At 54.1% G+C, this 115,343-nt stretch carries 94 protein-coding genes, 5 tRNA genes and 1 pseudogene (2 of these 100 only partly in view); 43 read left to right on the top strand and 57 right to left on the bottom strand.

Annotated features, from left to right (window positions below; all coding sequences use genetic code 11):
* Positions 1 to 147, bottom strand: partial view of a dehydrogenase gene (locus CPA50_RS09490; protein ID WP_096782137.1) — the 5' portion only. The gene continues 1,896 nt to the left of window position 1, outside the view; only the first 147 of its 2,043 coding nucleotides appear in the window; it begins with the start codon at positions 145 to 147; its stop codon lies beyond the left edge, outside the window.
* 177 nt (positions 148 to 324) lie between these two features.
* On the opposite strand from CPA50_RS09490, the gene CPA50_RS09495 reads away from it, so the two are divergent.
* Positions 325 to 1,338 carry a class I fructose-bisphosphate aldolase gene (locus CPA50_RS09495; protein WP_096782138.1) on the top strand — a complete coding sequence of 338 codons (1,014 nt, stop codon included), beginning with the start codon at positions 325 to 327 and terminating at the stop codon, positions 1,336 to 1,338.
* Between the two features lie 2 nt (positions 1,339 to 1,340).
* Here the strand turns inward: CPA50_RS09495 and CPA50_RS09500 are convergent, their stop codons facing one another.
* The 5 genes from CPA50_RS09500 to htpG form a co-directional block, all read right to left on the bottom strand.
* Positions 1,341 to 2,333, bottom strand: a complete 993-nt coding sequence (locus CPA50_RS09500; RefSeq protein WP_096782139.1) for an MBL fold metallo-hydrolase — start codon at positions 2,331 to 2,333, stop codon at positions 1,341 to 1,343.
* A 118-nt stretch (positions 2,334 to 2,451) separates the two neighbouring features.
* A complete protein-coding gene (locus tag CPA50_RS09505) occupies positions 2,452 to 3,429 on the bottom strand; it encodes a tRNA dihydrouridine synthase (RefSeq protein ID WP_096782140.1) in 978 nt (325 codons plus the stop codon).
* Between the two features lie 145 nt (positions 3,430 to 3,574).
* On the bottom strand, positions 3,575 to 5,746 hold the full coding sequence (katG, locus tag CPA50_RS09510) for a catalase/peroxidase HPI (RefSeq protein ID WP_096782141.1): 2,172 nt from the start codon (positions 5,744 to 5,746) through the stop codon (positions 3,575 to 3,577).
* Between the two features lie 381 nt (positions 5,747 to 6,127).
* Complete coding sequence (locus CPA50_RS09515) at positions 6,128 to 6,346, bottom strand: DUF2835 domain-containing protein (protein WP_096782142.1); 219 nt, start codon at positions 6,344 to 6,346, stop codon at positions 6,128 to 6,130.
* Between the two features lie 4 nt (positions 6,347 to 6,350).
* Complete coding sequence (htpG, locus tag CPA50_RS09520; protein ID WP_096782143.1) at positions 6,351 to 8,243, bottom strand: molecular chaperone HtpG; 1,893 nt, start codon at positions 8,241 to 8,243, stop codon at positions 6,351 to 6,353.
* Between the two features lie 201 nt (positions 8,244 to 8,444).
* Between htpG and CPA50_RS09525 the strand changes: the two genes are divergently transcribed.
* The 3 genes from CPA50_RS09525 (at position 8,445) to CPA50_RS09535 (ending at position 11,582) form a co-directional block, all read left to right on the top strand.
* Complete coding sequence (locus tag CPA50_RS09525) at positions 8,445 to 9,677, top strand: M48 family metalloprotease (RefSeq protein WP_096782409.1); 1,233 nt, start codon at positions 8,445 to 8,447, stop codon at positions 9,675 to 9,677.
* A 172-nt stretch (positions 9,678 to 9,849) separates the two neighbouring features.
* The gene (locus tag CPA50_RS09530) at positions 9,850 to 10,395 is read left to right on the top strand and encodes a hypothetical protein (protein WP_096782144.1); all 546 of its coding nucleotides are present in this window, start codon (positions 9,850 to 9,852) and stop codon (positions 10,393 to 10,395) included.
* On the top strand, positions 10,395 to 11,582 hold the full coding sequence (locus tag CPA50_RS09535) for an iron-containing alcohol dehydrogenase (RefSeq protein WP_096782145.1): 1,188 nt from the start codon (positions 10,395 to 10,397) through the stop codon (positions 11,580 to 11,582). The genes CPA50_RS09530 and CPA50_RS09535 overlap by 1 nt, the downstream gene beginning before the upstream one ends.
* A 46-nt stretch (positions 11,583 to 11,628) precedes the next feature.
* Here the strand turns inward: CPA50_RS09535 and CPA50_RS09540 are convergent, their stop codons facing one another.
* Positions 11,629 to 14,115 (bottom strand): ABC transporter permease, encoded by a 2,487-nt coding sequence (locus tag CPA50_RS09540; RefSeq protein WP_096782146.1) that lies wholly within the window; start codon positions 14,113 to 14,115, stop codon positions 11,629 to 11,631.
* Positions 14,115 to 14,834: an ABC transporter ATP-binding protein gene (locus tag CPA50_RS09545; protein ID WP_413772158.1), complete on the bottom strand. Its 720-nt coding sequence runs from the start codon at positions 14,832 to 14,834 to the stop codon at positions 14,115 to 14,117. The genes CPA50_RS09540 and CPA50_RS09545 overlap by 1 nt, the downstream gene beginning before the upstream one ends.
* 57 nt (positions 14,835 to 14,891) lie before the next feature.
* Between CPA50_RS09545 and CPA50_RS09550 the strand changes: the two genes are divergently transcribed.
* Positions 14,892 to 15,521, top strand: a complete 630-nt coding sequence (locus tag CPA50_RS09550; protein ID WP_096782148.1) for an arylesterase — start codon at positions 14,892 to 14,894, stop codon at positions 15,519 to 15,521.
* Here the strand turns inward: CPA50_RS09550 and CPA50_RS09555 are convergent.
* Positions 15,510 to 16,421: a YheT family hydrolase gene (locus CPA50_RS09555; protein ID WP_227519542.1), complete on the bottom strand. Its 912-nt coding sequence runs from the start codon at positions 16,419 to 16,421 to the stop codon at positions 15,510 to 15,512. The genes CPA50_RS09550 and CPA50_RS09555 overlap by 12 nt on opposite strands.
* Before the next feature lie 139 nt (positions 16,422 to 16,560).
* On the opposite strand from CPA50_RS09555, the gene CPA50_RS09560 reads away from it, so the two are divergent.
* Positions 16,561 to 16,636 (top strand) — tRNA-Asn (locus tag CPA50_RS09560).
* A gap of 68 nt (positions 16,637 to 16,704) precedes the next feature.
* On the opposite strand, the gene CPA50_RS09565 is transcribed toward CPA50_RS09560, so the two are convergent.
* Entirely contained in the window at positions 16,705 to 17,994 is a 1,290-nt protein-coding gene (locus CPA50_RS09565) for a M18 family aminopeptidase (RefSeq protein ID WP_096782150.1), read from the bottom strand.
* Positions 17,995 to 18,132: 138 nt separating this feature from the next.
* Between CPA50_RS09565 and CPA50_RS09570 the strand changes: the two genes are divergently transcribed.
* Positions 18,133 to 18,618: a hypothetical protein gene (locus CPA50_RS09570; protein ID WP_096782151.1), complete on the top strand. Its 486-nt coding sequence runs from the start codon at positions 18,133 to 18,135 to the stop codon at positions 18,616 to 18,618.
* Positions 18,619 to 18,670: 52 nt separating this feature from the next.
* On the opposite strand, the gene rlmKL is transcribed toward CPA50_RS09570, so the two are convergent.
* The gene (gene rlmKL, locus CPA50_RS09575; protein WP_096782410.1) at positions 18,671 to 20,845 is read right to left on the bottom strand and encodes a bifunctional 23S rRNA (guanine(2069)-N(7))-methyltransferase RlmK/23S rRNA (guanine(2445)-N(2))-methyltransferase RlmL; all 2,175 of its coding nucleotides are present in this window, start codon (positions 20,843 to 20,845) and stop codon (positions 18,671 to 18,673) included.
* A gap of 318 nt (positions 20,846 to 21,163) precedes the next feature.
* Here rlmKL and rmf point away from each other — a divergent pair, with 318 nt between their 5' ends.
* Positions 21,164 to 21,376 (top strand): ribosome modulation factor, encoded by a 213-nt coding sequence (gene rmf, locus CPA50_RS09580; protein WP_096782152.1) that lies wholly within the window; start codon positions 21,164 to 21,166, stop codon positions 21,374 to 21,376.
* 188 nt (positions 21,377 to 21,564) lie between these two features.
* On the opposite strand, the gene CPA50_RS09585 is transcribed toward rmf, so the two are convergent.
* A complete protein-coding gene (locus CPA50_RS09585; RefSeq protein WP_096782153.1) occupies positions 21,565 to 22,584 on the bottom strand; it encodes a quinone-dependent dihydroorotate dehydrogenase in 1,020 nt (339 codons plus the stop codon).
* 429 nt (positions 22,585 to 23,013) lie between these two features.
* Between CPA50_RS09585 and CPA50_RS09590 the strand changes: the two genes are divergently transcribed.
* Both CPA50_RS09590 and CPA50_RS19805 read left to right on the top strand, forming a co-directional pair.
* Complete coding sequence (locus CPA50_RS09590; protein WP_096782154.1) at positions 23,014 to 24,186, top strand: cation diffusion facilitator family transporter; 1,173 nt, start codon at positions 23,014 to 23,016, stop codon at positions 24,184 to 24,186.
* A 25-nt stretch (positions 24,187 to 24,211) separates the two neighbouring features.
* Positions 24,212 to 24,418, top strand: a pseudogene (locus CPA50_RS19805) (hypothetical protein); the annotation flags it as partial.
* A 103-nt stretch (positions 24,419 to 24,521) separates the two neighbouring features.
* Here CPA50_RS19805 and uvrB read toward each other — a convergent pair.
* Entirely contained in the window at positions 24,522 to 26,585 is a 2,064-nt protein-coding gene (gene uvrB, locus CPA50_RS09600; RefSeq protein WP_096782155.1) for an excinuclease ABC subunit UvrB, read from the bottom strand.
* A 211-nt stretch (positions 26,586 to 26,796) separates the two neighbouring features.
* Here uvrB and CPA50_RS09605 point away from each other — a divergent pair, with 211 nt between their 5' ends.
* A complete protein-coding gene (locus tag CPA50_RS09605; protein ID WP_096782156.1) occupies positions 26,797 to 27,981 on the top strand; it encodes a pyridoxal phosphate-dependent aminotransferase in 1,185 nt (394 codons plus the stop codon).
* A gap of 69 nt (positions 27,982 to 28,050) precedes the next feature.
* A tRNA-Asn gene (locus tag CPA50_RS09610) sits at positions 28,051 to 28,126 on the top strand.
* Positions 28,127 to 28,355: 229 nt separating this feature from the next.
* Here CPA50_RS09610 and pyrF read toward each other — a convergent pair.
* The 12 genes from pyrF to purU all read right to left on the bottom strand — a co-directional run bounded on the left by pyrF (position 28,356) and on the right by purU (position 42,854).
* A complete protein-coding gene (pyrF, locus tag CPA50_RS09615) occupies positions 28,356 to 29,066 on the bottom strand; it encodes an orotidine-5'-phosphate decarboxylase (protein WP_096782157.1) in 711 nt (236 codons plus the stop codon).
* A 32-nt stretch (positions 29,067 to 29,098) separates the two neighbouring features.
* Positions 29,099 to 30,268: a lipopolysaccharide assembly protein LapB gene (gene lapB / locus CPA50_RS09620; protein WP_096782158.1), complete on the bottom strand. Its 1,170-nt coding sequence runs from the start codon at positions 30,266 to 30,268 to the stop codon at positions 29,099 to 29,101.
* Complete coding sequence (locus tag CPA50_RS09625) at positions 30,268 to 30,570, bottom strand: LapA family protein (RefSeq protein ID WP_096782159.1); 303 nt, start codon at positions 30,568 to 30,570, stop codon at positions 30,268 to 30,270. The genes lapB and CPA50_RS09625 overlap by 1 nt, the downstream gene beginning before the upstream one ends.
* Positions 30,571 to 30,640: 70 nt before the next feature.
* The gene (locus CPA50_RS09630) at positions 30,641 to 30,937 is read right to left on the bottom strand and encodes an integration host factor subunit beta (RefSeq protein ID WP_071268191.1); all 297 of its coding nucleotides are present in this window, start codon (positions 30,935 to 30,937) and stop codon (positions 30,641 to 30,643) included.
* Between the two features lie 133 nt (positions 30,938 to 31,070).
* On the bottom strand, positions 31,071 to 32,765 hold the full coding sequence (gene rpsA, locus CPA50_RS09635) for a 30S ribosomal protein S1 (RefSeq protein WP_096782160.1): 1,695 nt from the start codon (positions 32,763 to 32,765) through the stop codon (positions 31,071 to 31,073).
* A gap of 130 nt (positions 32,766 to 32,895) precedes the next feature.
* Positions 32,896 to 33,576 (bottom strand): (d)CMP kinase, encoded by a 681-nt coding sequence (gene cmk / locus CPA50_RS09640; protein WP_096782161.1) that lies wholly within the window; start codon positions 33,574 to 33,576, stop codon positions 32,896 to 32,898.
* On the bottom strand, positions 33,576 to 35,834 hold the full coding sequence (locus CPA50_RS09645) for a bifunctional prephenate dehydrogenase/3-phosphoshikimate 1-carboxyvinyltransferase (RefSeq protein ID WP_096782162.1): 2,259 nt from the start codon (positions 35,832 to 35,834) through the stop codon (positions 33,576 to 33,578). Before CPA50_RS09645 ends, cmk begins: the two co-directional genes overlap by 1 nt.
* 1 nt (position 35,835) lies before the next feature.
* Positions 35,836 to 36,972, bottom strand: coding sequence for a histidinol-phosphate transaminase (hisC, locus tag CPA50_RS09650; RefSeq protein ID WP_096782163.1), 1,137 nt, complete (start codon positions 36,970 to 36,972; stop codon positions 35,836 to 35,838).
* Between the two features lie 40 nt (positions 36,973 to 37,012).
* A complete protein-coding gene (gene pheA / locus CPA50_RS09655) occupies positions 37,013 to 38,110 on the bottom strand; it encodes a prephenate dehydratase (RefSeq protein ID WP_096782164.1) in 1,098 nt (365 codons plus the stop codon).
* Positions 38,111 to 38,112: 2 nt separating this feature from the next.
* The gene (gene serC, locus CPA50_RS09660) at positions 38,113 to 39,195 is read right to left on the bottom strand and encodes a 3-phosphoserine/phosphohydroxythreonine transaminase (protein ID WP_096782165.1); all 1,083 of its coding nucleotides are present in this window, start codon (positions 39,193 to 39,195) and stop codon (positions 38,113 to 38,115) included.
* A 50-nt stretch (positions 39,196 to 39,245) separates the two neighbouring features.
* Positions 39,246 to 41,873 (bottom strand): DNA gyrase subunit A, encoded by a 2,628-nt coding sequence (gene gyrA, locus CPA50_RS09665; RefSeq protein ID WP_096782166.1) that lies wholly within the window; start codon positions 41,871 to 41,873, stop codon positions 39,246 to 39,248.
* 126 nt (positions 41,874 to 41,999) lie between these two features.
* Entirely contained in the window at positions 42,000 to 42,854 is an 855-nt protein-coding gene (gene purU / locus CPA50_RS09670) for a formyltetrahydrofolate deformylase (RefSeq protein WP_096782167.1), read from the bottom strand.
* A gap of 168 nt (positions 42,855 to 43,022) precedes the next feature.
* On the opposite strand from purU, the gene ggt reads away from it, so the two are divergent.
* Positions 43,023 to 44,801 carry a gamma-glutamyltransferase gene (gene ggt / locus CPA50_RS09675; RefSeq protein WP_096782168.1) on the top strand — a complete coding sequence of 593 codons (1,779 nt, stop codon included), beginning with the start codon at positions 43,023 to 43,025 and terminating at the stop codon, positions 44,799 to 44,801.
* Positions 44,802 to 44,854: 53 nt separating this feature from the next.
* Positions 44,855 to 46,762, top strand: coding sequence for an ATP-dependent zinc metalloprotease FtsH (ftsH, locus tag CPA50_RS09680; protein WP_096782169.1), 1,908 nt, complete (start codon positions 44,855 to 44,857; stop codon positions 46,760 to 46,762).
* A 39-nt stretch (positions 46,763 to 46,801) separates the two neighbouring features.
* Here the strand turns inward: ftsH and CPA50_RS09685 are convergent, their stop codons facing one another.
* Positions 46,802 to 47,539, bottom strand: coding sequence for a ZIP family metal transporter (locus tag CPA50_RS09685; RefSeq protein WP_227519544.1), 738 nt, complete (start codon positions 47,537 to 47,539; stop codon positions 46,802 to 46,804).
* A complete protein-coding gene (yghU, locus tag CPA50_RS09690; protein ID WP_096782170.1) occupies positions 47,517 to 48,398 on the bottom strand; it encodes a glutathione-dependent disulfide-bond oxidoreductase in 882 nt (293 codons plus the stop codon). The genes CPA50_RS09685 and yghU overlap by 23 nt, the downstream gene beginning before the upstream one ends.
* Positions 48,399 to 48,533: 135 nt before the next feature.
* Between yghU and CPA50_RS09695 the strand changes: the two genes are divergently transcribed.
* Positions 48,534 to 48,707, top strand: a complete 174-nt coding sequence (locus tag CPA50_RS09695) for a DUF2897 family protein (RefSeq protein ID WP_096782171.1) — start codon at positions 48,534 to 48,536, stop codon at positions 48,705 to 48,707.
* Here CPA50_RS09695 and CPA50_RS09700 read toward each other — a convergent pair.
* Positions 48,698 to 49,036, bottom strand: a complete 339-nt coding sequence (locus CPA50_RS09700) for a 4a-hydroxytetrahydrobiopterin dehydratase (RefSeq protein ID WP_096782172.1) — start codon at positions 49,034 to 49,036, stop codon at positions 48,698 to 48,700. The two genes, CPA50_RS09695 and CPA50_RS09700, sit on opposite strands and share 10 nt — an antisense overlap.
* 150 nt (positions 49,037 to 49,186) lie before the next feature.
* Here CPA50_RS09700 and imuA point away from each other — a divergent pair, with 150 nt between their 5' ends.
* Genes imuA through CPA50_RS09715 form a run of 3 tightly spaced genes read left to right on the top strand, consistent with a single transcriptional unit; the run spans position 49,187 to position 54,425 of the window.
* Positions 49,187 to 49,876 (top strand): translesion DNA synthesis-associated protein ImuA, encoded by a 690-nt coding sequence (gene imuA, locus CPA50_RS09705; RefSeq protein WP_096782173.1) that lies wholly within the window; start codon positions 49,187 to 49,189, stop codon positions 49,874 to 49,876.
* 5 nt (positions 49,877 to 49,881) lie between these two features.
* A complete protein-coding gene (locus CPA50_RS09710; RefSeq protein ID WP_096782174.1) occupies positions 49,882 to 51,300 on the top strand; it encodes a Y-family DNA polymerase in 1,419 nt (472 codons plus the stop codon).
* On the top strand, positions 51,300 to 54,425 hold the full coding sequence (locus tag CPA50_RS09715; RefSeq protein WP_096782175.1) for an error-prone DNA polymerase: 3,126 nt from the start codon (positions 51,300 to 51,302) through the stop codon (positions 54,423 to 54,425). Before CPA50_RS09710 ends, CPA50_RS09715 begins: the two co-directional genes overlap by 1 nt.
* Before the next feature lie 230 nt (positions 54,426 to 54,655).
* Here CPA50_RS09715 and CPA50_RS09720 read toward each other — a convergent pair whose 3' ends face one another.
* The 4 genes from CPA50_RS09720 to dbpA all read right to left on the bottom strand — a co-directional run bounded on the left by CPA50_RS09720 (position 54,656) and on the right by dbpA (position 59,671).
* Entirely contained in the window at positions 54,656 to 55,978 is a 1,323-nt protein-coding gene (locus CPA50_RS09720; protein ID WP_319823111.1) for a sodium ion-translocating decarboxylase subunit beta, read from the bottom strand.
* 14 nt (positions 55,979 to 55,992) lie between these two features.
* Positions 55,993 to 57,780 carry a sodium-extruding oxaloacetate decarboxylase subunit alpha gene (gene oadA / locus CPA50_RS09725; RefSeq protein ID WP_096782177.1) on the bottom strand — a complete coding sequence of 596 codons (1,788 nt, stop codon included), beginning with the start codon at positions 57,778 to 57,780 and terminating at the stop codon, positions 55,993 to 55,995.
* Between the two features lie 45 nt (positions 57,781 to 57,825).
* Entirely contained in the window at positions 57,826 to 58,077 is a 252-nt protein-coding gene (locus tag CPA50_RS09730; RefSeq protein WP_096782178.1) for an OadG family protein, read from the bottom strand.
* A gap of 220 nt (positions 58,078 to 58,297) precedes the next feature.
* Positions 58,298 to 59,671 (bottom strand): ATP-dependent RNA helicase DbpA, encoded by a 1,374-nt coding sequence (dbpA, locus tag CPA50_RS09735; protein WP_096782179.1) that lies wholly within the window; start codon positions 59,669 to 59,671, stop codon positions 58,298 to 58,300.
* Between the two features lie 107 nt (positions 59,672 to 59,778).
* Here dbpA and CPA50_RS09740 point away from each other — a divergent pair, with 107 nt between their 5' ends.
* Both CPA50_RS09740 and CPA50_RS09745 read left to right on the top strand, forming a co-directional pair.
* Positions 59,779 to 60,315 carry a DUF2058 domain-containing protein gene (locus CPA50_RS09740; RefSeq protein ID WP_096782180.1) on the top strand — a complete coding sequence of 179 codons (537 nt, stop codon included), beginning with the start codon at positions 59,779 to 59,781 and terminating at the stop codon, positions 60,313 to 60,315.
* A 299-nt stretch (positions 60,316 to 60,614) separates the two neighbouring features.
* On the top strand, positions 60,615 to 62,471 hold the full coding sequence (locus tag CPA50_RS09745) for a methyl-accepting chemotaxis protein (RefSeq protein WP_096782181.1): 1,857 nt from the start codon (positions 60,615 to 60,617) through the stop codon (positions 62,469 to 62,471).
* Here CPA50_RS09745 and CPA50_RS09750 read toward each other — a convergent pair.
* Positions 62,461 to 63,207 carry a 5-oxoprolinase subunit PxpA gene (locus CPA50_RS09750; RefSeq protein ID WP_096782182.1) on the bottom strand — a complete coding sequence of 249 codons (747 nt, stop codon included), beginning with the start codon at positions 63,205 to 63,207 and terminating at the stop codon, positions 62,461 to 62,463. The genes CPA50_RS09745 and CPA50_RS09750 overlap by 11 nt on opposite strands.
* A 176-nt stretch (positions 63,208 to 63,383) precedes the next feature.
* Between CPA50_RS09750 and CPA50_RS09755 the strand changes: the two genes are divergently transcribed.
* The 5 genes from CPA50_RS09755 to CPA50_RS09775 all read left to right on the top strand — a co-directional run bounded on the left by CPA50_RS09755 (position 63,384) and on the right by CPA50_RS09775 (position 68,153).
* Positions 63,384 to 64,199 carry a prolipoprotein diacylglyceryl transferase family protein gene (locus tag CPA50_RS09755; protein WP_227519545.1) on the top strand — a complete coding sequence of 272 codons (816 nt, stop codon included), beginning with the start codon at positions 63,384 to 63,386 and terminating at the stop codon, positions 64,197 to 64,199.
* A 21-nt stretch (positions 64,200 to 64,220) separates the two neighbouring features.
* Positions 64,221 to 65,015 carry a thiol:disulfide interchange protein DsbG gene (gene dsbG / locus CPA50_RS09760; RefSeq protein WP_096782184.1) on the top strand — a complete coding sequence of 265 codons (795 nt, stop codon included), beginning with the start codon at positions 64,221 to 64,223 and terminating at the stop codon, positions 65,013 to 65,015.
* A 240-nt stretch (positions 65,016 to 65,255) separates the two neighbouring features.
* Positions 65,256 to 66,278, top strand: coding sequence for a TRAP transporter substrate-binding protein (locus CPA50_RS09765; protein WP_096782185.1), 1,023 nt, complete (start codon positions 65,256 to 65,258; stop codon positions 66,276 to 66,278).
* Positions 66,279 to 66,304: 26 nt separating this feature from the next.
* Positions 66,305 to 66,844, top strand: coding sequence for a TRAP transporter small permease (locus CPA50_RS09770; RefSeq protein WP_096782186.1), 540 nt, complete (start codon positions 66,305 to 66,307; stop codon positions 66,842 to 66,844).
* Positions 66,845 to 66,848: 4 nt separating this feature from the next.
* Positions 66,849 to 68,153, top strand: coding sequence for a TRAP transporter large permease (locus CPA50_RS09775; protein ID WP_096782187.1), 1,305 nt, complete (start codon positions 66,849 to 66,851; stop codon positions 68,151 to 68,153).
* A gap of 172 nt (positions 68,154 to 68,325) precedes the next feature.
* On the opposite strand, the gene CPA50_RS09780 is transcribed toward CPA50_RS09775, so the two are convergent.
* The 9 genes from CPA50_RS09780 to alaS form a co-directional block, all read right to left on the bottom strand.
* Positions 68,326 to 71,427 (bottom strand): molybdopterin dinucleotide binding domain-containing protein, encoded by a 3,102-nt coding sequence (locus CPA50_RS09780; RefSeq protein WP_096782188.1) that lies wholly within the window; start codon positions 71,425 to 71,427, stop codon positions 68,326 to 68,328.
* Between the two features lie 22 nt (positions 71,428 to 71,449).
* Positions 71,450 to 72,559, bottom strand: a complete 1,110-nt coding sequence (gene nrfD, locus CPA50_RS09785) for an NrfD/PsrC family molybdoenzyme membrane anchor subunit (protein ID WP_096782189.1) — start codon at positions 72,557 to 72,559, stop codon at positions 71,450 to 71,452.
* Positions 72,540 to 73,319 carry a sulfate reduction electron transfer complex DsrMKJOP subunit DsrO gene (gene dsrO, locus CPA50_RS09790; protein WP_096782190.1) on the bottom strand — a complete coding sequence of 260 codons (780 nt, stop codon included), beginning with the start codon at positions 73,317 to 73,319 and terminating at the stop codon, positions 72,540 to 72,542. Before dsrO ends, nrfD begins: the two co-directional genes overlap by 20 nt.
* Positions 73,320 to 73,939: 620 nt before the next feature.
* Positions 73,940 to 74,016, bottom strand: a tRNA-Arg gene (locus CPA50_RS09795).
* Positions 74,017 to 74,227: 211 nt separating this feature from the next.
* Positions 74,228 to 74,304, bottom strand: a tRNA-Arg gene (locus CPA50_RS09800).
* Between the two features lie 62 nt (positions 74,305 to 74,366).
* Positions 74,367 to 74,456 (bottom strand) — tRNA-Ser (locus CPA50_RS09805).
* Positions 74,457 to 74,582: 126 nt separating this feature from the next.
* Positions 74,583 to 74,780 (bottom strand): carbon storage regulator CsrA, encoded by a 198-nt coding sequence (csrA, locus tag CPA50_RS09810; RefSeq protein WP_096782191.1) that lies wholly within the window; start codon positions 74,778 to 74,780, stop codon positions 74,583 to 74,585.
* Between the two features lie 179 nt (positions 74,781 to 74,959).
* Entirely contained in the window at positions 74,960 to 76,198 is a 1,239-nt protein-coding gene (locus CPA50_RS09815; RefSeq protein WP_096782192.1) for an aspartate kinase, read from the bottom strand.
* A gap of 108 nt (positions 76,199 to 76,306) precedes the next feature.
* Positions 76,307 to 78,937 carry an alanine--tRNA ligase gene (gene alaS, locus CPA50_RS09820; RefSeq protein ID WP_096782193.1) on the bottom strand — a complete coding sequence of 877 codons (2,631 nt, stop codon included), beginning with the start codon at positions 78,935 to 78,937 and terminating at the stop codon, positions 76,307 to 76,309.
* Positions 78,938 to 79,078: 141 nt separating this feature from the next.
* Between alaS and CPA50_RS09825 the strand changes: the two genes are divergently transcribed.
* Positions 79,079 to 79,618 (top strand): RDD family protein, encoded by a 540-nt coding sequence (locus CPA50_RS09825; protein WP_096782194.1) that lies wholly within the window; start codon positions 79,079 to 79,081, stop codon positions 79,616 to 79,618.
* Between the two features lie 17 nt (positions 79,619 to 79,635).
* Here CPA50_RS09825 and lptG read toward each other — a convergent pair whose 3' ends face one another.
* Both lptG and lptF read right to left on the bottom strand, forming a co-directional pair.
* The gene (lptG, locus tag CPA50_RS09830; protein ID WP_096782195.1) at positions 79,636 to 80,697 is read right to left on the bottom strand and encodes an LPS export ABC transporter permease LptG; all 1,062 of its coding nucleotides are present in this window, start codon (positions 80,695 to 80,697) and stop codon (positions 79,636 to 79,638) included.
* Complete coding sequence (lptF, locus tag CPA50_RS09835) at positions 80,690 to 81,796, bottom strand: LPS export ABC transporter permease LptF (RefSeq protein WP_096782196.1); 1,107 nt, start codon at positions 81,794 to 81,796, stop codon at positions 80,690 to 80,692. The genes lptG and lptF overlap by 8 nt, the downstream gene beginning before the upstream one ends.
* A gap of 249 nt (positions 81,797 to 82,045) precedes the next feature.
* On the opposite strand from lptF, the gene CPA50_RS09840 reads away from it, so the two are divergent.
* The 5 genes from CPA50_RS09840 (at position 82,046) to CPA50_RS09860 (ending at position 88,580) form a co-directional block, all read left to right on the top strand.
* Entirely contained in the window at positions 82,046 to 83,536 is a 1,491-nt protein-coding gene (locus CPA50_RS09840) for a leucyl aminopeptidase (protein ID WP_096782197.1), read from the top strand.
* On the top strand, positions 83,526 to 84,056 hold the full coding sequence (locus CPA50_RS09845; protein WP_096782198.1) for a DNA polymerase III subunit chi: 531 nt from the start codon (positions 83,526 to 83,528) through the stop codon (positions 84,054 to 84,056). The genes CPA50_RS09840 and CPA50_RS09845 overlap by 11 nt, the downstream gene beginning before the upstream one ends.
* A gap of 97 nt (positions 84,057 to 84,153) precedes the next feature.
* Positions 84,154 to 87,006 (top strand): valine--tRNA ligase, encoded by a 2,853-nt coding sequence (locus CPA50_RS09850; RefSeq protein ID WP_096782199.1) that lies wholly within the window; start codon positions 84,154 to 84,156, stop codon positions 87,004 to 87,006.
* 2 nt (positions 87,007 to 87,008) lie between these two features.
* Positions 87,009 to 87,986 carry a ketopantoate reductase family protein gene (locus CPA50_RS09855; RefSeq protein ID WP_179397179.1) on the top strand — a complete coding sequence of 326 codons (978 nt, stop codon included), beginning with the start codon at positions 87,009 to 87,011 and terminating at the stop codon, positions 87,984 to 87,986.
* 36 nt (positions 87,987 to 88,022) lie between these two features.
* Positions 88,023 to 88,580 carry a cob(I)yrinic acid a,c-diamide adenosyltransferase gene (locus CPA50_RS09860; protein WP_096782200.1) on the top strand — a complete coding sequence of 186 codons (558 nt, stop codon included), beginning with the start codon at positions 88,023 to 88,025 and terminating at the stop codon, positions 88,578 to 88,580.
* Between the two features lie 150 nt (positions 88,581 to 88,730).
* Here the strand turns inward: CPA50_RS09860 and CPA50_RS09865 are convergent, their stop codons facing one another.
* The 4 genes from CPA50_RS09865 to CPA50_RS09880 form a co-directional block, all read right to left on the bottom strand.
* Positions 88,731 to 90,761: a methyl-accepting chemotaxis protein gene (locus CPA50_RS09865; protein ID WP_096782201.1), complete on the bottom strand. Its 2,031-nt coding sequence runs from the start codon at positions 90,759 to 90,761 to the stop codon at positions 88,731 to 88,733.
* A 98-nt stretch (positions 90,762 to 90,859) separates the two neighbouring features.
* Entirely contained in the window at positions 90,860 to 91,747 is an 888-nt protein-coding gene (gene ampE / locus CPA50_RS09870) for a regulatory signaling modulator protein AmpE (protein ID WP_096782202.1), read from the bottom strand.
* Positions 91,748 to 92,356 carry a 1,6-anhydro-N-acetylmuramyl-L-alanine amidase AmpD gene (ampD, locus tag CPA50_RS09875; RefSeq protein WP_227519598.1) on the bottom strand — a complete coding sequence of 203 codons (609 nt, stop codon included), beginning with the start codon at positions 92,354 to 92,356 and terminating at the stop codon, positions 91,748 to 91,750. It abuts the gene before it with no gap.
* 138 nt (positions 92,357 to 92,494) lie between these two features.
* On the bottom strand, positions 92,495 to 94,804 hold the full coding sequence (locus CPA50_RS09880; RefSeq protein WP_096782203.1) for a DUF1631 domain-containing protein: 2,310 nt from the start codon (positions 94,802 to 94,804) through the stop codon (positions 92,495 to 92,497).
* Between the two features lie 225 nt (positions 94,805 to 95,029).
* On the opposite strand from CPA50_RS09880, the gene nadC reads away from it, so the two are divergent.
* Complete coding sequence (gene nadC / locus CPA50_RS09885; protein WP_096782204.1) at positions 95,030 to 95,893, top strand: carboxylating nicotinate-nucleotide diphosphorylase; 864 nt, start codon at positions 95,030 to 95,032, stop codon at positions 95,891 to 95,893.
* Here the strand turns inward: nadC and CPA50_RS09890 are convergent.
* The 4 genes from CPA50_RS09890 to CPA50_RS09905 form a co-directional block, all read right to left on the bottom strand.
* Positions 95,872 to 96,207, bottom strand: a complete 336-nt coding sequence (locus tag CPA50_RS09890; protein WP_096782205.1) for a YqcC family protein — start codon at positions 96,205 to 96,207, stop codon at positions 95,872 to 95,874. The two genes, nadC and CPA50_RS09890, sit on opposite strands and share 22 nt — an antisense overlap.
* Before the next feature lie 11 nt (positions 96,208 to 96,218).
* The gene (locus CPA50_RS09895; protein WP_096782206.1) at positions 96,219 to 97,016 is read right to left on the bottom strand and encodes a ParA family protein; all 798 of its coding nucleotides are present in this window, start codon (positions 97,014 to 97,016) and stop codon (positions 96,219 to 96,221) included.
* Between the two features lie 83 nt (positions 97,017 to 97,099).
* Positions 97,100 to 97,816: a DnaA regulatory inactivator Hda gene (gene hda / locus CPA50_RS09900; protein WP_096782207.1), complete on the bottom strand. Its 717-nt coding sequence runs from the start codon at positions 97,814 to 97,816 to the stop codon at positions 97,100 to 97,102.
* Between the two features lie 171 nt (positions 97,817 to 97,987).
* Positions 97,988 to 99,259 (bottom strand): DUF2066 domain-containing protein, encoded by a 1,272-nt coding sequence (locus CPA50_RS09905; protein WP_227519546.1) that lies wholly within the window; start codon positions 99,257 to 99,259, stop codon positions 97,988 to 97,990.
* A 212-nt stretch (positions 99,260 to 99,471) separates the two neighbouring features.
* On the opposite strand from CPA50_RS09905, the gene purM reads away from it, so the two are divergent.
* The 3 genes from purM (at position 99,472) to CPA50_RS09920 (ending at position 102,030) form a co-directional block, all read left to right on the top strand.
* A complete protein-coding gene (gene purM, locus CPA50_RS09910) occupies positions 99,472 to 100,536 on the top strand; it encodes a phosphoribosylformylglycinamidine cyclo-ligase (protein WP_096782415.1) in 1,065 nt (354 codons plus the stop codon).
* Positions 100,533 to 101,195: a phosphoribosylglycinamide formyltransferase gene (gene purN, locus CPA50_RS09915; protein ID WP_096782208.1), complete on the top strand. Its 663-nt coding sequence runs from the start codon at positions 100,533 to 100,535 to the stop codon at positions 101,193 to 101,195. The genes purM and purN overlap by 4 nt, the downstream gene beginning before the upstream one ends.
* Before the next feature lie 136 nt (positions 101,196 to 101,331).
* Complete coding sequence (locus tag CPA50_RS09920; protein ID WP_096782209.1) at positions 101,332 to 102,030, top strand: DUF3108 domain-containing protein; 699 nt, start codon at positions 101,332 to 101,334, stop codon at positions 102,028 to 102,030.
* Here the strand turns inward: CPA50_RS09920 and CPA50_RS09925 are convergent.
* From CPA50_RS09925 to apbC, 4 genes are all read right to left on the bottom strand, one after another.
* Positions 102,027 to 103,304, bottom strand: a complete 1,278-nt coding sequence (locus tag CPA50_RS09925) for a valine--pyruvate transaminase (protein WP_096782210.1) — start codon at positions 103,302 to 103,304, stop codon at positions 102,027 to 102,029. The genes CPA50_RS09920 and CPA50_RS09925 overlap by 4 nt on opposite strands.
* Before the next feature lie 79 nt (positions 103,305 to 103,383).
* Complete coding sequence (locus CPA50_RS09930) at positions 103,384 to 103,983, bottom strand: YjaG family protein (RefSeq protein ID WP_096782211.1); 600 nt, start codon at positions 103,981 to 103,983, stop codon at positions 103,384 to 103,386.
* The gene (gene dcd, locus CPA50_RS09935) at positions 103,980 to 104,546 is read right to left on the bottom strand and encodes a dCTP deaminase (protein WP_096782212.1); all 567 of its coding nucleotides are present in this window, start codon (positions 104,544 to 104,546) and stop codon (positions 103,980 to 103,982) included. The genes CPA50_RS09930 and dcd overlap by 4 nt, the downstream gene beginning before the upstream one ends.
* Positions 104,547 to 104,789: 243 nt before the next feature.
* The gene (apbC, locus tag CPA50_RS09940; RefSeq protein WP_096782213.1) at positions 104,790 to 105,890 is read right to left on the bottom strand and encodes an iron-sulfur cluster carrier protein ApbC; all 1,101 of its coding nucleotides are present in this window, start codon (positions 105,888 to 105,890) and stop codon (positions 104,790 to 104,792) included.
* 140 nt (positions 105,891 to 106,030) lie between these two features.
* Between apbC and metG the strand changes: the two genes are divergently transcribed.
* From metG to nth, 8 genes are read left to right on the top strand one after another with little or no spacing between them, the layout of a single operon-like run.
* Positions 106,031 to 108,073, top strand: coding sequence for a methionine--tRNA ligase (gene metG, locus CPA50_RS09945; RefSeq protein ID WP_096782416.1), 2,043 nt, complete (start codon positions 106,031 to 106,033; stop codon positions 108,071 to 108,073).
* Positions 108,074 to 108,109: 36 nt separating this feature from the next.
* The gene (gene rsxA / locus CPA50_RS09950) at positions 108,110 to 108,691 is read left to right on the top strand and encodes an electron transport complex subunit RsxA (protein ID WP_096782214.1); all 582 of its coding nucleotides are present in this window, start codon (positions 108,110 to 108,112) and stop codon (positions 108,689 to 108,691) included.
* 15 nt (positions 108,692 to 108,706) lie between these two features.
* On the top strand, positions 108,707 to 109,285 hold the full coding sequence (gene rsxB, locus CPA50_RS09955; RefSeq protein ID WP_096782215.1) for an electron transport complex subunit RsxB: 579 nt from the start codon (positions 108,707 to 108,709) through the stop codon (positions 109,283 to 109,285).
* Entirely contained in the window at positions 109,285 to 111,144 is a 1,860-nt protein-coding gene (rsxC, locus tag CPA50_RS09960) for an electron transport complex subunit RsxC (RefSeq protein ID WP_096782216.1), read from the top strand. The genes rsxB and rsxC overlap by 1 nt, the downstream gene beginning before the upstream one ends.
* Before the next feature lie 21 nt (positions 111,145 to 111,165).
* Complete coding sequence (gene rsxD / locus CPA50_RS09965; protein ID WP_096782217.1) at positions 111,166 to 112,218, top strand: electron transport complex subunit RsxD; 1,053 nt, start codon at positions 111,166 to 111,168, stop codon at positions 112,216 to 112,218.
* 3 nt (positions 112,219 to 112,221) lie between these two features.
* The gene (gene rsxG / locus CPA50_RS09970) at positions 112,222 to 112,923 is read left to right on the top strand and encodes an electron transport complex subunit RsxG (protein WP_096782218.1); all 702 of its coding nucleotides are present in this window, start codon (positions 112,222 to 112,224) and stop codon (positions 112,921 to 112,923) included.
* A 2-nt stretch (positions 112,924 to 112,925) separates the two neighbouring features.
* Complete coding sequence (locus CPA50_RS09975) at positions 112,926 to 113,639, top strand: electron transport complex subunit E (RefSeq protein WP_096782219.1); 714 nt, start codon at positions 112,926 to 112,928, stop codon at positions 113,637 to 113,639.
* A gap of 28 nt (positions 113,640 to 113,667) precedes the next feature.
* Positions 113,668 to 114,306, top strand: coding sequence for an endonuclease III (gene nth, locus CPA50_RS09980; RefSeq protein ID WP_096782220.1), 639 nt, complete (start codon positions 113,668 to 113,670; stop codon positions 114,304 to 114,306).
* 70 nt (positions 114,307 to 114,376) lie between these two features.
* Here nth and rpoS read toward each other — a convergent pair whose 3' ends face one another.
* Positions 114,377 to 115,343, bottom strand: the 3' portion of a protein-coding gene (rpoS, locus tag CPA50_RS09985; RefSeq protein WP_096782221.1) for an RNA polymerase sigma factor RpoS. 23 nt of this gene lie beyond the right edge of the window; 967 of the gene's 990 nt are visible here — the last part of the coding sequence; its start codon lies beyond the right edge, outside the window; the stop codon is at positions 114,377 to 114,379.

Below are 115,343 nucleotides of genomic sequence, written 5' to 3' on the forward strand. Positions count from 1 at the left end.
ATGATAGGTCTTCAACAGGGACACGGCACGGGAGAGGTCTCCGTCAGTACCGGCACGAATGACCCGGAAGGACTGTTCCAGAAACTCTGTTTCCAGATCGTAATCGTATTCGGATGAGCCCTGACTTACGCTAATAACGGTTTTCATACCCAGCCCTTGTTCTTGTCGTGATATTGGTTAGCGTATGACACTACGGGCACTATTGCCTTATCTCAGGTCAAATTATGAGCTGTATCACAGCACCTGCTATCGGTGAACAGACTACACTAAAGGGACAAAAAAGCTGGAGCAGACCATAAAATTCATCATCGCACAGGAGTGGGCATGAGTATTCAGAATGAACTGCTTTCAACGATTCAGAGTCTTGTTCAGCCTGGTAAGGGGATTCTTGCAGCGGACGAAAGCCACCCGACCATTGCGAAGCGCTTTAAAGCGGTTGGTGTTGAGTCCACGGAAGACAAACGCCGTGAATATCGCAGCCTGATCTTCTCCACGCCGGGGCTTGGAGATTACGTCAGTGGCGTGATTCTGTTTGAGGAAACTCTTGGGCAGAACAGCCTGGATAATGTCCCTATGGCAAAATTGCTGGAAAGCCAGGGAATTGTGCCGGGTATCAAGGTCGATAAGGGAAAGAAATCTCTGATCAATGCCCCTGGTGACGAAATAACCTATGGACTGGATGGTCTGGACGACCGGCTGGAAATCTACAAAAACCAGGGTGCCCGTTTTGCCAAGTGGCGCGCTGTATACAACATCTCGGACTCCCTGCCCTCACGCCAGGCTGTCACAGCCAATGCTGAAATGCTGGCCCGTTACGCGGCCCTCTGTCAGTCCCTGGGCATTGTGCCCATTGTGGAACCGGAGGTACTGATTGATGGCGACCACACCCTGGAACGGGCTGCGGATGTAAATGAAGCCGTGATAGCAGAGGTTTTCAATGCGCTTCGCCGGCACCAGGTGCAGCTGGAAGGCATAATTCTGAAACCCAGCATGGTAACCCCCGGCAAGGCATGCGCCAAAGCCTCTCCCGAAGAGGTGGCAGAGGCAACTTTAAGGGTTTTCCGCAGGGTTGTACCCGCAGCCGTTCCGGGTATCAATTTCCTGTCCGGCGGCCAGACTCCTGAAGAAGCAACCGCCAACCTGAACGCCATTAACAGCCTTGGCCGGCAGCCCTGGAACCTGAGTTTTTCTTACGGGCGAGCCTTACAGGAACCAGCCCAGAAGGCCTGGGCTGGTGAACCGGGCAACGGGCACTATGCCCAGAACGCTATATTAAAGCGGGCCAGGCTCAACGGCGCCGCTACGTCCGGTGAGTATAAAGCGGATATGGAAATCTGACCTCAATTACACCCGGCCGTACAGCCACCATCGCCGTTAAAGGCGATGGTGCGCCCACTCAGGGGGACATGCATCGGGACGTTCACCAACTCCCTGAACAGGGCCGTTCTCGTGCCCTTCTGCAGCACGCCACCAGACGTAGCCGGTTCGTTGGCATGGGAGGCAATAACGGCCTTCGGTTCGATCAGGTCGTTGATAACGTAAGCGGCTTCCCTGGCCCCCGTGGTGTAGGTGTCGCCAATATTCATGACCACAAGCTCAGCTCCGTAATGGTCCTTCACCACCAGTTTCTGCTCAGCCGTAATGCCGGTATCCCCGGACAGATAAGCCACCAGACCATTTGAGAACGTCAGCACGTATCCGGTCGCGGGACCAACACTTGCACCGACACCCGCAGCTTTCAGGTATTCCGCCAGCGGGCCGGTAAGGAACGAAGGAGAAACCCCATTACTGTGAATTGCCGGCACGGTAGTAATAGTTACACCACCAACGTCCCTTTTACCGCCAAAACGCACCAGCATTGAGTTGGCGGAATCCCCGCCAGCTGCGCCGAGCTTGGCAGCAAAAAATGCGGGCATCTCGCTCCCGGTCACAATTTTCGCGTTCTTCTTGACGGCAATATCGACGGTATTCGACTGTGGAAGAGTCACCACAGGGAGTTCCGGCCCACCACACTTACCTGCATTCGTTTCCTTGATGCGACGATCGCCCACGTGATCCCCATGCATGTGGGATACCAACACCACGTCAATATTACCGAGGCGGGGATCATCCGGGCCGGCTACGGTACGGCCGGCATCGTAGAGAATGCGAGTACCGTTGGGATCCTCAAACACCATAGCCCGGTCCATAGCGCAGAACTCGCCATCATGACTTCCAAGTGGAGTGACTTTTACATCACCTTCCGCGGCGATTGCACCGGACACCAGGCCCAGCGACAGGTACAGACTGCTGGCAACTGCTGTAACGGTTTTCAGCTTCGATTTTCTGGACATCAGCGATCCCTCTCGTGTCTGTTTGTTACCGGTATTAACTACGAACACACAGCCATTCCATATCAGTGTAGTTCGCAACCGGTGCAAAAAAGAGAAAAAGCAGAAAGAAAAAGAAGGGTCAGGCTGCCCGCACAGGGTTCCGTGATGCGGGTATATTTTTCTCAAGACACGCAAGCATCGGTGCCACTTCGCGTATCTTTCGAGCCTCGGGCCAGATTACTTCAGCTTCGGCAAAGCCCTGGCGCAGAAAGTTCATCCATTGTTTGATACGGCCGGTCACATACTTGTCATCCAGCCAGCCCTGGAGCACCCCGGCATATTCCCTTACCAGCGCCACAGCTTCCGGCCAGGTCATATCGTCAGCCTGCAGGCCCTGCTGACTGGCTTTGATCTTTCGGGCCAGATCTGGCCTTGCAATAAGACCACGGCCAATCATTACGTCGTCACAACCGGAGACCTCCCGGCATCGCCAGTAGTCTCCAACCGTCCAGATTTCGCCGTTGGCAATCACCCTGGCCGTCACAGCTTCCCGCGCCCTGGCAATTTCTTCCCAGTACGCCGGCGGTTTGTAGCCGTCCACCTTGCTTCGGGCGTGAATAACAATCTCTTCTGCTCCGGCGGCTTCCAGGGCCTGGGCACAGGCTACCCCCATAGAGCGGTCGTCATACCCCAGGCGCATTTTGGCCGTTACAGAGATGCCAGCAGGAACGGCTTTGCGCACAGCGGCGGTGATTTCATGCATAAGTTCCGGCTCCCGCATCAGCACGCAACCACCCTTGTGCTTGTTTACTGTTTTGGCGGGACAGCCAAAATTAATATCTACTTGGGTAGCACCTAACTCAGCTGCTTTTTCTCCATGGAGGCCCATCATTTCGGGATCTGACCCCAAAAGCTGTACCGCAACTGGTGTACCCGCCCGGGTCAGGGCCTGGTTGTGAAGCTCAGGAGCGTACTTGTAGAAAATCCGGGGCGGCAACATGCCGTGAGTCACGCGAATGAATTCGGTAACGCACCGGTCAATACCGCCGACTCTGGTCAGTGTTTCACGGATGGGTGCATCGACCAGCCCTTCCATCGGGGCAAGGATGATTCGCATGGAGTCTCCAGAAGCTGTTACACGAAAAATAGAACACAGGGAGTGCAGCTGATCAAAAATCAGGCGGGGGGGATTGTAAGGAATCTGGAGGGAAGTTGATAGCCGGACACTCCCTTACGGGAATATCCGGCCTGCTGATTACAACTTATTTCTGTATGTCGAACCGGTCAGCGTTCATGACCTTGGTCCAGGCGGCGATGAAGTCCTTCACAAACTTCTCCTGATTGTCGTCCTGAGCATATACTTCTGCATAGGAGCGCAGGATGGAGTTTGAACCGAAAACCAGGTCCACACGGCTCGCGGTCCACTTTACCTGATCGCTCTTGCGATCGCGGATCTCATAGAGATTGTCGCCCACTGGCTTCCAGGTATTACCCATGTCAGTCAGATTGACGAAGAAGTCATTCGTCAACTGGCCTTCACGATTGGTGAAAACGCCGTGTCTGGTACCATTGTGGTTGGTACCGAGCATACGCATTCCGCCAATCAGAACCGTCATTTCCGGCGCGGTCAGTCCCATTAACTGGGCGCGGTCGAGCAGCAACTCTTCCGGCTTGACCATATAATCCTTCTTCAGCCAGTTACGGAAAGCATCTGCTACTGGCTCCAGGGGCTCGAAAGACTCAGCATCGGTCATTTCGTCGGTGGCGTCTCCGCGGCCCTTGAGGAAAGGAACACGAACATCGAAACCGGCGGCTTTTGCTGCCTTCTCAATACCCACACTGGCTGCCAGTACAATTACATCAGCGATGCTGGCTCCGGTGTCTGCAGAGATCTGCTCGTACACCTTGAGAACCTTCGCCAGTCGTGCGGGCTCGTTGCCTTCCCAGTCTTTCTGGGGTGCCAGACGGATACGGCCGCCATTGGCGCCACCGCGCATATCTGAACCACGGTAGGTTCGAGCGCTGTCCCAGGCAGTGCTGACCATGTCGCCAATACCCAACCCGCTTTCAGCAATCTTCTGTTTGACCACTTCTTCACAGTAACCGGTACTGCCCGCCGGCACAGGATCCTGCCAGATCAGGTCTTCGGCCGGTGTTTCCGGGCCTATGTAACGGGCTTTCGGTCCCAGATCACGGTGTGTCAGCTTGAACCAGGCACGGGCGAATGTGTCCCTGAAGTACTGGGGATCAGCAATGAACTTTTCACAGATAGCCCGGTATTTGGGGTCCATCTTCATAGCCATATCTGCATCGGTCATGATCGGATTGTGGCGAACGGAAGGATCGCTTGCATCAACCGGCTTGTCTTCTTCCTTCATGTTGACAGGTTCCCACTGCCAGGCACCGGCGGGGCTTTTCTTCAGCTCCCACTCATAACCGAACAGCAGCTTGAAGAAGCCCATATCAAATTTGGTAGGGTGTGTGGTCCAGGCACCTTCAATACCAGAGGTCACCGCCCGGCTGGCCTTACCCTGCATATTGGGGTTGCTCCAGCCCAGGCCCTGCTCTTCTACATCCGCAGCTTCGGGCTCGGCACCCAGAGCTTCAGCATCTCCGTTACCGTGACACTTGCCCACGGTGTGTCCACCCGCAGTCAGGGCGGCTGTTTCCTCGTCGTCCATGGCCATACGGGCAAAGGTCACACGCACCTGCTCAGCTGTCTTGAGAGGATCAGGCTTACCGTTTACGCCTTCAGGATTCACGTAGATCAGACCCATCTGCACTGCAGCCAGAGGGTTCTCCATGGTGTCCGGCTTTTCGACGTCTTCATAACGCTCATCAGACGGTGCCAGCCACTCTTTTTCTGCGCCCCAGTAGATGTCTTTCTCAGGATGCCAGATATCTTCCCGGCCGAAGGAGAAGCCGTATGCCGGCAGGCCCATGGATTCATAGGCGACTGTACCAGCCAGAACTATCAGGTCAGCCCAGCTGATCTTGTTGCCGTACTTCCTTTTGACCGGCCACAGCAAACGACGGGCCTTATCAAGGCTGACGTTGTCCGGCCATGAGCTGATCGGTGCAAAGCGCTGATTTCCGGTACCCGCGCCACCGCGTCCGTCAGCAATACGGTAGGTGCCCGCAGAGTGCCAGGCCATACGGATCATCAGGCCGCCATAATGTCCCCAGTCTGCCGGCCACCAGTCCTGGCTGTCTGTCATCAGGGCAAGCAGATCTTTTTTGATGCCGTCAAAGTCGAGACTTTTGACTTCCTCACGGTAATCGAAATCATCACCTAGCGGATTTGTTTTGCGGTCGTGCTGATGCAGGATGTCGAGATTGAGCCCTTCCGGCCACCAGTTCATAACGTTCCGGCTTTCCGTAGAGTTAGCTCCGTGCATCACGGGGCATTTGCCACCTGTATTATTCTGAGACATGGTATTCTCCTGGTTTATCCGTCATTAAAATATTTATCTTCGCCACTAAGGTAATCATAGTTACTGACTGCCCAAGTGCCGCTTAAAATTCCTGCTACTTTCTGCAATACAACTGTTTGCCTGCCACCTGCCCTTTCCCGGACAAGGCCTTACGTCGCTTCAATGTGCAATCGCATAATTCTCCCAGTAGCCAGTCAGAACACCGAGAGAGTCTTTCCATTTCGGGGAGATCATTAGGCTCAGTGCCTGCATAGTCCGGTTTCCTGCTTTAGTAACAACAGAATCAGGTTAACCCTTCAGGCCATAAGAGGAACAATTAATTAAAAGCACAGATGTGAGAGTTTTTATTTATCGATCAGTGCGACAGATAATCGGAATGACTCAGAATCTTTCGATGGAGGAGAACTTGCCGGAATCATCGAACAGGATACGGAAGCTGCCCCGCACACCGTCCTGGAGATAAAATCTGGAGAGAATACGAGCCGGGAAACGAACAGAGCGTCCGTCCCGGGCTCGAGCGTGAACATCTGTAGCAACGCCCTGATAGAGCTTTATCCACTCATCAGGGCTGATGCTTATGTCCACGATAATCTGGTGCATGGGCTTAGTTGGCCAGTTCCAGCAACAGACGGTTCAGGCGGGTTACATAGGCGCCCGGATCTTGCAATTGCTCACCGCTGGCCAGAGTTGCCTGATCCAGAAGAACCGCAGAAAGCTCGTTAAAGCGCTCATCACCCTTCTCACTTTCGAGGCGCTGAACCAGCGGATGGTCTACGTTGATTTCAAAGATCGGCTTGCTGTCCGGAACCTTCTGGCCCGCAGCTTCCATGATCTTCTTCATCTGGGCACCCATATCAAAGTCGCCCGTTACCAGACATGCCGGTGAATCTGTGAGGCGGTTAGTAACCCGCACGTCCTGCACCCGGTCAGTAAGAGCTGTCTTGATACGTTCGAGCAGGTCTTTGTGCTCTTCCGCTGCTTCTTCTTTATGCTTCTTGTCTTCCTCGGTCTCTACTTCGCCAAGGTCAAGATCGCCACGGGCAACGTCCTGGAACTGCTTGCCGTCGTACTCGTTCAGGTATCCCATCATCCATTCATCAATGCGATCAGACAGGATCAGTACTTCGATACCTTTCTTGCGGAAGACTTCCAGATGCGGGCTGCTCTTGGCCGCCATGAAACTTTCAGCAGTGATGTAGTAGATCTTGCTCTGACCTTCCTTCATCCGCTCAATGTACTGGTCAAGAGATACGTTCTGGGTGCTTTCACCTGTGTGTGTGGAGGCAAAGCGCAACAGGCCTGCAATTTTTTCGCGGTTGCTGAAATCTTCCGCCGGACCTTCCTTGAGAACAGGGCCGAACTCACCCCAGAATTTCAGATACGCATCGGCATCTTTCTTGGACAGCTTCGACAACATATCCAGCACACGTTTGGTAAGCGCGGTACGGATGCTGTCCACGGTGCTGTCGTTCTGCAGGATCTCCCGGGACACGTTCAGGGAAAGGTCATTGGAATCCACCACGCCTTTGGCAAACCGCAGATACAGCGGCAGGAACTGTTCCGCGTCATCCATGATAAACACGCGCTGTACGTAAAGTTTCAGGCCACGGGGCGCATCACGGTTGTACATATCAAACGGCGCACGGGCCGGGATATACAGCAGGCTGGTGTAGTCGAGTTTGCCCTCTACCTTGTTGTGGGACCAGATCAGGGGGTCTTCAAAATCGTGTGCAATGTGCTTGTAGAACTCTTTGTACTCTTCATCTTTGATCTCGGTACGGGGCAGAGTCCACAGTGCAGTCGCATCGTTAACGGTTTCGTCTTTGCTCTCTTCGCCTTCTTCGGTCGGCTCGGATTTCATTACCACCGGGAAGGAGATGTGGTCAGAGTATTTTTTGACCAGACTACGCAGGCGGAAGCCATCAGCAAATTCACTGGCGTCCGGCTTCAGATGAATAACAATTTCAGTGCCGCGTTTTTCGCGGGCAACCTGCTCAATGGTGAACTCGCCGTCGCCAGCCGACTGCCAATGTACGCCTTCTTCCGCTGGCGCGCCTGCGCGGCGGGTGAATACATCAACTTTGTCAGCAACAATAAAGGCAGAGTAGAAGCCCACACCAAACTGACCAATCAGCTTGCTGTCTTTCTTCTCATCGCCTGAGAGTTGTTGAAGGAATTCTGCTGTGCCGGAACGGGCAATGGTACCCAGGTTCTGGACAACGTCATCACGGGTCATGCCGATACCGTTATCAGACAGGGTGATGGTGTTCGCTTCTTTGTCGAAGTCCAGGCGGATCTGCAGATCGGAATCGCCTTCGTACAGGCCGTCGTCTTTCAGTGCGGCGAAGCGCAATTTGTCTTCGGCATCAGAGGCATTGGAAATCAGCTCACGAAGGAAGATTTCCTTGTTTGAATACAGAGAATGGATCATCAGTTGAAGTAATTGCTTTACTTCGGTCTGAAAACCCAGAGTTTCTTTTTGGGATTCAACTGTCATTTATTGTCTCTCCTGCAGTCGACATGTGAATTCGTCTTGCAGGAAAATGGGGGCATGCGAAGGCATTTCAAGCCCCGACATGAATCACGCGGCTGTTTAAAGCCGGCAGCAGCCGTGCAATTATATGCGCAAGGAATTCAACTACAGGAGTCGAGTGTGGAAAAGGCCGTGTTGCAACGCTGTTTGACGGTTATAGCGCTTATGCTGCTGCTTACGGGATGCTCTGTAAATCCGGTAACTGGCGAAAGACAGCTTTCCCTGATTGGCGAGAGTCAGGAACTGGCCATGGGCGCCGAGCAGTACACTCCCACCCAGCAGACTCAGGGAGGGCAATTCTACATTGACCCCGAGTTGACGCTATATGTGAGCGAGGTAGGCCAAAAGCTGGCGCGGGTGAGCGATCGCCCCGACCTGCCCTACGAATTCGTGGTGCTGAACAGCAGCGTGCCCAACGCCTGGGCTTTGCCCGGCGGCAAGATTGCCATAAACCGGGGACTGCTGACCGAGCTTGAAGACGAGGCCCAGCTTGCCTCTGTGCTTGGCCATGAGATTGTTCACGCAGCGGCAAGCCACAGTGTTCAGCGGATGCAAAAGGGAATGCTGATCAGCGCAGGTGTAGCCGGGCTGGGTTATGCATTATCTGACAATGAGTGGGCAGGCCTGCTTATGGGTGGCGCAGCGGTGGGAGCACAGCTCGCGCTGGCCCAATACGGGCAAGGCGATGAACTGGAATCGGATCACTACGGCATGCTTTATATGAAAAAAGCCGGCTACGACCCGCAAGCCGCCGTGGAGCTGCAGGAAATCTTTCTGGACCTTTCCAAAGGCCAGCAGTCCGGGTTTATTGACGGCCTGTTTGCCACCCATCCGCCTTCAGCCAGACGCGTGAAGGAGAACAGCGCGCTGGTCGCTGAAATAGGCGGCGGTGGCTACCATGGTGCAGAGGAATATAAAAAGAAAACCGCTACACTGCGCAAGCTCCAGCCTGCTTATGACGCCCATGATGAAGCCATGAAACTGGCGTCTGATGGCGACCTGAATGGCGCCCTCGCCAAAATCAACAAAGCCATAGACCTTTTACCCCGCGAAGCCATGTTCTATTCCCTCCGGGGACGTATCTATCAGGAGCAGGACAAGCAGGACAAAGCCTCGTCCGATTTCGACAAAGCTGTAGCCATGTACCCCGAGATGTTCATGTACCGCATTCACAGTGGTCTGACTGCTCTGCAGCTCAACAATCTGGACAAGGCGCGGGAAAACCTTACCCGTGCAAACGAAGTTGTACCTACGTCAATCGCCTTCTTGCGGCTGGGGGATATTGCAGTGAAGGAAAACAAACGCGAGGAAGCTATCGCGTATTACAGCACGGCTGCGGAATCCAGCGGTGACATTGCCGAGGAAGCCCGCCAGAAGCTGGCAGCCCTCACCCAGTAATAAAATCGCGGAAGAGAAAATATGAAAAGGCCGGAATCCCAAGGATTCCGGCCTTTTTGCGTTTCTACAGGGACTTACGGCCAGCACACCCCTTTACCATCATCATGAACATTGACTTTTAGAGCAATAACTCTAAAAATCAGATTTCAACAACCAGATTCAGGTGACGGACATGTTAGCGAAACGTATCCAGCCTACGGCTTCCCGGGCGCGACGCCTGTATGTCGAGCTGATGTTCCAGGTTATGGGGCGGGCACTCCAGGCAGTCAGCGAGGTTGATAGTGAAGTGCAGAGAGAAGCACGGGCGCTGCCGGAAGGATTCCTGTTTGAAATGATGGTGATGCCCGCTGGCCCCAGACTGATTGTGGAGCATGTCGGTGACGGCCGTTTCCACTATCATGGCAGCTCAGCGCCCCGTTCTGTAGACGTATCCATCCAGTTCAAACACCTTGCCCACGCCTTCCTGGTACTGTCGTTCCAGGAAAAGACCTCTGTTGCCTTTGCCTACGATCGCATGCTGGTAGACGGTGACGTTAGCTCCGCGGTGCGCATGACTCGCGTACTCAACCGGCTCGAATCATTCATTCTGCCCAGGATTATTGCCAGGCGCGCAGTGAAGGAATACCCGGCAGACCTTCACCTTCCGGAAAAGCTGGTCAGCGCAGCAAAGATCTATCTGAAAATTGCCACCCTCTTTATCCAGACAGCGAGAGCCTGATGACCAATACATACTATGAGTTCTTCTGCCCGGTAAAAGTTATTGCCGGCAAAGCCGCACTTGAACATATTCCCTACGAGCTCAACAGCTTGTCCGCCAAGCGTCCGATGATTGTGACGGACAAGGGCGTTCGGGCCGCCGGTCTGCTCGACCCGGTGATTGCCGCCTGCGAAGAAAGCGGCCTGAACATTATCAGTATTTACGACGATGTGCCGCCGGACTCCTCTACGACGGTGGTCCGCGATATCGCGGCTATTTACCGCAAGGAAAAGTGCGATTCCATCATTGCCGTGGGAGGTGGCTCCGCAATAGATACGGGTAAAGCCGTGAACATCCTTGTGTCGGAAGGTGGCACTGACATTGCCAAATACACAGGCGCCGGCGTGATCAAACATCCGCTAAAGCCGTTTTTTGTGATACCCACCACAGCGGGAACCGGTTCGGAAGTCACATCCGTTGCGGTAATAACCGATGAGAAAAAGGGCGTCAAACTGCCTTTTACTTCATCTTTTCTGCTGCCGAATGCGGCCATTATCGATCCACGCATGACGCTGACACTGCCGCCCCACATTACGGCGGCAACGGCAATGGATGCCATGACCCACGCCATAGAATCCTTCACCTGCATGGCGAAAAACCCCCTAAGCGACGCCTATGCCACGGCAGCCATAAAGAAGGTCAGCAACTCACTGTTGCAGGTAATGGACAATCCGAAAGATACAGATGCAAGGCTTGAACTGGCGCAGGCTTCCACCATGGCAGGTATTGCGTTTTCCAACTCCATGGTAGGACTAGTGCACTCACTTGGACACGCTACCGGCGCTATCTGCCACCTGCCCCACGGTTTGTGCATGAGCCTTTACCTGCCCTACGCGCTCGAATTCAACCTCGAAACCATACGCGAACCTCTGGGCGAGCTATTGCTGCATCTTGAAGGCCCTGAAGTGTACGCAGCCACACCTGCCAGCCGCCGTGCCGAGACCAGCATTTCTGCGCTGCGTAATCTGAGGGATGCACTGTACAGACATTGCCAGTTGCCACGAACGCTGAAAGAAACGGGAAAGGTAACCGAAGCTCAACTGGACCTGATTGCAGAAATGGCCTTGGACGACGGCTCCATTATGTTCAATCCGAAAGAAGTCTCTCTGCAAGACGCCAGGGCTGTTCTCCAGCGCGCCTGGGCCTGAGACAAACGACCGGTGAGCAGCCGTCACTGCTCACCGGTCGTTCTTTTTACTCAAGCCTCCGCAGCAAAAGCATTGGCGAAACGCTCAGCACCGGCCTGAGCTGCCAACGTCCGAATAATGCCAGCACAACTGCACTGATAACAGGAATCGGTAACACCACCTGCCAGTGCCAGCTAAACGCTCCTTCAAACATCCGGAACTGCAAAGCCCACACAGCAGCCTCGGCCGCTGCCACCCCAAGAATTCCAGCGAAACCACCAAGCAGCGCAAACTCCAGCATGGTGCTTCGGACCAGCAGGCTCTGGCGACCACCCAGTGTACGCAGAAGCGCGCCTTCCCTCTGGCGATCCTGAAGTGTTGCACTGACAACCGCTGCCATCACCACCAGCGCCGCTGCCAGTATCAGCGCAAGAATCGCCTCAATGGCCTGGGTAACCTGGCGGACAATCTCCTGTATACGCTCAATCACGTTATCGATTTCAAGCACAGAAACGGTCGGATAACTCCGGGAAAATTCATTCAAGGCACTTTTGAGGTCTTTCGGCAGGTAGAAACTGGTAATCCAGGTCGCTGGCATGCCAGTAAGACCACCTTCCGGAGGGAATGCCATGTAGAAGTTGGGCTTCATACTGTCCCACTGAACCGTGCGGATACTCGTGACCGTTTCGGTAACTTTGTCAGAACCTATGGTAAACGTCAGTTCATCACCCAACACCAGGCCAAGCTTGCCCGCCAGCTCAGCTTCCACGGATACGCCATCTTTCTGACCGGGTTCAAACCAGCGACCTTCAACAATAGCGTTATCTTCCGGAAGAGCAGACATCCAGGTCAGGTTCAGTTCCCGGTTAAGGGCACCTACCCGCTGATCTTTACTCACTACGTCTTTTACCGGCTGGCCATTCAGTTCTGTGAGGCGACCGCGCACCATGGGATAGAGCTGATCCAGAGGTTGACCACGATCTTCCCAGAAGCCGGCAATCTCATCTACTGCATCCGGGGCAATGTTGATCAGGAAATGGTTTGGTGCATCGTCAGGAAGCTGGGCCTGCCAGTCATTCAGTAAAGACGTGCGTACAAGAATGAGGGTCGTTGCCAGCATCAGCGTCATGGCAAAAACTGCAATCTGCGACAGGCTGGCACGGCGATGTCTATACAGCCCTACCAGCGCAAGACGCCAGGAGTGCCCGCCGCCTCGAACCTTCCGGAGCATGGCAACCAATAGCCCGCCCAACAGGGCCAGGGCGCCGAGCAACAGCGCAAGGCCTCCCAGCAGGGCAACTACCAAAGACAGATCACCCGCGTAGAGCCACACCAGGCCAAACACCGCCACAACCGCAATCAACATATCCGGCAGGGCTTCCCGGCCTGTCTCGCCCGGCTGGCTGCGCAACACGCGCATTGCCGGAACATTTCGGAGGCGCCGGATGGGGGGATAGGCAAACGCAAACAAAGAAACCAGAGCTGTAAGGAGTGCCGGCATGAGTGCAGAGGAATCCAGCTGGAACCCTACCGGCCTGTCCAGTGCCTCACTCAGCAGCCGGTTGAGCAACCAGAACAAGGGAACGGCGACCATCAGACCTCCGGCCATGCCGGTCACACCCCAGAGTGCGAGCCTTTTCAGGTATAGTCTGCCGATTCCCGAGCTGCCAAGCCCCAGAGTCTTAAGCAGTGCGACTGTGTCGCGCTGCGACAACGCATATTGCCGACTGGCAACGGCTACTGCCACGGCGGCCAGTAACACCGCCAGACTACCGCCCAGCAACAGAAAGCTCTCAGCCCGGTCCAGCGAACGTGAAAAGGTTTCTCCATCGCGGACGCTTTCCCATTCCTGACTGGGCTCAAGCTGCGGCTGCAGCCACTGATAGTAATCCTCAAGCGCTGCCTCATTTCCCGCAAAAAGATAGACATACTCAACCCGGCTGCCCTCCTGAATGACGCCGGTGGAGGCTACATCGTCGACGTGAATCATTACGCGGGGCGCAAGTGCAGATAGGCTGAAGCCTCCATCCGGCTCCCTTAGCAGCAAACCCGATACCTTCAGATTCCTGCTACCCACTTCCAGAGTTTCACCAATGCTGAGATCCAGTAACCGCAACAACCTGGGATTTATCCAGACTTCGCCCGGAGCCGGACCCCGTGCCACCTGCTCCCGAGGGCCGTCGGAATTTGCCTGTATTTCGAGTTCACCACGCAAAGGATATTCGTTGCTGACAGCCTTAACGGAAACAAGCTGAAAAGCATCGTTACCAAACACCATGGTTGAAAACTCAACCATGCGACCGGTTTCAAGCCCACGCTCCGTTGCTTCGGTAATCCAGGACTCAGGCACCGGGCGCCCGTTCTCCGCCTCCAGCTGCCGGTCTGCGGCCAGAAATGAACTGGCAGAAGACACCAGAGTTCTTTGCAACTGGCTGGCAAACAGAGCGATGGTGGCAACAGTCGCAACAGCAATGATCAATGCTGCAAGTACCACACGCACGTCCCGCTCCCGCCAGTCGCGGCGCACAGACATAAGTTTTTTTGCAGCAGCCATCAGTCAGCAATCTCCATTTCGGCAACCGGCTCAGTCAACTCACCCGCTTCAATATGGAACTGCCGGGCACAGCGCGCCGCCAGCTGCTCATCATGGGTGACCATAACCAGCGTAGTGCCCTGCTCCTGATTCAGAGCCATCAGCAAATCAGAGATTTCCTGGCCTGTACGGTTATCCAGATTCCCGGTAGGTTCGTCTGCGAACAGAATGACCGGATCGGAAGCGAACGCCCGGGCAATGGCAACCCGCTGCTGCTCTCCACCGGAAAGCTGTCGGGGCGTGTGAGTAAGGCGTTCGCCCAGCCCTACACGCTGAAGAAGTTCACGGGCACGCTTCCCGGGCGCATCCATACCCGCAAGTTCCAGCGGCAGCATCACATTTTCCAGCGCAGTCAGCGCAGGCAACAGCTGAAACGACTGGAATACAAATCCCACACGATGAGCCCGCAATCTGGCCCGTTCATCTTCACAAAGCCGGCTGATGATCGAACCGTCGAGCTCAACACTACCCTCAGTCGGAGTGTCCAGGCCGGCAAGCAAACCAAGCAGAGTGGTTTTACCGGAACCGGAGCGACCTACAATGGCTACGGATTCTCCCCGATTGATTTCGAGGCTGACCCCCTTCAAGATCGTCAACGTATCTGTTTCCAGGCTGACACTGTGGGTCAGGTTTTCAACACGCAGCATCGGGCGTTGGCTATCGGGGTTTGTCATCTGCATCTTGCTCATGGGGCTCCTGGGAAAACACGTTCATTTATCAAGGTATACGGATTGCTTATGCATAGGGTGTTGCTGTACGTCAGATCAATCGCATTTCTGTTGCTTACATGCGTTGCCGTGCCTGTTATGGCCAGCCAGCAAACGCTTCTGGTTGTGGGCGACAGCCTCAGCGCAGCCTATGGCGTACCCTCAGAGACAGCCTGGGTACAACTCCTGCGTGAACGCTTGCAAGGCAACGGGCTGAGCAACTGGAACGTGGTAAATGCCAGCATCAGCGGCGAAACCACAGATGGCGGTGCCCGCCGTTTGCCCGAGTTGCTTGAGAAGAATAACCCCTCCGTGGTGATTATCGAACTGGGCGGAAATGACGGCCTCAGAGGTTTCCCACCCAGCGTGATCAAATCCAACCTCGCATCGATGGTTGAAAGCGTTCAGAACTCCGGTGCCCGCGCCATTCTGGTCGGTATGCAGATACCTCCGAACTACGGTCAACGATACACTCAAATGTTTGCCGACATCTTTCCAACGCTGTCAGACAGTTATAACACCGCTCTGGTTCCCTTCTTTCTGGACGGAATATACGACAAGCAGAATCTGATGCAGGGCGATGGTATTCATCCAACCGCAGAAGCCCAGCCCAAGCTGCTTGAGAACGTATGGCCGGTGCTCAGGGATTTACTTGAGTAAAGGCGCCACACCCTGCAGAAAGGCGAGAGCCCGGCGCTCAGACCAGTAATATCCTCCAGAACCATGCGCCACAAAACCCACATGGCCGCCCCACTTCGGCGCTTCCAGACGCACATGCGCACCAAGTACAGAAGGCGACTCGGGGAAACACTCCGGCGACAAAAACGGATCGTCTGCAGCATTAACCATAAGTGCCGGAACCCGGATATCCTTTAGCCGGCCCAATGCGGAACATTGGGCCCAGTAATCTTCTGCATCCCGGAATCCATGCAGTGGGGCGGTATAACGATCATCAAATTCGTGGAAGTTCCGAATTTCGTCAAAACCGGAAACATCAATGAGGTCGGGGAATTTTTGCGCTTTTTCCCCCATTTTTACACGAAGGTCCTTCAGGAACCGCTGCATATAGATTTTCCGGCTGGGCAGCGCCAGCATGTCTGCACTGCCCGCGAGGTCACAGGGTACTGAATAGGTCACTGCGCCGCAGACCCGGCTGTCAACGTGCTCACCCTGCTCTCCAAGATACAGAAGCGTGAGATTACCCCCCATACTGAAACCAGACAGAAACACCGTCTGGTAGCCCTGAGCCAAACCATGATCAACCACCAGGCGCAGATCGTCAGTAGCCCCGCTATGATAAAACCTCGGTTGCCGGTTCATCACACCACCACAGGAACGAAAGTTCCAGGCCAGCACATCCCAGCCTTCAGCCAGTAATGCCCGCGCCAGCCCCAGTACATATGGGCGGCGGCTGTGCCCTTCGAGACCGTGTGAGATGATCGCAAGGCGATCACTACCCTGCCGGTGCCAGTCCAGATGCAACTCATCATTGTCGGCGGTTGTAAGTACCTCCGATACAGGGCCTGCCAACCGGACTTTGCGAAAAAGCGAGGGCCACACAGACTGAATATGACCGTTACGCAGCCAACGCGGAGGGCAATATTGATGTGCCGTACTTAGGTACAAATTTTGACCTTTCATATCAGGGGGTTGACCAGACAATTCAAAGCGCTTAATATGCCGCCCGACTTGATGCTGTTCCCCGATAGCTCAGTTGGTAGAGCAACGGACTGTTAATCCGTTTGTCGCTGGTTCGAGCCCAGCTCGGGGAGCCACTTATTCCGGAATGCCGCTACTTCGTATGAAGCAGCGGCATTTTTCGTTTACGTCCGTAAAAAAGCCCTCAGAACACCTGCTCACACTGCATGAATCCGGTCAGCACCTGAAATAGCGTGAAGCCATCCTCGGTACCAATCAGTTCACGGATGGAGTGCATGCCAAACTGCGGCACGCCGATATCCAGTGTTGTCACTCCAATGTTCGCCGCTGTCAGCGGCCCGATCGTGCTGCCGCACCCCATATCACTGCGCACCACAAAGGTCTGATGCGGCAAGCCCAGTTCGTCACTGATGTGGCGGTAAACAGCGGCTGACCGGCTATTGGTAGCGTAACGCTGGTTATGGTTCACTTTGATGACCGGGCCCTTGTTAAGAATGGGGCCATGGTTTTCATCATGCTTGTCCATGTAGTTCGGATGTACACCATGGGCGTTGTCTGCCGAGATCATCATGGAGCGGGCAATGGCTTTTGCTTTGCCAGCGCCACACCAGCGATCAAGAACTGCGGTGAGAAATGGCCCCTGAGCGCCCTCAGAAGACACGCTACCCACTTCCTCGTGATCATTACACACCAGCAGAGCTGGCTCATCGCCGGAGGCATTAATCAGCGCCTGCAAGCCGATGTAACAGCTCAGCAGGTTATCCAGCCGGGCGGATGCAATAAACTCATCACGAAGACCTACGAACCCCGCGTCCTGCGCGTCGTAGAAGCTCAGCTCATAACCAAGGATTTTACGTACTTTGATGCCCGACTCATCAGCAAGTTGCTGGCTCAGAAGTTCATTAAAACTGGTCGCATCGCCTTCCTGTACCTGCATCATCACGGGCGGAAGGTCTGTCTGTGGATTCACTGTCCGGCCGCTGTTGGCTTCCCTGTCCAGATGGATTGCAAGGCTGGGAATAAACGCCACGGGTTTATGGAAATCCACCAGAGTGTCACTGACCTTGTTATGAGCATCAAGAAACGTCACTCTGCCTGCCAGGGAAAGGTCCCGGTCAAACCAGGGGTTCATCAGAACACCACCATAAACCTCAACACCGAGCTGGAAAAAGCCTTTACGGCGCAACTCCGGGTTAGGTTTTACCTTCAGGCAAGGGCTGTCGGTATGGGCACCCACCATGCGGAGCCCAGATACCGAGACATCCCGGGACCCCGTGCGGAAAGCGACAATCGAGGAGCCATTGCGAACGACGTAATAACTGTGGTTCAGCTCAAGAGACCAGTCGTCTTTTTCATCCAGTTCTTCGAAGCCGGCTGCATCCAGCTGTTTTTTCATTGTTTCCACGGCATGCCAGGGCGTGGGTGATGCATTCAGAAACTTCAGCAAATCTTTGTTGAATTCAGCGTGTTCCATGATGTCCCTGATAGAATGATAATTATTGCAATAGTATGGCACGAAGCCCTGACACCTCAAACAGGGCCAACCGACCTTGCTCACACTGCGCCACGAATCCCGCGGCTGCTATCTGCCACCAATTACACGGAGTCTGACATGCCTGTACCAAGTTTTCTCGACATCGAATACTGTCTGACTGACGACGCCTTGTTTCCGGTTGCCATGGCCTGGTCGCTGCAAGATGGCCAGATGAAAACTGTGATAATCGCTCCTGCGGAGGAATGGCTGCCGGAAGATGGCGACCTGGGTGACCTCGACCTGCATTACCTTGCAGAACAGGGTGTGCCCTTGATCGAACTTATCCACGAACTGCACCAGGATCTTCCCGATAAGACAGTATACGTCGATGGTCTCGACCCGGACGAGATCCTGGTGGATATGATTTTCAGTGCCCTGAATCAGGAAGCGCCATTTGAAATCGCGCCGATCAGCGAACTGATCACCGGGGCGAGCAGCGAAGAACTGGAAGACCGCCGCCGCCAGTTGCTGTTTGAAGAAAGCCTTGAGCCTCAGCTGCCGGAGAACGGCGTTTATGCATTGTTATTGATGGCCCAGGGAGAGGGCCTGTTCGACGCCGACTGATGGCTTTGCCGGACGAGCACATGGAAGTGCCCGCCCCCACCCCACCGGAATGCTATGCGCACTGCCGTATGTGCCAGCACCGGTGAATTCGCGCGTTGCGCTGAAAATCCTTGTCCAGGGTGCTTGCACTCACTTCCTCAACCTCAAATTCTGAAGCCAGCTCATCATCAAGTTTGAAGCGGCGGAAGTTGGTGGAAAAAATCAGCAGGCCGTCTGAGCTCAGCCTGACCATTGCCTGCCGGATCAGCTTCGCGTGATCTTTCTGTATATCCAGAACCCCTGCCATACGGGCAGAATTGGAAAACGTTGGCGGATCCATAAAAATCAGGTCGTAAACCTGATCAGGCCTTGGTTTTGCTGCCAGCCATGCCAGGCAATCCGTAGCCTCTACCTTGTGTTTACGAGGGTCAGCCCGGTTAAGCGCAAGATTATCCTCAGCCCATCCAGTGTAGGTTTTCGACAGATCCAGGCTTAAGGAGCGGCTGGCACCACCAACAACCGCGTGAACCGTCGCCGCACCGGTATAACAGAACAGATTCAGGAAACGCTTGCCTTGAGCGTGCTGCTGAATCCAGTGCCGCACAGGACGGTGGTCGAGAAACAGCCCGGTATCCAGATAGTCCTTGAGATTTACCTTCAAGGTGCAACCGTGTTCCTGTACCTGAAAAAACTCACCGCTGACATCCTGTTTTTCGTACTGACTGGTGCCCACCTGGCGCTGGCGCTGCTTGCAGATCATCCGCTCACGCTCAATGCCGAGAGCTTCCGGAATAACAGCCAATGCTTCTGCCAGGCGATCCCGGGCGGAACGCTCGTCAATCGATTTGGGAGCGGCGTATTCCTGCACATGCACCCAGCCTTCATAGATATCAATCGCCAACGCATATTCGGGCATATCCGCATCGTACAGCCGGTAGCAGCTTATTTGCTGCTTCCGTGCCCACTGCCCAATGGTTTTCATGTTTTTCTTCAGCCGGTTGCGCAGCATGGCTGCGCGCTCCTCATTGGCAATCCGGGGCAGAACTTCACCTGGCGCTGACGGTTCCCGGGGAGTACGTACACTGGCTTCATCCACCATAAACAACAGAAGCTGCGCAGGCAGCTTGCCGTTAAACAGCTTGTATTGCTTATAACTGCGCAGACCAATGGACTTGCCGAACTCCGGAGCACCAGTAAACACACCGAGCCGCCAGCCTGATGCGGCCTTTTTCACAGCATCGCCAAGCGATTCGTACAGGCCCGCAAGCGCTTTCCTGTCACTCAGCCGTTCACCGTAGGGAGGGTTTACCAGAACCAGACCGGTTTCCGCGCGGTCGTCTGCCAGTGCAAGCTCTTCAATTGGCTGTACATGGAACTCGATCAGATTATCAAGACCCGCACGCTGTGCGTTGTTGCGCGCAGTCGCTATAACACGACTGTCCTGATCGAAACCCAGAAATTTCGGCATTCTGCCCTGCTTACCCTCGTATGCACGTCTTTCCGCATCCTGACGCAGGGATAGCCAGGTCTCAGGCTGGTGCCCCAGCCATTTCTCAAAACCAAAACGCTCCTGCCGGCGACCGGGAGCTATATCCAGAGCCATCATCGCGGCTTCGATAACCAGAGTACCCGAACCACACATGGGATCGACGAAGTCGCCGCCAGCGGCTGCAATTTCAGGCCAGCCAGCACGCAAAAGCAATGCGGCTGCAAGGTTTTCCTTCAATGGCGCCAGGCCCTGCTCTGTGCGATAGCCACGTTGATGCAGGCTGTGACCACTGATATCGATACCCAGTGCCAGGCGGCCACGATGCAGTCGCGCCGATATAGTTACGTCCGGCATTTTTGCTTCCACTGCGGGGCGTTTCCCACCACTCATGGTAAAGCGATCCACGATGCCGTCTTTTACTCGCTGGGCTCCAAACTGGGTATTGCGGATTTCTTCATTTTCACCAATAAAATTGACACGGAAGCTGCCATCCACGGGAATATGCTTCTGCCAGTCAAGATGAACAACCCCATCGTAGAGTTCGTCCGCATTAGTAGCAGAAACCTCGTCTACATGAAGAATCACCCGGTTTGCCAGACGCGACCAGAGACAAGCCCGGTAACCGGCTTCAAGCGGACCTTCTACCCACGCACCCGCAGGTGCATTTCTCACCAGCGCAAGGCCCAGTGTGCTGAGCTCGTCCGCCAGAAGGTATTCAACACCCTTTGGGCAGGTTACAAAAAAGACAGATTTGGACAAGTTCAACTCCAGGTTCTCGGGCCACACCCGGTAAGTATCGGGAATAGCGGCGTTCATAGGTTTAGGGTAATTCTTCTTATCCATAAACGATCTAATAAATCTGTTTATAGACTAAAACGATAGTGTACTTCTACTCCGGGTTAAGCTTACCTTGTAGGTGACGCGTCGTTCGGGAAGGGTAACTCCCTTTCGTTAACAGGATCCTGACTGCTCTGGCTTGAGCTGGCAATAGTGGGTTATCCCGGAGTGGATTCCACATGCCGTAGCCACTGCAGAAGTGTACACGCTTGTTCTGTTAATCCATTAGTGAGGAACGGCATGAAAAGACAGAAAAGAGACATGTATGCTCGTGCATTCAAGCGGGGTTACCTCGCTGGCGTGTCCGGAAAATCCAAAGACAGCTGCCCACTCGAGCAGGTAGAAGTTCGCCAGGAATGGTTGAACGGGTGGCGTGAAGGCCGCACAGATCAATGGGATGGCATGACCGGCGTCTCCGGTATTCATAAACTGGCGAATGTCACCACTGCGTGATACTTGTCTAAACCCCGGTATCTTAATCTGATCTTTTAATACACATTGCTAACGCAGTATTCAGAGCAACCAAAACGGGGCCACCCGCCCCGTATCACGCGCTGAAGCGCGCAGGGGGTAACTCCCCGGATGGGCCCGTTACACGGGCCCATTTTTGTTTTTGCGGCTATACACCGTTTTATCAACAGCTACCTGATCTTTCGGATTGCATCTATAGCTTCGCTGATCAGCTCCGGCCCACGATAAATAAAGCCAGTATAAATCTGAACCAGCCTGGCGCCCGCAAGGATCTTTTCAGCCGCACTCTCCCCATCGGTAATACCGCCCACACCGATAATAGGCAGATCGTCACCAAGTTCTGCATACAACCCCTGGATTACCCGCAGGGACGCTTCACGAACCGGCGCACCACTGAGCCCGCCCGCCTCTTCTGCATGAACATGGCCAGCAACAGCATCACGGCTTATGGTGGTGTTCGTGGCAACAACGCCATCCAGGCCGGCTTCTTTCAACGCTGACGCGACAAATCGAATGCCCTCATCATCCATATCCGGAGCAATCTTGACAGCCATAGGTACGTAGCGGCCAAACTGACTCTGGCATTTCAGCTGCTCATCCTTGATGGCGTCAAGCAGGCCTTTCAGGGAGTCACCAAACTGAAGATCTCTCAGACCAGGGGTATTGGGGGAGGAAACGTTTACTGTAATATAGTCAGCTCGGGTATATACGGCAGAAATACCTTTTCGGTAATCCGACTCAGACTCTTCATTGGGCGTGTTTTTATTCTTGCCAACATTAATGCCGAGAATTCCCTGATACCTGCGCCTGTCCACACGCTCCAGCATGTGGGCCAGCCCTTCATTGTTAAAACCCATACGATTAATAATGGCCTGATGCTCCGGTAACCGGAACATACGGGGCCTGGGATTGCCGGGCTGAGCCAGCGGCGTAACGGTTCCGACCTCTATAAACCCGAATCCTAGTGCGCCAAGAGCATCTACATGATCTGCGTTCTTATCCAGACCTGCAGCAAGCCCCACCGGGTTAGGAAATTCCAGACCCATAACCTTCACTGGCAGAGATTCTGTTTTCGGTGCAAAAGCACCCAGCACCCCCAGACGATGCGCAATATCAAGTCCGTTTAATGCAACGGAGTGGGCATGTTCAGGTGATAACCGGAAAAGCAGGTTGCGAAGAACGCAATACATCTCAAAACTCCTCGACAAAATTCTGAGCGCGAGTATACCGGAAGTTTTCCACAGCGACCCGGTCACACCCAAAATGAGAACTGGGCATCCATATCTCCAAGCTCTGAGAAGCTTGTCCACGGAATCTGTGGATAACCCTGTTGAAAATTACGGGGCAACGCTGGCAACCCCTTGTGATCTGCGCCAGCCTACAGATTGATCATTTTTTGATCAGTTTATTTATTCTTTATTTTCAAGGAGTTAAATGTTCTTCGTTGTAATTCAAACAAAAATCCGACGAAATTGCATTCAAAGGCATGACTGCTCAAGTGTGCATAAAACATACAAAAAGTGTCACAAACCTGTTCGTACTCCTTTTTGCCATGACTTCCTAACATTCGCCATGAATAAGGCTATACTGCTCTTCGCAAACTGATCTGGAGTTTTTCAATGCAGCAATCCGGCTCCCCCGCCCAACGTCATCGTGAAAACCTCGCGGTGGAAATGAAAGCGGCTACACGGGTTACTGTTATAGGAATGGTTCTCGATGCCTTTCTGGGAATCATTAAAGTTATCGGTGGCGCCCTTTTCCATTCTCAGGCTCTCCTCGTCGACGGCATACATTCGTTCACCGATGTAGCATCCGACCTTGTCGTACTTGTCGTGATGAAACTGTCACGCCAGGAACCGGACGATAATCATCCATACGGCCATCAACGCATTGAAACCTTTGGCACTCTGGTGCTGGGCAGCATTCTTATTGCCGTAGGCGCAGCACTCGCCTGGGAAAACACACTCAGGCTCATCGAAGGCGGAGTTGTTGCCATTCCGGAATGGCCCGTGCTGGTCGCGGCGGCAGTATCTGTCATAGGCAAGGAGTGGATTTTCCGTTATACCCGCCATATCGGCCAGGCTATCCGTTCGGACCTTATTATCGCCAATGCCTGGCACAGCCGCACCGATGCCTTTTCTTCCATGGTCGTTCTGGTTTCAACAGTTGGAGCCATGCTTGGGCTGGTGTGGCTGGACTTGCTTGCGGCTGTAGTCATTGCGGTCATCATTATCCACATTGGCTGGAAGTTTACCTGGGACAGCGTTCAGGAACTGGTGGACACCGGGCTCTCCCCTGAAGATACCGATATGCTGAAAACCATAGCCCGTAACACCGACGGTGTTCTCAATGTTCATGAGCTTCGCAGCCGCCGTATGGGGCAAGACATCCTGCTGGACATTCACCTGGTTGTGCGACCAGAAATAAGCGTATCCGAGGGTCACCAGATTGGCATGCAGGTGGTGGCAGGAATGCGTAATGCACTGGAGAATATCCTCGACATCAACTTCCATATTGATGCCGAAAACGATGAAGATCTGTTCCCGACAACCAAAAAGCTGCCTTCCCGGGCGGAAGTGGGGAAAATCATTGCGGAACACCTGGGAGAGATTCCACAACGCAGCCGTTTGCGGCTTCACTATCTCAGGAACAAGGTACACCTGGAAATTTTTCTGGACGAGTCTGACCCGGATACGATATTCACTTCAGAAAATGTCCGGCATCACCTTGAAGGCTACCCCTGGTTTGGCAGTGTGAGGATATGGGTAGCCGGGCCCAACCACACCGACTGACAGCAGGCCCGCCGCCAGCGATGACCTGAACGCCCTTCTGCAACCTGAACATCGCTGTTTTACTGCATACCGACTATCGCGCCGCAGCTTCCGGCGATTCCCCGACATGCCCCGTGACAGGCTGGTTGTGGCTGAGTCCGGAAGCGGGTCTGAAACTGAACTTCTGGGCTATCGCCAGTTCGGGACTTACAGGGACTATTGCGAAGATCACGGGCCGGCGCTGCGCTTTGAAGCCAGCGCTGGATAAACACAGACTGCCCGCTACGGCAGCGACCAGCCGCTTCAGGCCGCAGTAATTATCGGCCCGAAGCGCTGAAGACGTTCCTCAGGCAAACCTAGCCTGTTCGCAGCGCTGCCTCTTTAAGGCCGGAGATTTCATCCCTCAAACGAGCGGCTGCCTCGAAATCCAGTTCCGATGCGGCCTTGTACATCTCATCCTCGAGGCGCGCAACTTCTTTAAGCAACTCCTGCGGAGAACGACGGCCAACCTTTGCACGATATTGTTCAGCTTCTTCAGCCGCTTTATCTCCCGGCCGGGCGGCTTTATGCCGGCCGCGGCCACCACCGCCCCCCGCACCTTCCATGACGTCGGCAATTTTCTTGTTGAGGCCTTGCGGCGTAATGCCGTGCGCTTCGTTATGTTCCGCCTGTTTCGCACGCCGGCTCTCAGTCACATCAATGGCTCGCTGCATGGAGCCTGTAATCCGGTCACCGTAAAGAATGGCCTTGCCATTCAGGTTCCGTGCAGCCCGGCCAATAGTCTGAATCAATGAACGCTCGGAACGCAGAAAACCCTCCTTGTCAGCGTCCAGAATGGTTACCAGCGATACCTCCGGCATATCCAGACCTTCCCGCAGCAGGTTGATGCCCACAAGCACATCAAACTCCCCCCGACGCAAGTCGCGGATAATCTCTACACGCTCGACCGTATCAATATCCGAGTGCAGATAACGCACACGGATATCGTGTTCCATAAGAAAGTCAGTGAGATCTTCCGCCATGCGTTTGGTAAGCGTGGTGACCAGAACCCGTTCGTCAACTTTCACACGTGCGTGTATTTCAGACAGCAGGTCGTCAATCTGTGTGGACGCCGGCCGGACTTCAATAACCGGATCCAGCAAACCGGTAGGCCTGACAACCTGCTCGACTACCTGCCCTGCATGTTCAGCTTCATAGTTTCCTGGCGTGGCAGAAACAAAAATCATCTGGGGCGCAATACGCTCCCACTCATCAAACCTCATAGGGCGATTATCGAGCGCAGATGGCAGGCGAAAACCGTACTCCACCAGGGTTTCTTTCCGGGACCGGTCACCTTTATACATGGCGCCAATCTGTGGAATGGTCACGTGGGACTCATCAACAACCAACAACGCATCAGCCGGCAGATAATCAAACAATGTCGGGGGGGCTTCACCGGGAAGCCGGCCGGAAAGATAGCGAGAGTAGTTCTCAATACCGTTGCAGTAGCCCAACTCGTTCATCATTTCCATATCGTAGCGGGTGCGCTCCTCCAGCCTTTGGGCTTCAACCAGGCGATTGTTATCCCGCAACTGTTTCAGGCGCTCTTCCAGTTCAACCTTGATACGTTCCGCGGCATCCAGCACCGTCTGCCGTGGCGTAACATAGTGAGATTTTGGATAAATCGTGATTCTGGGGACGCGCCGGAGTACTTCCCCTGTGAGCGGATCAAAGTAACTGAGGTTTTCCACCTCGTCATCAAACAACTCAATACGAACGGCTTCCTTTTCCGATTCCGCCGGGAACACGTCAATGACATCACCCCGCACCCGGTAATTGGCACGGTGGAATTCGATGTCATTACGGGTGTACTGCAGTTCAGCCAGGCGGCGCAAAATATGCCGCTGGTCTATCTTGTCGCCCCGGTCCAGATGCAACATCATTTTAAGATAGGACTTGGGATCGCCCAGACCATATATTGCCGACACTGTTGCTACGATAATTGCGTCGGGGCGCTCAAGCAGAGCCTTGGTAGCGGACAACCGCATCTGCTCGATGTGCTCATTAATGGATGCGTCTTTCTCGATAAAAGTGTCAGACGAGGGAACGTATGCCTCTGGCTGATAATAATCATAATAAGACACGAAGTATTCCACGGAATTATCCGGAAAGAACTCGCGAAATTCACCGTATAACTGGGCTGCCAGGGTTTTGTTGTGGGCCATGATAATGGTTGGCCTCTGCACTTCCTGGATCACGTTGGCAATGGTGAACGTTTTGCCCGAACCTGTAACACCCAGCAATGTCTGGTGTGCCAGGCCGGAATGAATACCATCTACGAGCCCTGCAATAGCCTTGGGCTGGTCGCCCGCAGGCTGAAACGGCGAATCAACTTTGAAAAGACCGCCTTTATCTGAACTGCTGGAATCGTTACTGGCCATAATTGGCAGACAACCTCCACTGACTCAACATGTGTATACGAGCCGGGTCTTATCACTGCACGACCGGGCCTGAGAGAAATTTAGTGTTACGCCGGCTTCATGGTACCATCAACGCGATCGACGGCTGGGCGAAAATCAGCCGCCATTAGGCAAGGATTCAGACACCCCGCCGGTCACGGACCTATCAGACGCAGCTTTAAGGAGCGCAAGTTTGGACCTTCAACTTTCCAGCCGAGTACAGGCAATCAAGCCATCCCCCACCCTCGCGGTAACCAACAAAGCTGCCGAACTGCGCGCAGCAGGCCAGGATATAATTGGCCTTGGCGCCGGCGAGCCGGACTTCGATACCCCGGATCACATCAAACAGGCAGCCATTAAGGCCATCAACAATGGCCAGACCAAGTACACCGCCGTTGATGGTACGCCGGCCCTGAAGAAAGCGATTATTTCGAAGTTCAAACGGGATAACGGTCTGGAATACGAAGCTAACCAGGTACTGGTATCAAGTGGTGGCAAACAGAGCTTTTTCAACCTTGCTCTGGCCACACTGAACCCTGGCGACGAAGCGATTATCCCTGCACCCTACTGGGTCTCTTACCCGGATATGGTTCTGGTTGCTGAAGGCAAGCCGGTTATCATCGAAACCAGCGCAGAAACCCGCTTCAAAATCACTCCTGAACAGCTGGAAAACGCCATTACCGAGCGTACCCGACTGTTCGTGATCAACAGTCCTTCCAACCCAAGCGGCATGGCTTATACACTGGAAGAGTTGCAGGCGATTGGCGAAGTGCTGAAGAAGTACCCTGACATCATGATAGCCACGGATGACATGTACGAGCCTATCCTCTGGACTGGCAAGCCTTTCTGCAACATTCTGAATGCGACTCCGGAGCTTTACGAGCGTACCTTCGTACTCAACGGTGTATCCAAGGCTTACTCAATGACAGGCTGGCGCATCGGCTATGCCGCTGGCCCGGCCCGGATCATCGGTGCCATGAAGAAGATCCAGTCCCAGAGTACATCCAACCCGGCATCCATTTCCCAGGCTGCAGCACAGGCAGCCCTGGATGGCCCTCAGGAGTGCGTCGCGGAGATGGTCAAGGCGTTCAAGGAACGTCATGACTGGCTGGCAGATGCTCTGAATACATTGCCGGGTGTTGAATGCCTGAAAGGTGACGGCACTTTTTATGTATTCCCGAGTTTTCACGGCGCAATTGAAGCAGACTCCAGTGTCAGTAACGATGTGGAGTTTGCTGAAAAACTGCTGAGCGAAGCCGGCGTTGCTCTGGTTCCTGGCTCTGCATTTGGCTGCCCCGGCCATATGCGCCTGAGTTTTGCCACCAGCATGGATAACCTGAAGCAAGCGATTGAGCGTTTGCGGAAAGCTCTGAATTAAAAACTTTGCCAAGGGGTTGACGAGGCGGCGGTGTAATCATATTATACGCGCCTCGTCACATGACGACGTTCCCTGATAGCTCAGTTGGTAGAGCAACGGACTGTTAATCCGTTTGTCGCTGGTTCGAGCCCAGCTCGGGGAGCCACTATTTTAAAGCCCGCTAATTCTCTGAATTAGCGGGCTTTTCGTTTTGGACCTTCCTTTTCCCTAAGCTGCCTGGCCTGGCGTTTGGTGTGGTGTGGTGGTGCCTGCCTCCCAAAAACCGCTACGAGCACATTCATGTGCGCTTGTCTCCGGCCATCCCTGGCCTACGACATTTTTGGGAGGCAGGCACCACCACACCTCTCTGTCTGCGCAATATGCGCTAAAACAGGTTAAAGACCAATCACCTCAGAATGAATGGCCTCCAGAGCGGCTAAGGGATCAGCAGCCTGTGTAATGGGTCGACCTATAACAAGGTAGTCTGAACCGGCTTTGAGAGCATCGCTGGGGGTCATAATGCGCTGCTGGTCGCCTTTTTCTGCAGTTAGCGGCCGGATACCCGGGGTAACAAGCCGGAAGTCGACACCCTGTTCATTTTTGAGCCTGGAGGCTTCTTGAGCGGAACAGACTACACCGTCCAGGCCGCAGTTTCTGGTGAGCGTGGCGAGCCTCGAAACCTGCTGTTCCGGCGAGTCGGTAATTCCTATGCCCGCAAGATCTTCAACACCCATACTGGTGAGAACCGTAACGGCTATCAGCAGCGGCTTATCTGCGCCGAAGCTCTCCAGACGCTCACGGCAGGCCAGCATCATTTTTTCGCCGCCAGAGGCGTGCACGTTCACCATCCACACACCCAGATCAGCTGCTGCAACTACAGCGGCTGAAGCTGTATTGGGAATATCGTGGAATTTCAGATCCAGAAATACATCAAAACCACTATTCTGCAAACTCTCAACGAGCCGGGGACCTGAACGGGTAAAGAGCTCCTTGCCAACTTTCAACCTGCATTTGGCCGGATCGAGCTTGTCAGCCAGTTCCAAAGCAGGCATTTCAGCCGGAAAGTCGAGGGCGACGATTATTCTGGGGTCGTTAGAAGTCTGCACGTTGAAATGTCCTGAGGGGTGTCGATAAATGATTATTCGGCTTCAACGCCCTGAATCGGGCGCACGGTTTCCCATTGCTTACAACTCGGGCACAACCAGTGAAGCTGCTGCCCAGAGAAACCACAACTTACACAGCGGTAAACCGGCCGGTTGGCAAGAACCAGATGGCCTATGCGGCTGACCAGACGGCCTTCGTCGGTGATCATACCTTTTTCAAAACCTGCCATCTCCATCAGCCGTAACAGGCCTCGCATACTGGGCCGGATTTCAAGCTCCTGGCGCAGCAGATCTATTGCAGCCGAACGACCGGAAACCCGCTCAACCGACTCAACCAGAGCCAGCAGCAGGCTGGTGCCAGGGTATGCCTCATAAAGTTTACGCAGCTTCCTGACCAACCGGCCGATATCACCGTGTTCATGTTCCAGCTTCATCAGGCGATCAATGGCTTCAGGGCCAAAGTCCGGATTCTGATCAAACACTTTCAGACCCTGATTGCCCGCCTCACGGTAACTGCCCTGCCGGATAAGAATCTTCATCAGTATAAGCGTGGCCCGAACACAGGAGCGGTCATAATCCAGAGCTTCCCGAGCAAATTTCTGGGCAGCCCAACGATCATCTCTGCCAAGTGCCTGCTCTGCCAACTCACAGGTAAGGTACGCAAGATCCTTTAACATCGATGGCGCTGCATCGCTTTTGATAAGGGTACGGGCAACGTCAGAGGCCTTACCCCACTCTTTTTCCTGTTGATAAACCTCGATGAGCTGCTGGGCAGCTTTCCGGCCGTAATCACGATCTCCCATTAACTGTTGCAGCAATGCCTCGGCACGATCAAGCAGGCCGGCATTAAGAAAATCCATAGCCAGCTCAAGTGTTACCTGAGGGGAGAATCGTGGAGGCAGTTCGGGCCTTGCGAGCAGGTTTTGATGAACCAGAATGGCCCGGTCCGTTTCACCTTTATTGCGGAAGTGCCGGCCAATAGAAAGATGGAGGCTAACTGTGTCCTTGTTGACGACCAAAGACTGCACAAAATCATCTACGGCCTGATCAGAATAGTTGGTAAACAGAAACTGTAACCGATCCTTGACCGATTCTTCGTCTGCAATTTCCGTTCGGGTCCGGCTACGGTCGCTACCAAGCCGACCGATAAACCAACCAACGGCAACTGCAATCGTCAACAGCAGCCACTGAAACACCATATCCATTAAATAGCCCGGTCGTTCTGAACCCTGGACTTCTCCAATGCCTGCTCGGCACGATCAAGTCGCTTCTGAAGAGTTCGGCGCGAAACCGACGTGCGAAAGGTGGCCAGCATCGTCATCAGAACTCCAACCAGCGCACCGATGATAAAAGACATGATAATCCAGACGGCGACACCATGAGGCGGGGTCTCGAATACCAGAAAGTTAAGAGCAACAGCCATCTGATTATTCAGCGAAAACACGAGCGCCAGCAGTATCAGGACCAGTACCAACAGAATTAATAGAATTTTCTGCAACCCTGCCATAGCTTCAGTTCTCCCTAACGCTGATAAAGTGCCCGGATTATAGGCTTTTCGCTTCAGGAATCAAAAGCCGTTAAAAGCCTTGCTTCAAACTGTCATTCACCTGCTCGCGCAATTCCTTGCCTGGCTTGAAGTGAGGAACATGTTTTGCAGGTAACTGCACAGCTTCGCCTGTCTTCGGGTTCCGACCCGTGCGAGCCGCCCGATGATGAAGGGAAAAACTGCCAAATCCCCGTATTTCAATTCGCTGTCCGTTTGCAAGCGATTGGGACATATGCTCAATAATCGTTTTCACCGCCAGCTCTACATCTTTAACCGAAAGCTGCGTTTGCTTTGAGGCAATTAATTCGACCAGTTCAGACTTCGTCATGAGGCACTTCCCTCTATTCTTTTTTTATTCGGCCGTTGGCTGCCGAATTCCCACTCCTCCAGTTTAGCCAAAACGTAAAAAAACACAAAAAAAACGGGCTCTTAGAGCCCGTTTTTTTCGTACCAACCGGAGATTAGTCCTTATTGGCGTTTTGCTGCTGCATTTGTTCCTTGATGAGATCACCAATGGTGGTCGCACCCGAGGATGTTTCTGCAGTTTTGCTGCGTACCGTATCAATAGCCTGCTTGTCGTCTTCTACGTCCTTGGACTTGACAGACAGGTTGATAACACGGTTTTTGCGATCGATGCTGATGATCTTCGCTTCGACTTCTTCGCCTTCTTTCAGAGCGTTACGCGCATCTTCAACGCGATCACGGCTGATTTCAGAAGCTTTCAGAATCGCTTCAACTTCTTCGTTCAGAGCGATAGTGGCTTGCTTGGCGTCAACGGCGGAAACAGTGCCTTTAACGATAGAGCCCTTGTCGTTCAGCTGAACAAACTCGGCGAACGGATCGCTTTCGAGCTGCTTGATACCCAGGGAGATGCGCTCACGCTCGGGATCTACAGAAAGGATAACGGTGTCAACATCGTCGCCCTTCTTGTATTCACGAACCGCTTCTTCGCCTGTTTCGTTCCAGCTGATATCAGACAGGTGAACCAGACCATCAATGCCACCGTCCAGACCGATGAAGATACCGAAGTCAGTGATTGACTTGATCTTACCGGAGATGCGGTCGCCCTTGTTGAAGTTGCCGGAGAAATCTTCCCATGGGTTGGATACGCACTGCTTGATACCCAGGGAGATACGACGACGCTCTTCGTCGATGTCCAGAATCATCACGCCCACTTCGTCGCCAACATTAACGACTTTGGATGGGTGGATGTTCTTGTTGGTCCAATCCATTTCAGATACGTGAACCAGACCTTCAACGCCTTCTTCCAGCTCAGCAAAACAGCCGTAGTCGGTCAGGTTGGTTACACGTGCAGTAACCTTGGTACCTTCAGGGTAACGGCCTTTGATATCAACCCAGGGATCTTCACCCAGTTGTTTCAGACCCAGAGATACACGGTTACGCTCACGATCAAACTTCAGAACCTTAACGTTGATCTCGTCGCCAACATTTACGATTTCGCTCGGATGCTTAATGCGCTTCCAGGCCATATCGGTAATGTGCAGCAGGCCGTCAACACCGCCCAGATCTACGAACGCGCCGTAGTCAGTCAGGTTCTTGACGATACCTTGAATTGACAGACCTTCGGTCAGGGTTTCCAGCAGAGCTTCACGCTCGGCGCTGTTTTCAGCTTCCAGAACGGCGCGGCGGGAAACAACCACGTTGTTACGCTTCTGGTCCAGCTTGATAACCTTGAATTCGAGCTCTTTGTTCTCCAGGTGCGCAGTATCACGAACCGGACGAACGTCTACCAGGGAACCCGGCAGGAACGCACGAATACCAGCCAGATCAACGGTGAAACCACCCTTGACCTTGCCATTAATAATACCTTTGACCACTTCTTCAGCTTCGAAGGACTTCTCGAGTACCTTCCAGGATTCAGCACGCTTGGCCTTTTCACGGGAAAGACGGGTTTCACCGAAACCATCTTCCACTGCATCCAGTGCTACGTCGACAACGTCGCCAATAGCTACTTCCAACTCGCCTTTTTCATTCAGGAACTGGGAGGCGGGGATAACGCCTTCGGACTTCAGTCCGGCGTTAACTGTGACCCAGTCGCTATCGACATCAACTACGGTTCCCTGGACGATGGAACCTGGTTTCATGTCAATTTCTTTTAGACTTTCTTCAAAAAGATCCGCAAAGCTCTCGCTCATTATGAGTCCTATAGGTTCAATGCAAGTATGCTCCGTGTCGCCAGCAACACGGTCTGTTAATAAGTTCCGGAATCAGCCAGCGGCTGGCAGATTACGCTGTTCCCGGTATTTCAACGACAAAAAGATGCCGTCAGGCATGGCCCACTGCTGCCATACACCTGTCCAACACCTCTTCTATACTCAACCCCGTAGAATCAATGACTTGCGCATCATCTGCGGGTTTGAGAGGGGCTGCGGAACGGTTCATATCCCGTTCATCACGAACCCGTATCTCCTCCAAAAGGGCATCAATACTAACATCGACACCCGCTGCCTTCAACTGGCTGAAGCGTCGGCGTGCCCGCTCTTCGGCACTGGCGGTCAGAAAAATCTTGACCGGCGCATCCGGAAACACAACTGTACCCATATCCCGGCCATCGGCTACCAACCCCGGCCCCTGCCGGAAGTCGCGCTGGCGCTGCAAAAGCGCATCCCGGACTGGCTGCATCACAGCAATACGGGATGCATCGTTGCCACAGGTTTCTGTACGAATATCAGAGGTAACATCTTTTCCAGCCAGCATTACTTTTACAGGCTCACCCTCAGGCGTTGGCTCAAAAGCCACATCTAGCGATACCGCTACACGAGCCAACTGAACTTCATCGTCCAGCGCTACGTTCTGGCGATTTGCAGCAAGGGCTGTCAACCGGTAAAGCGCACCGCTGTCCAGCAGATGCCAGCCCAGCTTTCTGGCCAGCATCTGAGTCACCGTCCCCTTGCCCGAACCGCCCGGGCCGTCTACGGCGACAACCGGCGCATTGCTTTCCGACATTACTTTGCTCCCTGATCCACGACAGCTTCGGATGTTTCGGCGGAGATATTGATGCCGGTCCCCCTGGCAATCTCTACAAAACCGGGAAATGAGGTTGCTACATTGGCGCAGTCATTTACTTCAATCTCGCCCGTCGCCCGCAACGAAGCCACGGCAAAAGACATGGCGATACGGTGGTCACCATGGCTCTGAACAGAGCCGCCTTTGATGGTCTGACCGCCCTCAATCACAATGCCGTCCGCCATTACCTCTGTTTCCACACCGAGTGTCGCCAGACCATCAGCCATCACCTGAATGCGGTCACTTTCCTTTACCCGCAACTCTTCAGCCCCCGACAGCACCGTACGACCGGTAGCACAAGTGGCGGCGATGAACAGCGCCGGAAATTCGTCGATCGCCAGAGGCACCTGGTCTTCGGGTATATTTATTCCCTTAAGCTCAGCGGAGCGTACTCGAAGATCCGCAACCGGCTCTCCACCAATTTCACGCTCTGCCGATACCTCAATATCCGCGCCCATCTGCCTCAGAATGCTGATTACACCCACCCGTGTCGGGTTCATACCCACATGGCGCAGAGTCAGATCAGAGCCCGGAGCGATACTGGCCGCGACAAGAAAGAAAGCCGCCGATGAAATATCGGCAGGAACGTCAATACAGCTTGCTGTCAGCTTACCGCCGCCACTGAGGCTGACCGTAGAGCCATCGCGCTCTACTTTATAACCAAAACCGGTGAGCATACGCTCTGTGTGGTCCCGCGTGGGCGCAGGCTCGGTAACTGACGTAGTGCCGTCAGCATAGAGGCCAGCAAGTAACAGGCAGGATTTCACCTGGGCGCTGGCAATCGGCATATCGTAATGAATGCCTTTAAGCTGCTTGCCCTGGCTGCCACGAATTTTCAAAGGCGGGCGACCGCCCTCTGCCGTGTCAATAACCGCCCCCATGGAACGCAGCGGATCCGCAACCCGGTTCATAGGCCGGACTGACAGACTGGCATCGCCGGTAAGCTCGGACTCAAATGACTGCGCAGCCAGAAGACCAGAGAACAATCGCATGCCCGTACCTGAATTGCCCAGATAGATCGGCCCACGGGGGGCCTGAAGGCCATGCATTCCAACACCGTGAATGCGCACGAACCCGTCGTCCGGGCCCTCAATAGTAACCCCCATATCCCGGAACGCCTGTATCGTTGCGAGACTGTCTTCACCTTCAAGAAAACCTTTCACTTCGGTTATGCCTTCGGCCAAAGCTCCAAGCATGATTGAGCGGTGGGAAATAGACTTGTCCCCTGGCACCCGTATATCACCGATGACTTTGCCACCGGGCTGAAGACGAAACGTCACCTGATTTTCACTGTTATTTGTCACGTAAGCCTGTCCTGAAAGCATTTTTGAAAAATGTTCGCGTGCCGCCTTGGCGCGACTGAATACGCGCAACAGCGTGGCGCCGTCCTGGTCTGCAATCGCAGTGCGCAACTGATCCAGATCATGAGTAAAGTGATCAATCACCCGGAGAACCGCGTCGCGATTGGAAAGAAAAATATCGTGCCACATAACGGGATCGCTCGCGGCGATCCGTGTGAAATCACGAAATCCGCCCGCCGCATACCGGAAAATATCCATATTCTCATCTTCCCCGGCCAGAGTATCGACCAGCGAGAAGGCAATCAGATGGGGAAGATGGCTGGTCGCAGCCAGCACCTCATCGTGATACGCCACGGACATAGTAAGTACGGTGGCACCGCATGCCTCCCACAAAGCCCTGAGCCTGTCCAGATGGGAATGGCTGACGTTATCAGGCGGAGTCAGTATAACTTTATGATTTGCAAACAGGTCGGGATTGGCGGCACGGATACCACTTCTTTCCGACCCGGCAATGGGGTGCCCGGGAATAATACGGGGCGGAAACTCTCCGAATACCGCCTCAACATCTTTTACAAAGCCGGATTTAGTACTGCCAACGTCGGTCAGAATCGCATCTGCCGCAAGATGAGGGCGTATCTCTTCAAGCACCTTGCGGGTTGCCTGCACCGGCACAGCCAGCACAACAAGATCAGCACCCTGCACTGCTTCTGCAGTCGTCTCGGCAACCGTATCAATTATACCCAGCGACTGACCCAACAGAAGGTCATCTTTGCGCGTATCTGCACCAACAACTTCCCGGGCCAGGCTGTTCCTGCGAATAGCACTGGCCAACGAACCACCTATCAGGCCAAGCCCGATAATGGCAACACGCTGAAAGAGCGGTTCGCCGTTCGACACCTCAGGCTCCCTGCCCTGAAGCAGCCAGAGCCTTTGGAAGCGCATTGATAAAATAATCGTTCTGCTCAGGCAGGCCAACAGTAACCCGAAGGTAATCAGGCATTCCGTAACCCGCAACCGGACGCACAATAACACCTTGAGCCAGCAAAGCCTGGTAAACACCCATGGCTTGCGGCCCCACCTCAACAGCCACAAAGTTTCCGGATGAAGGGATATAGCGGAGCCCCATCTGGTCAAAAGCCTGTTCCAGCTGTTTCAATCCGGCGGTGTTCACTTCACGGGAGCGCTGCAAATAACCTTCATCGTCGAGCACCGCCGTGGCGGCTGCCAGGGCGACGGAGCTTACATTGAAAGGCTGGCGAACGCGGTTCAGGATATTGGCGATAGCCGGCGAACTGATGCAGTACCCGACACGCAGAGCCGCAAGGCCCCAGGCTTTGGAAAATGTACGGCAGACAATCAGGTTCGGAAAACGGGCCAGCAAGGCAACACCAACACCAACACCGTCCGGATCCTTCTCCCCGGTCATATACTCGCAGTATGCCTCATCCAGAACCACCAGCACGTCTTCAGGTATCTTACCCAGAAAGGCTTCAATGGCATCTGAATCATGCACTGTTCCCGTGGGGTTATTCGGGTTGGCTATAAATATCAACCTGGTCTTGTCTGTAACGGCCGCCGCCATGGCATCCAGGTCGTGGCCCCAGTCCCTGGCCGGCACAGCAACAGCTTTCGCGCCAATAGCCTGAGTAACAATCGGGTAAACCGCAAATGCATACTGGGAAAACACAATCTCGGAATCCGTCCCGGCAAAGCAACGGGCAATCACTTCGAGTACGTCGTTTGAGCCGTTTCCAAGCGTAATCTGGTCAGCCCCAACGCCAAGTCGCGCGGACAGCTTCTGTTTCAGGTCAAACCCGTTGCCATCGGGGTACAGGCAGAGGTCTGTCATCGCGTTTTCGGCTGCCAAGACGGCTTTCCTGCTCGGCCCCAAAGGGTTCTCATTACTGGCGAGTTTGATAATCTCCGCCGGATCGAGCCCCAGCTCACGGGCCAGCTCACTGATAGGCTTGCCCGGCTGATAGGGAGACAGGGCCTGAACGCCTTTTACCGCAAGGCTTTGATAATCAATTGCCATAATCCTTCCTTAACTGACTGATCTCAGAGCTATCCAGAGACTAAAGAACACCAATGGGGTAAGAGCCCAAACGCTTGAGCTCAACAGCTTCTTCTTCCACCTCGGCCAGCACTTTATGGGCCGGCTCATCGCCCATATGCCCTTCAAAATCTATGTAGAACACATAAGCCCAGGTGCCACTGGGTGACGGCCGGGTCTCAATCCGTGTAAGGCTGATCCCATGGCTGTGAAACGGCTCCAGCAACTGATAAAGCGCGCCCGGCTTGTTTCTCATTGAAACAAGAATCGATGATTTGTCATGCCCGCTGGCCTGAACTTCTTCGCGGCCAATAATCAGGAATCGCGTGGTATTGTCTGGCCGGTCTTCTATACAGTCCGCCAGCTTTTCCAGACCATATAACTCCGCTGCCATGTCGCCGGCAATCGCAGCAGTACCCGGCTCCTTGGCTGCACGACGTGCAGCTTCAGCATTGCTGGACACCGTTACCCGCTCAATGCCGTAGCGATGAGTGTCCAACCATTGACGGCACTGGGCAAACGATTGCTGGTGCGAGTATATCCGGGTAATTTCCTGGTCCCGGAATTCCGGTGAAACCAGCAGGTGATGATGGATTCGCAACTGTACTTCACCACAGATCTTAAGCGGTGAGGACATGAACATATCGAGGGTGTGATTGATCATGCCCTCTGTAGAGTTCTCAACAGGCACGACACCATAATGCGCAGCTCCGGATTCCACTTCACGGAAAACCGCATCAATCGCCGGCATAGGAACGCTGACAACCGAGTGCCCGAAATGCTTGAGCGCAGCCGCCTGGGTAAAGGTGCCGACAGGCCCCAGAAAGGCAATATGCATGGGCTTTTCCAGAGCCAGGCACGCCGACATTATCTCGCGAAACAACCGGGCCATTTCCTCATCTGCCAGAGGGCCGGGGTTAGCCTCCTTGATGCGGCGCAGTACCTGGGCTTCCCGTTCCGGGCGGTAGAAAAACACATCTTCCCCCGGATTCGCAGCCATTTTTACATGGGCAACTTCCTGGGCACATTTGGCGCGAGCACTGATCAGCTCCATGATCTGCTGATCAAGGCTGTCTATTTCTTCCCGCAGTTCTCCAAGACGGACCTGCTCATCACTCATGATCAGCCCCGCTCCTTCGCAAATTCTGTCATGTACTGAATCAGCGCATCCACGCCCGCCTCAGGCATAGCATTGTAGATACTGGCGCGCATACCACCGACTGACCGATGACCAGCGAGATTCAGTAAACCACGGTCGTTGGCTCCTTCGAGGAACATACTGTTCAGAGCATCGTCTTGCAGCGTAAAAGGTATGTTCATCCAGGAGCGGAAACGCGGATCTATGGGGTTGGCATAAAACTCATTGGTATCAATGAAGCCATACAGTTTTTCTGCCTTGCGCCGGTTAATCTCGCCCATGGCCTTAACACCACCCTGGGCTTTCAGCCACTTGAACACCAGCCCGGCAAGATACCAGGAGTATGTCGCAGGCGTGTTGTACATGGAGCCGTTATCAGCAATCACCTGGTAGTTCATCATGGTCGGTGTTTCCTTGCGGGCTTTGCCCAGAAGGTCCTTCCGGATAATGACAACAACCAGCCCCGAGGGGCCAATGTTTTTCTGGGCACCAGCATAAATCAATCCGAACTTCGAGATATCCACCGGGCGCGACAGCATATTAGAGGACATATCCGCTACCAGCGGTACATCTGCGCTTTCGGGAACGAAATCGAATTCCAGACCACCGATGGTTTCATTGGGCGTGTAATGCAGATATGCCGCATCGGCACTGGTCTGCCAGGACCCCTGCTCCGGAATACTGGCGAAGCCGCTGCCCTCAGAGCTGGCAACTACATTCACATTCCCGTAGCGCTGAGCCTCGGCAATGGCTTTTTTCGACCATATACCAGTGTTTACATAATCCGCAGACGCCTTGTCCCCAAGCAGATTCAGGGGAATTGTAGAGAACTGGCTGGAAGCTCCACCTTGCATAAAGAGAACGGCGTAATCATCTGATACTCCAGCTAATTCACGCAAATCCTGCTCAGCAGTTTCGGCAATTTTCACAAACTCGTCACTGCGATGACTCATTTCCATCACGGACATGCCTGTGCCACGCCAGTCCAGCATCTCATCCCGTGCCTGTGCCAGCACGCTCTCCGGCAAGGTTGCCGGACCTGCACAAAAATTATACGCCCTGCTCATGTCTCTGTGGTCTCTCACGTCATGCGGATTCGTTGTTCGGCAGTGCTGGCTTATTCCTCGCCAGCATCCTGTTCCGGACTGCTGTCTGCGCTTTCATCTGTTGAAGTCTCTTCACCTTCGACATCAGCGTCTTCGATGTCCTCATCGTCGGTTTCGGCAATCCGCTCCACACCGACCAGGCGCTCGTCTTCCTGGCTTAGCCTGATCAGGCGCACGCCCTGTGTATTCCGGCTAAGAACAGACACTTCATCTGTGCGGGTACGAACCAGGGTACCCTTATCGGAAATAAGCATCATTTCATCGCCATCGAACAGCTGTAGCGCTGTTACCAGGTTGCCGTTACGCTCGGAACATTGCATGGCGATAACGCCCTGACTGCCACGACTGTAGGTCGGAAACTCATCAATCGCAGTACGTTTACCGTAGCCATGCTCACTGGCGGTCAGGATCACACCGCCTTCCTGAGGAATAATCAGGGAGACCACGTGATAACCTTCCGGCATCCTGATGCCACGTACGCCACGGGCCGTCCTGCTCAGCGGGCGAACGGCTTCTTCATTGAAGCGAACCGCTTTACCTGCCGAGGAGAACAGCATGATTTCGGCATCACCTTCCGTTATCGCAGCGCCAATCAGCGTATCGCCTTCATCAAGAGACAAGGCAATCAGACCACTGCTGCGGGGGCGTGAGAAGTTCGGCAAAGGTGTTTTCTTTACGACGCCCGCAGACGTTGCCATCAGAACAAACTGATTTTCCGGGTAGTCCCGCACTGGCAGGAAGGTGGTAATACGCTCACCCTCTTCCAGCGGCAGAATATTTACCATTGGCCGGCCGCGGGACGCACGGCTGGCACGGGGAATCTCGAACACTCGCAGCCAGTAAACTTTGCCACGGTTCGAGAAACACAGAATGGTGTCATGGGAGTTTGCAACCAGCAACTTCTCAACAAAGTCTTCGTCTTTCATTGAGGTCGCGGCCTTGCCTCGCCCACCACGGCGCTGAGCCTGATAATCTTCAACCGCCTGGGTCTTGGCATAACCACTATGGGAAATGGTTACTACCAGGTCTTCTTCATCAATCAGATCGGCAATCGTGAGATCACGCTGGGAACTGGTTATTTCAGTGCGGCGTTCGTCACCGAACTCTTCTACCACGGCTTCCAGCTCTTCACGGATAACCTGCATCAGGCGATCCGGGTCACCCAGGATTTCAAGCAGCCCTGCAATTTTCTCAAGGATTTCCCTGTACTCGTTCTGAAGCTTTTCAGTCTCCAGACCGGTCAGACGGTGCAGACGCATATCCAGGATAGCCTGGGTCTGTTCCGGCGACATGAAGTACAGGCCGTCACGCAGACCGTAGATTTCCGGCAGATCGTCCGGGCGACAGGCATCTTCGCCAGCACGCTCAAGCATCGCCATCACATTACCGGGCGCCCAGCCTCTAGCCATGAGTTTTTCTTTGGCTTCCAAAGAGCTTGGGGACGCCTTGATAAGCTCGATCATTTCATCAATGTTGGCCAGAGCAACTGTCAGGCCTTCAAGAATGTGCCCACGCTCACGGGCTTTACGCAGTTCAAATATGGTACGACGCGTCACCACTTCACGGCGGTGACGCACGAAAGCATCCAGCATTTCCTTGAGATTAAGGATTCTGGGCTCGCCATCTATCAGCGCGACCATGTTGATACCGAACACAGTCTGCAACTGGGTATGCTTGAACAGGTTGTTGATCACAACCTCCGGGTTCTCACCGCGGCGCAGCTCTATGAAAACACGGATACCTTCCTTGTTGGATTCATCCCGCAGTTCGGTGATGCCTTCCAGACGCTTTTCCTTCACCAGCTCGGCGATCTTTTCGATCAGGCGGGCCTTGTTCAGCTGATACGGCAGCTCGGTGATGATGATGGCATCACGATTGGTTTTCTTGTCGTGTTCAATTTCGTGACGGGCGCGGATATAAATACGACCACGACCAGTACGATAGGCCTCAACAATGCCAGCGCGGCCATTGATGATGCCCTCGGTGGGGAAATCCGGTCCGGGAATGAACTCCATCAGCTCATCCACGGTAAGATCCGGGTTATCAATCAGCGCCAGACAGCCATTGACCACTTCCGTCAGGTTATGGGGCGGAATATTGGTGGCCATACCCACGGCGATACCTGATGAACCGTTCACCAGCAGATTCGGAACCCGGGTAGGCATTACCTCGGGAATTCGTTCTGTGCCGTCGTAGTTGTCGACAAAATCTACGGTTTCTTTATCAAGATCCGCCAACAGGGAGTGTGCAATTTTCTCCATGCGGATTTCGGTGTAACGCATGGCTGCTGCGTTATCACCATCGATAGAACCGAAGTTTCCCTGGCCGTTTACCAGCGGATAACGCAGGGAAAATGGCTGAGCCATACGAACGATAGTGTCGTAAACCGCAGAGTCACCGTGCGGGTGGTATTTACCGATAACATCACCCACCACACGGGCAGACTTCTTGTAGGCCTTGTTCCAGTCGTTATTCAGTTCGGACATTGCGAACAGAACACGACGGTGAACCGGCTTGAGGCCATCCCGCACGTCCGGAAGCGCTCGCCCGACGATAACGCTCATTGCGTAATCCAGGTAAGACTGCTTCAGTTCATCTTCAATATTGACCGGCAGGATCTCTTTGGCTAATTCACCCATCGAGAAAGGTTCCTTTGCGTTATCTGGAAGTCGTTTCAGGGCCGTATCCCGGCCCCGTAGTTATTCATCAACAAGCCGCCAACTCTACCACAGTCGCACCCTTTCAGGGGCATCTGCTGGGCATCCTTAATCAAATACTACGGTCTTGTTTTCGTAGGTGATTACGCGATCCTCAATATGAGAGCGCAACCCCCGGGCAAGAACGTTTTTCTCCACATCCTTACCAAGACGCACCATGTCATCAATGGTATCGCTATGGGTAATACGGATGACGTCCTGCTCAATAATAGGCCCCTGATCAAGATCCTGGGTCACGTAATGGCAAGTGGCCCCGATCAGCTTGACCCCACGGCTATAAGCCTGATGGTAAGGCCGTGCTCCGGCGAAGGACGGCAGAAAACTGTGGTGAATGTTGATCACCTTACCGGCGTACCTTGCACAAAGGTCGGGCGGAAGAATCTGCATATACCGTGCGAGAACCACCACATCGACTTCGTAATTCCGGAAAAGCTCGTCAATGTGGGCAAACGCCTCTTCGCGATTGTCCTTGCTCACCGGAATATGGTGATATGGAATTTCATGCCATTCAACCATGCGGCGCAAATCATCATGATTAGAGACGACTGCAACGATCTCGGCATTGATTTCCTTACTGTGCCAGCGGTACAGGAGATCAGCCACACAATGGGACTCCTTACTGCACATCAGGATGACTTTTTTGGGCTGGGCCGAGTCGGCGATATGCCAGTGCATATCAAACTCCCGGGCAATCGGCTCAAACGAGGCACGGAATTGATCGAGGCCAAACGGAATAGACTCGGCCTTGATCTCGTGGCGCATGAAGAACCGGCCGGTGTGGGTATCCGAATGATGACTGGCTTCGGTGATCCAGCCATTATAAGTCGACAGAAAATTACTCACCTTGGCGACAATTCCAACCCTGTCCGGGCAGGAAATCACAAGACGGTAGGTATGCTCCATGAAAACCTTTCCTTAACTGACAAACGGGAAAGCAGGTACACCGGAAACCATTACCGAAACAACTGCCGGACCAGTCAGCCAGAACAGTGATCGGGGTTGGCGGTACGCACCCTGTAAAATGACGCGCTATCATAGCCTATATGGACATCAGAAACGAGGAGCGGAGACATGGGCAGAGACCTACACCGGCAAACACAGAAAACCCGATTCACCGGACGCTCAGGCGGCATGAGTGCGCTCACCCTGGCAACGCTTCTGACAGTGTGCGTTACAACGCTGGCAACACCGGCTTTCAGTCAGGCCATTATCGAGGGCGAACGGTTTCACCCTGCCAGCGCCCGCCAGGGTATGGTGGCAACGAGCCACACTCTGGCTACAGAAGTCGCGCTGGAAGTACTGAAAAACGGCGGAAACGCAGTGGATGCAGCGGTTACCGCAGGCTTTGCACTGGCTGTCACTCAGCCGAGATCAGGCAATATCGGTGGCGGTGGTTTTATGCTGATATCAAAAGGCGACGGCTCCGAGCCTGAAGCTATCGACTACAGGGAAAAGGCGCCATCAGCTGCCACGGAAACCATGTATCAGGATGAATCCGGCGAGGTGGTACAGAATCGTAGCCGGTTTACCCACCTGGCCGCAGGCGTTCCCGGTACTGTTGCCGGCCTTGCCATGGCTCTGGAGCGCCATGGAACAATATCTCTGAAACAGGCTCTGGCACCTGCCATCAAACTCGCCAGAGAAGGGTTTATCGTTCCTCAACGCTTCAGCGAAGGCCTTGAACAGGCCCGGGAACGGCTTCAGCGCTGGCCTGCAACTCTGGAAACCTTTTACAAAGACGACGGCTCAGCCTGGCAAGCTGGCGAACGTTTCCGGCAACCGGAACTTGCTGACACGCTTCAGCGTATCGCCGACGAGGGTGTAAAAGGTTTTTACGAGGGTAAAACCGCACAACTGATTGTTGAGGAGATGGAGAGGCACGGAGGTCTCATCACCCGGCAGGATCTTGAAGACTACCAACCGATTGCGCGCGCTCCGGTACACGGAAGTTACCGGGGTTACGATATCTATTCAATGTCGCCTCCCTCCTCCGGCGGCACACATATCGTCCAGATACTGAATATTCTTGAGGGCTATCCAATCAGGAAACTTGGCCACAATTCGGCCGATACGATTCATTACATGGCCGAGGCCATGAAACTGGCTTACGCCGACCGCTCACAATATCTGGGTGATACGGATTATGTAGACGTGCCGCTAAAAGGACTTACAAGTAAGCCTTACGCTGAAGAGCTGCGCCAGGGTATAGAACAGGATAAGGCCCGCCCTGCAGAGGATATCCGCCCCGGCCAGCCAGCTGGTTACGAAAGCCCGGAAACTACCCACTTTTCGGTTGTCGACAAATGGGGCAATGCGGTATCAAACACCTACACCATCAACTTCAGCTACGGTTCGGGGATTACCGTGCAGGGTGCCGGTTTTTTACTTAATAATGAAATGGATGATTTCAGTGCCAAACCAGGCGTTCCCAACGCTTACGGTCTGATCGGCGGCGAGGCAAACAAGGTAGAACCGGGTAAACGCATGCTCAGCTCCATGTCGCCAACCATCGTACGCAAAGGCGACCGTAACTTTCTGGTAACCGGTAGTCCGGGTGGCTCGCGGATCATCACCACCACTTTGCAGGTGATCATGAATGTGATTGATCACGACATGAACATTCAATCAGCTGTCAGCGTGCCCCGCATCCATCACCAGTGGCTTCCGGATGAAATCCGCGTAGAACAGGGTATCAGTGCAGACACAGTGCGCTTGCTTGAAAATCGTGGCCACAAAGTGGTAACCAATTCTGCCATGGGCGCTATTCAGAGTATCATGATCGGAGACGACGGTACTTTGTACGGCGGTGCAGACCCGAGGCGCAGCACTTCCTCGGCCATGGGCTTCTGAGACAGAAGCCATGCAGATACAAGGACAGATACGGTGGAGAACCCAGGATCAAAATGACCAACCCCAATAGTTCCGAAAAACAGACACCCCCGGCAAATCAACAGCCAGAGATACCAAAGCAGTATTCATTTCTCTGGCTCAGCGCGGCTATCTTTCTGGTGTTTATGTGGCTACAGGACAGCAGCACACCAAAGCTTCAGGAACTGGCATACTCCGAGTTCAAAACCGCCGTTACCAACGACCAGGTCTCTGAGGTAACACTCAAAGAAGATCATATAACCGGCCTGCTCAGAAACCAGGGCCTGGTCTCCTCAAATACCGACAATGCATCACAGAGCTCAAGCCCCGGATTCAGCACTACCCGGCCGCCCATGGACGATCCGGAACTGCTCACTTTGCTGGAGGCGCACGACGTTACTATCCGGGCCAGGTCTGCAGGGCTGGAATGGTGGCAGGAGCTGATTCGCGGTTTCCTGCCCTGGATATTAATACTGGCCCTGATGTACTGGTTCTGGGGGTCCGCACAGAAACGCATGGCTCAGGGTGGAGGCATGTTCGATTACGGGCGCTCGAAAGCCCGCAGGTCGGTCAAGGAAACCTCCACCACAACACTGGATGATGTCGCCGGTATTGAATCGGCCAAACGGGAAGTCGCAGAGATTATCGACTTCCTGAAATCTCCGGATAAATACCGGGCCCTGGGTGCATCGATGCCTAAGGGTATACTTCTGGTTGGCCCACCGGGCACAGGTAAAACCCTCCTTGCCCGCGCCATTGCCGGAGAAGCGGATGTACCTTTTTTCAGTATAAGCGCTTCAGAGTTTATCGAGATGTTTGTAGGTGTGGGAGCATCGAGGGTGCGGGACCTATTTGCCAGTGCCCGCAAAGAAGCACCAGCGCTGATTTTTATTGATGAACTGGATGCCATCGGCCGCTCCCGGGGCGCAGGTTTCGGCGGCGGGCATGATGAGCGGGAACAGACGCTGAACCAGATTCTTACGGAAATGGATGGCTTCGAATCCCACGAGAATATTCTCGTTCTGGCTGCCACCAACCGGCCAGATGTTCTGGACAGTGCCCTGCTCCGCCCCGGCCGCTTTGACCGCAAGGTAACTCTGGATCTTCCTCACAGGAATGCGCGGGATGCGATTCTTGCCGTGCATGTACGAAAAGTACCCCTGGCGGCAGACGTAGACCTGGATCAACTGGCAGCCCGCACTATTGGATTTTCCGGTGCAGACCTGAAAAACCTGGTGAACGAGGCAGCCCTGACAGCCGCCCGGGAAAACCTGAGCGAAGTTACGGATCACTGCTTTGAGCTTGCCCGTGACCGTATCGTTCTGGGCGAGAAACGCGATGCACAATTGTCTCAGGAAGAACGGAAAATCGTAGCTCACCATGAAAGCGGGCACGCCATCATGGCTTACTACATGCCTAAAGCCGACCCACTCACCCGGCTCACAATCATCCCCCATGGAATGGCTATGGGCGTCACTGAGCAAACGCCGAAGGAGGACCGTTACAACTACTCCGAAAGTTATCTCAGAGATCGCATCAAGGTCATGCTCGGCGGCCGTTCAGCGGAGAAAATCATTTACGGAGAAGTGACTACCGGCGCCCAGAATGATCTCAAAGAAGCCACCAAACTGGTCCGCAAGATGATCGGCCAATGGGGCATGAGCGAAAAGATCGGCCCCATGGGCCTGAGCATTGGCGATGAGCACGTATTTCTGGGCCGGGAAATGGGCTCGCAGCGGGAGTTCAGTGACAAGATGGCGGAGTTGATTGATGCTGAAATCCAGTCAGAGCTTATGGCATTGGAAAAAGCCACCATTGATTTCCTGACAGATCACCGGAGTCAACTTGAAGCCCTGGCAAAAGCCGCGCTCGAGAAAGAGAACCTTTCGGCAGAAGATATCGAAAATGTCCTCCACGAGGAAGCGGCCCGGAAAACTGCATGAACTCTATGAATGCTCACACCAAGGCTTCTGCCTAAGGCATCAGCCGTGCGTGACCAGCATATCGCTGAACAGTGCCAGACAAAACCCGATTACCGCACCAAGCGGTGGCCCCCAGTGCTTTTCCATCCGGGACTGGGGGGCAATATCCTGGAAGATCAGATACAGAATCCCGCCCGAGGCCACCAGCATGATAGCTCCCAGAACCTCAGGCCGCCCGGACAGGAAAAAATACCCAAGAAGACCCGCGACGGGGCCCGCCGTTGCCAGGCCTGTCATCACTGTCAGTGTCTTTTTTGGTGTATAGCCGGGCTTGTCACAGAACTCGCGATAAGCATTGAATCCCTCCGGCAGATTTTGCATGGCAATCAACACAGCCATCAAAGGCGCAAGGTCCGGGTTCACTATAATCAACCCACCCAGAGCAGCAGCTTCCGGCACAAAGTCCAGCATCACACCCATCAACTGTGGCGATTCTCTGTGATGAGCACCCAGCATTCGCTCAATCCCGAAAAACAGCACGCCACCAGCAATAACAGCGGGTACGGCCCAGAACGAATTACCAATACTCGACTGCCCTTCCGGTATCAGCACAATGGTAACGCCACCAAGCAGAATGCCCCCGCCCAGAGCGATCAGAAAATGCCGGAACTCCCGCTCCAGCCAGTCGGGACCAATGCGCTCAACTCTTGCCAGCAATCCACCAAGAGGAATACAGATACCGGCAAGCGTTGTCAGACCTATGATATAGACCAGGTCAGATATCATCAGAAGGCGCAACAATCTTGTCCTGGGTCTTATATTCAAAGTCACTTGCGTCGTGGCGCTCAAAAAGCTGACTTTCAGGCTCACCCCAGGCACGGTTGACCATTCTCCCACGCTGAACCGCCGGCCGCTCTTTTAGCTCCATGGTCCAGCGCAGCACATTGGTATAGGTGTGCGCTTCAAGAAACTCGGCCGCATCGTAAACCTTGTTGGTTACCAGCGCGCCGTACCAGGGCCAGATCGCCATATCAGCAATTGTGTACTCGCTCCCGGCAACATAACGGTTATCTGCCAACTGACGATCCAGCACATCCAGTTGTCGTTTAACCTCCATGGTGTAGCGGTTAACAGGGTATTCGTACTTCTCAGGTGCATAGGCAAAGAAGTGCCCGAAGCCCCCCCCCAAAAACGCCGCACTGCCCATCTGCCAGAACAGCCAGTTAAGCGTTTCTGTGCGGTCTGCCAAATTTGAGGGCAGAAACCGGTCAAACTTCTCCGCCAGATACAGCAGTATGGAGCCCGATTCAAACACCCGGACAGCCGGATCCTGAGAGCGGTCCAGCAGCGCCGGAATCTTGGAGTTGGGGTTAATATCCACAAACCCACTACCGAACTGTTCGCCATCGCTGATACGAACCAGCCAGGCATCATATTCAGCCTCACTGATTCCCAGCTCCAGCAACTCCTCCAGCATAATCGTGACTTTCACACCATTTGGCGTCGCCAGCGAATAGAGCTGAAAAGGGTGTTTGCCAACAGGCAGCTCTTTCTCGTGAGTCGGGCCTGCAATGGGACGGTTGATATTTGAAAAAGCGCCGCCGCTTGCAGACTCCCACTTCCAGACCTTGGGCGGGGTATAGGTGGGATCGCTCATAATTTTGGATACTCCTGGTTTGCTTCTTGCAAAATTTGCGGGTAAGTAAGACAGAATATTCAATCAATTAAGTGACGCAAGCAAAACTGAATGCCTCACTATAGGCAAAGTTATCCAAACAAGGGAGTCAGGCATATGCCAATTACAGGATGGTTTTTTGTGTTCGCTGCCCTGGCCCTGATTCTGGGCAGCCTTTTCATGCTTCGGGATTCGGCCAGCAATATGCGTATCCCGGAAGACAAACTGGAGAAAATCCGCAAGCGTAAAGCAGAACTTGAAGCAGACGAAAACACAAAAGATCAATGGTAAGCAGCGTCTGTTAGCGCCGCCATAATGAAATCATTTTTGTGCAGACCGCCGATTGCGTGTGTCCACCAACTGACAGTCACCTTCCCATACTCCAGAAGGATCGCCGGATGGTGATCTTCAGCCTCAGCCATCTCTCCAACCTTGCTGGTAAAGGCCAGCGCCTGGGCGAAGTTCCTGAACTCAAATTCTTTGCGTAGCTGCTCCTCACCGCTCACCTTAAGGATGCTCCAGCCCGGGACGCCTTTGTGCAGCATGCGCTTCTCTTCATCGCTTACCCCCGGGGATTCTGCGTTACACGCTTCACAGTGTTGTTCCGTCAGTACACTCATGCACAACACCTCCTGATCTGGCACTCCGTGTCCCGCTACTGTCACTCACACCACAAGAGTGGGTTCAGTGACATATTTTATCAACCTGCTTCTTGAAATCAGCCCGCCTTCAGAATACTGTATATTTAAACAGTATTCTGGGATTTTACCATGAGCGAACTTCTTGACACGTTAATGCAGGATGCCCGTGTCTGGCAGGGACACCGGCACAATAAAACCATTCAACCGGCAGAGCCCACCGGATATCAGGCCCTGGACAACCAGCTCGGAGGCATCGGCTGGCCCCGGGGTGCTTTAAGCGAATGCCTGCTGGACACCCCCGGCATTGGCGAGCTGACTCTGTTGGTACCCCTGATGCAGCGGCTGTCTCAGGCAGGTAAAACCGTATTCTGGCTGAATCCTCCCCATACGCCTTACGCTCCGGCTCTGATGCGAAAAGATATAGACCTGGATCAGATAATCATGATCCACACAGAAAACAAAGGCGACTTCCTCTGGGCTCTGGAAAACTGCCTGCGCTCCCCGGTTACCGGTCTGGTAATGGCCTGGCCTGGAAAACTCGCAGCCAGGGAAATCCGGCGCCTGCAGCTGGCAGCCGAAGCCGGCAGCAATGTTTGCGTACTTTTTCGTGAGCGATACTACGCCGGGCAGAATTCTCCGGCCGCCCTGCGCCTGGAGCTTGAACCCGACGACCAGCAGAGCCTGAAAGTAAATGTGGTTAAACGCCGAGGCAGCTGGCCCGGCCAGCGCTGCTCACTTGCCATGGCCCAGCGCGCGGATCTGTTTCACCATGAAGCACCCCGTGTGGTTCAGGGTCCCTGGCTCACACCGGCAAGGTAATCTATATGCTCTGGCTGTACCTGCATTTTCCTCACCTGTTGCTGGACCACATTCGCCGCTCAAATGAGAATTCGGATGCGCTGGTGATTGTGGAGGGTTCAGGGCAAAAGATAATACAGGCCTGCCCCGCTGCCCGGGATCTGGGCATAAACACCGGGATGAGGCTAAAAACGGCCCTTGGCCTGGTGCCAGATCTGTGCATAGTAAAGGCCGATCAGCAGCAGGAAGTCCGGACTCTGGAAGATCAGGCCCGCTGGCTGTATCGCTATGCGGCTCACATTGTTCTTGTTCCACCAAACGGCCTGTTAGCTGAAATAGGCAGTCTGCAACGATTATACGGTGGCCTTTCTGCCGTATGGCAGGCAGTTGAAGACGTACTGCATGAACGCCAGCTTACCGCCTGGCCAGGTATTGGCCATACCCCATTGGCCGCCCGCCTGATTGCACGTAACGGCAAAGGGGAGTGCTCATCGGATAAAAACCATATTCTCCGGACTCTTGGCCAGATGCCACTAGTGGCCGCGGAGTTTGACGGGCGGACCTGCACCCGCCTGCAGCGGCTTGGTCTGAACAAGCTTGAAGAAGTATTCCGTTTACCGCCGGCAGAGATGGCCCGCAGGCTGTCTCCGGAAATTCTGGCGTATATCCAGAAAATTCTGGGTTCCAGACCCGACCCTCAGACGCCCTGGCAACCACCTCACTACTTCCGCCAGCAGGCGGACTTTGTGCAGGAAATTGAGCGGTCCCAGGGACTGTTGTTTCCATTGCAGCGCATACTTTCTGAGCTGGAGAAAGATCTGTGCTGGCGCCAGCAGGACACCGACAGCCTGCTGCTGGTTCTCCAGCACCGGCATGCAGAAGCAACGCGCTTGCACATCCGCACATCTGGCCCGGAGCACAGAGCGGAAGCATTTCTCAGCCTGATCAGCCTTAGATTTGAGCAACAGCCACTGCAGGCACCGGTGATATCGCTGCGACTGATCGTAAAACGGTTTCTAGACCGTGAAGCCCCCGGCGGGCAGGACCTTCTAGGCGAAAACCAGGACCTGAACGAAGCCTGGCATACTCTGATAAGCCGTCTTCAGGCAAAGCTTGGGCATAATGCACTGAAGCAACTTACGCCCCAGGCAGATCACCGGCCAGAACGAGCCTGGAGCGCTGCAGATGTCCGGCGCACAAACCGTGCTTCGACAACAACGACCGGCCAACTACCTCAACGCCCCTTGTGGCTTCTGCAGGGACCGCAACCACTAGAGGAAGTGCCGCAGGCATGGTTTGCAGGCCCGGAAAGAATCAGCGGAGGCTGGTGGGACGGTCAGCGGGTGCATCGGGATTATTACGTAGCACAACTGAATAACGGCCAGCTAGCCTGGGTATTCCGGGATATACGGGAAGGCTGGTTCGTACACGGGTGGTTTGGCTGATGGATGAACCTGACTGTTACGCAGAGCTGTTTTGTTTCAGCAACTTCACCTTCCTGACTGGAGCGTCCCACCCTCATGAACTTGCAGAGCGCGCAAAAGAACTAGGATACACCGCGCTGGCGATAACCGACGCCTGTTCAGTTGCGGGCATTCCCCGCGCCTGGGCCGCGCTGAAAGACAGCCCTGTAAAACTGGTTACCGGGAGCTGGTTTGAGCTGGACGATGCACCTCCCGGCACCAGTACAGTCAGGTTTATTCTTCTGGCCCGGACCCGCAAGGGGTATGGCCAGCTTTGTCAGCTTATAACCACGGCGCGACGCCGCGCAGACAAAGGGCAATACAGGCTTCTTCATGCAGATATCGAAACCCATGAGCTGGATGACTGCCTGTGCCTGTGGTTGCCAGCCTCACCGGCTGAGGCCAGTGCGGATCAGGCTCTGTCTTGCGGTGAATGGTTATTACGGCTGTTTGAGCACCGTTTCTGGATTGCCGCAGCTCGTACCCTGGAATCCGGTGAGGAACAGCAACTGGCCCGGATACGGTGGCTTTCCGGGCACATGTGCTGCCCGGTGACAGCTACTGGTGAAGTTCACATGCACAGCCGGGAACGGCAGCCTCTGCAGGATGTGCTCACCGCTCTGCGCAACCACACCAGCCTGGAAAATGCCGGCCACCACCTGTTCCAGAACGGTGAACGCTATCTGCGCCCGCTGTCGGTACTGCAGCGATTGTTCCCCGGAGCCTGGCTGAAAGAGTCTTTGCATATCGCCCAGCTGTGCACCTTTGAGCCCGGCAGCCTGCGCTATGAATACCCCCCGGATCTTGTGCCGGAGGGAGAAAGCCCGGCGGATTATCTGAGGCAACTAACCCGGAAAGGTGAACGCAAACGTTACCCGGAGGGCACGCCCTTGTCTGTTCAGGCTCTGATCCGCAAAGAGCTGGGCCTGATTTCCGAAATGAAGTATGAGCACTACTTTCTTACCATCAATGACATTGTAGCCTTTGCCCGCAGCCGTAACATTCTCTGCCAGGGCCGGGGCTCTGCCGCAAACTCAGCGGTTTGCTACTGCCTTGGCATTACCGAAGTAAATCCCGCCCGGGTCGAACTGCTGTTTGAACGCTTTATATCCAAAGACAGGAATGAACCGCCGGATATCGACGTGGATTTTGAGCACGAACGCCGGGAAGAAGTCATCCAGTACATCTACCAGCGATACAGCCGGGAGCGGGCCGCACTGGCGGCAACCGTTATCCGTTACCGACCGCGCAGTGCCATCCGCGACGTGGGCAAAGCCCTCGGGTTTGATCCGGCACTGGTGGAGCAGTTACTGGAAGGCATCGACTGGCGTGACAAAGCCACCAACTGGCGCCAGCAGATTCTCGACAAACGCCTGACCCGGAACCCGAAAGTTGCCGATCAGTTTTTTTCTCTGGTAAACACCCTGCTCGGCTTTCCCCGACACCTGTCACAGCATGTGGGCGGCTTTGTGATCAGCTCCGGGCCACTGGCCGAGCTTGTACCAGTCGAGAATGCTGCTATGGCCGATCGCACGGTTATCCAGTGGGACAAAGACGACCTGGAAAGCCTGGGTCTGATGAAGGTAGACATTCTCGCTCTGGGCATGCTTACAGCCATTCGTAAAGCCCTGGAGTTAATCAGCAAACAGGAAGGCCGGCCTTTCCATATGCAGGACATTCCTCAGGAAGACCACGCCACCTACAAGATGCTGCAAAAAGGCGACAGCATTGGCGTATTCCAGGTGGAATCCCGTGCCCAGATCAACATGCTCCCCAGACTGAAACCCGAAACCTTCTACGACCTTGTGATTGAAGTTGCCATCGTTCGTCCCGGCCCCATTCAGGGCGACATGGTGCACCCTTACCTGCGCCGGAAACATGGCCTTGAACCCGTGGATTATCCCGATGACGCTATCCGCAGCGTACTTGAGCGCACCTTGGGAGTACCCATTTTTCAGGAGCAGGTTATTAAACTGGCCATGGTTGCAGCTGGTTTCACCGCTGGCGAAGCCGACCAGTTACGCCGAGCCATGGCCGCCTGGAAATCCCACGGCGACATGACCCAGTTCCGGGAAAAACTCATCAAAGGCATGCTGGAACGAGGTCACGACGCTGATTTTGCCGAGCGCCTCTACCTGCAAATCTGTGGCTTTGGCGGTTATGGCTTCCCGGAATCCCACGCAGCCAGCTTTGCCCTGCTTGTTTATATCTCAGCCTGGATCAAACGACATTATCCTGCAGCCTTCTACTGTGCCCTGCTCAACAGCCAGCCCATGGGTTTCTACTCTCCATCCCAACTGATACAGGACGCCCGGCGCCATGGCGTTATGGCACTACCACCAGACATCAACAACAGTCAGTGGGATCACACCCTGGAAGGCCCTGATCACCAACTGCGCCTTGGCCTGAGAATCATACGGGGATTCCCGGAAAACGCCGCCGAACGCCTATGCCAGCACCGCCCCAAAACCGGCTACCGTTCCGCCACCGAGTTACGCCGTCTGGCAAACCTGAACCAGCGCGAAATGGAGCTGCTGGCTGGTGCCAACGCTATGCCGGCTTTCGCCGCCAACCGCCATCAGGCTTACTGGCAACTACTGGGACACGAAAAACCCGCTGAGCTTTTTTCAACAGCAGAAGACAGCGAAAACTACGAGCCAGAGTCCTGCCTTCAGCTACCGGAACCCACCGAAGGCCAGAACCTGCTCGCAGACTATGCCAGCCAGGGCCTCACCCTGCAGCGCCACCCATTGGCTCTGCTCCGGGAACAGGGTCACTTACAGTTCTGTCTCAGCGCCGAACAGCTCAAAACTACCAAAGCCGGCATTCCTGTACAGGTAGCCGGCCTGGTAACCGGCCGTCAACGCCCCGGCTCCGCCTCCGGCGTTACCTTCGTAACCCTGGAAGACGAAACCGGCAATGTGAACGTCGTCGTCTGGCTGGAAACCGCCCGCCGGCAACGTAAGCCGCTACTCACCGCAAGGTTGTTACACGTAAAAGGCGTTCTGGAAAGAGAAGGGGAAATTGTTCATGTCATGGCGGGAAAACTCTCGGATCTGAGTCATCTGATACAGACACTTCCGATCAACTCGCGAGATTTCCACTAAGCAGATTATCGTGGATTTCCAGAACGATAGCTCCTGAGTTCATAGAGCCGGAGGGATGCCTTCTTTCAGGAATGTCTGTGGCCAAGGATGGCCACAGTCAAGCGCACATGGATGTGCCTCGTAGCGGTTCCTGAAAGAAGGCATCCCTCCGGCTCAAACACCAAATACAGCAGGCCTAGAAGCAAAAAACCCCGCACCAAGGCGGGGTTTTCACACTACAAGAGCAACAATCAGCCAAGCAGCTTGATCATCACACCCGCAGCAACAGCAGAGCCGATAACACCAGCAACGTTCGGCCCCATGGCGTGCATCAGCAGGAAGTTCTGCGGATTCGCCTCAAGACCAACCTTGTTGGAAACCCGCGCTGCCATTGGCACCGCAGACACACCAGCGGAACCAATCAACGGATTGATTTGTTCCTTGGTCACCTTGTTCATCAGCTTCGCCATCAGAACACCACAAGCGGTACCCACACAGAATGCCGCCATACCCAGCAACAGAATACCCAGAGTCTGCAGATCCAGGAATTTGTCGGCACCCAGCTTGGAGCCAACAGAGAGGCCCAGGAAGATCGTCACAATGTTAATCAGAGCATTCTGGGAGGTATCACTCAAACGCTCAACAACGCCACATTCACGCATCAGATTACCAAAGCAGAACATACCCAGCAGAGGCGCTGCATCCGGCAGGAACAAAGCCGTCGCAATCAGCACTACAATCGGGAATACAATCTTTTCCGCCTTTTTCACCGGGCGCAACTGGGACATCTTGATCGCGCGTTCTTTTTCCGTGGTCAGCGCCTTCATAATAGGCGGCTGGATCATTGGTACCAGAGCCATATAGGAATAGGCAGCAACCGCAATAGCCCCCAGAAGATGCGGAGCAAGAATACTCGACACGTAAATAGACGTCGGGCCATCCGCGCCACCAATGATACCAATGGCCGCTGCTTCAAAGATGGTGAAATCCATGATTCCACTCCAGTTAAGCAATGCCGCACCAAGAACGGTGCCGAAAATGCCAAACTGGGCAGCCGCGCCAAGCAACAGAGTCTTCGGGTTCGCCAGCAGCGGACCAAAGTCTGTCATAGCTCCAACGCCCATGAAAATAATCAACGGCGCAGCACCACTAGCGATCGAGACGGTATAGAAGTTGTAAAGCATGCCGTTGGTGTAACCCAGGCTCTGGGCAACGACACTGGCCTGCTGAGCCATCACATAATCTGCACCTTTATAGGCTGCCTTGAAGGCATCTAAAACCTCCGGTGTGACTACCTGGCCCGACTGAAAGCCCACATCAAGGACGCTCGCAAGCGCTAAAAGTGTATCCGGATTCGCAATATGGATAGCGTTTTCAGCGGCAGACAGGGCGAGCCCTGCCTCCGGAATATTCGCCAGAATGCCACCGAACCCGATCGGCACCAGCAACAACGGCTCAAAGCCCTTACGAATCGCAAGGAACAGCAGAAGAAGACCGACACAGATCATGAAGAACTGGCCGATTGATAGATTAAACAGGCCGCTGCCTGTCCACAACGTCATTAATTTATCCATGGAATGCTGGCCCTTTATGCGATTGTCAGCATTTCATCATCAGGAGAGACGGCATCACCGACCTTGATGAAGATTTCACCGACAGTGCCGGCCTTTGATGCACGAATCTCGGTTTCCATTTTCATGGCTTCGAGAATAATCAGCACATCGCCTTCTTCAACAGCGTCTCCCGGTGAAACCAGTATTTTGAAGATATTGCCACCCAGAGGTGCAATAACCGGCTCACCGCCACCCGCAGCAGCAGCTGGCGCAGACGTCGCCACAGGTGCAGCTGCCGCACCGCCCTCGCCCTGAATCTGGGAAATTTCACCACCTTCAGAAACTGCGACAACGTATTGCTTGCCGTTAACATCAACCGTATAGGTTTCGGGGCCAGCAGGCTTCTTCGCAGGTAGCGCATCCTCAGCCCTGGGAACCGGCTCAAATGCATCCGGGTTACCGCGATTTTCCAGAAACTTCAGGCCAATCTGCGGGAACAAGGCGTAAGTCAGAACATCATCAACGGTATTATCCGCCAGCTTGATGCCTTTCTCGTCTGCCAGAGTTTTCAGTTCGCCAGTCAGCTTGTCCATTTCTGGTTCAATCTGATCAGCAGGACGGCAGGTAATTGCTTCTTTTCCATCCAGAACCTTCGCCTGCAGCTCTTTATTAAACGGCGCTGGCGCAGAGCCATATTCGCCCTTCAGGATAGCCGCAGTTTCCTTGGAAATAGACTTGTAACGTTCGCCTGTCAGAACGTTCAGCACAGCCTGGGTACCAACAATTTGCGAGGTTGGCGTTACCAGCGGGATAAAGCCAAGATCTTCACGAACCTTGGGAATCTCCGCCAGTACTTCGTCAAACCGGTCAGCCGCATTCTGCTCTTTAAGCTGGCTTTCCATGTTCGTCAGCATGCCGCCCGGCACCTGAGCAATCAGGATACGGGAATCAGTACCGCGAAGACTGCCCTCAAATTTCGCGTATTTCTTACGGACTTCGCGGAAATAACTGGCAATTTCTTCAAGCAGAACCAGATCCAGCCCGGTGTCACGATCGGTCCCCTCAAGGATTGCCACAATCGCCTCTGTGGGCGAATGGCCATAAGTCATACTCATTGAGGAGATAGCCGCATCCACGTTATCGATACCGGCTTCCGCTGCTTTGATAGCTGTCGCGGTAGACATGCCGGTAGTTGCGTGGCATTGCATATGAATCGGGATGTCCAGCTCTTTCTTCAGGCGAGTTACCAGATCAAAAGCAACATACGGTTTAAGAATGCCCGCCATGTCTTTGATAGCAATAGAATCTGCGCCCATATCGGCAACTTCTTTAGCCAACTCAACCCACATTTCAATGGTATGCACCGGGCTGGTGGTGTACGAAATTGTGCCCTGTGCGTGCTTGCCTGTTTTGCGAACAGCCTTGATAGCCGTCGCCAGGTTGCGTGGGTCGTTCATGGCATCAAAAATACGGAACACGTCTACGCCGTTTTCCGCTGCACGATCAACAAACCGCTCTACCACATCGTCCGCATAATGGCGGTAGCCCAGAAGATTCTGACCTCGCAGCAGCATTTGCTGGGGCGTATTGGGCATTACTTTCTTCAGTTCGCGGATACGCTCCCAGGGATCTTCACCCAGGTACCGGATACAGGAGTCAAAGGTAGCTCCGCCCCAGGATTCAAGAGACCAGTAGCCCACTTTATCGAGCTTCTCGGCAATAGGCAGCATATCATCAAGCCGCATACGGGTGGCCAGCAGGGACTGATGAGCATCACGAAGTATAACGTCCGTAATCCCCAGCGGTTTTTTTGTATGAGTCATCGTGTCAGCCTTCTGTTTAAAGGTTCTATCTAATCAGTTACCGGGTCACTTCTTGTGGCGCGACCGGAATTGTGCAATCGCCTTTTTAATCGCCTCTGCCGTATCAGGGTCAACTGATACCGGCGCCTTGGACCTGGCACGAGGTGACTTGGCCGGGGTTGCCGGCTCGGGCGGCGCAAACCGGGTAAGCAGTTTGGACATAAGCAGGGTCGCGAAAACCAGAACAATCAGGAACGCGAACACGAACCCCATACCCGCAACCATCAGATCGACGGCTTGTGACATCAGGTCATCCATATTGAATAGCTACCTGTTATTGATTTATGGATTTTCCCGGAAAAACCGAAACGCATTAGACCTAAGTCTTATAGCGAACCGAAGCAATCCGGGAGGCAAAATCCTGCGTAATTTACCGGTTTCGCACCCAGTGAGCAACAAAAATGCATATGACTATACGGACTTTCCGAGTGCCCGAAGACAGCCCCAGCCTGACCGAAAAGCCCGTGACACCTTAATCTCAGACCAGCCTCACTCTTAACTTTCGACCCTTTATCCGTCCACTTTCAAGCCGTTTCAGGGCGCGACCGGCCTGTGCGGCTTCTACAGCGACGAAACACTGAAAATCAAACAATGCAATCTTGCCAACAGACTTGCCATCAAGCCCGGCTTCCCCGGTCAGTGCACCAAGCACGTCCCCCGGACGAAGTTTCTCCTTACGGCCAGCTGCGATGCACAGGGTTTTCATTGCGGGGGCAACCGGTTCGGGAGGAATCGAGAGCAAAATCTCCGTATCCCCCCAGGTAACCGGGCTGCCGCGCTCGCTTTCAAGACGGTTGATCTTGTGACCCTGGGCCGGACTGCATAAGGTGACGGCCAGCCCGGCTTCCCCAGCCCGGCCTGTGCGCCCTACCCGGTGGGTATGTACTTCGGGATCCCGCGCAGGCTCGGCATTAATAACCAGAGGCAGGGATTTGATATCCAGCCCACGAGCTGCAACATCTGTTGCAACCAGAATCTGACAACTCTGATTTGCGAAGCGCACCAATACACTGTCACGTTCGCGCTGCTCAAGGTCTCCGTGCAGAGCCAGAGCTGAAAAGCCTTGCGCTCCCAGCTCTGCGGCCAGTTCATCACACTGCTGCTTCATGGAACAGAACACCAGACAGGAAGCTGGCTGATGTTCTGACAGCAGACTTACGATCGCACGGGTACGCTCCTGGGCAGGAATTTCGTAAAACAGCTCCCGAATATCAGAGTTAACACTTTGAAGTTCGGCCCGCACATCTACAGGGTCCCGCTGAAAACCTGCACTGAGCTTACGAATAGAGTCAGGCCAGGTCGCTGAAAACATTAATGTCTGACGCTGCTTGGGCGTGTAGCCCAGGATTTCCTCCATGGCGTCCTGAAACCCCATATCGAGCATCCGGTCAGCTTCATCCAGAACCAGAGTCGTGAGACGATTCAGCTCCAGCGTTCCTTTGCGCAGGTGATCCGCAATCCGCCCTGGCGTGCCCACAACAATGTGCGCTCCGTGGGCCAGAGAGCCTATCTGAGGCCCGATGGATACACCGCCACACAGCGTGAGAATCTTTATATTCTCCTGTGCCCGCGCCATTTCCCGCAGAGCTTTAGCTACCTGATCTGCCAACTCGCGGGTCGGGCACATCACCAGCCCCTGCACTGCAAACAACTTCGGTTTGAGGCTTTCAATCAGCCCGATACCAAAGGCAGCCGTTTTACCACTGCCAGTCTGAGCCATAGCAATCACGTCACGGCCGGCCAGGCAGTGAGGCAAGGCCTGGGCCTGAATATCCGTAGGCCTGGAAAAGCCCAGCTGGGCAAGATTGGCCTGCATGGCTGCGGACAGATCAAGATCTTTAAAGGAAGGCATACAAGAAAATCCCGGAATCGGCGGTTGCTGGTTAAGAAGGTAGACACGAGGGCGTATACTGTCACCATAGAATATCAGAAATTGTGACCAATTAACGGAGTTATCCCATGGCGTCCCTGCAAGACCAGCTATTGAAAGCAGGCCTGGCCGACCAGAAAAAGGCCAAGGCTATTCGCAATGAGAAACACAAACAACGCAAACAGCAGCCGAAAGGTGCTGTACAGGTCAATGAAGCAGAAGTCCGGGCTCGTCAGGCCCGTGAGGACAAGGCCGAACGCGATCGGCAGCTGAACCTGAAACGACAGCAGGAAGCCGAGAAAAAAGCGGTTCAGGCTCAGATTCGCCAGCTGGTCAATACCAACCGGCTGGATCGCAGCAGGGGCGAAATTTCCTACCAGTTCGTTCACGACAAAAAAATCAAAAAGTTGTATGTAGATGACGCCATGGCGGACCAGCTCTCCCGAGGCCGGCTTGCTATTGTATTCGTCGATGATCAGTACGAAATTGTCGCCGACGGCGTGGCCCGCAAGATTATAGAACGAGATGAACAGGCAGTGGTTGTGCTACACGACCGCAAAAAAGATGACGTGGGTGAAGATGATCCCTATGCAGGTTATGAAATCCCTGACGACCTTATGTGGTGATCACTGAACAGTCTGCGAATCCGGTTCCTGGCATGTCAGGAACCGGCCCTTTGAGCATTCTGATAACAATCCCCCTCCCTCACACTTCTTTTATGAATCACTTTTCTTGCTTGCGGTAATCAATTGTTACCGTAAAGCTCTGGAATCTGATGCCGAAAACAGACTTAATGTAGCCATAAAAATATATTTCAGACAGCTCTTGGTCTGCATCTCATTCTGTATCAGGAATGCTCTTCCGGCGTCCATCGAACCACCCCGAATGACCTTTCAGACATAGCTCACACGCTTAAGGAATCGATATGAAACTGGCATCCTTCTTCGGCGACATGACCATCCGGAGCAAACTCGCGGGCGGTTTTGCGTTACTGCTGCTTCTCACCATTATTGTAGGTGTTGTTGGCAACCGGGCACTGGAGACATACAGCCATCGTTCAGACATTGTGACCATGCTGGGCCATGTCAATACAGGGTTGACTGAAGCACGGGTTGAAGAAAAGAATTTTCTGCTGTCGGGTAATGCTGAAGATATGCTCGCATCCCGGGCTCTTGGCGATGAAGTTCTTGAAGTTACACGCCGGATCAAACCTATGCTTGCGGTGAATGCAGACATCAGCACGCTGGAAAACATTCAGGCTGATATCGAGCAATATCAGTCGCTGATGAGCAATGTTGAGTCCAACACAAGCCTGCGAGAAGACGCTCTCAGCACCCTTGAAACAACAGCAAGAGTGCTGGGGTCTTCGCTCAAGGCTCACAGTTCGCTGTTTTTTGCTTCGGCGATGTTTGAAGATATGCGTCGCGCGGAACGCAAATTCCTCGTGGAACGCGATCCTGAAGCCGTAAAGTCCTACCTTGGGGATGCGAAGCGAATACAGAGCCCTCTGAAATCAGCAGCCATAAGCCCGGAAGAGAAAGCAAAGGTTGCCAAAGCACTTGAATCCTACACAAGCGAATTCCAGAACGTCGTGCGACTGACTGAGTCCAGCGAACAGCTGTCCCAGGACATGGTCGCAACGGCCAGCCGTGTTATCGAATCAGCGAACAGCCTGCGCGAAGGGCAGTCTGCCAAGATGGAATCCAACCGCAAGCAAGCAACCACCTTGATCTTTGGTACAACCGCCATAGCTGTGCTGCTTGGCATTCTCATGGCTTACCTGATTACCAGGGCTATAACCTCCCCGATTAATAATGCCGTTGCAATCGCTTCAGAAGTTGCCTCTGGAAACCTGTCCGTTCATATCGACAACAACCGTACAGATGAGATAGGTCGCTTGATGGCGGCCCTGGCAACCATGGTCAGCAGCCTGCGGGAGCTGGTCAGAAACATCGAGTCCGGCGCATCCAACATCGCAGCATCTGCAGAAGAGCTTTCGACGGTCACCAGCCAGACCAGCGACGGGATCAATCGCCAGAAACAGGAAACCGATCAGGTAGCCACGGCGATGAACCAGATGACAGCGACTGTTGCGGAAATTGCCCGCAACGCTGAACAGGCATTTTCGGTTGCCTCAGATGCCGCCAGCCAGGCTACAGAAGGCGAACACGAAGTCAGGGAAACCGTAAGTCAGGTGAATGGGCTGGCGAGGGAAGTAAGCCAGAGCATGACAATCATCCAGAGCCTGCAACAGGAAACAACCAACATAGGCACAGCCCTGGATGTCATCAAATCAGTCGCAGAACAAACGAACCTGCTGGCACTGAACGCTGCCATTGAAGCTGCCCGCGCAGGTGAACAAGGGCGAGGCTTTGCCGTGGTTGCAGACGAAGTACGCTCTCTGGCGCAACGAACCCAGAGTTCAGCTCAGGAAATCGAGACTCTTGTAACCTCACTGCAGAGCAGCGCTGGAGAATCTGTATCTGCAATGGAGACCAGCGCAACCATGGCTTCTGACACGCTCAGGCGAGCCACGGCGACCGGCGCATCCATTGAGCGGATCACCCGCTCTGTGGAGGAGATCAAACAGTACAACAGCCAGATTGCGACAGCATCGGAACAGCAGACGTCCGTAGCAGAAGAGATCAACCAGAACATCACCAGTATTCGTGATGTTACCGATCAATCCGCCGCATCCTCCAACCAGACCGCCAGCTCCAGTTCAGAGCTGGCAAAACTTGGCAGCGAACTGCAGGCTCTGGTCTCCCGATTCAGGCTCTGACGGCTTGCTCGTCCAGTGCTTTACGGATCGCACGCACGGCGGCAACAGACTCGGGATTGTCGCCGTGTACACACAGAGTATCCGCTTCAAGGTAGAGTGGTTCTCCGTCGATCGTCTGAATCACTTCACCCCGGGAAATAGCCAATACCTGGCGCAGAATAGCCTCAGGACTGTGATGCACTGCGCCCGGAAGGCTGCGGGACACAATATACCCTTCTTTGTCATAAGCGCGATCGGCAAACGCCTCCAGTAAAAGTTCGACCTTGTACTCTGCACAAAGCGCCTTCAGGGGACGGTTATCTGCTGTCGTCATCGCCATCAGCGCAAGTTTTGCAGGAGACTGGCTCAGTGCATCAAGAATAGCCCGCAGAACAGATTCATCCCGCATCATGTCATTGTAGAGGGCACCATGAGGCTTTACATAGCTCAGACTGGCACCCTGAGCAGCAGCAATCTGGGCCAGCGCGCCCACCTGATAAAGCACCATGGCGTGAACTTCATCAGCGCTGCAAGCAATCGAGCGTCGCCCGAACCCCTGCAGATCCGGGTATGCCGGGTGCGCACCCAGAGTGACCTTGTGTTGGAGCGCCAGCCTCACTGTGTTTCTCATAACCAGTGGATCCCCGGCGTGAAAAGCGCAGGCTATGTTCGCCTGATCGATATACGGCATTACCTGATCGTCCAGACCCATCGTCCAGGCGCCATAACTTTCACCAATATCGCAATTCAATAGCATGTCAGTACCCTGTAGGGGTTCGAAAACCAAAAAGAGCTTTTTATGCTCCCGAGGTTATGGCGGCGCTTTCTGATATGCAACCATTGAGAGCGGATAAGACGGTTAAGCATAAGCCGGACCCAGGAACTCAAACGAGAACTGCAGGTCGTAGGCTGGCCAGTCATAAACAAGGAGTGATGATGTTATCGGTCAATATCGGCCCGTTGAGCCTGCCTCTGGCTCAGCTTCTGTTAATCAGTGCGTTTGTAATTGCTCTGATTGTTGGTGCCATCACCGGACGCAAGGAAGGGGTTCCCATCGCCGGAACAGTGTCTGATGTTTTTCTGGCGGCTCTCGTAGCGGCCCGCATCGGTTTTGTTATCCAGTACTTCGAACACTATCAGGAAAACCTTTGGGGTATTATCGACATCAGGGACGGGGGGTTCAGTGTTATTGCCGGCCTGACTGGTGCACTGGCACTCATCGCCTGGAAGCTCTGGCGGCACCCGAAAATCCGCAGGTCACTCATAATTGCCAGCGCCTCAGGCGTGCTGGTCTGGGGCTCTGTCTCACTACTGGTAAACCTGATAGAAAGCAGCTCCAGAGGCATACCCGAGGCCAGATTCTCTTTGCTTGACGGCACACCGGTTATGCTTTCGGAAGTGGCCGGGAACAAGCCGATGGTCGTTAACCTCTGGGCCACCTGGTGCCCTCCCTGCATCAGGGAAATGCCGGTTCTGGAGAAGGCCCAGCAGGATAATCCAGATATTACCTTTGTCTTTGTGAATCAGGGTGAACAGCCCGAAACGATCAGCCGTTTCATGAGCCAGCACAAGTTCTCGCTCCGGAATGTTCTGACCGACACCAGCGCCAGCCTCGGCCGGACTACGGGAAGCCAGGCCTTGCCAACAACACTGTTTTACGATGCCAGTGGCCAGCAGGTAAACGCCCATCTCGGTGAACTGTCCCGGGCATCACTGGCCCACAATCTTAAAAGCTTTGACACTGACTGAATCTGAACCCGGAGACTTGTTATGCAATCACCTAACCCCCTGTCCAGGCGCTCACTACTTGCTACCGCCCTGGTCGTCAGCAGCCTGAGCCTGCCAGTTGTGGCACAGTCACAGGATCAACACCCCGACGCCATTCAAAATCTGATTGACCGTGGTGTCAGTGTGTCCGGCAGTTTTGAGGCACCCGGAGACATGACTGGTTACGTTGGCAATATGCAGGGCCGTCCTATTGCGTTCTACCTCACTTCGGATGAGCAGCATGTCATTGTAGGGACAATGCTGACCGCCAGCGGTGAAAACCTTACAGAATCAAAAATACAGGAACTGGTCACCGGGCCCCAGAACGAAAAAGCCTGGAGCCTGCTGAAGGATGCTGACTGGGTAGGTGACGGGAATGCCGATGCACCGGTGATTGTCTACACATTCACCGATCCTAACTGCCCGTTTTGTCACAGATTCCGCCAAGCGGCAGAACCCTGGATTGAAGCCGGAAAAGTACAGTTGCGCCATGTAATGGTGGGTATTCTGAGGCAGGATAGCCTGCCAAAGGCCGCCACGATTCTAGGCTCGGACAACCCCAGCGAGGCTCTGAAGGAAAATCAGCAGAAGCATGGCTCGGGTGGCATTGAGGTGGACCGCAACATTGTCAGCAAAAATGCAGAAAAAGTTCAGAAGAACAACCAGCTGATGTCCAGCCTCGGATTAAGCGCCACTCCGAGTACTTATTACACGGACAATAATGGCGATATCCAGATGAAACAGGGCGCTCCACGACCTGCTGAAATGGAAGCGATAATGGGAAGCCCCGCTCCCTGAACCGGATAACTGGCTGAGCCCAGATGGCAGAACCGGCCGGGTTCTGCCATCTCATCCACTCCCTCTCTGAGCTGCACTCCCGCCTGCAATTTATCGATATTTTATCGGCATCACAAAGATTAAATGCTCACACTTTATGACAACAAGTTTGACGGGGTAAAAGCCCGCGACTAGCTTTGATCAGACACAGCATGCACGAGTGCCGCTCACAATAAATTTCAGCGCCAGGAGGCAAGTATCATGATAAAAAACACCACCCCTCTCAGTCAGCGTTCTGCTTCAGCTCCTTTCCTCAAACAGTTGGGTGGAGTGCTTACTGTTGCTGCCCTTACTCTGGCTGCAGGTTACGCCCAGGCGACTGACTGGGATATGCCCACGCCCTATGGCGACTCCAATTTCCACACCGTCAACATCAGTCAGTTCACCGACGATGTCAGGGACGCAACTAACGGTGAGCTTGATATCACGGTTCACAGCAGCGGCTCGCTGATCAAACATCAGGAAATCAAAAACTCCGTCCGCCGCGGCCTGGTACCCATTGGTGAGCTGATCATGTCCCGGCTGGCCAACGAAGACCCGCTGTTTGAAGTAGACTCAGTACCCTACCTGGCCAGTGATTACGATCAGGCATGGAAGCTCTGGCAGGCCTCCAGGGATGTGCTCTCCAAACGCCTGGAGGGCCAGCGCCTGAAGCTGCTTTTTGCCGTACCCTGGCCCCCTCAGGGCATCTATACGCAGTTCGCCGTTGAGACAGGCGAAGAGCTGAAAGGCGTGAAAATGCGAGCTTACAACAAGTCCAGCGAACAGCTAGCTGAGTTGCTTGGCGCTTTGCCCACACAGGTCGAAGTTCCGGACATCCCAACAGCGTTTGGAACAGGCCGTGTTGATGCGATGATCACCTCGCCGTCCACCGGCGCCAATACCCGTGCATGGGACTATCTGACGCACTTCAACCACGCACAGTTATGGCTACCCAAAAATATGGTAGTTGTTAACGTAAAAGCCTTTAACAGCCTGCCCGAAGAAACCCGCAAAGCTCTCGAAGACGCAGCCGAAGCAGCTGAAAAGCGAGGCTGGGAAGCCAGCAAAGCGGAAACTGAAGCAAAAATAAAAATCATGCAGGACAATGGCATCGAAGTATCCGAGCCGTCTCCACAGCTGGTCAAACACCTGAAGGAAATCGGCGAAGCCATGACAGAAGAATGGCTCGGGCGTGCCGGTGAAGACGGCCAGGCCCTGCTTGAGGCGTACAGCAAGCAGTAGCCATCAGGCGACGTCAGGACAAGCTCATGCGCAGAACACTCGATGCATTTTACAGGCTGGGCGGCGCACTCTCCGCGCTGCACCTGACGCTCATCATGGTATTAATCGTGGCCCAGGTGCTGGGCCGCGTACTCGACAAACTGCTGGGCTGGGCAGGATTTGATGCCCTGGGACTTACTGTTCCGGGCCTTGCGGAAATTGCAGCTTTTCTGCTGCTTGGTGCGACGTTTTTTGGCCTTGCTTATACATTCTGGCAAGGCGGCCATATTCGCGTCACTCTGGTGCTTCAGTACCTTCCAAAACCTCTTCATAGAGCCATGGATACAGGGGTAACCCTGGTTGCGGCTTTTATCACTGGCTTTGCCGCCTGGCAAAGTGCGCGCCTGGCTCTCGACAGCTACGATTTTGGCGACCTCTCTATCGGCATGGTCCCCGTGCCGCTCTGGATTCCGCAAGCAGTCATGACCCTCGGCCTGATCTGGTTGTTGATCGCCTTGCTCGATGCTCTTTTCCTGCTTGCCAGTGGCCGGATCACCCAGCTCATAAACGAAGCGCCCGAGGAGTAGGCTCATGGAAATGATCTGGATGAGCTTACTGCTGCTGGGAGTTCTTCTGTTGCTTCTTGCCAGCGGCTTGTGGGTTGCTTTTTCGTTAACCACCATTGGATGCCTTGCACTGTATTTTTTCAGCAGCATTCCTGTAGGCGACAGTCTTTCCACCGCATTTTACAGCGCCAGTGTGTCCTGGGATCTCGCAGCACTTCCGATGTTTATCTGGATGGGCGAAATACTGTTCCGCTCGCGTCTGTCAGAAGAAATGTTCCGGGGCATATCTCCCTGGGTCGGTAAAATACCCGGTCGGCTACTGCATACCAACATCATAGGCTGTGGCATTTTCGCGGCTATCTCAGGTTCTTCGGCCGCAACCGCAGCCACTATAGGCAAAATGTCGATACCGGAACTGAGTAACCGCGGTTACAACAGGAATCAGATTCTCGGGACACTGGCTGGATCTGCAACCCTGGGCCTGCTGATTCCTCCATCCATCATTCTGATTGTTTACGGAGTGGCAACAGAACAGTCCATCGCCCGCCTGTTTGTTGCGGGCATCCTGCCCGGGCTCATGCTCATGTCCCTGTTTGCGGGCTACGTCATGATCTGGTCACTGATGAACCCGTCCGGAGTCCCGGCAGGCGAGGCAGAGACTTTCTCATTCAGGGAAAAAGTACGTCGTAGCCGCCCCCTTATTCCAGTGATGCTACTCATTGTCGGTGTTATTGGTTCCATCTATGCTGGTCTCGCGTCCCCTACTGAATCAGCCGCTATCGGGGTGGCGCTTGCACTCCTGCTGTCCTGGAAAAGTGGCTCGATGAGCCGGCACACATTCGTTAGCGGGCTGATGGGCACAGTAAAAACTTCTTCAATGATTGCCTTCATTCTGATAGGCGCCCACTTCCTGACGAGTGCGATGGGCTTTACAGGTATTCCCCGGGAGCTTGCTGCCTGGATCAATACCCTTGGCCTGACGCCCTATATGCTGTTAATGGCGCTGACCTTGTTTTTTATTCTGCTGGGCTGTTTTCTGGATGGTATTTCCGTTGTCGTGCTGACCACATCGGTGATTCTGCCGATGGTCGAAGCTGCAGGCATTGATCCCCTCTGGTTTGGTATTTACCTGGTGATCGTTGTGGAAATGAGCCAGATTACTCCGCCAGTGGGCTTCAATCTCTTCGTCATCCAGGGGCTCACCGGGGAAAACATTCTACGAATTGCCTGGGCAGCACTGCCCTACTTCCTGCTGATCCTGAGCGGCGTGATTCTGATCACCCTCTTCCCCGAGATTGTGACCTATCTGCCTGGAAAGATGGGTAACTAGCTAAATCTGAAGCGGATAAACCACAGAAACACAGCTGATAAAGAGCACCTGCCCATCATGGAAAAAACAACGACTCCTCGCTGAATCCAGACCAAGGCAGCACACATCGAAAAGGCGGCACGATCAGCTGCTTCACTCTGAGCCCTCGTGCCCGGAACAGTGAGACGTATCTCTACAGGATATCGTCCACAACACGCACGCGAACCGGTAAGCCCTGCCGGACAGAGGCGCCACTGACATTTTCCAGCCAGGTGGCTGTACCGTCTTTGCGAGTGGGGTCAGAGAAGCCCAGATCGTTAATGTTTACACCAGCCGCCAGGAATGAATTGCCTGCACGCTCCTCACCATCAATGATGTGGCTTGCAGCTCCCAGCTCCCGATGGCCGTAACCGTGCTCAATACCTATAGCACCCTCGTGTACATTATCCCCTACCAAGGCCAGAGCCAGCACTTTACCCCCCGGGCTTTCAATGCTGATAGTGTCGCCATGACGCACGCCGAATTTCTCAGCATCGTTACGATGCATAAGCACCGGGTTGTATGGTTTGATCATACGCAAACGCTCAAGTCCGATCGCGTAAGAGTTCATAAGGTTAGATTTGAACGAGAACGCCAGTAACGGCCATTCCTGCTCGGAAAAATGATCCCTCAACAAGGATCCATCCCAGAATCGCGGTTTATGGTGGGTAGGCGTACCAACGAGCCGCCTGCCGCTATAGCTGTCGATGCTGGTGCCGACCTGCTCGTTATAGACACATAATGGGCGCGCCCAGGCATGACCTGTTCTGTCACCATCGTAGGCTTTCTCCATGATTTCAAAGCGCCCCCCACGGGAGTATAGATGCGCAACAGGGCCCGCTTCATCTTCGGCTACCGTACTCTTGATACGAGACATCAGCGGTTCTACCCCGCTTGCCCTGATATCTTCATTCGTAGCCGCAGGCAGAGGCTTACCCACCATGGCAATATTCGCAGCAGCACGCAGATAGAAATCTTCAGCACGCTTCAGCGGATGCATCTGACCATCTGCACCTTCGATCGCATTGTCACCAAAGCCCGGAAGATCAAGGCGCTGAGCCAGCTCAATAAAGAAACTATCCATGCTCACAGGTTCTCCGGCTGCAGTTTTCGCCTGGCGAGGCTCAACAACGGGCCAGCAAGCCGTGGTCATTTTGGTCAGCGTGCCACTCCATGCACCCGTGAAGCCCCAGACTTCATACATGACCGAGTCCGGTACAATGTAGTCCGCAAAACGGTTGGTTTCGTTAATAAAGCCATCAACTGCCACATACAGACCGATGTTTTTCGGATCCTTGAGCTTTTCTTCAAGCAGGGATGCCAGGCCCGTCTGGCCATACATCGGGTTTGCCATAACTCCGATCATGGCTTTTATTCTGTAGGGATAGCCTTCAAGGCCAGAGAGCAAGTGCTCAGTGAGAATCGGAGGCGCAAGTGAACGCCAGGGCGCGGGAGCCGGATATGGAGATTCACCCGCTGCTACACGGCGCTTGTACTCGCTGGTTTTCTCATAAGGGAAGCGCGAGCGTGAAAGGAATACCCCTTTAGGCCCGACTTTCCCGGGGAAATCGGCAAGATTATAACGGGGGCCGGTACCCACACCATTGAAGCTACCACCGCCTTTGGCCACGCCACCTTTCTGGTTAAAACTTCCGGCCAACAGGTTGATCATATTGATGCTGTACGAGGCATAAAAACCAGCGCCAGACATCATACCTCCATGGGTATCCGCAGCGGCATTGCGTCCGAAACTGGCAAAACGTCGAGCCAGGTTACGAATAACATCCGCTTCTATACCACAGAAGTCAGCATACTCTTCAACGCTGTACTGCATTGCCTCCTGGCGCAGCTTGAACAGCGAACTGCGAACCCTTACCGGGCCATTGCCGGTGTTCAGGGTACGATCAACAAATAGCTGAGCAGTGTCGGCTGTTTCCGAGCTTTCCGGTTCGCCAGCCCTGTTGACCACAACCGGATAATCGTTTTCACCACCTGCTTCAGCGAGCCCTATGTCACTCAGACGCAGGAAGTAACCGGCACGGGGGTGGCTGTCATCCTCAATAACCAGATGGGTAGCATTGGTGTGACCGGACTCCCCTGCTCGCCGGGCCGCCATATTGCCAGGCAAAGCCAGATAGTCTTTGGCGTAAGCATCATTCACCAGCATCCACCGGATCAACGCCATTGCAAGAGCTGTGTCTGTGCCTGGCAGAATGGAGATCCACCGGTTCCGGTCACTGGCTGAGTGGGAAGCTGCAGCCGTCAGTGCCGGGTCCACCACAACATATTCCAGCTCACCGGTAGTTCGTGCCTGGGCCAGCATACGCCCCTGCCGTTTAAACGGGTTGCCAGCCTGGCTCGGCGCCGTGCCGATAAACAGTGCAAACTTTACATTCGCATAATCGGGCTTTACATGAGCGTTGCTTGCCAGATCGTTCATTAACGCGCCTGAGCCCATGCGAAAAGCCAGGCCGCAATATGAGCCGTGATGTCCGTAATTACGTGTACCAAATGCATTGAAAGCAAAGCGTTTGAGCAACGCAGAGCGGCCGTAATCTGTTGCTTCCATCATCAGAAGCTGGTTTGCCTTTGGACCATATTCCGGGTTTTCCGGATCCAACGGTGTTTCTACATCACGAATAGAGCGAAGGCCTTCAACCTCGCCCTCACCAAACAGATCGCCACCGGCAACTATTTCATCAACAAGCTGCTCAAAGGGGATACTCTTCCACTGATTGCTGCCACGGGGGCCTGTGCGCTTCAGGCAGTTAAGCACTCGCTGATCACTGGTTAACTGAGCCATGGCGGCATTACCGCGGGCACAGGCGGTAGACCGGTTCAGCTGGCCCTGATCCTGAAAACGGCTCATACGCCGAAATGCTTCCAGCACCGGGGTGTTCTCATCCAGATGTTCATCGGAAGACAAGGGGTGATAGGGGTTACCGGAAACCCGAAGTACCTTTTCTTCGTTGTTATCAATACGCACCCGTACACCGCATTTGGTAGTGCAGCCATAGCACACGGTAAATGCGATGCGCTGGTCCGGATTGAGTATTACCTCTCCGGTTTCGGGATTGACCGAATATTCCGGCGCCAGACTATTACCATGCAGACGGTCGGCCGTAGGCTTGCCGGAGGTCCCGTTTACCAGGCCTTTGCCCATCTTTTTCAGCGGGTCGTAATAGCCCGCGGCGAAGGTTGCGGCACCGCCGGCAGCGGCTGCACCCTTCAGGAAATTACGACGATTCTTGTCCATAATCTCGCTCCGAAGACGTGAATCAGTGAATTCTTGCCTGGAGACCCTTCTTCCAGGGCACCAGAATGTCGATAATCAGCAATGCAGCCAGCCATAGCCCGAAAGTGCCGATAATACCCAGCAGTCCGCTGGACCCGGCTTCGATGGCATAGTGGTAGTAACCGGCGGTATTTTTAGCCACTGTCTGCACTTCCATCAGCACCATCCAGCGGAAGGTCCAGCCAATATGCACAGCCAGCAGACCAGCAATCCAGGAACGGCCCAGCCAGTCCGAACGCCGTAACATAACGGCAGCAGAGAGCGTAAGCGCTATGCCTACCAGTAACCCGTATATCGCAACGGCACGCCATTCCGGATTTTTCTGAAGAGACAGGAACGCCTGTTCCACCGACGGGCTAAAGCCGGTAATTCCTTCTGATATCCACAGCGCCGCAACCAATGCAGACAGAAGCATGCTGATGAAGATTACCTTCAGGCCCTGTTCGTTAACCTCCTCATCATTACCCGTCATCAAACGGTTGATGAGAATAACCAGACCTGAAGCCGCAACCAGACCTGTCAGTACAAACATGACAGGCAACCAATGGGTATCCCATAGCGGCCGCGCTTTTACGATGGCAACTTCAGCACCGGTATAAATCATGATGCCCAGGGAAAAAATCAGGGCACCAAGACCTGAAAGCACCAACATCCAACGTGGCGCAGGCTTTTGTCCCAGACTTATCCAACCAGACAACCTGGCAATCCAGTTCGAACCCAGTGCCTGCTCCTGCATGGCCGGACGCCATGCAAGCCAGGCGTATGCTACAACCAGCAAGAGATACATCGGCAACAACAAGCTGCCGATGGACATCCAGGACCAGGGCGTCAGGTTGGCATAGAAATGCCAGAACCTTAGCGGCTGGTGCAGATCTGCCAACAAGGCAACCGGGCCGACCAGTGTGCAGCTAACGGTTACCAGCAACGCCACTTTCGCCAGGGGCAAATAGTCCTTTTTACCGAGCAGCAGGCCCGGAACGGTCAGCAACAACGCCGAATAAGAAACAGCAATCATAAAGAAATACTGTACGGCCCATGGATACCAGGCAATGCCATAGCGAGGTGCGAGAACCTCAATGACCGCTGAATTCATAGCCAATCTCCTCACCCTGTTGATCGCGCACATCCCATATTGCGGGCTTTGCATCCGGCCGGGATACAAACCGCTCATCCATGCCGAGATAGAAAACATGTGGAGATGTTTCCATTTCGGGTTTAAGAACCATCAATTCGTTGTAGTGCTCTTTCACCATGCGACTGATCTGGCTGTCCGGGTCGCGCAGATCACCGATAATACGGGCGCCACCTACACAGGATTCCACGCAAGCCGGCAGCAACCCGACATCAAGACGGTGAGCACAGAAAGTACATTTATCGGCGGTCTGAGTGTGTTCGTTGATAAACCGTGCGTCGTAAGGACAGGCTTGCACGCAGTAAGCACAACCAACACATACCTCGTTATCCACGACGACAATACCGTCCTGGCGCTGAAATGTTGCCTGCACCGGGCAGACCGGCACACAGGGCGGGTTTTCGCAGTGGTTGCATAACCGTGGCAGCATGAAGGTTGCCGAGCCGCCCGTTTCTTCGTGCTCAACTTCGTACTGGGAAACAATAGTGCGGAAGCTGCCCAAAGGGGCCTGGTTTTCAATATGGCAGGACACGGTACAGGCCTGACAGCCAATACAGGCCCTGAGGTCAATCAGCATCGCGTAACGTTTCGCTGGGTCCCCTTCCCGACGCGGAGGTTGCTCGTTAATACCCGCAGAGGCGATGCTGCTTAACGGAACCAGAGCAGCTCCAGCAGTCAGTCTGGCGATCTGCCCGAGAAGTGTTCGGCGGATTTTATCCATGGTTAGCACATCCGATAAGGCTGGAGGTTAGTTAATGCGACAACTAACAAAATCCTATCAGGAGGCACTCAAGGAAACTTGATGGCAATCAATTCAGGAAGACTGGGCGATAAGGGTATTCCCTCACTCAGCCATACAGAGGTTAAATCGCTGCTCCGAGTTCAGATTATCCGGATATGGAATGCAAAACGCCCCGACATGTGAAGTTCACAAATCGAGGCGTTCTGGTCTTGATATGGCGCGGCTGGGAGGATTATTCGGGCCTCTGGCCCTCACCCCTTCGGGGTCGCCGTCGCTGCGCTCCCGCGTTCCTCAACCTGCGCTGCAGGTTTCGGTCGAACCTCTTACGGTTCAAATTCTCCCAGCTGTAGAATGCAAAATGCCTCAGGCTGTGAGGATACACAAGCTGAGGCATCTTGACTTGAATATGGCGCGGCTGGGAGGATTATTCGGGCCTCTGGCCCTCACCCCTTCGGGGTCGCCGTCGCTGCGCTCCCGCGTTCCTCAACCTGCGCTGCAGGTTTCGGTCGAACCTCTTACGGTTCAAATTCTCCCAGCTGTAGAATGCAAAATGCCTCAGGCTGTGAGGATACACAAGCTGAGGCATCTTGACTTGAATATGGCGCGGCTGGGAGGATTCGAACCTCCGACCGCTCGGTTCGTAGCCGAGTACTCTATCCAGCTGAGCTACAGCCGCCAATAGTTTTTTGATCAATCCGAATTGGTGTTAACCAATGGAAGGATTAACAGGGCATTCAACCCTAACCCCCTTCGGGGCCGCCATCGCTTTGCTCTGGCGTTCCTCAGCACACTGCGTGTGCTTAGGTTGAACCTCTTTCGGCTCAAATCCTGTCTGACTTACGGGGTAGACCCTGATACCGGGCTCACGCATCATCAGTTTATAAAAGTGGCGCGGCTGGGAGGATTCGAACCTCCGACCGCTCGGTTCGTAGCCGAGTACTCTATCCAGCTGAGCTACAGCCGCGCATTGATCACTTCCAATGGTTGAAAGCTACTTCAACCTGTTCCGCCTTCCCAAAAAGAAAATGGCGGAGAGGGAGGGATTCGAACCCTCGGTACGCTTTCGCGTACGGTTCCTTAGCAGGGAACTGGTTTCAGCCACTCACCCACCTCTCCTTCAGAACGGGGCGTATACTACCATATTTTTTCTGTTTTCATAGGGTTGACAGAGTTTTTTTAGCATTCGTTTGCCCAGAAAACAAAAAAACCGCCCAAGCTATACCTGAACGGTCTATTTTTTACTCAACTATTACCTGGTTCCGGCTCATCCACACCTTTTTCAGTCTGGATACGCTGGTAAATTTCCTCCCGGTGCACTGCCACTTCTTTAGGTGCATTCACACCAATACGAACCTGATTGCCTTTCACTCCGAGTACGGTAACAGTAACGTCATCACCAACCATCAGAGTCTCGCCAACACGGCGTGTTAAAATCAACATATCCCTTCTCCCTATCCAGAACTACCTGTTCCGACAAGTAAATTTATAGTTGGTTCTACGTTTATAGTGAGATCAATGCCTGATCAGAACCAGCACATTCCCTTATACTGTCACTCGCGAGCTTGGAGCCAGAAATAAATTCTTTTAAATCAGGCCCGAAAACCTGATTACAGCCCACATCAAAGGGTTTCTTCCACCCCAGGTTTGTCGAGTTCGAATGCACTGTGAAGGGCACGAACCGCAAGCTCAAGATATTTCTCGTCAATCACCACCGAAATCTTGATTTCTGAAGTGGCGATCATCTGAATATTAATGCCCTCAACAGAGAGCGCCTCAAACATTTTGGTAGCCACTCCCGCATGAGAGCGCATTCCAACGCCGACAATGCTGACCTTAGCAATCTTGATATCACCACTGACTTCACGCGCACCCAACTCATCCGAAACGCGCTGAAGCACTTCTGTTGCGCGCTTGAAATCGTTGCGATGAACCGTAAACGTGAATGCAGTCCGGTTATCCTCACCAACGTTCTGGACGATCATATCCACGTCAATGTTGGCATCGCTTATCGGCTTCAGAATGCGCAGTGCACTTCCCGGGGTGTCGGGCACCCCCGAAATCGTAACTTTGGCTTCATCGCGGTTAAAAGCGATGCCGGAGACGACCGGTTGTTCCATAGCGGTATTTTCCTCAAATGTAATCAGAGTCCCCTCACCTTCTTCGAAACTGGAGAGCACCCTTAGCGGAACATTGTATTTACCCGCAAATTCTACGGCACGAATCTGGAGCACTTTGGAGCCCAGGCTCGCCATTTCCATCATTTCTTCAAATGTTATCCGCTCCAGACGACGGGCACTGTCCACTACCCTGGGGTCAGTGGTGTATACGCCATCTACATCGGTATAGATCTGGCATTCGTCGGCCTTCAGGGCAGCCGCCAGGGCAACAGCCGTGGTGTCTGAGCCACCCCGGCCAAGAGTAGTAATATTGCCGTTTTCATCAACACCCTGAAATCCGGCTACAACTACCACGCGCCCGGCATCAAGATCCTCGCGCATACGCTGCTCGTCAATCTGCCTTATACGGGCCTTGGTGTGCATGCTGTCGGTCAGTATACGAACCTGAGACCCGGTATAGGACCGGGCGTCACAACCATGTTTCTGCAATGCCATGGAGAGAAGGGCAATGGTTACCTGTTCCCCTGTAGAAACCAGAACATCCATCTCCCGGGGGGTGGGGTCTTCCGTTATATTGTTGGCCAGCGAAATCAGCCGGTTGGTTTCGCCACTCATGGCAGAAACCACCACAACAACATCGTGGCCCTCTTTGCGAAAGCCGCACACTTTCTCAGCCACAGCTTCTATGCGCTCGGTTGTACCCACCGAGGTGCCACCAAACTTCTGAACCAACAGAGCCATTGTCTTTCCAATATCCGAATCAGAGACCTGAGACAGAACCAAGCGCCCTGCCCGTCAAAAATAAGCGGCAAGGATTATAAACCCCGACCGCTTCAGAAAAACAGTTGCTTAAGAGATATTTTTTTCAACCCACTCCGGCACTCCGGCTAATGCCTCCGCCAGCTTTGAGGGATCGTTGCCGCCGCCCTGAGCCATATCGGGCCGGCCGCCACCTTTGCCGTCAACCAAACCAGCAAGATGCTTCATCAGATCACCAGCCTTGATTCGGCCTGTTGCCGATTTGGTTACACCTGCAACCAGAGTTACTTTTCCATCATCCACGCTGGCGAGAACGACCACACCTTCGCCCAATTTGTTCTTGAGCTGGTCAGCCGTATCCATAAGCGTTTTCCGGTCTGCTCCTTCGAGCTCGGAAGCTACTACCTTGAGCCCAGCCACTTCAACTGAAGAGTCCGCGAGGTCACTCCCTGCCGAACTGGCAAGTTTGGCCTTCAGTGCGTCAACATCCTTCTCGAGTTGCCGGTTCCGGTCAACAGTCTGCTGCACCTTGTCGACAACGGTTTCCCGGCTGCCTTTTACCAGGCGCGCCGCTTCCCGCAGGGTACGCTCTGTCTCATCCACCCACTCCAGCGCGCCAAAGCCAGTGACCGCTTCAATACGACGAACGCCGGAAGAGATCCCGCTTTCTGACGTTATGCGGAACAGACCAATATCACCTGTGCGATCTACGTGAGTACCACCACACAACTCCACAGAGTAGCTGTCAGTACCCATACTCAATACCCGGACAACATCACCGTACTTTTCACCAAACAAAGCCATTGCGCCTTTTTCCTGCGCCTGCTCCATATCAGTAATGTCAGTCTGAACCGCGGTGTTGCTGAGAATCTGCTCATTGACCTGACGTTCGATTTCTTTCAGCTGCTCAGGCGTTACGGCCTCAAAGTGTGAAAAGTCGAAACGCAGCTTGTCCGGGTCAACCAGTGAGCCCTTTTGCCCGACATGCTCGCCCAGTACGTTGCGCAGTGCTGCGTGCAGCAGGTGCGTAGCAGAGTGATTCCGGCGAGTCCGGTCACGGCGGACGTGATCGATACGCGCATCCACTTCCAGGCCCGGGAACATTTCACCCTCAATAAGGGTGCCTACATGCAGGTGGTTATCACCGTCCTTGCGTGTATCGGTTACCTTGAAACGCCCACCACTCCAGGTCAGCAGCCCGGTATCACCTACCTGGCCACCGGATTCAGCGTAAAAGGGTGTACGCTCCAGCACTACAACGGCTTCGTCTCCGGCTTCGGCGGTTTTCTGCTCACCGTTGACGATCACCGCGCGGATGCGCTCGTGGCCATCAACCCTGTCATAACCGGTGAACTCAGTCTTTCCGTCGATACCCAGCCCAGCGGCATTATAGTCAATACCGAATTTGCTTGCTGCCCTTGCACGTTCACGCTGACTTTCCATGGCCTTTTCATAGCCATCGTAATCCAGAGTCAAACCGCGTTCGCGAGCTATATCGTTCGTCAGATCAACCGGAAAACCATAGGTATCGTATAATGTGAAAATGGTTTCGCCCGGAATAACGTCTCCTTTCAGATCCGCAATATCCTGTTCAAGCAGACGCAAGCCCTTATCCAGAGTCTTTACAAACTGCTCCTCTTCCTGCAGCAGCACTCTTTCTATCTGCTTCTGGCTACTGACCAGCTGCGGAAATGCCTCGCCCATCAGTGCAACCAGCGCCCCCGTCAGCTTGTAGAAAAACGGCCCGGTAGCTCCAAGCTTGTTACCGTGACGAGCCGCACGACGGATGATGCGCCGCAGCACGAAACCACGGCCTTCATTTGATGGCATGACGCCGTCAGAAATCAGGAACGCACAGGAACGAATGTGGTCAGCAACCACACGCAGGCTGGCTTCAGTGGTTGCAGCGCCACCGAGTATAGCGGAAGCAGCTTTGAGCAGATCGTCGAAGAGATCGATTTCGTAGTTGCTGTGTACACCCTGAAGAACAGCCGTAACCCGCTCCAGCCCCATACCCGTATCAACGGAAGGTTTGGGCAGGTTTAGCATTTCGCCATCGGCAGTACGGTTGTACTGCATGAAAACCACGTTCCAGATTTCAATGTAGCGGTCGCCGTCCTCTTCCGGGCTTCCAGGAGGGCCTCCGGCTACATCCGGACCATGGTCAAAAAATATTTCTGTACAGGGACCGCAGGGGCCGGTATCGCCCATCTGCCAGAAATTGTCTGAAGCATAAGGAGCACCACCATTGTCTCCGATGCGGACAATACGGTCTGCTGGCACACCTATTTCTTTGTTCCAGATATCGTAGGCTTCATCGTCGTCGGCGTAGACCGTCACCCACAGCTTCTCAGTTGGCAGGTTCAGCCACTGTTCGCCAGTCAGGAATGTCCAGGCATAATTAATAGCTTCGCGCTTGAAATAATCACCGAAGCTGAAGTTACCCAGCATTTCAAAAAATGTGTGGTGACGGGCGGTGTAGCCTACGTTTTCCAGATCGTTGTGCTTACCGCCGGCACGGACGCATTTCTGGGAACTGGTTGCGCGACTGTAATCGCGTTCTTCACGGCCAAGGAACACGTCCTTGAACTGGTTCATTCCCGCATTCGTAAACAGCAGTGTCGGATCGTCCGCTGGCACCAGCGAGCTGCTTGAAACAATCGTGTGACCTTGCTGTTTGAAATAATCAAGAAATGCCTGTCGCAACTCTGCGGTTTTCATAGCCCTTTGATACCTTTCCAGAAACCCTGCCTTGAAACGGCCGGATCCGCGATTGAATACGAATACTTACATGCGTGTGCAAATCCGCTACTCTAGCACACGCTGAGTACAGGAAAAACGTGAAACATCACAGGAGACCCCATGCCCCGTCGCTTCCACGCCGCTGAAGAACTACTTCCCCCGGCGACGTTTCTCAAACGATTGCTTGCCGTCGTTTACGATGGCCTTATCAGTATTGCCGTGCTTCTGGTTACAACATGGATTTACACCATGATTACCGGCTGGATTACGGGCTGGGACCGCCTCGAACAGAAAGCAGAAGCTGGCCAGTTATCCGGCGATCCGGGCCTGACGTTTGTGCTGTTTCTGGTGATGTACCTTTTCTTTGCCTACTTCTGGACACGAATCGGACAGACACTTGGCATGCAGGTATGGCGCATACGCATAGAAAACCTGGACGGGTCCTCAGTAAACTGGAGCCAGGCCTTGCGCCGTTATGTGACAGCTGCGGCGGTATTTTTCCTGGCCCTGCTGGCAGGCTACTACCTCGGTGTGGCAACACTTTTCCTGACCATTCCGGCAATGATCGCACTGTTTTACCCGATAAACGGACTTTCAGTAACAGACAGACTGTCGGACAGCGTTGTCGTAGCCCTGCAGAAGAAACCTGGAGCAGAGTGAGCCAGGACGCAGAGTTTCTACCCTGCCCGGCGCATCAGCACTGCCCCGAAGACTGCACTGATAGCAATGGGCACGAGAACTGCCAGAACCGGGTTGAATCCGTAAACCACACTCATGGGGCCCAATAAATCCTGCATATATTTGAAAACCAACCCCACAAGCAGGCCGGTAAATACACGAAACCCCATAGTGACCGAACGCAGTGGCCCGAATATAAAGGAAATCGCCACCAGCACCATTACCCCTGTGCCCAACGGCATCAGGGCTTTCTTCCAGAACGCCAGCCAGTATGGGGAGGCATTCAGCTCCTGATCACCAAGATAGCTTGCATAAGTATACAAGCCTGTCATTGAAAGATTTTCCGGTTTAACGATCAGCACACTCAGCACGCTCGGCGAAAGGCCAGTATCCCAGCGCAGAGACCTGTGATCTTCCCGGCTCGTTGAGTCGCCCTCAAGGCGCGTAGTGGTTGAGTTTTCCAGTAACCAGTGATCGCCCTGATAGATGGCCCGCTCGGCAAAACTGGCGGCCATCAACTGCCGCTGATCGTTAAAGCGGAACAAAGAAACTCCATGCAGCACCCCATTCGGCTGTACCGCATTAAGGTGCATGAAAATATTCCCCTCCCGGTGCCATACCCCGTGGGCCGCAGCGACATTCTGGCCAGCGCCGAGGGCAACCGCTTTATAACTCTGGGCAGTCCGCTCCGCCGGCGGAGCCAGGTATTCACCAATAATCACACCAGTCAGCACAATCACCAGCGCAGGCTTCATGGCAGACCAGACAACCCGTTTGATAGAAACTCCTGCCGCACGTATTACAGTGAGTTCTGACGAACTGGCCATTGCACCCAGGCCTACCAGGCAGCCCATAAAAGCCCCCAATGGCAGATAGTCATAGACCCGGCGTGGCAGAGTGAGGAACACATACCAGAGCGCATCCATAATCTGATAGCTGTTCCGGGTGTCGTCCAGCTCCCCAACAAAGGCGAAAATCAGGTCCAGAGACAGCACCACAAGCATTACCAGTAACATGGCTCCGCCAACATTGCGCATCACATAGTGATCAATTTTACGCATGGGCAGCGCCCCCTTCCCGCTTCAGCTTTCTTTTGTGAAGCCATGCAGGTCCAAACTGAAGCCAGAGGCCAAGAGTTAGGAAAATAGCGTGCACCCACAGCATGCCCAGCCACTCCGGCACCTTGCCATCAGACATGGCATCGCGGGCAACAATAAGCAGACCAAGATAAGCAACATAAACAAGCATGGCCGGCAACAGATGGAAAAACCGTCCTTGCCTTGGATTAACCCTGCTAAGCCTTACTGCCAGCAAGGTCACAATGGGAACAATCAATGGTAACGAAAAACGCCAGTGCAACAGAGCCCGGTCTCTCGGGTCATCTGAACGCATCAGCTGGCCAGTCGTAACTCCTTCATCAAGCTCTACGTCACCGCTGCCGCCACTGAGGATCTTCAGGCCATAGGCTTCAAAACCGGTAATCTGGTAATCGAGTTTTCCAGGTATACCATCGAAGCGAGCACCGTTTTCCAGAATGAGGAAGCGACTACCGGTTTCCTCATCGATCAACTGGGATCCGGAATCGGCGGTAATAACGCTCACACCGGTTCCATCACTACCGTACTCAGCGATAAACACGCCTTCAAGACGACGTTTATCATCACTGAGGGCTTCGGTGTAGGTTACTCGCCCACCTGACGACAACTTTTGAAAGCGCCCCGGCGCCAGCAGATCAAACTCCGTCGCCTTCGCCTGTTCGGCAAAAATTTTCTCCACCTGTCCCATGCCCCAGGGAGAAACCACCAGGCTCATACTCCCGACCACAAGCATGACAACCAGGCTGCCCATAAGCGTTTTTGCCAGCAACTGTCGATCACTCACGCCACAGGCATGGAGTACGGTCATCTCACTTTCCAGGTACATCCGGCCATAGGCCAGCAGTATCCCGATGAACAACCCCAGCGGCAGAATCAGCTCCAGAAACCCCGGGAAGCGGTAAGCCATGATTTCAAACAGTACGCCAGGGGCGATCTTGCCTTCAGCAGCTCCGGCAAGATATTTAATAAAGCGCCCGCTCATGAACACAAGCAGCAGAATGCCCGAAACGGCAATCATGCTGACCATAACCTGACGTATGAGATAGCGGAAAATAATGCTCAAAACGGTTTCTCTGCCCGCATAGACCGGAACATGGAGGAATAGGAAAACTGCGCGTATTCTATGTAACCTTGGGACTGAATGACAGTGCAGAGACGTTAAGGCCACGACAGATTATGCATCGGTAAAGCGAAGTAACCCTGGCCTGCAGCTTGATAATTCACTGGTCAGCCCCAATGCTTGCATGAACTGAAAGAACTCATTCCTGCCGCTGACGACTGCGGCTTCCCCGGACACGTAACAGGAGTTTCCATGAACTTCAGCCTTAACAGCAAAGCCATTGCGAATACCAAAGCCGACTGCCTGGTCGTCGCCCTGCCGGAAAAAGGCGATTGGCCAGCCTCCACTACCGAGGCAGACGGTGCGCTGGGAGGGCTGATAAGCAAACTCCAGAAAGCCGGCGACATCAGTGGCAAGAATGCACAGGCAACCCTGATTCCATTAAGCGATCAGACCTGGAGCAGACTTTTGATTGTCGGCACAGGCAAAGATGCCGACCGGAATCCCGCAAACTTCCGTAAGGCACTGATTGCAATGGCAGGCCTGCTTAAGGACGGCCCCTCAAAAAGCGTTCTGATCACTCTTTCGGACACAGCCGTTACTGGAGACGAAGACACAAGCTCAGAACTGGCAAAGCTAAGCCTCATTGGGCGCACCCTGGAAGACCAGCTCTACACCTTCAGCGAGTACAAGAGCGAGAAACCTTCTGCGCGTAAACTAAGCAAAATCCTTGTGTCTGCTTCGGCCACCGGGAAAGCCGAGAAAACAGCGTTCAACCTGGGTCTGGCGACTGGCCGTGGAATGAACCTTACCCGCGACCTGGGTAACACGCCCCCCAATGTCTGCCATCCGGTCTGGCTTGCCGAACAGGCCAGCAAAATGGCAGCCGACCACGATTGCATCAAGACTGAAATCCTCAATGAAAAGCAGATGCAAAAACTGGGCATGAACTCCCTTCTGGCTGTTGGCAAGGGCAGCACTCAGCCCCCGCGCCTGATCGTAATGGAGTACCGCGGAGGTAACGCGAAAGACAAGCCTCATGTTCTGGTTGGCAAAGGAATCACTTTCGACAGTGGCGGCATCAGCCTTAAGCCAGGCGCCGGCATGGATGAAATGAAATACGACATGGGAGGCTCTGCAGCCGTGTTCGGTGCCATGCAGGTACTCGCAGAGATACAACCGAAAATCAACGTAGTTGCCGTTATAGCTGCAGCTGAGAACATGCCAGACGGCAACGCTACGCGCCCGGGCGACATAGTGACCACAATGTCAGGCCAGACGGTAGAAATCCTCAATACAGACGCTGAAGGACGCCTGGTACTGTGCGACGCCCTCACCTATGTGAAGAAATTCGACCCTGCAGCGGTAATTGATCTGGCCACCCTTACCGGTGCCTGCATTGTCGCCCTTGGCCACGAAGCTACCGGCCTGCTGGCCAATAACGACGAACTTGCCAACGAGTTGCTGGCTGCCGGCGATCGCGCCAGTGACAAAGCCTGGCGCCTGCCTCTCTGGGATGAGTACCAGAACCTGCTGGACAGCAACTTTGCAGACATGGCCAACATAGGTGGGCGCTCGGCTGGCACCATTACCGCAGCCTGCTTCCTTTCGCGTTTCACCAAGGAATATCGCTGGGCGCACCTGGACATCGCCGGCACCGCCTGGCATTCCGGCAAAGCCAAAGGCTCCTCCGGCCGGCCGGTCCCTCTGCTGGTAAATTACCTGATGTCCCATGCCGGATAATAATCCTGCGCCACAAACCGGCAGCAACGCTGCCGGTGCCTCCGGGCAAGAGGCGGAACCGGGCTCCAGACAAGAAGACAAAAACCAGCGTTACTGGTTCCACATCCTCTTGCAGGACACCCCGGTTGCCCGCAATCTGCATACGGTCAAGCTGGCAAATAAAGCCTGGCAGCAGGGCGATAGAGTGTGCATTGTATGCGACACTGCGGAACAGGCGGGGGAGCTCGACGAACTGCTCTGGAACTTCAGCCCGGAGGCGTTTATCCCCCACAGCATTGTGGCCGAATCCGCCACAATCTGCAGCGACCCCGTGGGCATCCTGTTATGCCCGCCGAGGGCTGAGGACTGGGATACCGTGATCATCCTCTCCGACACTCTTCCGGCAAATGCAGACAGCTTCAAACGCCTCGCCCTGGTCGCCCACAATGACCCCGAAGTTCTCAACCAGGCCCGGTCACACTTCAGGCAACTCAGAACACTGGGTATCCAGCCCCGGGTTCACGACCAAAGAAAGCGCTAGCCCTTCATTCGGGTTCGCCGCAATCCGGCCGACCATGTATAATCGAGCGTTTCAATTTCCTCCTGTGAATCAACCAAACGGTCACCAGTAAAAACCCATGGAAAAAACCTACCAGCCAGAAAATATCGAGCGCCAGTGGTACGAGAACTGGGAATCCAAAGGGTACTTCCGCCCCAGCGGTGAAGGCCAGTCCTACAGCATCGCCATACCACCACCCAATGTGACCGGCAGCCTGCACATGGGGCATGCCTTCCAGCACACCATCATGGACACCCTCACCCGCTACAAACGTATGCAGGGCCACAATACTCTGTGGCAAGTAGGGAGTGACCACGCAGGTATCGCCACCCAGATGGTGGTTGAACGTAAACTGGCTGCGGAAGAAGGCAAAACCCGCCACGATCTGGGCCGCGACGATTTCATAAAACGTATCTGGGAATGGAAAGAAGAGTCTGGCGGCACCATCACCAGCCAGATGCGCCGGCTAGGCAACTCCGTAGACTGGGATACCGAACGCTTCACAATGGATGATGGCTTTTATAAAGCCGTGCAGGAAGTGTTTATACGGCTGTACGAAGACGGTCTGGTTTACCGTGGCAAACGCCTGGTGAACTGGGATCCCAAGCTGCACACCGCCATTTCCGACCTGGAAGTGGAAAACAAAGAAGAAAAGGGCTTTTTCTGGCACCTGCGCTATCCGCTGGCAGACGGCGCCACGACACAGGATGGCAAAAACTACCTGGTCGTTGCCACCACCCGCCCGGAAACCATGCTGGGAGACACCGCCGTAGCGGTTCACCCGGACGACGAACGGTACCAACACCTGATTGGCAAGTTCGTAATGCTGCCGCTGGTGAACCGCCGCATTCCGGTTATTGCCGACCACCACGCTGACCCCGAAAAAGGTTCCGGCTGCGTAAAAATCACCCCGGCTCACGATTTTAACGATTATGCCGTGGGCAAACGTAACAACCTGCCGATGATGAACGTGCTGACTCAGGATGCCGACATCCGTGAGCTCGCCGAAGTATTCAACAGCGACGGCAGTGAAAACACTGAACTGGACGCGTCCCTCCCGACAGCCTATGCCGGCCTGACCCGGGAAGACGCACGCAAGCAGATTGTGGCTGATATGGAAGCCGCTGGTCTGTTGCAACAGGTGGAAGACCACGTACTGAGCGTCCCCCGCGGTGACCGTTCCGGCCTGATCATTGAACCGATGCTGACCGACCAGTGGTTTGCTGATGCGAAAACACTGGCCAAACCGGCTATCGAAGCCGTTGAAGACGGCCGCATCCAGTTTGTACCCAAGCAATACGAGAACATGTACTTCTCCTGGATGCGTGACATTCAGGACTGGTGTATTTCCCGTCAACTGTGGTGGGGCCACCGCATACCGGCCTGGTATGATGCCGACGGCAATATCTATGTAGGCCGCAATGAAGAAGAGGTGCGCCAGAAGCACAATCTGCCTGCAGAAGTGTCACTGAAACAGGATGACGACGTACTGGACACCTGGTTCAGCTCTGCACTCTGGACGTTCGGCACGCTCGGCTGGCCCGAAATCACAGAGCGCCTGAAAACCTTCCATCCAACGGATGTTCTGGTTACCGGTTTCGACATCATTTTCTTCTGGGTTGCCCGGATGATCATGATGACCATGCACTTCATGAAAAATGAAGACGGTACGCCCCAGGTTCCTTTCAAGACGGTTTACGTCACCGGCCTGATTCGCGATGAGCACGGCGACAAGATGTCCAAGTCCAAGGGCAACGTAATTGACCCCTTGGACATGATTGACGGCATCGAGCTTGCCCCGCTGCTGGAAAAGCGCACTGGTAACCTCATGCAGCCCAAGCTGGCCAGGAAAATAGCCAAACAGACCGAGAAAGAATTCCCCGAGGGCATCTCTGCCCACGGCACAGACGCCCTCCGCTTCACCCTGGCAGCCATGGCCACTACCGGTCGTGACATCAACTGGGATATGAAGCGTCTCGAAGGCTACCGCAACTTCTGCAACAAGTTGTGGAACGCTGCCCGCTATGTACTGATGAACACCGAAGGCGAAGACTGCGGAGTAAATGGCGAACCAGTAGAACTGTCACTGGCTGACCGCTGGATCATCAGCGCTCTGCAGCAATGCGAGCAGGATGTAACCCGCCACCTGGACCAATACCGCTTCGATCTGGCCTCGCAGGCACTTTATGAGTTCATCTGGAACGAATACTGCGACTGGTATCTGGAGCTTTCCAAGCCTTCCCTGAGCAACGACAACGCCAGCGCTGAAGCCAAACGTGGTACTCGCCGTACCCTGGTTCGCGTGCTGGAAGCCGTTTTGCGCCTGGCACATCCGATCATGCCGTTTATCACAGAAGAAATCTGGCAGCGCATTGCACCTCTCGCCGGTAAATCCGGTGACAGCATCATGCTGCAGCCATATCCACAAGCGGATACCGGCAAGCACGATTCATCGGCAGTCGAGGATATTGAGTGGCTGAAGGGTGTAATCGTGGCCGTGCGCAATATTCGCGGCGAGATGAACATTTCGCCAGCGAAGAAGATTCCGGTTCTGTTCCGTGGCAACAGTGCAGAAGGTCAGCGACGGATGAATGAAAACCGTCAGTTCCTGAGCTCTCTGGCCAAACTGGAAAGCCTTGAGTGGCTTGAAGGTGGTGATGCACCCATGAGCGCCACTCAACTGGTTGGCGATATGGAAGTTCTGGTTCCTATGGCCGGGCTGATCGATAAAGATGCGGAACTGAAGCGCCTGGACAAGGAGCTTGAGCGCCTGCAAAAGGAAATCGGACGCCTGGAAGGCAAGCTGAACAATGAGAAGTTTACTGCCAAAGCACCGGCTGAGGTCGTCGCGAAGGAGCAGGAGAAGCTTGCAGAGGCTCAGGGCAACCTGAATCGGCTGAAGCTGCAGCGCGCAGATATTGAGGCCATGTAGCTATGGCGTCTGCGGGTGAGCGCTCCGGGAGTGGCGGATTGATCGCCATTCTTGGAGCGGGTTCTTTGGGGCGGCTTTGGGCCGCCCTTTTGCCGTCTGCCCACTGTGGCTTTTTGCCTCGGCTCTCTGGTGGTGAACTTCGGAGAAGCTTCAGCCTTCAGGAAACCCCTCCCGAAACACGCTGTGAATACATCCTTGTACGCTCTGCTCCGCCCTTTGGTGAAGCCCGCATCCATGTTGATTTGCCTTGGTTCAGGTCAGCTGAGAATGTAAAGCTTCTTCTCGTAACCACCAAGGCTAGCGATACGCTTACTGCCCTGAATGACTGGTTGCCTCATATTCCGAACGACACCCCCGTTGTTTTGTTTCAGAACGGCTTAGGCAGTCAACATACAGTTGCTGAGCGCTGGCCGGGCCGACCGATTTTAGCGGCCAGCACTACCGAAGGTGCAAACAGACCTTCCCCGGATGCTCTGGTTCATGCCGGAGCTGGTGATACCTGGGTAGGAGCACTAACAGACTCCGCTACTTACTACACGGCAAGTATTGTCGAACAGTTGGCTGAGACCGGTTTGCGAATTCATGCTGAGGAGAACATCCTGCAGAGACTTTGGCAGAAGCTGGTAGTGAATGCGGGGATCAATCCGTTTACAGCCCTGCTCGACTGCCCTAACGGAGACATTCTGGGCTTGCCTCTCTATCAGGAGAACATTGACGGGCTTTGTTCAGAGATATCTGTTCTGCTTCAAGCAGAAACCTCTGAGGCTGTTGCGCCGGAGGTTCTTCGGGAACGAATCGAAACAGTAGCAAGAAATACCGCCAGCAATACGTCGTCCATGCGCGCGGATGTGATGGCAAGGCGCAAAACCGAGATTGATTTTATCAATGGCTATCTTGTGCAATGCGGAAAGCGCCACGGTGTTGCCACGCCGGTAAACCAAATGCTGACCGAACGAGTACAAACTCTGTACCGTTTTTAACGATTCCGCATCATCTCACCAATAAGGAGCACTTTCATGGGCAATCGCCTTTCCAAGATATACACCCGTACCGGTGATGACGGTACTACCGGCCTGGCCGATGGAAACCGCCTGCCAAAGAGCGCCCCACGTGTTGAAGCAATGGGAATGACCGATGAGCTGAACTGCCACATTGGCCTGCTGATTGAAACTCTGGATAGCGACGATGACATGCTGGACTCTTTGCGTCGCATTCAGCATCACCTGTTTGATCTTGGCGGTGAATTTGCCATTCCTGGCAGTGAGGCAATCAACAATGATCACATCAGCTGGCTGGAAGATCTGCTGGATGAAATGAACGAGCCCTTGCCGCCGTTGAAAAACTTCATCCTGCCCGGCGGTAGCCCGGCCGCAGCTCAGTGCCATCTGGCCCGCGCAGTTTGCCGCCGTGCGGAGCGTGTAGTGGTTGCCCTCAGCCAGGAGGATTCAATAAACGTGTTGGCACGCCAGTATCTTAACCGTCTATCAGACCTGTTGTTTGTAGCTTCGAGGGTGTTAGCGCGCCGGGAAGGCGCTGAAGAGATTCTTTGGGATCAAAAAAAATCAGGAATGTAACGGTCACGCTGAGCGTAACATTGCATTCACCATAATCAGGCAAGGTGTGGCGCAGAGGCTCCGGAAACTGTGCGGAGCCAAGCGTACACGGACGTATTCACAGCGTGTTTCCCGAGCCTCTGCGCCACACCTTGCCGTCTATCCAATAATTCAGACTTTAAACGCCTCAACAAGCCTCTGCAGTGAAGCCGTCAGATCAGACATCTCCTGAGATGAAATCAGGGTTTCTTCAGCATTAGAGGCAGTCGATGCCCCCAGCTCGCCAATGTGTGCAACACTGGCATTGACGTCTTTCGACACCGCAGACTGCTCTTCCGCTGCCTGGGCAATCTGGTGACTCATATCCACAATCACCGAGATACCCTGAGCAATCCGGCTCAGTGCTTCGGTCACCTCTCCAGACTTTTCAACGGTTACCTGAGTCACATCGCGGCTGTTTGTCATGGCCGTTACAGCATCCTTCACGCCACTTTGAAGCTGTGAAATCATGCCTTCAATTTCCTCTGTAGATTTGTGCGTGCGCTGGGAAAGAGAGCGCACTTCATCAGCCACAACGGCGAAACCACGGCCATATTCGCCAGCACGAGCCGCTTCGATTGCCGCGTTCAGCGCCAGAAGATTGGTTTGCGCAGCTATGGCTTTGATTTCCACCAGAACCTGACTGATGCTGTCACTGTCGGCGCTAACCCGGCTGATCACATCCACTGCCCCGGATATCTCACTTGCCAGCCTGTTGATGGTCTCCACCGTATCCGAAACTACGTCGCGGCCAGTTTCTGTATCCTGTTCTGCAGCTGTGGCACTGTCTGCAACCCGGCGAGCACTTTCTGTCACCTCGTTCACCGCTTCAACCATCTGATTCATGGCTTCATTGATCTGACCACTCTCCGCCATCTGGCGCGCCACCGCCTCACTGTTAGCTGCTGCGGTATCCTTTACCTTCGCTGCCTGCTGATCAACCTCCGATGTCGTCTGTCCGACAGAACGTATCAGTTCGGCTATACGGTCCGTCATACTGTTGAATTCAACCGTCAGTTCACCGAGTTCATCGCGGTTATCCAGGGAAATCCGGGTAGTCATGTCGCCTGCAGCCACCTTGCGCGCAGCCTCACTGAAGCGGTTGATAGCAGTTCGGACCGACATGAAGAAGCCAATATAGAGATATACGACAATCAGAAGAACCGCGACAAGTGACACCATGATCAGACGACGCTGGCTTACTTCCTGCCCCAGGCGAGCATTAAGACTGGTTTCTATCACATCAAACACAGCTGTTTTCAACTCACTGTAGCTCTCCAGCTGTGCGGAAAGACGCGAATCATATTCCTGCCAGGAAAGTTCCAGCCGCATAGGTGTAATAATATTTACGTCCAGCAACTCACGGACGCCAAGAAGACTTTCTTCTACGTTCGGGAGGGCATCGCCTGCCCGGGACGCCAGTGCAGGAGAAACGTCTGCAGCAAGTGCCAGAGCTGGTAAAAGCAGCGAACTGCGATTGGTAAGACCATCATAGATTTCGTTGAGTGTTTCACTGAGAGCATAGCCTAGCTGCCCTTCGACCAATGCATAGGAGCCGTAGGAACGCGCCTGCCCGATGACACTTCGGGCGTCAGGAAGGGTTTCACGAATCAGCCCCAGAACCACCTGATTTTCCCTCGATGTCCCCTGGCCCAGCCCGGACGTCTCGATGGTTGCGGGAAGGAGCGCCAGTGCTTTCTGGACAAACTCCTGGTAGTACTTGAACTGCGGATCGAAATTGCCCTGGTAGTGATCATCTGCGCGGAGAGTCTGCCAGTCAGCCTGCAGGGCTTCGACCTGTTCAGCCCATGCTCCAGATGCATCAAAAGAGCGCGCCTCCAATATCAGCCTTTCCAGAACAGAAGTAATCTCTTCGGCAGCTTTATCTGAGCGGGCCCTGATAGCTTCGTTGTTTTTTGTCACCGCCGGCGCCCGGTAATCCCGGTAGTCCATTGAGACATCTACAAGATGGTCTATCCGGCGCAATTGCTCCAGGCCCGACACGCCGCGCGTCACGGCTTCAACAGAACGGTTGAGCTCGGTCATCACAAGCCAGGACAGCCCGCCAATCGGCAAGAGAAACAGAATACTGATAAGACTGAACTTATACAGCATCGGCAACCGGTTCATCAGTGCTACTGCAGGAGAAATGAATTGGTTCACATCGGCCCTCTCTCTGAAACCTGAACGGCTGGACTCTTTTTATTTTTTATCGCCCTGCCGCCTGAAAACTTGAGTGCAGCCTTTCGTTTCGGAACTCTTCAGACAACCCCGGCAATAACCATTAACGCCAGTGCGCAGATCCAGACCAGCATACTCCTGTTCAGCAGATCCCTTACTGCATTCAGGCTACGGCCGCCGAAACCAGCCCATTCATCAAGGTGAACCCGGGAAAACCTGGCAGGATCAAGCGCGTACCCGGTTAAAGACCCATTGGCCGCGATCATGAGTACTTCTGAGGTGTTTTTAGTCGTTTCGGCAATGGCTTGTCTGGCTTCTGCCAGCCAGCCTGAAAGGTCACCTGCAATTCCGAATGTTAAGGCGAGCAGCCTTGCGGGGATCCAGCTCACCCATTCACAGGCTTTAAGATACCTGGGTCTCGCGGCTGCCTGTGGCCACTGTTCGGACAGAGCCACAAGCCCCCGCACGAAAATTGCCACGCCGATTCCGCCCACGACATACCAGAATGCAACAAGGAAAAAACGCTCAAAGGCCGCCATCATAAGAGCCCGGGACAGTGAAAGGTGCATAACCTCCGGTGAAGCTGCAGCTCCACGCTCCGCTGCAGGCAGGCGCTTCTGGATATGGTGCCAGGCCGCCTGCATGTCGCCCCTCTGCCAGGCATCTGCATAGGACTCAACCGACTGCCGCCAGCCTGGCATCCCCATCATCAGTACAAGAACAAAAATTTCAAGTGGATACGCAGTAATCCGCCAGCCGTACATCGATAGAATATACACACACACAGCCGCCAGAATTGCGGGCAACGCCACCAGAAACAGACCAACTGAAATACCTGATTCAGAGCCGGCTTTAACTTTACTGCCCCTGCGAAACCAGCGCCGCCAGAGTGCGTCGCTGGAAATGGCATTGAGGCTATCAAGCCTTCTCCGCACAAGGTAGGCAATCAGAAACACCACCAGAATCATTTACACAGCTCCCTTTTGGGCCAGATGAGTCAGTTTTTTACGGTATATGTCTGACTGAGCGGCCTGCAGAGAAACCCGGAAGTCACGCCAGTCAAATGCCGGCCCGGGATCGGTCTTTCGGCCAGGGGCAATATCGCAGTGCCCGGTAATACGGTCATTGGTAATGTCCGGCCAGGCGGAGCTGATCACTGCCGACAATTCAGCCAGTGAACGATACTGCTCTGCTGTATAGGGAATATCATCCGCCCCTTCAAGCTCGATTCCGATAGAAAAGTCATTGCACTCATCAACACCCTGAAAGCTGGAACGTCCGGCATGCCAGGCTCTGTCCAACAGGCTGACAAACTGCACCTTCGCCCCATCCCTTCTGATCAGGACATGAGCCGAAACACGCATATCGGCAATGGTTGAGAAGTACGGATGTTCAGCAGGGTTCAGACTGTTCGTAAAAAAATCTTCAATATAAGGCCCGCCAAACCGGCCAGGAGGAAGACTGATGCTATGAACGACAAGAAGACTGATAACCGCGCCCTCGGGACGAAGGCCGTAGTTCGGTGAGAAGCACCAACGGGCAGATGCAAGGCGCCCGGTTTGACGGAGGACCTTTATGTCTTCGCCGTAAACGACGATGCCAGACTGCTCAGCGGCTGAATGATCAGGGGTTGAAAGAGGCAAGATGAATCCATAATTGTCAGAGCATTACTTTGTGCTTTGATTGAATCACAAAGCAAGGCCTGTTGCCACGGATCAATCTGTACGGCTACTCCGCAGGTTATCAATGATAGATTCCAGGGCCCTGTCGAAAATAAGGCCATCATCAAGCATGGCTACGGCCCCGCTTGCCATAGCGGCAGCCAGTTCCTGACGACGGTACTCGGCAACCTTCGCACCACTGCGATTGACAAAGATATACTTCCCAGTAGCTCTTATAACCGCCGCAAGCTTGCAGCGGAATTTGTTTTCCTCACGGGTAAGTTCAACCCAGGCACCAACACGAAGTCTGTCTGCCCGGTCCAGCCACAGCTCGGAAACCGGCTCTGCATCTTCAGGTGCGGGAGTTTCAATGACAGGACTGGAAAGCACCGGAGGCTCAATCCCGGCGTCGTTTGACTCAGACGCCGAAGCCTCTGGCTCCGGCCGTTTTTCGGGCTGAGCTCTCATTTCGGCCAGGGGTGCGTCTTCGGCTGCCGGAGGTGATGACCGGCGGCGCGACGCTGTCGCAAGGCGCTGCAGCACATCAACGTGCGCCAGCTCAAGATCCCGAATCGCTGTATCAGTTGCGAACGGATCCCAGGAAATTTCCTGAAGGGCCACACGAAAATCGTCGACAATCGCAGGAATAGCTCTGAGAAGGTCGCTTCGGGTTGAGTCGTCAACCGGCTGAGGATCAACACTCCAGACGATGTGGCCAGTCAGTTCGCTGGCATCGGCCCAGCGCGCACCATCCTCACCTTCACGCAATACAACCCACTGAAGATATTTCACCCACGCTTCGTTCAGCATCACGAAAACAGATTCCGGGATATCCCTGCCAGACGTGAGGTCGTTCACCAGCGACTCTGCAACCTGACATGCACGTTCCTGCCGGGCCCTTCCCTCTTCAGCATCCCGCAGGCGCTGCTCTACCAGCTCCCTACGCCGGCGATCAAGGTCAGTAAAATGACTGAAGTCTTTCAGAAGCTCATCAAAAATCGACGCGTTATCTGTAAATTCGGTCAGTACCCGACTCACGACCGATTGAATTTTTTCATGCAGCGGGTCACGTTGACCAGCTCGCTTCTCACTCCAGCCAATGGCAGAGAGAGCCAGCTCATTCAGTAGCTTGCGGACAGGGTGACCACCCCGGTTAAAAAAGTTCTTGTCGCTCAATGCAACTTTCAAGACAGGTATCTGCAACCGGCCAATCAGGGCTTTCATTACCGGATGGAGCTGGCGATCCTCCAGAATAAAATCGAAGAGCATGGATACCAGGTTGATAACATCACTATCCACCTGGCCAATATTGGTTTTCTGGCCATCAGCCGCCTGAAGAATAGACTGAAGTTGCTGATCAAGGGAGGGAACCTCTCCCTCATCCCAGTCGCCACAGGATGCCTGAGCCTCGCTGAGACGAGCCATCAGCCGGTCAGTATCGAGGTAGGATTCGCCTGAAGCATCAGATCCGGCCGTAGAATGAGAATTTCCTCTCTGGTGCAGGAGTGCACTCAGCTCAGAAAAAGTCGCATTGGAAATGCCGCCCTGGACCAGATCATGGTTCTGAAGCTTATTCTGTTCGTTTGCATCTTCGCCAGCCCCATACCGACCCGGGCTGGGAGGCACAGGTGTTGAAGCAGTCAATTCAGCACGGGGATTACCAGCAGTACGGGCTTGCCCCCGTTTGGCATCGGGCAATATGCCCTCAGAAATCAGGGTGCGGTTCGCCTCCTGGTAAAAGTCACCAAGCGTGTCGCCCAGCAAGCGGTCAAACAGCTTCAATACAACAAGTTTTGCGCGGATATCGATATCGAGATCCGCGCATGCGTCAGCGACCCCCCCACAGATCACTTCCGGGCTGAGCGGCATCTGGTTATCAGAAAGCTCAACTCCAGGCACAAGATGATTGACCCGCAACGACAAAAACTGAATCTGGCTCTGATAACGGTTACGAAGCTTGTTGATCAGATTATCAATTGCAACCTGTTGTTCAAGGTCTGAATGCTCTACAAGACTTAACGAATCCTGATCAACCTCATCCAGGGCACCGCCAGACTGTCGCGGCTGGAACTTGCCAATATCGTTAAATGCCTGGCTGACGTACTGCAGGACTGAGACGGCCATTGCTTTGCGTCTTAGTCTTAGCTCACGCATAGCATCAAAATAAACCGTCTGATCCTTGTTGGAACCTGCACGGTCTGCAAGCTCAAACAGGGCGTCATCAGCACGTTCGAAAAAACGTCCGAGAACAGCTTTCAGAGACTGTCCCGATGAATCACGCAGGCGAACGAGGGCCGGTGGCAGATCAAACCGCGAAAACGGTTTCTGACCAGAAAAACTGACAACCTTGTTATCCTGCTTCATTGAACGACTCCGAACCAGAGCGGATGAATCGACTGGCCATAGGTTTGAAACTATTCTTGATTACATATCATACGGGCTGATCACGTCACCTTGTGTCAGAATTTGTCACCTTTTGTGTAAACCGGACCTGGGTCACAATTCTTTCGACATTTGGCTAAATCCCTGGTGAACTATAGAATCGTGACCCCGAAGTATTTGGCCCCTGACAAAAGCGGATGCATCATCATGAACTTCACTGAGCGCCTACGCCAGTCACGAATAGAAAGCGTCGCAGTAAGCCTGCGCGAAGATATAGGTGACGGCGATATCACAGCCCGACTGATCCCACTGAAAAAGCAGGCCACGGGGCAGGTAATAACACGTGAACAGGCGACCATAGCAGGACGAGAATGGGTGGACGAAGTGTTCCGCCAGGTAGACAGCTCGGTATCTCTGGAGTGGCTGGTCAAGGACGGAGACTCAGTTTCCCCGGACCAGGTTTTGTTCCGTCTGAAGGGAACAGCCAGAAGCCTTCTGACCGCCGAAAGAGCTGCGCTGAACTGGCTGCAGACTCTATCCGGAGTCGCAACAAACTGTGCAGGCTATGCCGCACAGGTAGCTCATACGGGCGTGCGCCTTCTCGATACCCGAAAAACCCTGCCCGGGTTGCGCCTTGCCCAGAAATACGCGGTGACCTGCGGCGGCTGCCACAATCACAGGATCGGCCTCTGGGACGCGTTCCTAATCAAGGAAAACCATATCGCTGCCTGCGGCTCTATCGCCAAAGCAGTTGATGAAGCCCGCAGAATTGCCCCGGGCAGACCTGTTGAAGTTGAAACCGAGAATCTGGAAGAGCTGGAACAGGCGCTCAACGCCGGAGCCGACATCATCATGCTCGATGAGTTCTCCATGGAGAACCTGCATGCTGCAGTCGCAATGAACGGTGGGCGAGCGAAGCTGGAAGCGTCCGGAGGCATCAACGCAAATACACTGGTAGCCATTGCCGAAACCGGCGTTGACTATATTTCTATCGGAGCCCTGACCAAGGACGTCAGGGCCGTAGACCTGTCCATGCGCCTGGACAGCGATCAGCTGCCCGACAGCAACTGATCAAAGGCCTCCAGTTCCCTGATCAGGCGTTGTCCTGATTCAGGGCGGCCACGAAAATACTCTTCAGCCATGGGAGCAATGCCCGAAACCGAGGGTAAGGGATGGTCATTTTCAATGATCAGCTTCATACGTTCCAGAAACACAAACTGCATCCACTGGGAAAATGCCAGTGTATCGAGACAAAACGGCTCGGTGCTCCTGAAGGCGTCTTCATCAGGGCGCTCGCTCTCCCATAATCCGAGCCGGCGCAGTTCCATCTCGACACCCAGAAGACAGTCGGCAATTTGTCCAGAAACGTCACCGGAATTGTTCATAAAATCCTGCCTTAATCTCCCAGCGGTTCCAGCTCAACAGCCTCACCGTGCAATACACTGAACAGATTTTCAAACTGGCGTGTAAGCGGGTGCTTCGGAGCCATGTATATGAGCGGCTGCCGGCACTGATGGGATTCTTTCATTTTTACCGAACTTGACAAGCGCACCGGCAATACCGGCAAACCTTCTTCAATCAACTCCTTTACCAGTTGCCGGGGCAAGCTGGCCCGGGGCTGAAACTGATTAGCCACAATCCCCTCAACAACAAGCTCTTCGTTATGGTCTTCCTGAAGATCACGGATCTCGTTAAGGATGTTATAAAGCGCCTGTCGGGAAAAATCATCGCAATCAAACGGAATCAGGCAGCGCTGGGCAGCAATAAGTGCCGATCGGGTATAAAAATTCAGCGCCGGAGCCGTATCAATGTAGATTGAATCAAAGGACTCTCCCAGTTTTTTCAGCGCTTCCCTGAGTTTGTATATTTTATGCTTTGCCTCCAGCTTGCGCTCAAGAAAATCCAGCTCCGGGCTGGAGGGCATAACAAAGAGATTTTCGAACGGCGTAGCATGAACAAACTCTTCCGGACGCCGGTTGAATACCTTGAACGCCACCGTCTGCTCCAGCATGTCTGCAACAGTATCCTTGAGTTCACTGGCCGGTTTACCCAGGAGATAATGCGTCGAGTTACCCTGGGGGTCCAGATCAACCACGAGCGTACGGTTTCCGCGTGCTGCACTGATCGCAGCCAGATTACAGGTAATACTGGACTTACCTACTCCGCCTTTCTGATTGAATACCACCCGTCTCATGTCATCTCTCCATCAGGCATTTTGCCGGTGCCATGTCGTTTGAATGCCGCATCTGTGCTCTGGTGTGCCTGGCATCTTTGTTCCTACCACTGCATCACCGTTTTCACAAACGGGATGGTAAGCCTGCGCTGAGCCTGCAACGAGTTTTCATCAAGGGTATCCAGAATACCTAATAGATCGCCGAGACGCCGCGGTGCCCGGCGCATGATGAAGCCAGCAACATCGTCCGTCATTGTCAGCCCTCGCTGCTCGGCACGGGCCATCAGAATTTTCAGACGGTCATCGTCACGGTATATTCCAAGCTGGACGATAAGCCCATGATGCAGCCGCGAGACCAGATCCGGCAAGAGAAAAGGCAGGGAACCAGGAACTTCCGAGAGACTTACAACCAGCATACGCCCCTGATCGTGCAGCCGGTTATAGAGGTGAAAAACGGCCTCTTCCCAGTCTGCCTTTCCCGCGACCCTGTCGAGATCATCCAGGGCGACAACGTCCATGGTATCGAGCCCCGCAAGCGATTCCGGCCCGAAAGGCTCCAGCTCAGCAATGCTGATACAAACTGCAGATCTCCCTTCAGCTTCCGCACGATGGCAGGCCGCCTGCAACAGGTGACTTTTGCCGGTATCTGAATCACCACAGACCACAACAACTGGCAGGCCTGCCGGCTCGCTGAACACCGACAACAACCTCAGCGCTGCTTCCCTGTTGCGATCACCATGAAAATTATCAAAGCGGGCATCATCCCGAAGCCTTACACCAAGAACCAGTTGAGAAGAGCTCACGTCTGCCAGACCTTCCATGCCCGCATACCCCAGACCAGAACGATAATAACGCCCGGAATCACAGTAATCTGAACCAGTGTATTCAACTTGCCGGGCATACCGGGTTCCACATCAAAACGACCAATACAGCATAAGTAGCGGAATCACGCGCCAGGCACATACCTTCAACGCCCCGCCTCCGGCGACTGCTTACTGTGCGCCATCACTTCCGATAACCGGCGCGGGTTGCCACCGGTAATAGAGAACCTGATAAAGCGATTCGAATGCCTGTTCGGCATCTTCTTCATCCACAGGCGATGGCTGATAGGTAAACACGGATTGCTCAGACGAGGTCGCACCAGCATCTTCTTGCGAAACCGTCTCTGGCCGGGGCTCTGCAGCTTTCATTTCCCTGACCTCACCTTCAACCGGCACAAATCGTGAATCCAGCGCAACATATTCCCGAAGCTGATCAAGCTCTCCAGAGAAAGCCACTCTCAGCGTCAACTGCTCACCCTTCACCCGGGACGCTCCGACTTTTACGATCGGAGTCAGGCCTTCAAGAGCCTGGCTGGCTTTTCCATAGTCTGAAACAGACGTTACACCACGTAATACGATATCGACCTGAGGCAAGTCTCCAACCTCTCCCGCTGCAACTGCGTAGCGGTTGGCATAGAGTTCCGCCCAACGATCCACAAGCACCTCTGCCAGGGCTTCACGTGTATCCGCACTGACTGATTCTTCACTGCTGTTCAGCTTTGCGCCTTCAAAGACCCAACCTGCACGCCACTGACCACCTGAGCGGCTGACGCGTACCAGAGCAAGAACATCGTGCTCCACACCCTCAGAAGACTTGAGTACGCGCCCGGTGAACTGCCCCCATATGTCCGACAACAACTCCCGGTTTCCACCAAACTCCTTTGGCGGCAGAGCTACCGGCAGCCCTCTCTCACGGGCAGCACGAGCAAATGCTGACGACCAGACACCGGTATCGCCACCATTATCCAGACCTTCGCCATCACCTGTAACCAGTTTGCGAACTCCGCGATCTTCCACTGCCACCCAGGCCAGCGTCAGAGGGCGGTTAGCGCCCCAGACCGGCGCATCCAAAGATGCCAGAGCCCGGTTCACGCCCACAGCGCCAAAGGACATCCTTAAACGACTAGATCCAGTATTGCTCCGAAGCAACTGATAGGACAGCAACAAGGATTCCGCATCTGCCAGCAAGTCCTGCACCCCCTCCAGTGCAAGCACCTCCCGGGTACCTGAAATTCGCACAAAGACCCGGGAGAGACCATCCGCATACCCCTGAGCGAGGGCATTCCGCCCGGAACCTGATACCGGAACATCGACAGAATAAAGCCCGGACACCGTTACCGCAGCCGCAGGGGCTGGCACGATGGCCAACATAAACGCACAAAAAGCGGCAAGACATAAGACTGGTAACCGCTTAAAAACCGGGATCTGGTCTGATACTGGCATGAAACACCCTGCAGTTCGTATTAATGGCGAACAGGATACACCATGCCCCCGAGCCTGAGTAGCCGACACAGGTTTCAGAAATGCAATCTTGCCGACCTGTTAGGTGCCCCGCCACAGGAATCAAAGCCTGCTCACGGTAATTGCACTTGGAGCGCTACACTGCACCTGCTAAAATCCGCCGCCTGACCCACTGGCCAACGGTTAAGAACACCATGAGCGAACAGAAGCCTTCCCTGACATACCGCGACGCAGGCGTTGACATTGACGCAGGCAATGAACTTGTCAGCCGCATCAAGGAAACCGCCGCACGCACCCGGCGCCCCGAGGTTCTTGGAGGCCTTGGCGGGTTTGGCGCCATGGTAGCGATTCCAGCCGGGTACAAGGAGCCAGTGCTGGTATCCGGCACCGATGGAGTGGGAACCAAACTGAGGCTGGCCATGCAACTTGGCAAGCATGACAGTATTGGTATCGATCTTGTGGCTATGTGCGTTAACGATCTTATCGTGGGCGGCGCAGAGCCTTTGTTCTTCCTCGACTACTACGCCACCGGCAAGCTTAATGTCGATATAGCCGCAAACGTGGTTGCAGGCATTGGACAGGGTTGCGAGCTGTCTGGCTGCGCATTGGTTGGCGGTGAAACCGCAGAGATGCCTGGCATGTATGAGGGCGACGATTACGATCTCGCCGGTTTTTGCGTAGGCGTTGCAGAGCGCAGCGAAATCATTGACGGCAGTAAAGTGCAGGCAGGCGATGTGCTACTGGCGCTTGAATCCTCAGGACCTCACTCCAACGGTTATTCACTGATCCGGAAAATACTTGAAGTCAGTGAAGCCGACCTCAGTCAATCTGTCGGCGATACCTCTCTGGCAGATGCCCTGATGGCACCAACCAGGATTTATGTCAAAAATCTGCTGCAACTGATTCGCAAAGTGGATGTGCGCGCCCTGTCTCACATTACCGGCGGCGGCTTGCCGGAAAACATTCCAAGGGTTCTCCCAAAGGGCACCATTGCAGCCATCGACACCACAAGCTGGGAATTACCTCCGGTGTTCCAGTGGCTCAAGGACGCTGGCGGCGTGGCAAGCAACGAAATGTATCGTACCTTTAACTGCGGCATTGGCATGATTGTCTGTGTTCCGGCAAGTCAGAAAGACCTGGCACTGGAGGCTCTGAAAACACTGGGTGAGAAAGCCTGGCAGGTGGGGCTGATAGAGCGTACTGAAGACGCGGAAACAGATGCTGAAGTGCGTTATGCACCGGGGCTGCTTTCAGAATGAAGGCCGACCAACCAACTCTCCCCAAAATTCTGGTTCTGGCTTCCGGAAGCGGAACCAATCTGCAGGCGTTGATTGAATCCAGCCGGGAACGTGACTTTCCTGGCCAGATTGTTGCCGTGGGATGCAACCGGCCCAAAGCTTTTGCACTCGAACGGGCTGCCCAGGCAAATGTTGAAACTTTTATGGTCAATCATGAGGATTTCAGCTCCCGGGAAGAGTTCGACGCAGCGCTCATGGCTCATATCCTTCGCCACAATCCGGATCTTATCGTGCTCGCCGGGTTCATGCGGATTCTCACAACCGATTTTGTTCGGGCATTTCGCGGCAGGCTGATAAACATACATCCCTCTCTGCTGCCCCGGCATACGGGCCTGAACACCCATCAGAGAGCGCTTGATGCCGGCGACAGGATCCACGGGGTTTCCGTTCACTTCGTAACCGAAGAGCTTGATGGCGGCCCCGTGATCGCTCAGGCAGAGGTGGCAGTAGTCCCGGAAGACACGGCTGAGACTCTCGCGGAAAAGGTTCAGGCAAAAGAGCACCTGTTATACCCGATTGTCGTGCGCTGGTTCTGTGAAGGCCGGATTCAGCTGGGCGGCGAGCACATAATGTTCGACGGTCAGGCCCTGAACACCCCAATGCGCCTCCCGGACAATTGAGCCGCCTTACCAGACTGTCACCCCGTAATTCCTGCTGACCCGCTAGACTTTCAGCATTCATGCAGGATTAGAGGTCAACCAGATGCACTCAGCACGATGGACAAAATCAGTCCTCGAAAGAAGCCGGATTACAACGATGCCACTTCTGGCAACGGTTGCAATGCTTCTGGGCACGCCCACCAAAGCCGAAACCGGCCCCGCCCTGTTCCCTTTTGAAGTGAGCTATGACGCGGTTCTGGACAAGGGGCTGTCACTTAACGGCAGCGCCAAACGCATCCTGACGGCTCAGGGCAGTGATGTCTGGCTATATCGCACTGACGTAGATTCCTTCATTGCTGATATCGATGAGTCGCTGATTTTCAAATGGGAAGATGGACAGGTCATTCCACTCAGATACCGCTATCGCCTGTCGGGTTTTCTTATCAAGGACAGAAACCAGTCAATTGATTTCGACTGGAAGACAGGCGTCGCCACCGGTGAGTACCGTGAAAAACCTTTTCGGGTAGAACTGAAAGAAGGCACTCTCGACCCCCTTGGCTTCCAGGTCCAGCTACATCAGGACATCCGGAGCGGCATGAGGGAAATGGAATATCAGGTTCTGGATCGCGGCAATATTGATAGCGAGCGTTTTGCTGTCGTAAGTGACAACACCAGGGGCGCGGACAGCACTCAGTCTTCTTATCTCAAAGCCGAAAAGGTTCGTGAAAATTCCCAGCGGGAAACCTTGATGTGGTTTGATCCGGACAACAAATACGTACTGGTGCGCCTGCTTCAGGTTGAACCCGATGGCAGTCGCTATCAACTCGAACTCAAGGACGTTGACCTGGGAGGTTAAACCTCCCGGCCAGCCTCCGCCCAGACAGCCTTGACTTCATCCGCAATAATCCGCAGCCCCTGCGCCACACGCTCGTCGTCCTGCGAATAGGTTACGCGCAGGCATTCATGGCGATGCTGCCAGCCATCCTCCGGCAGCCCCGGAAAAAAGTAATGGCCAGATACCACAAGCACGCCACGGGCTTTTAAGCGCTGGTAGAGCTCCAGACTGGTAATGGGCAAGTCCGGGAACCACAGCCACAGGAACATCGCCCCCTCAGGCTTGTGAACATACCAACGACAACTGTCCTCGCCCATGGCCTCACGAAATGCTGCCACAGCCAACTCCATTTTCCGCTTGTAAAACGGGCAGACCACATCCCGGCTCAGAGACAGAATCTCGCCGGACCGAACCAGCGGCTCGGCGAGCATGGCGCCGAAACTGCCTGTCGCGAGATTCATGATGGCATTAATTCCAGACAAGGCTTTGATCACCGGCTCGGCGGCAATCACAATTCCCGTTCGCGCCGCTGGCAAGCCAAGCTTGGACAGGCTCAGACACAGGATAATCTGTTCATTCCAGGTGGGCCGGGCCTCTACAAACAGCAGGCTTGGGAAAGGCGTACCGTAGGCTCCGTCGACGATCAGTGGTACATCATGCTGGCGCGCCATTTCCTCCAGCCGCGCCAGCTCTTCATCAGTTATCACGTTACCTGTAGGATTCGTTGGCCGGGATACACAAATGGCTCCGGTATCCCCTGTCACTTCTACCGCATCAAAATCGACACGGTACTTGAATTCGTGGGCATCGGTGAACGAAATGTCCGGCTGCACGGCATGAAACAGACCGGGCTCTATTCCGGCATCCGCATAACCAATGTATTCGGGAGCCAATGGCAGCAATATATGCTTGCGCCGCCCCTCTCCATAGTCGCCACCAAACATGTTAAACAACATGAAAAAAGCAGCCTGACTGCCGTTGGTAAGCGCTATATTGCCAGGTTTAAGCCCCCAGTCGTATTCACGGTTGAGCAGTTCTGCCAGCGAAGCAATAAACTGCTTTTCCCCCTGGGGCGGATCATAAACCCCAACCAGTCGTCGCACATCACTTTCGCTGCGACTCATGTCAGCGAGAATTTCCTGCACCCGAGCCTGAATCTCCGGAATGTGCCCAGGGTTTCCCCCACCCATCATAATCATATCGTCGCCGGAGGCCATCGCATTACCAAGGTCATCCATCAACGAAGTTATGCCGGCGTCAGCGGTAAATTTACGGCCAAAAGCGGAGAGTTTCATGGGGCTAGATCCCTCTGATCGGTAACGTACAGTGAACAGGTACTAAAGGCATCGGGCGCATGCTGTGCCAGCGAGGGGGTCAGCTCCCCAGCGAGATACCAAGATTGCTGACACCCTCATTTGCGGCATCTTTGCGGATTCCGGCAATAAACGCCTCCAGAGGAGTGCGCTGGCGTTTAAGAGCCAGAACGAGATCTCGCTGGAAAGTTTTATCCTCTTTCATCAGCGGATGAGAGTCCAGTATACGAACAAGCTCATCCTCTTCCAGCCCTTCACCTTCCGACAGTTCGATAAAACTCATAACTGTAGCGGTTGCGAGCCGCGAGGCATCAGTAGCCCGGTGTTTGGATGGATTCAGGCGGTTGAGCAACGCCTGTTCCAGTAGCTGGCAGAAATCGAAAGCCGGATAAACGCCATAGGCATCATAGGCTTCTACGTCCGGAGACAGAGCTTCCAGTTTTACCAATAATTGCGGGATTGCCGTTTCTGCCACATCTTCCTGAAGCGCGCCCCAGGCGAGGTCCAGGATCTGGTGCATTTTTCCGCCGGTTTTCAGGCCGACCGCTTCGGCAAACAGGGCGTAGTTGGGGAATGAACGTTCGGCAAGGGCCAGCAGGAAGGCACATTCGCGCCATCCCTGCAGTTGGGAAACAGCTTTTAAAAACTGGTTGGCGTTCATGTTCTTGGAAGGGTCACTCCGGTTTGACCGAGGTATTTTCCGCCCCGGTCCTTGTAGCTGGTTTCGCAAATTTCATCAGATTCAAAGAAGAGCATCTGGGCAACGCCTTCGTTGGCGTATATTTTTGCGGGAAGATTGGTGGTATTGGAAAATTCCAGGGTGACCTGCCCTTCCCACTCCGGCTCCAGCGGGGTCACGTTTACGATAATCCCACAGCGTGCGTAGGTGGATTTACCCAGGCAGATGGTGAGTACACTGCGGGGTATACGAAAGTACTCAACTGTACGGGCAAGAGCAAAGGAGTTCGGCGGGATGATGCAAACGTCGCCGGTGTAGTTCACGAAACTGTTTTCGTCGAAATTTTTGGGATCGACTGTGGCCGAGTGTACGTTCGTGAAGATTTTGAATTCATTGCTGCAACGTACGTCGTAGCCGTAGCTGGAGGTGCCGTAGGAGATGACCCGGCCTTTTTCGGTTTCCCGAACCTGACCGCTCTCGAAGGGTTCGATCATGCCGTGTTGTTCAGACATCCGGCGAATCCACTTATCGGCTTTGATGCTCATGGGTTAAGTCTCGTGTTCACTGGGAAAATTGGGGCGTAGTTTACCTGTTCAACGGGGTTCTGTCGAAGCTCTTGATTGCTGGCGTTTGGCGGCTGCAGTCACAGGAAAGGCAGTTCAAAAACCGCTTCAAGCACATCCCTGTGGGCTTGCCTCCGGCCATCCCTGGCCTCCGACATTTTGAACTGCCTTTCCTGCGCCTGCGATCAGGCTATTGAGTTGGCCGCCGCGCAAACCGCGTCCGGGTTAGTGCGACTTCACGGAAACACTTGAAATCGCACCACTCAGGTTATGCTCCCTTGTCGAAAGCTCTGCACCAACCCGGCGGGCAATGTCACGGTAGCGGCGGGCCACTTCGGAATCAGGTTCGGCCGCAACCGTGGGTTGACCACTGTCGGTCTGTTCGCGGATCGTCATATGCAAGGGTAGCTGACCGAGAAGCGTTGTTTCGTACTCATCAGCGATGCGCTCACCACCTCCTTCGCCGAACAGATGCTCTTCATGGCCGCAATTGCTGCAGATATGTACGCTCATGTTTTCCACTACACCGAGCACAGGGATATCGACTTTGCGGAACATTTCTATACCTCGCTTGCCGTCAAGCAACGCTATATCCTGCGGGGTGGTGACAATAACAGCACCGGTGACCGGCACTTTCTGGGCAAGGGTAAGCTGGATATCCCCTGTGCCTGGCGGCATGTCAACAATGAGATAGTCCAGCTCATCCCACAAGGTCTGCTGCAGGAGCTGCATGACTGCGCCGCTGACCATGGGACCACGCCAGACCATGGGAGTTTTATCTGTCGTTACGAAGGCCATGGACATAGCCTGAAGGCCGTGGGCCTCCATTGGCAGAAAATACTTCTCTTCCCGCACACCCGGGCGCTTGCCGTCGGGAACTCCGAGCATCATGCCTATGCTGGGGCCGTAGATATCAGCATCCAGAATGCCGACGCGAGCGCCTTCAGCCTGAAGTGCCAGAGCAAGGTTGACTGCTGTGGTGGATTTGCCAACACCACCCTTGCCAGAGGCAACAGCTATGATGTTTTTGACGCCGGGAACAGACGGCAGGTCTTTCTGGACTTTATAGGAATGTACTTTCTGGCCTACATGAACATCCGCAGATGAAACCCCGTCAACATTCTCCAGTGCATTGGCTACCAGCTGTTTCAGTCCACCAGCAATACCTTTTGACGGGTATGGCAACTCCACCATCAGCGTTACCTTGCCCGCCTCGTCGACTTCCAGCGACTTTACGGCATCCAGGTCATAAAGATCCTTTTCAAGGTACGGATCCCGGTATTCTCGAACCGCTGCCTGCAGGGCCTGCTCTGAAATCTGTGTCATCTGGATCTCCGGAATTAAGGTCATGTTGATTTATCAACATGAAAACAGGTGTTTCGGGTGAAAATTATCTGCCCGAAAGGTATCATCTGAGCCCGTTTCTGACCATACAACCCTTATCTGATGAAAGGTTCGGACACACCATGACGCAAGCGAGTTCAAAGCAACAGCGCGATATTCTGGTTACCAGCGCCCTGCCCTACGCCAACGGCCCCATTCACCTGGGCCATCTGCTGGAATACATTCAGACGGACATCTGGGTACGCTATCAGAAAATGCGGGGCCAGAATTGCTACTACGTTTGTGCTGATGATGCCCACGGCACCGCCATCATGCTTCGTGCCGAGCGTGAGGGCATTACACCGGAACGCCTGATTGACCGGATTCGCGAGGAACATCAGACAGATTTCAGTGGATTCCATATCCGCTTTGACAACTACTACACCACCCATTCGGAAGAGAATCGCTATTTTTCCGAATATATCTACCGTCAGTTGCAACAGAACGGCCACATTGCCACCCGCAAGATTACCCAGTCCTATGACCCCGAGAAAAACATGTTTCTCGCGGACCGGTTTATCAAAGGCACCTGCCCCAAGTGTAAAACCGAGGATCAGTACGGCGATAACTGTGAAGCCTGCGGCGCAACCTATTCGCCTGCAGAGCTTATTAACCCGCGATCTGCAGTCTCCGGTGCCACGCCGATTGAGAAAGAATCAGAACACTACTTCTTCAAACTGCCCGAGTTTGCCGACTTCCTGGCTAAATGGACCCGCAGTGGAGCTCTCCAGCCCCAGGTTGCCAACAAACTGGATGAATGGCTGGATGCTGGCCTTCAGGAATGGGATATCAGCCGCGACGCGCCCTACTTCGGCTTTGAAATTCCGGATGCTCCCGGCAAATACTTCTATGTCTGGCTCGATGCGCCTATCGGTTACCTCGCAAGTTTTAAAAATTTGTGCAACCGGGAAGATATTGATTTCCAGCACTTCTGGAAAGTCGACTCCACCGCTGAGGTTTATCACTTTATCGGCAAGGACATCATTAACTTCCACGCCCTGTTCTGGCCTTCAATGCTTTACGATGCCGGTTTCCGCACACCAACAGCGGTCTGGGCTCACGGTTTTGTTACGGTCAATGGCAAGAAGATGTCCAAATCCCGCGGCACCTTTATCATGGCCCGCACCTATCTGGACCACCTGAACCCCGAGTATCTGCGTTATTACTTCGCTGCCAAGCTCACAGGTGGCGTGGACGACATGGATCTGAATCTGGAAGATTTTGCCGCCAGGGTAAATTCGGATCTGGTCGGCAAGGTAGTCAACATTGCCAGCCGCAGCGCAGGCTTCATTACCAAGCGTTTTGACGGAAAGCTTGGCGAAGTGACCGAGCTCGACAAGCTGAAAGAATTTGTAGATGCAGGTAAAGAGCTCGAAGACTTCTACGAAGCCCGGGAATTTGGCCGGGCCATGCGTCGCATCATGGAACTGGCCGACATTGCTAACCAATACGTTAATGACGAGCAGCCCTGGGTAATAGCGAAGCAGGAAGGCCAGGATGAAAAACTTCAGGCTATCTGCACCAATGCTCTCAACATGTTCCAGCTGTTAATGACATACCTCGCTCCGGTATTGCCAGATACAGCAAAGGCAGCAGAAGACTTCCTTAACGTCAGACTGGAATGGAACAACCGTAATGTGCGGCTGGAAAACCACAGTATCAGCAAGTTCAAACCACTGATGAACCGGGTGGACATGGCTCAGATCGAAAAAATGCTGGATGCCTCCAAAGAGGAAATGCCTGCAGCGATCGGTAAACCGGCCGAGCCCGCCCAATCCGAAAAGAGCGAAGCGATTGCCGATGAAATCGAATTTGATGATTTCGCGAAAGTCGATCTCCGGGTCGTTAAAATAGTGAAAGCCGAACACGTAGAGGGTGCAGACAAGCTTCTTCGCCTTACGCTTGATCTGGGGCATGGCGAACGCAACGTGTTTGCTGGTATCAAGTCTGCTTACAATCCGGAAGATCTTGAGGGCCGCCTTACCGTCATGGTTGCAAACCTCAAACCCCGGAAAATGAAATTCGGTATGTCTGAAGGCATGGTTCTGGCAGCCGGCCCGGGCGGCAAGGATATCTTTATCCTGTCTCCGGATTCAGGTGCGGTACCCGGCATGCGGATAATGTAAACAGAGGTCGAGGCAAAGCGCTCCGATGACGCAACAATGACAGATTATTTACTGATATTGGTCAGCACCATTCTGGTGAACAACTTCGTGTTGGTTCAGTTTCTCGGCCTGTGCCCCTTTATGGGGGTTTCGGGCAAGCTGGAAACCGCCATGGGCATGTCGCTTGCCACCACTTTCGTGCTGACGCTGTCGTCGGTGTGCAGTTATCTTGCCTACACTTACCTGCTCGCACCTCTGGATCTAGCGTTTCTGAAAACCATCACCTTTATTCTGGTCATCGCCGTGGTAGTTCAGTTCACCGAGATGGTCGTGCGCAAAACCAGCCCTCTGCTCTATCGCGTACTGGGCATTTTCCTGCCTCTGATTACCACCAACTGCGCCGTGCTTGGCGTGGCACTTCTTAACCTTAATAAAAACAACAACTTCGTTGAATCAGTACTCTACGGCTTTGGCGCTGCTGCCGGCTTTTCGCTGGTGCTTGTGCTGTTTGCCGCTATGCGCGAACGCATTGCAGTAGCCGATGTACCCGTGTCCTTTCAGGGGGCGGCCATTGGCATGGTTACCGCAGGGTTGATGTCACTGGCGTTTCTGGGCTTTACCGGCCTGGTCAGCGTTTAACGGAGACACGTTTTTATGTGGACAGGCATTCTTATTGCCGTTCTGGTTCTGCTCGGCCTTGCCTTGGTGTTTGGTGGCTTGCTGGGCTTTGCCTCTGAACGGTTCCGGGTTGAAGGCAACCCGCTGGTAGAGCAAATCGATGCATTGCTGCCACAAACCCAGTGTGGCCAGTGCGGTTTTCCGGGCTGCCGCCCCTACGCTGAATCCATCGCCAATGGCGATGCTATCAACAAGTGCCCTCCCGGAGGCGAGTCCACCATAAAGGCTCTGGCCGACCTGCTTGACGTAGAGCCTCAGCCACTGGACGCAGAGCACGGTGTCGAACAGGCAAGGCGCGTCGCCGTTATCCGGGAGGATGAATGCATCGGCTGCACTAAATGCATTCAGGCCTGCCCTGTCGACGCCATTCTGGGTGCTGCAAAGCATATGCACACGGTTATCGAAAGTGAATGTACAGGCTGTGATCTGTGCGTCGAACCCTGCCCGGTTGACTGTATTGACATGATCACCATTGAACCCGATATACGATCCTGGGTCTGGACACCACCCACTTCCGGGATTATTGCAACTGACCGCCAGGAGGCCAGCGCCTGATGACTCAGCTTTGGGACTTCAGCGGTGGCGTTCATCCCGCAGAACACAAACAGCTTTCTACCGGACGGCCTATTCGGACTGCTGGCATTCCCTCCCAACTGGTACTGCCACTTCAGCAGCACATAGGTGAACCTGCAGAGCCTCTGGTATCGCTTGGCGACCATGTACTGAAAGGCCAGAAAATCGCCGATGTCAGCCATGGCATGGGCGTTCCGGTCCATGCTCCTACCTCTGGCATTGTTGCAAGTATCGGTGACTATCCTGTGCCCCACCCTTCAGGCATGGCGGATAAATGCATCGTTCTGAAGCCCGACGGCAAAGATGAATGGTGCGAGCGTTACCCTCTCAGTGACTACCGGAAACTGGACCGGAATGAAGTTCTCGGGATCATTCATTCTGCAGGTGTTGCAGGTATGGGCGGAGCGGGTTTTCCTACAGATATCAAGCTGAAGCCCTCCCGTGATCGCAAGGTCGATACACTGATTCTCAACGGCGCCGAGTGTGAACCCTATATAACCGCCGATGACATGACCATGCGGGAGAGAGCTGACAAGGTCGTGGACGGGCTCAAAGTCATGGCCTGGATTCTTCGCCCTGAGCGTTGTGTTATTGGCATTGAAGACAACAAACCCGAGGCTGCGGCTGCCCTGCGCGAAGCTACCCAGGGCACAAAAATCGAAATTGCAGTCATCCCGACAAAATATCCTTCCGGTGGCGAAAAGCAGCTGATCCGTATTCTGACAGGAATGGAAGTACCCAGCGGTGGCATTCCTGCAGATATCGGCGTCATGTGCCAGAACGTCGGAACCGCCGTTGCCGTTGCACAAGCCGTGTTTGAGGGAACTCCGCTGATCAGGCGCGTTGTGACCCTGACCGGTGCGGCGCTGGAAACTCCTGGAAATTTTGATGTATTGCTTGGCACTCCTGTGCAATACCTGCTGGACCAGGCAGGCCTGCAGCCAGACGATGTCAGCCGGCTGATTCTGGGCGGACCAATGATGGGCTATACGCTCACTACCACAGCAGTGCCGGTTATCAAGACCAGTAACTGCATCATTGCCGCTACCGCCAGCGAATTACCTGCACCACCGCCGGAACAGGCCTGCATCCGCTGCGGCCAGTGCGCCGAAGCCTGCCCGATGGAACTACTGCCACAACAGCTGTTCTGGTACGCCAAGGCAGAAGAGTTTGAAAAAGCAGAGCATCTGAACCTGTTCGACTGCATTGAATGCGGAGCCTGTTCATACGTATGCCCAAGCTCTATCCCGCTTGTGCAGTACTACCGCTACGCCAAAGGCGAAATACGCCTGCAGCGTGCAGAGCAGCTCAAAGCGGACCGCGCCAGAGAACGTTTTGAAGCCCGCCAGCAAAGGCTGGAACGGGAACAACTGGAGAAAGACCAGCGAAGGAAGGAACGCGCCAAAGCCGCAGCCGAAGCTCAGGCTAAAAAGAAAGCAGACGCAGAAAAAGCCGCCGCCAATGGCGAAGCTGTAGACGAACGAGGGGCGAGATCTGCTCTGGTAGAGCAGGCTCTGGCACGGAAAAAGGCCAGCACCAATGCAGCCCGGATACAGCCAGCCGACAAACCAGAAGCTGCAACACTCCCTGAGCCTGCCCCGGAAGAGCCCGACATTGAAGCACTGGAAAAGCAGCTCACTCAGGCGCAGACCAAACTGGAAACCATGCAGGCAATGCTCGAAGATGCAAAAGCCCAGCAGGCAGACAACCTGGACAAGCTGGAACGTGCTGTCGCCAAAAACCATGACCGGGTCAAACGGGCACAAGATGCTCTGACAGAAGCACGCAGAATGCTGGCGCCTCAACCTGAAGCCCGGTCCGAAACCCAGCCCATTAAATAACCCGAATCAGGCCCGACTTTCATGGCGTTTGTTCAACAGTCCTCACCCCATGCTCACAATGCACGACCTACATCAAAGGTGATGCTCTGGGTCATCCTTGCGGCGTTGCCCGGCCTGCTGGCACAGACCCTGTTCTTTGGCTGGGGCAACCTGATTAACGTTGTCTGGTGTATTGCCATTGCCCTGGCTTCGGAAGCAGCCATCCTGAAACTTCGCAGCAAACCGGTCGCGTTTTTTCTCAGAGACAATACAGCCGCAGTAACCGGGCTATTACTCGGACTTTCCTTGCCGCAATTCGCACCCTGGTGGGTCTCTGCCGTGGCGGTGGTTTCAGCCATTGTTGTTGCCAAACAGCTTTACGGCGGGCTGGGCTCCAACCCGTTCAACCCGGCTATGGTGGGCTATGCGCTGGTACTGATTTCGTTCCCGGTTGCCATGACCACCAACTGGGCGGAGCCGGCGCTGCTCTGGGGCAATGCCCCCGGCTTTGGAGATACTCTGACCGCTATCGCATCCGGGCAGCAAACCGCCGTCGATGGCTGGACCATGGCCACGCCACTGGACGAATACAAACACAAAATTGCTACCCATACTGCAGCCGAAGTTCTGGTACACCCCACGTTTGGCGAAGGTTTTGCGAGAGGGTGGGAATGGGTCAACGCGGCTTTCCTGGCCGGCGGAATCCTGCTTATCTGCCTGAGAATTATCACCTGGCATATTCCGGTCGCTGTTCTGGGCGGACTGGTTGCGATGAGCCTGGCTTTCGGCAGCAACGCAGACCAATACGCTCCGCTGTCTCTGCACCTGCTTGCCGGGGGCACCATGCTCGGAGCCTTTTTCATAGCCACCGATCCGGTATCAGCTGCCACCAGCCATCAGGGAAAACTTATTTACGGAGCGGGTATTGGCGTACTTATTTATCTGATCCGCAGCTGGGGTAACTATCCCGACGCCGTGGCGTTCAGCGTTTTACTCATGAATTTTGCCGTGCCCTTTATTGATCACTACACTCCGCCAAGAACCTATGGGCACCACAAAGCTCATCGCGGACTGTCTGGCCGGGGCAGGAGCTGAACCATGGCCACAATGACTCAATCCATTCGCCGCAGCGCAATCGGTCTGGGACTGTTTGCCGTGATTACCGGCGGTACTATTGCGGTGACTCAGGCTCTCACCAGCGACCGTATAGCGGAACAGGCGGCCAGGGCAGAAGCCAAAGCACTGTTTGAGATCATTCCTGAAAGCACTCACAATAACGACCTGCTCAACGACACGGTGGTTCTGCCCGCAAACAACCGACTGTCGATTGACGGATCTGTGACTGCCTGGGTAGCTCGCCAGGACGGCCAACCTGTCGGAATAATTATGCCCGTCGTTGCACCAGATGGTTATTCAGGCACTATCAAACTGCTTGTAGGTATAGACCCGGAAGGCACTGTTCTCGGTGTGAGGGTTATCAGCCACAAAGAAACACCGGGGCTGGGCGACCGGATTGAAACCAGAAAGTCTGACTGGATCAAGGATTTTGAAGGGCGCTCACTCAATAACCCGCAGCCCCGTGAATGGAACGTCAAAAAGAATGGCGGCGTTTTCGACCAGTTTACCGGTGCTACCATAACTCCGAGAGCAGTGGTAAAAGCCGTACAGAAATCGCTGGTTTATTTCCGGCAGAACCGTCAGGTTATCCGGGCCAGCCTGAACAGACCTTCGTCAGGACAAGGCCCTGAGATTACCCCCGGGGATCTGACGGACACCCCCCTGAACCTGGAGCAATCCTGATAATGGCAACTAAAACTTCCGGTGAAATTATCCGTGACGGGCTATGGAGCAATAACCCGGCGCTGGTTCAGGTACTGGGATTGTGCCCTCTTCTGGCGGTTACAAGTACCGTAGTCAATGCAATCGGCCTGGGACTGGCAACACTGATGGTGCTAATGGGCTCCAACCTTGCAGTGTCACTGATCCGGAACTTTGTCAGCGAATCAGTACGCCTGCCGGCATTCGTGATGATCATTGCCTCATTTGTAACCTGTGCCGAGTTACTGATGCAGGCCTACACCTACGAGCTATACCAGATTCTCGGTATTTTCATCCCTCTCATTGTAACCAACTGCGCCATTCTCGGCCGTGCCGATGCCTTTGCTTCGCGCAATCCACCCGGCCCGGCACTGCTTGATGGAGCAATGATGGGCGCGGGCTTTCTGATAGTGCTCATTATTCTCGGCGGCATGCGCGAACTGATCGGCCAGGGCACCCTGTTCGTCGATATGCATCTGCTGCTCGGTCCCATGGCAGCGGATTGGGTCATAGAACCTTTTTCCAACTACCCGGACATGCTGTTCATGGTATTACCGCCCGGCGCTTTCGTTGGTCTAGGCTTACTGATTGCCATGAAGAACGGTATCGACAACCACTTGAAGGAGCGCCAGCATGCAACTCAGCCCGCAGCGGCACCAGGCAGCAAGCGTGTGCGCGTTACCGGAAATGTCTCATGAGCTACAGCGAGAGTGGTAATGAAACACCATGAATAAAGCCAAGCGTATTGAAATTTTTTCGCGTTTACGGGAAGCCAACCCCCACCCGACAACAGAGTTGAATTACAGCAACCCTTTTGAACTGCTCATTGCGGTTATTCTCTCCGCTCAGGCAACAGATGTAGGTGTCAACAAAGCCACTGACAAGCTCTTTCCTGTTGCGAATACACCAGAAGCCATACTTGCGCTGGGTGTCGACGGTCTTAAAAGCTACATCAAAACGATCGGGCTGTTTAACAGCAAGGCAGAGAACATCATCAAAACCTGCCGCATACTGATTGAGAAACATGACAGCATTGTTCCTGACAACCGGGAAGATCTTGAGGCACTGCCCGGAGTCGGCCGGAAAACTGCGAACGTGGTTCTGAATACAGCGTTCGGACACTTGGCCATGGCTGTCGACACCCATATTTTCCGGGTATCCAATCGCACAGGCATCGCACCGGGTAAAAATGTTCTGGAAGTGGAAAACCGCCTGATGCGGCTGGTACCCAAAGAGTTTCTTCAGGACGCCCACCACTGGCTTATCCTTCATGGGCGCTATACCTGCCTGGCCAGAAAACCCAGGTGTGGCGCCTGTATTATTGAAGACCTTTGCGAGTTCAAACAGAAAAACGATTACCTGTAACCTGCTGCCCCCATATAAAAAGCCGGCAATGGAAACCATGGCCGGCTTTCTGAAGTAATGTTCTGAAAGGTTATTTGAACAAAAGATTTCCCGTCAGCCCTTCTTTTTCGAGGATTTCACGTAAGCGGCGCAGCGCTTCTACCTGAATCTGACGAACCCGTTCCCGGGTAAGCCCAATCTCCTGCCCGACTTCCTCCAGCGTACTGACCGGGTAACCTCTGAGACCGAACCGTCTGGACAGAACTTCCTGCTGCTTGTCACTTAGCTGATCTATCCATTTTCCAAGACAGGAACACATATTATTGTCCTGCAATACATCAGCAGGGTCAGACGCGCCCTCATCCGCCACAGTATCCAGCAAGGACTTTTCGCCACCTGCACCAATAGGCGTATCCATGGAGGCAACACGCTCATTGAGGCCCAGCATGCGCTTTACATCATTAACCGGCTTATCCACCTGCCTTGCGATTTCTTCCGCCGTAGGCTCATGATCAAGCTTCTGAGTCAATTCACGAGCGGCCCGCAGGTACAGGTTCAATTCTTTGACTACATGGATAGGCAAGCGGATCGTACGGGTCTGGTTCATTATTGCCCGTTCAATGGTCTGCCGTATCCACCATGTTGCGTAGGTGGAGAAACGAAAGCCCCGTTCGGGATCAAACTTTTCAACCGCACGGATCAGTCCAAGGTTGCCTTCTTCAATCAGATCCAGAAGTGTCAGCCCACGATTGACATAGCGGCGGGCAATTTTTACGACCAGCCGGAGATTGCTCTCAATCATTCGTTTACGGCCGGATTCCTCACCTTTACGCGCCAGGCGCGCAAAATAGACTTCCTCTTCCGCAGTCAGAAGTGGTGAAAAACCAATTTCGTTGAGATAAATCTGAGTGGCGTCCAGCTGTTTTGAGCTGGAGTAATAGCGGCCCTGAGTGGAGAACCCTTCCTTGACTTCGGCCTTCAATGAGCTCTTTTCGACCTGCTCTTCTGCGAGCAACTGGTCCTCGGAGTCATCAACATCTGTTACACGATCAACAATG

Origin of the sequence: Marinobacter sp. ANT_B65 (assembly GCF_002407605.1) — a bacterium.
In the GTDB taxonomy this organism is placed as follows: Bacteria; Pseudomonadota; Gammaproteobacteria; order Pseudomonadales; family Oleiphilaceae; genus Marinobacter.

Bases quoted from the DNA above. Each gene is read 5' to 3' on its own strand.
- katG (WP_096782141.1), bottom strand. From the start codon at position 5,746: ATGTCTCAGAATAATACAGGTGGCAAATGCCCCGTGATGCACGGAGCT.
- dsbG (WP_096782184.1), top strand. From the start codon at position 64,221: ATGCAATCACCTAACCCCCTGTCCAGGCGCTCACTACTTGCTACCGCC.
- dcd (WP_096782212.1), bottom strand. From the start codon at position 104,546: ATGAGCATCAAAGCCGATAAGTGGATTCGCCGGATGTCTGAACAACAC.
- serC (WP_096782165.1), bottom strand. From the start codon at position 39,195: ATGAGCAGGGCGTATAATTTTTGTGCAGGTCCGGCAACCTTGCCGGAG.
- CPA50_RS09585 (WP_096782153.1), bottom strand. From the start codon at position 22,584: ATGTATTGCGTTCTTCGCAACCTGCTTTTCCGGTTATCACCTGAACAT.
- nadC (WP_096782204.1), top strand. From the start codon at position 95,030: ATGAACTTCACTGAGCGCCTACGCCAGTCACGAATAGAAAGCGTCGCA.
- CPA50_RS09925 (WP_096782210.1), bottom strand. From the start codon at position 103,304: ATGAAACTCTCCGCTTTTGGCCGTAAATTTACCGCTGACGCCGGCATA.
- ggt (WP_096782168.1), top strand. From the start codon at position 43,023: ATGGGCAGAGACCTACACCGGCAAACACAGAAAACCCGATTCACCGGA.
- CPA50_RS09750 (WP_096782182.1), bottom strand. From the start codon at position 63,207: ATGCTATTGAATTGCGATATTGGTGAAAGTTATGGCGCCTGGACGATG.
- CPA50_RS09775 (WP_096782187.1), top strand. From the start codon at position 66,849: ATGGAAATGATCTGGATGAGCTTACTGCTGCTGGGAGTTCTTCTGTTG.
- CPA50_RS09880 (WP_096782203.1), bottom strand. From the start codon at position 94,804: ATGAAGCAGGATAACAAGGTTGTCAGTTTTTCTGGTCAGAAACCGTTT.
- dbpA (WP_096782179.1), bottom strand. From the start codon at position 59,671: ATGCCTTCCTTTAAAGATCTTGATCTGTCCGCAGCCATGCAGGCCAAT.
- CPA50_RS09770 (WP_096782186.1), top strand. From the start codon at position 66,305: ATGCGCAGAACACTCGATGCATTTTACAGGCTGGGCGGCGCACTCTCC.
- CPA50_RS09565 (WP_096782150.1), bottom strand. From the start codon at position 17,994: ATGGAACACGCTGAATTCAACAAAGATTTGCTGAAGTTTCTGAATGCA.
- CPA50_RS09895 (WP_096782206.1), bottom strand. From the start codon at position 97,016: ATGAGACGGGTGGTATTCAATCAGAAAGGCGGAGTAGGTAAGTCCAGT.
- csrA (WP_096782191.1), bottom strand. From the start codon at position 74,780: ATGTTGATTTTAACACGCCGTGTTGGCGAGACTCTGATGGTTGGTGAT.
- CPA50_RS09855 (WP_179397179.1), top strand. From the start codon at position 87,009: ATGGCGTCTGCGGGTGAGCGCTCCGGGAGTGGCGGATTGATCGCCATT.
- CPA50_RS09845 (WP_096782198.1), top strand. From the start codon at position 83,526: ATGCCGGATAATAATCCTGCGCCACAAACCGGCAGCAACGCTGCCGGT.
- imuA (WP_096782173.1), top strand. From the start codon at position 49,187: ATGAGCGAACTTCTTGACACGTTAATGCAGGATGCCCGTGTCTGGCAG.
- CPA50_RS09535 (WP_096782145.1), top strand. From the start codon at position 10,395: ATGACCAATACATACTATGAGTTCTTCTGCCCGGTAAAAGTTATTGCC.
- yghU (WP_096782170.1), bottom strand. From the start codon at position 48,398: ATGAGCGATCCCACCTATACCCCGCCCAAGGTCTGGAAGTGGGAGTCT.
- cmk (WP_096782161.1), bottom strand. From the start codon at position 33,576: ATGTCGGAAAGCAATGCGCCGGTTGTCGCCGTAGACGGCCCGGGCGGT.
- CPA50_RS09840 (WP_096782197.1), top strand. From the start codon at position 82,046: ATGAACTTCAGCCTTAACAGCAAAGCCATTGCGAATACCAAAGCCGAC.
- CPA50_RS09730 (WP_096782178.1), bottom strand. From the start codon at position 58,077: ATGGATGACCTGATGTCACAAGCCGTCGATCTGATGGTTGCGGGTATG.
- apbC (WP_096782213.1), bottom strand. From the start codon at position 105,890: ATGACACAGATTTCAGAGCAGGCCCTGCAGGCAGCGGTTCGAGAATAC.
- CPA50_RS09740 (WP_096782180.1), top strand. From the start codon at position 59,779: ATGGCGTCCCTGCAAGACCAGCTATTGAAAGCAGGCCTGGCCGACCAG.
- CPA50_RS09625 (WP_096782159.1), bottom strand. From the start codon at position 30,570: ATGGCAGGGTTGCAGAAAATTCTATTAATTCTGTTGGTACTGGTCCTG.
- CPA50_RS09850 (WP_096782199.1), top strand. From the start codon at position 84,154: ATGGAAAAAACCTACCAGCCAGAAAATATCGAGCGCCAGTGGTACGAG.
- CPA50_RS09545 (WP_413772158.1), bottom strand. From the start codon at position 14,834: ATGCAGATGACAAACCCCGATAGCCAACGCCCGATGCTGCGTGTTGAA.
- CPA50_RS09695 (WP_096782171.1), top strand. From the start codon at position 48,534: ATGCCAATTACAGGATGGTTTTTTGTGTTCGCTGCCCTGGCCCTGATT.
- htpG (WP_096782143.1), bottom strand. From the start codon at position 8,243: ATGACAGTTGAATCCCAAAAAGAAACTCTGGGTTTTCAGACCGAAGTA.
- CPA50_RS09550 (WP_096782148.1), top strand. From the start codon at position 14,892: ATGCATAGGGTGTTGCTGTACGTCAGATCAATCGCATTTCTGTTGCTT.
- rsxD (WP_096782217.1), top strand. From the start codon at position 111,166: ATGGCGTTTGTTCAACAGTCCTCACCCCATGCTCACAATGCACGACCT.
- CPA50_RS09930 (WP_096782211.1), bottom strand. From the start codon at position 103,983: ATGAACGCCAACCAGTTTTTAAAAGCTGTTTCCCAACTGCAGGGATGG.
- pheA (WP_096782164.1), bottom strand. From the start codon at position 38,110: ATGAGTGATGAGCAGGTCCGTCTTGGAGAACTGCGGGAAGAAATAGAC.
- CPA50_RS09765 (WP_096782185.1), top strand. From the start codon at position 65,256: ATGATAAAAAACACCACCCCTCTCAGTCAGCGTTCTGCTTCAGCTCCT.
- CPA50_RS09975 (WP_096782219.1), top strand. From the start codon at position 112,926: ATGGCAACTAAAACTTCCGGTGAAATTATCCGTGACGGGCTATGGAGC.
- CPA50_RS09825 (WP_096782194.1), top strand. From the start codon at position 79,079: ATGCCCCGTCGCTTCCACGCCGCTGAAGAACTACTTCCCCCGGCGACG.
- nrfD (WP_096782189.1), bottom strand. From the start codon at position 72,559: ATGAATTCAGCGGTCATTGAGGTTCTCGCACCTCGCTATGGCATTGCC.
- CPA50_RS09920 (WP_096782209.1), top strand. From the start codon at position 101,332: ATGCCACTTCTGGCAACGGTTGCAATGCTTCTGGGCACGCCCACCAAA.
- rmf (WP_096782152.1), top strand. From the start codon at position 21,164: ATGAAAAGACAGAAAAGAGACATGTATGCTCGTGCATTCAAGCGGGGT.
- uvrB (WP_096782155.1), bottom strand. From the start codon at position 26,585: ATGGCCAGTAACGATTCCAGCAGTTCAGATAAAGGCGGTCTTTTCAAA.
- hda (WP_096782207.1), bottom strand. From the start codon at position 97,816: ATGGAAGGTCTGGCAGACGTGAGCTCTTCTCAACTGGTTCTTGGTGTA.
- lapB (WP_096782158.1), bottom strand. From the start codon at position 30,268: ATGGATATGGTGTTTCAGTGGCTGCTGTTGACGATTGCAGTTGCCGTT.
- CPA50_RS09780 (WP_096782188.1), bottom strand. From the start codon at position 71,427: ATGGACAAGAATCGTCGTAATTTCCTGAAGGGTGCAGCCGCTGCCGGC.
- lptG (WP_096782195.1), bottom strand. From the start codon at position 80,697: ATGCGTAAAATTGATCACTATGTGATGCGCAATGTTGGCGGAGCCATG.
- CPA50_RS09715 (WP_096782175.1), top strand. From the start codon at position 51,300: ATGGATGAACCTGACTGTTACGCAGAGCTGTTTTGTTTCAGCAACTTC.
- CPA50_RS09530 (WP_096782144.1), top strand. From the start codon at position 9,850: ATGTTAGCGAAACGTATCCAGCCTACGGCTTCCCGGGCGCGACGCCTG.
- CPA50_RS09515 (WP_096782142.1), bottom strand. From the start codon at position 6,346: ATGCACCAGATTATCGTGGACATAAGCATCAGCCCTGATGAGTGGATA.
- CPA50_RS09525 (WP_096782409.1), top strand. From the start codon at position 8,445: ATGCTGCTGCTTACGGGATGCTCTGTAAATCCGGTAACTGGCGAAAGA.
- CPA50_RS09590 (WP_096782154.1), top strand. From the start codon at position 23,014: ATGCAGCAATCCGGCTCCCCCGCCCAACGTCATCGTGAAAACCTCGCG.
- dsrO (WP_096782190.1), bottom strand. From the start codon at position 73,319: ATGGATAAAATCCGCCGAACACTTCTCGGGCAGATCGCCAGACTGACT.
- rsxG (WP_096782218.1), top strand. From the start codon at position 112,222: ATGGCCACAATGACTCAATCCATTCGCCGCAGCGCAATCGGTCTGGGA.
- CPA50_RS09720 (WP_319823111.1), bottom strand. From the start codon at position 55,978: ATGGATAAATTAATGACGTTGTGGACAGGCAGCGGCCTGTTTAATCTA.
- CPA50_RS09710 (WP_096782174.1), top strand. From the start codon at position 49,882: ATGCTCTGGCTGTACCTGCATTTTCCTCACCTGTTGCTGGACCACATT.
- oadA (WP_096782177.1), bottom strand. From the start codon at position 57,780: ATGACTCATACAAAAAAACCGCTGGGGATTACGGACGTTATACTTCGT.
- nth (WP_096782220.1), top strand. From the start codon at position 113,668: ATGAATAAAGCCAAGCGTATTGAAATTTTTTCGCGTTTACGGGAAGCC.
- alaS (WP_096782193.1), bottom strand. From the start codon at position 78,937: ATGAAAACCGCAGAGTTGCGACAGGCATTTCTTGATTATTTCAAACAG.
- purU (WP_096782167.1), bottom strand. From the start codon at position 42,854: ATGGAGCATACCTACCGTCTTGTGATTTCCTGCCCGGACAGGGTTGGA.
- CPA50_RS09755 (WP_227519545.1), top strand. From the start codon at position 63,384: ATGATGTTATCGGTCAATATCGGCCCGTTGAGCCTGCCTCTGGCTCAG.
- purN (WP_096782208.1), top strand. From the start codon at position 100,533: ATGAAGGCCGACCAACCAACTCTCCCCAAAATTCTGGTTCTGGCTTCC.
- CPA50_RS09540 (WP_096782146.1), bottom strand. From the start codon at position 14,115: ATGGCTGCTGCAAAAAAACTTATGTCTGTGCGCCGCGACTGGCGGGAG.
- CPA50_RS09505 (WP_096782140.1), bottom strand. From the start codon at position 3,429: ATGCGAATCATCCTTGCCCCGATGGAAGGGCTGGTCGATGCACCCATC.
- rsxB (WP_096782215.1), top strand. From the start codon at position 108,707: ATGTGGACAGGCATTCTTATTGCCGTTCTGGTTCTGCTCGGCCTTGCC.
- CPA50_RS09860 (WP_096782200.1), top strand. From the start codon at position 88,023: ATGGGCAATCGCCTTTCCAAGATATACACCCGTACCGGTGATGACGGT.
- ftsH (WP_096782169.1), top strand. From the start codon at position 44,855: ATGACCAACCCCAATAGTTCCGAAAAACAGACACCCCCGGCAAATCAA.
- CPA50_RS09815 (WP_096782192.1), bottom strand. From the start codon at position 76,198: ATGGCTCTGTTGGTTCAGAAGTTTGGTGGCACCTCGGTGGGTACAACC.
- CPA50_RS09905 (WP_227519546.1), bottom strand. From the start codon at position 99,259: ATGCCAGTATCAGACCAGATCCCGGTTTTTAAGCGGTTACCAGTCTTA.
- CPA50_RS09570 (WP_096782151.1), top strand. From the start codon at position 18,133: ATGCCTGTACCAAGTTTTCTCGACATCGAATACTGTCTGACTGACGAC.
- gyrA (WP_096782166.1), bottom strand. From the start codon at position 41,873: ATGGGTGAATTAGCCAAAGAGATCCTGCCGGTCAATATTGAAGATGAA.
- rsxC (WP_096782216.1), top strand. From the start codon at position 109,285: ATGACTCAGCTTTGGGACTTCAGCGGTGGCGTTCATCCCGCAGAACAC.
- metG (WP_096782416.1), top strand. From the start codon at position 106,031: ATGACGCAAGCGAGTTCAAAGCAACAGCGCGATATTCTGGTTACCAGC.
- CPA50_RS09500 (WP_096782139.1), bottom strand. From the start codon at position 2,333: ATGTCCAGAAAATCGAAGCTGAAAACCGTTACAGCAGTTGCCAGCAGT.
- CPA50_RS09700 (WP_096782172.1), bottom strand. From the start codon at position 49,036: ATGAGTGTACTGACGGAACAACACTGTGAAGCGTGTAACGCAGAATCC.
- CPA50_RS09890 (WP_096782205.1), bottom strand. From the start codon at position 96,207: ATGAACAATTCCGGTGACGTTTCTGGACAAATTGCCGACTGTCTTCTG.
- purM (WP_096782415.1), top strand. From the start codon at position 99,472: ATGAGCGAACAGAAGCCTTCCCTGACATACCGCGACGCAGGCGTTGAC.
- hisC (WP_096782163.1), bottom strand. From the start codon at position 36,972: ATGGCAATTGATTATCAAAGCCTTGCGGTAAAAGGCGTTCAGGCCCTG.
- CPA50_RS09495 (WP_096782138.1), top strand. From the start codon at position 325: ATGAGTATTCAGAATGAACTGCTTTCAACGATTCAGAGTCTTGTTCAG.
- rsxA (WP_096782214.1), top strand. From the start codon at position 108,110: ATGACAGATTATTTACTGATATTGGTCAGCACCATTCTGGTGAACAAC.
- CPA50_RS09630 (WP_071268191.1), bottom strand. From the start codon at position 30,937: ATGACGAAGTCTGAACTGGTCGAATTAATTGCCTCAAAGCAAACGCAG.
- rpsA (WP_096782160.1), bottom strand. From the start codon at position 32,765: ATGAGCGAGAGCTTTGCGGATCTTTTTGAAGAAAGTCTAAAAGAAATT.
- ampE (WP_096782202.1), bottom strand. From the start codon at position 91,747: ATGATTCTGGTGGTGTTTCTGATTGCCTACCTTGTGCGGAGAAGGCTT.
- CPA50_RS09745 (WP_096782181.1), top strand. From the start codon at position 60,615: ATGAAACTGGCATCCTTCTTCGGCGACATGACCATCCGGAGCAAACTC.